Origin of the sequence: Streptomyces sp. NPDC058872 (assembly GCF_042743065.1) — a bacterium.
Lineage (GTDB): Bacteria > Actinomycetota > Actinomycetes > Streptomycetales > Streptomycetaceae > Streptomyces.
This window is the reverse complement of the sequence record NZ_JBHYMK010000002.1, coordinates 55,918-136,713: the sequence shown is the minus strand read 5'-3', so window position 1 is coordinate 136,713 and position 80,796 is coordinate 55,918. Positions and strand designations below refer to the sequence as shown.

The 80,796-nt window shown below is 71.9% G+C and carries 66 protein-coding genes and 2 pseudogenes; 34 read left to right on the top strand and 34 right to left on the bottom strand.

Going from position 1 to position 80,796, the window contains the following annotated elements:
• Together ACFW22_RS01925 and ACFW22_RS01920 are read right to left on the bottom strand one after the other, a co-directional pair.
• A partial coding sequence (locus ACFW22_RS01925; protein WP_386397401.1) for an SCO0607 family lipoprotein occupies positions 1-399 on the bottom strand: 399 nt, incomplete at its 3' end.
• Positions 400-1,141: 742 nt separating this feature from the next.
• Positions 1,142-1,408 carry a hypothetical protein gene (locus ACFW22_RS01920; RefSeq protein ID WP_386397399.1) on the bottom strand — a complete coding sequence of 89 codons (267 nt, stop codon included), beginning with the start codon at positions 1,406-1,408 and terminating at the stop codon, positions 1,142-1,144.
• A gap of 663 nt (positions 1,409-2,071) precedes the next feature.
• On the opposite strand from ACFW22_RS01920, the gene ACFW22_RS01915 reads away from it, so the two are divergent.
• The 3 genes from ACFW22_RS01915 to ACFW22_RS01905 all read left to right on the top strand — a co-directional run bounded on the left by ACFW22_RS01915 (position 2,072) and on the right by ACFW22_RS01905 (position 4,453).
• Entirely contained in the window at positions 2,072-2,455 is a 384-nt protein-coding gene (locus ACFW22_RS01915; RefSeq protein ID WP_386397396.1) for a hypothetical protein, read from the top strand.
• 356 nt (positions 2,456-2,811) lie between these two features.
• The gene (locus ACFW22_RS01910; RefSeq protein ID WP_386397393.1) at positions 2,812-3,744 is read left to right on the top strand and encodes a MerR family transcriptional regulator; all 933 of its coding nucleotides are present in this window, start codon (positions 2,812-2,814) and stop codon (positions 3,742-3,744) included.
• A gap of 238 nt (positions 3,745-3,982) precedes the next feature.
• Positions 3,983-4,453, top strand: coding sequence for a hypothetical protein (locus ACFW22_RS01905; RefSeq protein WP_386397391.1), 471 nt, complete (start codon positions 3,983-3,985; stop codon positions 4,451-4,453).
• Between the two features lie 34 nt (positions 4,454-4,487).
• Here ACFW22_RS01905 and ACFW22_RS01900 read toward each other — a convergent pair whose 3' ends face one another.
• Entirely contained in the window at positions 4,488-5,507 is a 1,020-nt protein-coding gene (locus ACFW22_RS01900; RefSeq protein ID WP_386397388.1) for a translation initiation factor 2, read from the bottom strand.
• A 101-nt stretch (positions 5,508-5,608) separates the two neighbouring features.
• Here ACFW22_RS01900 and ACFW22_RS01895 point away from each other — a divergent pair, with 101 nt between their 5' ends.
• Together ACFW22_RS01895 and ACFW22_RS01890 are read left to right on the top strand one after the other, a co-directional pair.
• Positions 5,609-10,051, top strand: coding sequence for an AAA family ATPase (locus ACFW22_RS01895; RefSeq protein WP_386397385.1), 4,443 nt, complete (start codon positions 5,609-5,611; stop codon positions 10,049-10,051).
• On the top strand, positions 10,048-11,430 hold the full coding sequence (locus tag ACFW22_RS01890) for a hypothetical protein (RefSeq protein ID WP_386397382.1): 1,383 nt from the start codon (positions 10,048-10,050) through the stop codon (positions 11,428-11,430). Before ACFW22_RS01895 ends, ACFW22_RS01890 begins: the two co-directional genes overlap by 4 nt.
• A 113-nt stretch (positions 11,431-11,543) precedes the next feature.
• Here the strand turns inward: ACFW22_RS01890 and ACFW22_RS01885 are convergent, their stop codons facing one another.
• From ACFW22_RS01885 to ACFW22_RS01860, 6 genes are all read right to left on the bottom strand, one after another.
• Complete coding sequence (locus ACFW22_RS01885; RefSeq protein WP_386397379.1) at positions 11,544-12,119, bottom strand: hypothetical protein; 576 nt, start codon at positions 12,117-12,119, stop codon at positions 11,544-11,546.
• 122 nt (positions 12,120-12,241) lie between these two features.
• Entirely contained in the window at positions 12,242-13,468 is a 1,227-nt protein-coding gene (locus tag ACFW22_RS01880; RefSeq protein ID WP_386397377.1) for a hypothetical protein, read from the bottom strand.
• A 91-nt stretch (positions 13,469-13,559) separates the two neighbouring features.
• Positions 13,560-13,712, bottom strand: coding sequence for a hypothetical protein (locus tag ACFW22_RS01875; RefSeq protein WP_386397374.1), 153 nt, complete (start codon positions 13,710-13,712; stop codon positions 13,560-13,562).
• Positions 13,713-14,035: 323 nt separating this feature from the next.
• Entirely contained in the window at positions 14,036-15,496 is a 1,461-nt protein-coding gene (locus ACFW22_RS01870) for a SulP family inorganic anion transporter (RefSeq protein WP_386397371.1), read from the bottom strand.
• A 17-nt stretch (positions 15,497-15,513) separates the two neighbouring features.
• A complete protein-coding gene (locus ACFW22_RS01865) occupies positions 15,514-16,095 on the bottom strand; it encodes a carbonic anhydrase (protein WP_386397368.1) in 582 nt (193 codons plus the stop codon).
• A gap of 656 nt (positions 16,096-16,751) precedes the next feature.
• Complete coding sequence (locus ACFW22_RS01860) at positions 16,752-17,003, bottom strand: hypothetical protein (RefSeq protein ID WP_386397366.1); 252 nt, start codon at positions 17,001-17,003, stop codon at positions 16,752-16,754.
• 32 nt (positions 17,004-17,035) lie between these two features.
• Between ACFW22_RS01860 and ACFW22_RS01855 the strand changes: the two genes are divergently transcribed.
• Positions 17,036-17,443 carry a hypothetical protein gene (locus tag ACFW22_RS01855; RefSeq protein WP_386397364.1) on the top strand — a complete coding sequence of 136 codons (408 nt, stop codon included), beginning with the start codon at positions 17,036-17,038 and terminating at the stop codon, positions 17,441-17,443.
• Between the two features lie 187 nt (positions 17,444-17,630).
• Here ACFW22_RS01855 and ACFW22_RS01850 read toward each other — a convergent pair whose 3' ends face one another.
• On the bottom strand, positions 17,631-19,091 hold the full coding sequence (locus tag ACFW22_RS01850; RefSeq protein ID WP_386397361.1) for a multicopper oxidase family protein: 1,461 nt from the start codon (positions 19,089-19,091) through the stop codon (positions 17,631-17,633).
• Positions 19,092-19,511: 420 nt separating this feature from the next.
• Complete coding sequence (locus ACFW22_RS01845; RefSeq protein WP_386397359.1) at positions 19,512-19,874, bottom strand: DUF952 domain-containing protein; 363 nt, start codon at positions 19,872-19,874, stop codon at positions 19,512-19,514.
• 244 nt (positions 19,875-20,118) lie between these two features.
• Here ACFW22_RS01845 and ACFW22_RS01840 point away from each other — a divergent pair, with 244 nt between their 5' ends.
• Together ACFW22_RS01840 and ACFW22_RS01835 are read left to right on the top strand one after the other, a co-directional pair.
• On the top strand, positions 20,119-20,940 hold the full coding sequence (locus ACFW22_RS01840; RefSeq protein ID WP_386397356.1) for a maleylpyruvate isomerase family mycothiol-dependent enzyme: 822 nt from the start codon (positions 20,119-20,121) through the stop codon (positions 20,938-20,940).
• A 103-nt stretch (positions 20,941-21,043) separates the two neighbouring features.
• On the top strand, positions 21,044-21,343 hold the full coding sequence (locus ACFW22_RS01835) for a DUF1876 domain-containing protein (protein ID WP_384877577.1): 300 nt from the start codon (positions 21,044-21,046) through the stop codon (positions 21,341-21,343).
• Between the two features lie 209 nt (positions 21,344-21,552).
• On the opposite strand, the gene ACFW22_RS01830 is transcribed toward ACFW22_RS01835, so the two are convergent.
• Entirely contained in the window at positions 21,553-22,161 is a 609-nt protein-coding gene (locus ACFW22_RS01830; RefSeq protein ID WP_386397352.1) for a CBS domain-containing protein, read from the bottom strand.
• 194 nt (positions 22,162-22,355) lie between these two features.
• Between ACFW22_RS01830 and ACFW22_RS01825 the strand changes: the two genes are divergently transcribed.
• Together ACFW22_RS01825 and ACFW22_RS01820 are read left to right on the top strand one after the other, a co-directional pair.
• Positions 22,356-23,627: a YncE family protein gene (locus ACFW22_RS01825; RefSeq protein WP_386397350.1), complete on the top strand. Its 1,272-nt coding sequence runs from the start codon at positions 22,356-22,358 to the stop codon at positions 23,625-23,627.
• A gap of 38 nt (positions 23,628-23,665) precedes the next feature.
• Positions 23,666-25,555, top strand: a complete 1,890-nt coding sequence (locus ACFW22_RS01820) for a glycoside hydrolase family 5 protein (RefSeq protein ID WP_386397347.1) — start codon at positions 23,666-23,668, stop codon at positions 25,553-25,555.
• 61 nt (positions 25,556-25,616) lie between these two features.
• On the opposite strand, the gene ACFW22_RS01815 is transcribed toward ACFW22_RS01820, so the two are convergent.
• The 4 genes from ACFW22_RS01815 to ACFW22_RS01800 all read right to left on the bottom strand — a co-directional run bounded on the left by ACFW22_RS01815 (position 25,617) and on the right by ACFW22_RS01800 (position 30,520).
• Positions 25,617-27,689, bottom strand: coding sequence for a discoidin domain-containing protein (locus ACFW22_RS01815; protein WP_386397344.1), 2,073 nt, complete (start codon positions 27,687-27,689; stop codon positions 25,617-25,619).
• A gap of 123 nt (positions 27,690-27,812) precedes the next feature.
• Complete coding sequence (locus ACFW22_RS01810) at positions 27,813-28,406, bottom strand: TetR/AcrR family transcriptional regulator (RefSeq protein WP_386397341.1); 594 nt, start codon at positions 28,404-28,406, stop codon at positions 27,813-27,815.
• Positions 28,407-28,564: 158 nt separating this feature from the next.
• Positions 28,565-29,245, bottom strand: coding sequence for a GntR family transcriptional regulator (locus tag ACFW22_RS01805; RefSeq protein WP_386397337.1), 681 nt, complete (start codon positions 29,243-29,245; stop codon positions 28,565-28,567).
• 66 nt (positions 29,246-29,311) lie between these two features.
• Positions 29,312-30,520 (bottom strand): CaiB/BaiF CoA transferase family protein, encoded by a 1,209-nt coding sequence (locus tag ACFW22_RS01800; RefSeq protein ID WP_386397334.1) that lies wholly within the window; start codon positions 30,518-30,520, stop codon positions 29,312-29,314.
• A gap of 211 nt (positions 30,521-30,731) precedes the next feature.
• Here ACFW22_RS01800 and ACFW22_RS01795 point away from each other — a divergent pair, with 211 nt between their 5' ends.
• Positions 30,732-31,913, top strand: a complete 1,182-nt coding sequence (locus ACFW22_RS01795) for an acyl-CoA dehydrogenase family protein (RefSeq protein ID WP_386397331.1) — start codon at positions 30,732-30,734, stop codon at positions 31,911-31,913.
• A 24-nt stretch (positions 31,914-31,937) separates the two neighbouring features.
• Here the strand turns inward: ACFW22_RS01795 and ACFW22_RS01790 are convergent, their stop codons facing one another.
• Both ACFW22_RS01790 and ACFW22_RS01785 read right to left on the bottom strand, forming a co-directional pair.
• A complete protein-coding gene (locus tag ACFW22_RS01790; protein ID WP_386397328.1) occupies positions 31,938-32,441 on the bottom strand; it encodes an FBP domain-containing protein in 504 nt (167 codons plus the stop codon).
• Positions 32,442-32,516: 75 nt separating this feature from the next.
• The gene (locus tag ACFW22_RS01785; protein ID WP_386397326.1) at positions 32,517-33,905 is read right to left on the bottom strand and encodes a DUF6777 domain-containing protein; all 1,389 of its coding nucleotides are present in this window, start codon (positions 33,903-33,905) and stop codon (positions 32,517-32,519) included.
• A gap of 127 nt (positions 33,906-34,032) precedes the next feature.
• On the opposite strand from ACFW22_RS01785, the gene ACFW22_RS01780 reads away from it, so the two are divergent.
• Both ACFW22_RS01780 and ACFW22_RS01775 read left to right on the top strand, forming a co-directional pair.
• Complete coding sequence (locus tag ACFW22_RS01780) at positions 34,033-35,367, top strand: streptophobe family protein (protein ID WP_386397323.1); 1,335 nt, start codon at positions 34,033-34,035, stop codon at positions 35,365-35,367.
• 265 nt (positions 35,368-35,632) lie between these two features.
• Positions 35,633-36,088 (top strand): MarR family transcriptional regulator, encoded by a 456-nt coding sequence (locus ACFW22_RS01775; protein ID WP_386397320.1) that lies wholly within the window; start codon positions 35,633-35,635, stop codon positions 36,086-36,088.
• A gap of 240 nt (positions 36,089-36,328) precedes the next feature.
• On the opposite strand, the gene ACFW22_RS01770 is transcribed toward ACFW22_RS01775, so the two are convergent.
• From ACFW22_RS01770 to ACFW22_RS01760, 3 genes are all read right to left on the bottom strand, one after another.
• Positions 36,329-37,321 carry a serine/threonine-protein kinase gene (locus ACFW22_RS01770; protein ID WP_386397555.1) on the bottom strand — a complete coding sequence of 331 codons (993 nt, stop codon included), beginning with the start codon at positions 37,319-37,321 and terminating at the stop codon, positions 36,329-36,331.
• Complete coding sequence (locus ACFW22_RS01765; protein WP_386397318.1) at positions 37,321-37,998, bottom strand: hypothetical protein; 678 nt, start codon at positions 37,996-37,998, stop codon at positions 37,321-37,323. The genes ACFW22_RS01770 and ACFW22_RS01765 overlap by 1 nt, the downstream gene beginning before the upstream one ends.
• A gap of 61 nt (positions 37,999-38,059) precedes the next feature.
• On the bottom strand, positions 38,060-40,645 hold the full coding sequence (locus ACFW22_RS01760; protein ID WP_386397315.1) for an FHA domain-containing protein: 2,586 nt from the start codon (positions 40,643-40,645) through the stop codon (positions 38,060-38,062).
• A 100-nt stretch (positions 40,646-40,745) separates the two neighbouring features.
• On the opposite strand from ACFW22_RS01760, the gene ACFW22_RS01755 reads away from it, so the two are divergent.
• Positions 40,746-41,408, top strand: a complete 663-nt coding sequence (locus tag ACFW22_RS01755; RefSeq protein ID WP_386397312.1) for a TetR/AcrR family transcriptional regulator — start codon at positions 40,746-40,748, stop codon at positions 41,406-41,408.
• Here ACFW22_RS01755 and ACFW22_RS01750 read toward each other — a convergent pair.
• Positions 41,372-42,178, bottom strand: coding sequence for a class II aldolase/adducin family protein (locus ACFW22_RS01750; RefSeq protein ID WP_386397309.1), 807 nt, complete (start codon positions 42,176-42,178; stop codon positions 41,372-41,374). The two genes, ACFW22_RS01755 and ACFW22_RS01750, sit on opposite strands and share 37 nt — an antisense overlap.
• Before the next feature lie 350 nt (positions 42,179-42,528).
• Here ACFW22_RS01750 and ACFW22_RS01745 point away from each other — a divergent pair, with 350 nt between their 5' ends.
• Positions 42,529-43,926: an NADP-dependent succinic semialdehyde dehydrogenase gene (locus ACFW22_RS01745; protein WP_386397306.1), complete on the top strand. Its 1,398-nt coding sequence runs from the start codon at positions 42,529-42,531 to the stop codon at positions 43,924-43,926.
• A 234-nt stretch (positions 43,927-44,160) separates the two neighbouring features.
• Here ACFW22_RS01745 and ACFW22_RS01740 read toward each other — a convergent pair whose 3' ends face one another.
• On the bottom strand, positions 44,161-46,245 hold the full coding sequence (locus tag ACFW22_RS01740) for a SpoIIE family protein phosphatase (RefSeq protein ID WP_386397304.1): 2,085 nt from the start codon (positions 46,243-46,245) through the stop codon (positions 44,161-44,163).
• A gap of 283 nt (positions 46,246-46,528) precedes the next feature.
• Between ACFW22_RS01740 and ACFW22_RS01735 the strand changes: the two genes are divergently transcribed.
• The 3 genes and pseudogenes from ACFW22_RS01735 to ACFW22_RS01725 all read left to right on the top strand — a co-directional run.
• On the top strand, positions 46,529-46,729 hold the full coding sequence (locus tag ACFW22_RS01735; protein WP_384882263.1) for a hypothetical protein: 201 nt from the start codon (positions 46,529-46,531) through the stop codon (positions 46,727-46,729).
• Between the two features lie 256 nt (positions 46,730-46,985).
• The gene (locus ACFW22_RS01730; RefSeq protein ID WP_386397301.1) at positions 46,986-48,164 is read left to right on the top strand and encodes an acyl-CoA dehydrogenase family protein; all 1,179 of its coding nucleotides are present in this window, start codon (positions 46,986-46,988) and stop codon (positions 48,162-48,164) included.
• Positions 48,165-48,307: 143 nt separating this feature from the next.
• Positions 48,308-48,532: pseudogene (locus ACFW22_RS01725) on the top strand (transposase); the annotation flags it as partial.
• 756 nt (positions 48,533-49,288) lie between these two features.
• Here the strand turns inward: ACFW22_RS01725 and ACFW22_RS01720 are convergent.
• Together ACFW22_RS01720 and ACFW22_RS01715 are read right to left on the bottom strand one after the other, a co-directional pair.
• Positions 49,289-49,801 carry a GNAT family N-acetyltransferase gene (locus tag ACFW22_RS01720; protein WP_386397298.1) on the bottom strand — a complete coding sequence of 171 codons (513 nt, stop codon included), beginning with the start codon at positions 49,799-49,801 and terminating at the stop codon, positions 49,289-49,291.
• A gap of 129 nt (positions 49,802-49,930) precedes the next feature.
• Positions 49,931-51,034: a permease gene (locus ACFW22_RS01715; RefSeq protein WP_386397295.1), complete on the bottom strand. Its 1,104-nt coding sequence runs from the start codon at positions 51,032-51,034 to the stop codon at positions 49,931-49,933.
• 402 nt (positions 51,035-51,436) lie between these two features.
• On the opposite strand from ACFW22_RS01715, the gene ACFW22_RS01710 reads away from it, so the two are divergent.
• On the top strand, positions 51,437-51,766 hold the full coding sequence (locus tag ACFW22_RS01710) for an ArsR/SmtB family transcription factor (protein ID WP_386397292.1): 330 nt from the start codon (positions 51,437-51,439) through the stop codon (positions 51,764-51,766).
• Positions 51,767-52,033: 267 nt separating this feature from the next.
• On the opposite strand, the gene ACFW22_RS01705 is transcribed toward ACFW22_RS01710, so the two are convergent.
• Entirely contained in the window at positions 52,034-52,453 is a 420-nt protein-coding gene (locus ACFW22_RS01705) for an arsenate reductase ArsC (protein WP_386397290.1), read from the bottom strand.
• 196 nt (positions 52,454-52,649) lie between these two features.
• Here ACFW22_RS01705 and ACFW22_RS01700 point away from each other — a divergent pair, with 196 nt between their 5' ends.
• The 3 genes from ACFW22_RS01700 to ACFW22_RS01690 all read left to right on the top strand — a co-directional run bounded on the left by ACFW22_RS01700 (position 52,650) and on the right by ACFW22_RS01690 (position 55,174).
• Positions 52,650-52,958, top strand: coding sequence for an ArsR/SmtB family transcription factor (locus tag ACFW22_RS01700; RefSeq protein ID WP_384885428.1), 309 nt, complete (start codon positions 52,650-52,652; stop codon positions 52,956-52,958).
• Positions 52,955-54,040: an ACR3 family arsenite efflux transporter gene (gene arsB / locus ACFW22_RS01695; RefSeq protein ID WP_386397288.1), complete on the top strand. Its 1,086-nt coding sequence runs from the start codon at positions 52,955-52,957 to the stop codon at positions 54,038-54,040. Before ACFW22_RS01700 ends, arsB begins: the two co-directional genes overlap by 4 nt.
• A gap of 75 nt (positions 54,041-54,115) precedes the next feature.
• Positions 54,116-55,174 carry an ArsO family NAD(P)H-dependent flavin-containing monooxygenase gene (locus ACFW22_RS01690; RefSeq protein WP_386397285.1) on the top strand — a complete coding sequence of 353 codons (1,059 nt, stop codon included), beginning with the start codon at positions 54,116-54,118 and terminating at the stop codon, positions 55,172-55,174.
• A gap of 56 nt (positions 55,175-55,230) precedes the next feature.
• On the opposite strand, the gene ACFW22_RS01685 is transcribed toward ACFW22_RS01690, so the two are convergent.
• From ACFW22_RS01685 to ACFW22_RS01670, 4 genes are all read right to left on the bottom strand, one after another.
• Entirely contained in the window at positions 55,231-55,593 is a 363-nt protein-coding gene (locus ACFW22_RS01685; protein WP_386397282.1) for an ArsR/SmtB family transcription factor, read from the bottom strand.
• 250 nt (positions 55,594-55,843) lie between these two features.
• Positions 55,844-56,713, bottom strand: a complete 870-nt coding sequence (locus ACFW22_RS01680) for a potassium channel family protein (protein ID WP_386397280.1) — start codon at positions 56,711-56,713, stop codon at positions 55,844-55,846.
• A complete protein-coding gene (locus ACFW22_RS01675; RefSeq protein WP_386397278.1) occupies positions 56,710-58,056 on the bottom strand; it encodes a nicotinate phosphoribosyltransferase in 1,347 nt (448 codons plus the stop codon). Before ACFW22_RS01675 ends, ACFW22_RS01680 begins: the two co-directional genes overlap by 4 nt.
• Positions 58,057-58,105: 49 nt before the next feature.
• Positions 58,106-59,170 carry an Acg family FMN-binding oxidoreductase gene (locus ACFW22_RS01670; RefSeq protein ID WP_386397275.1) on the bottom strand — a complete coding sequence of 355 codons (1,065 nt, stop codon included), beginning with the start codon at positions 59,168-59,170 and terminating at the stop codon, positions 58,106-58,108.
• Between the two features lie 226 nt (positions 59,171-59,396).
• Between ACFW22_RS01670 and ACFW22_RS01665 the strand changes: the two genes are divergently transcribed.
• From ACFW22_RS01665 to ACFW22_RS01635, 7 genes are all read left to right on the top strand, one after another.
• Positions 59,397-60,314, top strand: coding sequence for an oxygenase MpaB family protein (locus ACFW22_RS01665; RefSeq protein ID WP_386397272.1), 918 nt, complete (start codon positions 59,397-59,399; stop codon positions 60,312-60,314).
• Complete coding sequence (locus tag ACFW22_RS01660) at positions 60,296-62,605, top strand: tetratricopeptide repeat protein (protein WP_386397270.1); 2,310 nt, start codon at positions 60,296-60,298, stop codon at positions 62,603-62,605. Before ACFW22_RS01665 ends, ACFW22_RS01660 begins: the two co-directional genes overlap by 19 nt.
• A gap of 122 nt (positions 62,606-62,727) precedes the next feature.
• A complete protein-coding gene (locus tag ACFW22_RS01655; protein WP_386397267.1) occupies positions 62,728-64,296 on the top strand; it encodes a phytoene desaturase family protein in 1,569 nt (522 codons plus the stop codon).
• Positions 64,297-64,589: 293 nt separating this feature from the next.
• Complete coding sequence (gene tdh / locus ACFW22_RS01650) at positions 64,590-65,624, top strand: L-threonine 3-dehydrogenase (RefSeq protein ID WP_386397265.1); 1,035 nt, start codon at positions 64,590-64,592, stop codon at positions 65,622-65,624.
• A 3-nt stretch (positions 65,625-65,627) separates the two neighbouring features.
• On the top strand, positions 65,628-66,857 hold the full coding sequence (locus ACFW22_RS01645) for a glycine C-acetyltransferase (protein ID WP_386397262.1): 1,230 nt from the start codon (positions 65,628-65,630) through the stop codon (positions 66,855-66,857).
• A 50-nt stretch (positions 66,858-66,907) separates the two neighbouring features.
• On the top strand, positions 66,908-67,816 hold the full coding sequence (locus ACFW22_RS01640; protein ID WP_386397260.1) for a LysR family transcriptional regulator: 909 nt from the start codon (positions 66,908-66,910) through the stop codon (positions 67,814-67,816).
• Between the two features lie 61 nt (positions 67,817-67,877).
• Positions 67,878-68,780 (top strand): proline iminopeptidase-family hydrolase, encoded by a 903-nt coding sequence (locus tag ACFW22_RS01635; RefSeq protein ID WP_386397257.1) that lies wholly within the window; start codon positions 67,878-67,880, stop codon positions 68,778-68,780.
• Between the two features lie 34 nt (positions 68,781-68,814).
• Here the strand turns inward: ACFW22_RS01635 and ACFW22_RS01630 are convergent, their stop codons facing one another.
• Positions 68,815-70,617, bottom strand: coding sequence for a serine hydrolase (locus tag ACFW22_RS01630; RefSeq protein WP_386397254.1), 1,803 nt, complete (start codon positions 70,615-70,617; stop codon positions 68,815-68,817).
• Positions 70,618-70,733: 116 nt separating this feature from the next.
• On the opposite strand from ACFW22_RS01630, the gene ACFW22_RS01625 reads away from it, so the two are divergent.
• The 4 genes from ACFW22_RS01625 to ACFW22_RS01610 all read left to right on the top strand — a co-directional run bounded on the left by ACFW22_RS01625 (position 70,734) and on the right by ACFW22_RS01610 (position 76,323).
• A complete protein-coding gene (locus tag ACFW22_RS01625) occupies positions 70,734-71,843 on the top strand; it encodes an NAD(P)H-dependent flavin oxidoreductase (RefSeq protein ID WP_386397252.1) in 1,110 nt (369 codons plus the stop codon).
• Positions 71,840-73,390, top strand: a complete 1,551-nt coding sequence (locus ACFW22_RS01620; RefSeq protein ID WP_386397249.1) for an acyl-CoA synthetase — start codon at positions 71,840-71,842, stop codon at positions 73,388-73,390. Before ACFW22_RS01625 ends, ACFW22_RS01620 begins: the two co-directional genes overlap by 4 nt.
• 123 nt (positions 73,391-73,513) lie before the next feature.
• The gene (locus ACFW22_RS01615) at positions 73,514-74,611 is read left to right on the top strand and encodes a calcium:proton antiporter (protein WP_386397246.1); all 1,098 of its coding nucleotides are present in this window, start codon (positions 73,514-73,516) and stop codon (positions 74,609-74,611) included.
• A gap of 203 nt (positions 74,612-74,814) precedes the next feature.
• Positions 74,815-76,323, top strand: coding sequence for a fatty acyl-CoA synthetase (locus ACFW22_RS01610; protein WP_386397244.1), 1,509 nt, complete (start codon positions 74,815-74,817; stop codon positions 76,321-76,323).
• Between the two features lie 123 nt (positions 76,324-76,446).
• Here the strand turns inward: ACFW22_RS01610 and ACFW22_RS01605 are convergent, their stop codons facing one another.
• The 3 genes from ACFW22_RS01605 to ACFW22_RS01595 all read right to left on the bottom strand — a co-directional run bounded on the left by ACFW22_RS01605 (position 76,447) and on the right by ACFW22_RS01595 (position 79,116).
• Positions 76,447-76,827 (bottom strand): VOC family protein, encoded by a 381-nt coding sequence (locus tag ACFW22_RS01605; RefSeq protein ID WP_386397241.1) that lies wholly within the window; start codon positions 76,825-76,827, stop codon positions 76,447-76,449.
• A gap of 23 nt (positions 76,828-76,850) precedes the next feature.
• Entirely contained in the window at positions 76,851-78,137 is a 1,287-nt protein-coding gene (paaK, locus tag ACFW22_RS01600) for a phenylacetate--CoA ligase PaaK (RefSeq protein ID WP_386397238.1), read from the bottom strand.
• Positions 78,138-78,315: 178 nt separating this feature from the next.
• Positions 78,316-79,116: a pentapeptide repeat-containing protein gene (locus ACFW22_RS01595; protein WP_386397235.1), complete on the bottom strand. Its 801-nt coding sequence runs from the start codon at positions 79,114-79,116 to the stop codon at positions 78,316-78,318.
• Positions 79,117-79,229: 113 nt separating this feature from the next.
• Between ACFW22_RS01595 and ACFW22_RS01590 the strand changes: the two are divergent.
• Positions 79,230-80,749, top strand: a pseudogene (locus tag ACFW22_RS01590) (alpha/beta fold hydrolase).
• Positions 80,750-80,796: the final 47 nt, after the last annotated feature.

Below are 80,796 nucleotides of genomic sequence, written 5' to 3'. Positions count from 1 at the left end.
ACGACCTGGGGCCCCCCGGGGCGGGCGCGCCCACCCCCCCCCGCCCCGTCCGCCCCCCCCCGCGGCCGGCACGTCGATGACCTCGCCGTCCTTGTCGAGCGTGTGGGTATCCCAGTACACGTCCCACTTGTCGCCGACCTGCTGCGGCACCTTGCCCGCCGGATACCGCACGAAACCGGCGGGAGGCTGCTGCTCGTCCGAGACGCAGGCCGATCCGGTGCCGCCCACGGACAGGACGGGATACTCGCCGCCGCTGCAGACGTCCTCCTGGTACTCGATGCCCGCGCATCCGGTGAGTGCCACGATCGCGACCGTGCTCGCGAGAGCAGCACCGACCAGACGCAAGGTCTCGGGTCGGGCGGCGGTGGCGGCGAGGTTCGTCCTGCGGGGCGTGTGCATGGTTGTCTCCAGTCGGTTGGCCTGCCCCCACTCTCGTCTCCGGGAAATTACCGGGCCATGAGTACGTGTACTCATAGGAGCCCGCCTTGATGCTCAACATGCTGCATCTCCTGGGAACTTGACGGGCCCCGGATGTTGTCTTCCAGCCGCGGTGGCCGCGCTCCGCTACGCTCCTCGCCCCGTCCCGGCGCCTGGTTCGGCCGACTGCGGGGCATGCTGCAAGAGCGGCATCGCCGGAACCGGTCGCCTGTCCGTAGACGGCTCACCCGGTCCACCGGGCGGTGGTTGCCGATCAGCGCGGGCGAGATCCTTCTGTGGAAGGCCAGCGCGATCCAGGCCACCCGGTATCGCTACCGCGGCGACACGTTCCCAGCCCCTGGCGCACGGCAACCACCTGACGGCAGAGACCGTGGAGAGCCCGTTGCGTCGAGAGGCGCACGGCGGTCTCGGCGAGAGGTCCGGGAAAACGGACCGGAGCAATCCTGACACCGGGCCTGTTCAGTGACGAAGCCGGATCCTCCATGACGCCGCCGCAGCCACCCCATGGACGGCTGCCCCGCCGAGAACGGGGTGACGTGGGGTAGGCACGGGAAAGAGGAGCGGCGGGGCGCCTCTTCCCCGTACCGGCGGAGCGGGTGACCTCACGTGCTCCGAGGGGGCGGTTGACGAGCTTCGGGGCGTTCCGTACCGCCCGGATCACCTGGCGGAACGGAAGGCCCCGCGAACCGTACCCCCAGAGCCGTTAGGGCTTTTTCAGGTTCGTCCGCACATGGTTGAACAGACTTTCCGCGGTCGGATTGACGACGTGCTCCCCCACCTTCTTCATCGCCTCGAAGGCGTGGGCTTGCGCCCCGCCGTCGTGGGGATGACTCTTGGCGTGCTGGTGGGCGGCAGCGGCGCTCGCGACGGCCAGGGTCGCCCGGCCCTGCGGCGTCTTCTGCGTCCAGGTGTAGACGCTGTGCACGATCTTCACGACCGCGCCAGCGGCGGCAATCAGTGGAATCGCCATGCTTCCTCCCTTTCCTCGGAAGAGTCATGCCACATCGTTCTATGCATTAACCCCCTAGGGGATAGGCTGACTTGTCCCTGAGATGGTGACAAAGGGGATTCGGCACGACGGTGTCGACGGAGGGGGATCCGCGCCACCGCATGCTTCTTGCCGGAGCCGCTGTCGTGGCTCAGCCGTTGCAGCGCCCTGGCCAAGAGAGACGGGTACGCGGCGGGGCCGACCTGAGCGAGCACCCGGGAGGCGTCGACTTCCTCGCGCGGCGTGCGGCGACCCGAGGCGAGCAGCGCATCCCGGGCTCGCACGGTGTCGTCCCCATCGATGTTCCCCGAGTGATGCATGGCGGAGGTTCTGGGTGTCGCAGAGGGGGCCGAACAAGGCTCGTCACCCGTGCCGTCCCTCCTAAGAAAACGTCCTCTGGCCCGTCACGGCGGATGTGACACCACTTTCCCGTGGGGGAAGCGGGTGCATCGCGCTGATCGGTGCGGGCGGGGCCGGGAGGAGCACCCCGGCCCCCACCTGGCCGGCCTTCCAGGTCCTCTCGCGCGACGGCCTGCGCGGCACGGCCAGCGGTGACCCCAGTGCCGCATCAGGCAACGTTCGCCCCGTCCTGCCGGACGGGGCGGCGGCAGGTGGCTGTTGGAGGGGGCCGCGTAGTCTCGCGGGGTGCATTCTCATCTGAGCTTCGAGGATCCTCCTGCTCCACCCCACGAGGTGGTGGTCGAGACGCTGGAGCGTGCTCTGCGTGACCGGTCGGTGGAGGCCGAGGCGGCGGAGGTACTCGTCGGGACCGCACTGAACGATGACGATGCGGAGTTCGTCGAGCACTGGTGTGTGCAGGTCGGGACGCGGGCCGTGCCGGGCAGTCCGTTGCTCGGGCTGGCCGGCCTGTGCCTCGGACACGCAGCCCGGCGCTTCGGACGCCTCGGCGATGAGGCCCTTGGGCTGGTGCAGTCGCTGGCGGCGCGGGCCGAGGCCGACCCGGGGGACGTGGACGGCCGGGCCGTCGACGGTTACGACGACGTCCGGAGCTTCCTGCACCGTTGGTGACGGTCCTTGTCGCCGTGGCGGGGCAGGCGGCGTTGGTCCGGTTCACCAGGGCTTTGATGAGCTTGCCGACGGCGTGCTGGTTCCGTCAGATGACGTGGCGGTGGATCGTGCTGCCCCGATCCCTGCGGCCGGGGTGGTCGATGCCGCCGAGGGCGAGGCGGAGCAGGGCGGTGAACTGGGCCTCGACCAGATGGAACCGGGCGCTGTTGGTCGGGGGCGGGTGATCTCCACGTTCTTCGCCGCGGCACCGGCCCGGACCCGCCGTCGGCTTGGTCGGCTCCGGCCGATGGCCGATGCGAAAGCCCTCGCCCCTCTGCCTTGACCCTCCACCGACTGGAGACATCAACATGGCCGACATGGACAGCGCGACCCTGTACTCCATCGGGGAACTCTCCCGGCGCACCGGCCTGTCGGTGCGGACGATCCGGTTCTACTCCGACGCGAACGTGGTGATGCCGGCGGGTCGTAGTCCCGCCGGTTACCGGCTCTACGACATCGACGCCGTTCCGCGTCTCGAACTCATCAGCACCCTGCGCGAGTTGGGGATCAATCTCGCTACGGTCCAGCGCGTGCTGAACCGCGAACTGTCGCTGTCACACGTCCTCTCGGCCCACGCCGAAGCCGTGGACGCCCAGATCCGGATGCTGCGACAGCGCCGCAGCGTCCTGCGAGCGGCGGCCAGGCTCGGATCCAGCCTCCAGGAGACCAGACTCATGCACAGACTCGTGAAATCCTCCGCCGCGGAGCGGCATCGCCTCGTCGACGACTTCCTCGCGGGCACCTTCGGAACGGAAGGAGCCGACGCGAACGCGGTGGCCATGGTGCGCGCCGCCACTCCGGACCTCCCGGAGGACCCGTCCGTCGAACAGGTCGCCGCCTGGGTGGAGCTCACCGAGCTGATCGGCGACGAGGACTTCCGGGCGCGCATGCGACGGGCTGCGGCCGTTCAGGCCGGCGGGCAGGCCCTCGGCATCGGGTCCGAAGCCGACGACGAACTGACGGAGTACACCCGGTGCCGGATCTCCGAGGCCAGGAGCTCCGGCATCGATCCGCTCGACGACGAGGCCACACCGGTCGTCGAGGACCTCGTGCAGCGATTCGCCGAGGCCCTCGGCCGGATCCCGGACGCGGAGTTCCGGGACTGGCTGGCCGGGCAGTGGGAGGTGGCCCACGACCCGCGGGTGGAGCAGTACTGGCGGCTGGTGTGGGTCGTCAACGGCTGGCAGGTGGTGCCGGAGCTGATCCCCGGGTACGCCTGGCTCGTCCGGGCACTGCGCAGGGACTCCTGAACGTCCGCTCACCCGCCGCCCGTGTGCCGGACGGCGCGCCCCTGGAGGCGACCGCGCGAGCTCCGTCTTGGAGACGTCCTGCGTCGACCTTGCCCGTCGGGCCCTCTCCGCCCCCCCCACGAGGCGGCGAAACCGGCGGACAGGATGCGCATGGCGATCCCGTCGCGGCCTGACGGGGCCCCGGGATGAAGGAAACCGATCAGCCGGAGGGGCTTCGGCTGGAAGGATGGGGAAGTCGGTGAGTGCCGCTACCGGAGGGGGAGGGGTGTCGGAGAGCAGGACGGACCATGTGAGCGACGGCGCGGTGCAGGAAGCGCAGCCGGTGACGCAGTTGCCCGAGGCCCTCGTCAGGGAGATGAACCGTGAGATCCGGCGCTGGCGCGTCGCCACCTTCAACTACGGTCTCGCGTACTACCTGAGCCGGATCCTGCTGATCCTGGCCAGCGCCGTCGTGGCCGCCGACCAGAACCTGAGCGGTGGTCACGGGAACTGGTTGGTCACCTGGGTTCCGGCGCTGGCCCTGATCGTCGCCGTGATGACCGCGGTGGACACCTGGTTGAAGCCCCAGCAGAAGTGGCGCGGATTCATGGAGTCCCGCGACGCCCTGGTCGACCTGATGATCCAGGCCGACGGGGGACTGCCGGCCGACCAAGTGCGGGCCGAGCTCCTGAAGTTGCGTCAGCAGCACCGGGAGCGGAACATCTTCTGACCGTACCCGGTGCCGTCGATGCGACAGGTCGAGGTCAGCCGGCCTCCTTGAGTCGCCGCAGCGCACGGCGTTCGGCGGCCTCCACGTCCAGCCGGCCCGACGGAGCGCCCCCGCGGGCGATGACGGAGGCCCGGACCAGGGCGAGGTAGAAGAGCGCGGGAGCACAGGGCGTCCAGGTCTTGTCGGGGTCCTCGTCCAAGAGGAAGTCGAACACGCTGTCGGGATCGGCCGGGACGAAGCTGAACCGGTCGTGCTCCCACTTGTCTTCGATGCCCCGGCTGCGGCGGGCGACCAGGTCCGCGGAGCTGAGGTCGGTGAGCACGGCGCGGTAGAAAGCCGCCCACTGGTGGTTGCGCAGGTCGAGGGCGAAGGCGAGCAGTTCCAGCTCGACGGCGTCCTCGTCCTGGACGGCCAGTTCCTCGCGGAGTGCGCGCCGCGCCACGGCCTTGAGGCTGATGGGCCTGCCATCCGCCGGGACGTCGTGAATGGCGGCGAGCCCTTCGTTGACCGACGAGTTCCAGCGCTGCTTGTTCTGACCCTCGACCTGGACGCTCCTTCGGGCGAAGACCATCTTCCCGTCGAGGCCGGTCTCGACGGCGACGTTGACGCCGAAGCTGCAGGAGAGGAAGGAGGGGGCCTCCACCGGGTCGGAGTCCGTCAGGTACTGCGAACGCAGCGTGGCGGAGGGGTCCCCCTCGTCCAGGGGCCTGTCCAGGTTGACGGAAGTGGCGAGGAAGTCGTAGTAGTCCGCGTCACACAGGCTGATCCGCACCTGGGGTTCTTCGGTCTCGTCGGTACGGGAGGAGACGACGCTCTCCACGGAGAAGCGGGGGTTGTTCCACGCGAAGCGCTCTCCGACCGCCTGCTTGCGCTTCTGTTCCGCCTCGATCTCATGGCGCCACTGCTGGACCTTCGCCGGGAGGTCCACGCGGCGGAGGCCGGGCTCGTAGATGATCGTGACGTTCTCCTCCCGGATCGGACGCGTGCCGTCCCCCTCGAAGATGTGGCAGTCCGTCTCCGACTCCCCGATGATGAACGCGTCGCGCTGATTCATGAGGCCCCCTCGCCTGACGTCCAGTAGTGTGACCCGGCACACTCGATCCTCGGATGCGGTGTCAGGTTGCCACAAACCGAACCGCCTTCGGGCTGGTGGACGTGGAGCAACTCTGGGGGGAGTTCCGGTTGGAGCACTTACGGGGGCGCAACGGACTGGTCGCCACGGTGGTCGTCGACCGGTATCGCGGGGACGAGCGGGAAGCCAGGGACCGCCCGCTTCTGGGGGGAACGGCCGCGCGCTTCGTCGAGCAGATGCGGCGCCTCGGCTTCGACCTGCCCGCGCAGGTCCTGACGAGTGCGGACGGAGCGCCGCCCCCCTCCGCGGGGCGCGAACGGATCCACGCGTTCGTGGCGCGACTCCACCAGCAGGCGGCGAGACGGAAGGTCCTCTACTGGACGGGCCATGGCGAGGTCGTAGGGGGCGCCTTCTATCTGGCCTGCGAGGACAGTTACGAGGGGGGACGGTTCGACCCCCGCCGGGCCGTGGCCGCTGAGGAACTGGTCGCCTGGCTCGCCGAGGACGCCACGGACACCCTGCTCGTCCTGGACGCGTGCTTCGCGGGGGAAGCGGTACGGGCGGTGAGGGACAGGGTGGAGGACGTCCGGGGCCGAGCCCCGGGCCCCCGCACCGGGTTCGCCGTCGTCGCCACCGCCGAGTCCCGACAGAAGGCCGTGGAAGGCCACTTCGTGGACTGCCTGGAGCAGGTGCTCTCGGACCCCGCCTTCCTCGTCCGCGAGAGCGAGCGGATCTTCTCCCGGGAGCGGCCCGCGGTCTTCTTCCAGCACCTCATGCTGGGCGTGGCGGACCGGATGGAGGAGCAGTCCCTTGACTGGCGCGAAGTGCACACCCTGGACCCCGCGTTCCTGACCAACCCCTACTGTTCCCGACCCGGCGCCGCCCTGCGGTCAAAGGACGACGAGTCCTGGATCGGGCGGGAGTTCCCGCGCGGCGAACTGCCGGTGTTCTCCGACTCGGGCGACAGGTGGCACCTGCGGGACTTCGCGGAACGGCAGCACGCCGTCACCGATGTGGTCAACTGGCTGCGTACCCGGGAGACCGGGATGTACACGATCACGGGGGCGTCGGGAGCGGGCAAATCCACCCTGCTGTCCTACGTGGCGCACCTGACGGACGAGAACTTCGTGGCCACCCTGGCAGAGGACCGCCGGCCGTGGAACCTGCCCGAACTGCGCTCGGTGAACGCGGCGGTCCACTGCCGTGGCAAGACCCTCTCTGCCCTCTGTCGTGAATTGACGGAGCGCCTGCGCTCGCTGGGGCTCGGGGACACCGGAGCCGAACGGCCGTCACCGTCCGCGTGCGTGGAGGAGATCGAGCGGCTCGCCGCGCGCAAGGGCGTCCTCACCCTGCTGTTCGACGGACTGGACGAGGCGGCGGCCGGTCACTCCTTCGACATCGCGAGGAGCCTGCTCAATCCACTCGCGTCCCGGCCGCGCGTGCGGGTCGTGGTCGCCACCCGCCCCAACTCCCGCCGCAACCTCCCGGGCGATCCGTCCGCCGAGTCCCTGCTGGACGTCCTCCACTGCGTACAGCCGCTGGAGCTGGACCGGTCTGCCGGGGTCGAGCAGGACATCGCCCGCCACGTCGAACGCCTCCTGGGGGAGGCGAATTCCCCCTACAACCTGTTGCCGGGTGCGGTGCAGACCCGTGGTGCTGTTGCCCGGTACATCGCGGCCCGCAGCAACGGCCTCTTCCTCGTGGCCACCCTGTGGGCGCGCCGGCTCGTCCTCCTGCCCGAAGCGGTCGCGGAGCACCGGCTCGACCGGGAACTCCGGCCCGGCACGGCCGTCCTCGACCACTTGCTCGCGAAGGAGCTCGACCGGATCGATCCACGGAACCCCGGACGCGTCAGGGACTTCATGCGGGGCCTCGCGCTCGCGCAGGGCGTCGGGCTCCCCCAACCGGGGGTATGGCTCGCCGTGACCAACGCGGTGCGGACCCCGGGCGGCAGGGAGTACGACCACGGGGATCTGCTGGACGTGGTCCGCAGGGCCACCGGCGTGACGATCGCGGAGGACGACGAGTTCGGCAGGCCGGTGTACCGCCTCCACCATCCCAGCTTCGGCGCGCACCTGTTGCACGGGGAGGCGGAGGCGAGACGTCGGCACCGGGCCGTGGTCCGCGCCCTGGTCCCCAGCTCGCCCGCGGACTGGCAGGGGGCGGAGCCCTACGTCGTCCACCACCTGGCGGCGCACGCGGCCCTGGCCGGGGACGACGTCCTCGACGAACTGGTGGCCGACCACCACTTCCTCGTGGCCACCGCGCCCGACGTCCTGGAACCGCTGGTCGCCGCCCGTTCGGCGATGACCCCCCAGAGCGCGCTGTACCTGCGCGTGGCCGACGACTTCCGCGGGGACCCCTCCCCGGCAGGACGGTGGGCGGTGTTGCGGGCCACCGCCCTGGCGATGTTCTCCGCCGAGTTCCTGCGGGACGTGCCGCGACCGCCGTCCGTGTTCTGGGAAGACGTGTGGAGCAGCGCCGAACGGCTCCCGTTGCGGCGGAGCCGGCCGGCACCCTCGGGCGGGGCGTTGGCGGTGCACTGGGAGGAGGGCGACGGGAGCGTTCACGTCGCCGGCGCCGGCGAGATCGTCTCGTGGGCTGCGGACGGGCACCGGACGCTGACCAGGAACACGGGCCCGGCCACCTGGTCATCGCCTCCCCGGCAACGGGGCCTGACGGTGTCGGGGCAGGGCGAGAGCCGGGTCATCGCGACCCACGACAGCCAGTGCGTGCGCGTCTGGCAGGGCGGGGGCAGGCACCCGGTCGAGGAACTGCACTGGGGAGGGAGGACGAACGCCGTCGACTCGGTGCACAGCGGCCGGGACGTCTTCCTCGCCGTGGCTGACGGCATCGGCCTGTGGGTGTGGCGGTGGGACAGTTCCTCGGCCTATGTCCGCAGCCGGATCAGACAGCCGCTCCACGCCCCCGGGCAGGTGAACTGCGTGGCGGCGGTCGTCCGCGACGGACGCGTCGGCGTGCTCACGGGCGGGCCCGGGGGAGTGACCGTGCGGGAGGTGCGGGGACTCAGACTGGGAAGGCCCGGGCTCGAGCACATGCGTTCCCTGACCGACGGCGCCGAAGTGGTCGGGGCGCTGGCGGTGATGGCCACCGGGGACGGGACCGGAGCCGTGGTCGCGGCCCTTGACGGCCACACCCTCCGTGTCTGGCACATGGAGGACCTCTTCCATGGCGAGGCGGAACTGCGGTTCCGCGCCCGTACCGCGGGCCGGGTCGTGGCCCTCGGGCACGGCCCGCACGGCGTGCTGACCGCCGTACAGGAGAATGCCCGGGCACAGGTGTGGGACGAGTCGGGCAGGGAGCACGTGCCCCTGCCGTGCGACCACGGACACAAGTCCCTGGCCTTCGACCCTGCGGGAAGCGGACGCCTCGCGGTCGCGGACGACACCCGGCTCCAGATCTGGGAGCCGCACGCCCCCTTCGGGGCCGGGGGGATCGCCCGGGAACCTGTCCGGGGCCGCCTGGCCGACAAACCGCAGCTGCGGATGGTGCGGGGCTCCGACGGCACCGTGTTCCTGGCCCGCTCGCAGGGCTCCGACGTGCTGACGGGCCTGCACACCGCGGCCGGCCGGATCGTCGACGGGCCGCGGCTCCCGCACCCGCACCAGGTGGGAGCGCTTGCCGTCACGAAGGCCGGTGACGGCTGGAAGGTCGTGGCGGCCGGGTACCGGCACGTGCTGCTGTGGAGCCTCGGGCCCGGTCTCGAGCTCCTGGACACGGAGGAGTTCGACCTTCCGGGCGCGTACGACGTGGCGGCGTCCTCCCTGGACGTCTCCGTCACGGAGGAGGGTCGGACGCACCTGATGTGGCCGTCCGGACAGGAGGTCGTCACGTGGGAGCGCGAGGGTCCCGGGCGCGGCCCGTGGCGGGAAGGGCGGACCTTCGCCCTGAGGGCCTCGGGCGCCGTGCAGAAGCTGGAGCGCGTGGGAGTGCCCGGCGGGCCGTCCTGGCTCTCCCTGTGGGGTGGTGACGCAGCCCGGGTGTGGGACCTCGGCCGGCCGGACGCGCTGCCGGAACCGGTGCACTGCGCCGGGGCAAGGGCCGTTGCGACGGGAGTGCTCAGACGGGTCGTCCGGGCGGTTCCCCTGGTGGCCTACGCGACGAGGTACACGGTGGAGGTCGTCCGGTGCGACAACGGCAACGGGGTGTCCACCTCGCTGCCCGAGCAGCCCGGCGAACCGCTCGACGGGCTCACCTTCGCAGGACCGCCGGAGCTTCCCCTGCTCATCGGCTGGAGCCGGGGCTCCGGTCGCCTCCTGCTCTGGGACGTACGGCGGGAGCGGGCGCTGGAACCGATGGAGTCCCGCGGTTACCAAGTGACGAACGTCGACTCCGTCTACGACGGCCATCACATCACGCTGATGATCCAGGGCATCGCGCAGAAGAACATCCGCTGTGACCAGGTGCTCCTCCCCTGGCGCGTCGAGGAGGCCGTACCGGCGCCCCTGGTCGGCGGACAGCGCGGGCCGGTTTCCGCCCCGAGGAGGGAGGGGAGCGTCTCGTGAGAGACGACTTCGTCGTCCTGGTCCCCGGCATCATGGGCACGGCCCTGACCCGGGGCGGGCTCGACGTCTGGGACGCGTCCCTCCGGACGCTCGGCGGCTTCCTCGGGCCGAGGCGGACGAAGGAGGTGCTCGGGCTTCAGGAGGGCATCGGAGACGCCGACCCGGAACCGTCCCACGCCCTGGACGTGGGACGCGTGATCCCCGGCGCCCGCCTGCTGCCCGGCCTGATCTCCGACACCGGCTTCACCGACCTCCGGCAGAACCTCGGGCTCACCGAGGAGCAGTTCGCCGTCTTCCCGTACGACTGGCGCCTCAGCAACCGCAACACGGCCGCGAAGCTGGAGCGGTTCGTCGACGAGCGGCTGGCACGCTGGCGGACGAAGGCCGATCCGGGACTCCATCCGGGCGCGCGTGAGGCGAAGGTGGTCTTCGTGTGCCGCTCGATGGGCGGCCTCGTCGTGCGGTACTACACCGAAGTCCTCGGTGGATGGAGGAACACCCGGTCGGTCACGACGCTGGGCACGCCCTACTCGGGAAGCGTGAAGGCCCTGCGGTTCCTGGCCGGCCGGGCGCGCTGGGTACCCGGACCGCTCAACGAGTGGGTCCACGAGATCTGTTCGACGTACCCCTCGCTGGGGCAGCTGATCCCGACGTACCGGGTGGTGCTCGATCCCGAGGAGGGCAGGACCCAGCTCACCGGTCGAGTGCCGATCGAGGGGATCGACCCCCGGACGATCGAGGATTCGTTCGTCTTCTTCGAAGAGGTCAAGAGGGCTGTCCGGGCCAATGACGAACAGTACGGACGGGACCGCTACGCCCTGCACGCCTTCGGCGGCGACAAGCACCGCACCGATCAGGCGGTGTCCTTCTCCGCCAAGGGAAGGTGGACGTTCCACCCCGACTTCTCGGGATCCGCCGACCCCGACGACAGACTCCTCACGCCCCGTGGGGACGGCACGGTGGCGTCCTTCGCGCAGATCCCGCCCGAGTGGGGCTCCCTGGGCCGTGTGCTGTGGCTGGACAGCAGGCACGCAGACCTCGTCAACGCCGAGGGGGCCGTCGAGCAGCTCAGGCGCATCTGCCACGACATGCCGCTCGCCCGGCTGCTCAGCTCCGACCACCCCGTCGGCGTCGAACTGCCCGACGTCGCCGTGGCGGGCGAGCCGTTCGAGGTGTGGGCGACGGACGCCGACGCCGCCATGCGGCTGCGGGTGCGCCGCGTGGCCGAGGACGGCACGCACGGGGAGGACGTGGAGATGACACCGTGCGGTGACGACGCCTTCCGTGCCGAGCTGCGATCGGGGCCCGGGCGGTGGACGGTGGAGGTCTACTCGCCGACGACCGCGTACGTGTGCCGGGACGTGGTCCTGGTCCTGTGACCGTCCGCCGTCACGAGGGCATCGCCCCCTCAAGGCGCACGAAGTCCCGTGCCGCGGGGCGCGGCGCTGTTCCCGGGAGGAGCCCGTCGCCGTGGCCGAGGGGGCCGTCCGGGTCACGCGGGATCCCCCACGGGGACCGCTGGCCCCTCGGGCGTCCCTGCCCCGCCGGCCAGGCCGGCTATCTCCGCCAGGGACATGTGCAGTTCATCGTGCAGGAACCGCACGATCGTCCAGTGCGGCAGGGCGTCGGCGTCGAAGGGGCCGAACGCGTCCGTGTAGAGGGGGATCCAGCGCAGGGCCTCCTCGGCGGCGGTCTCTCGTCCGGGTGCTTCCTGGTAGGCGTCGTAGGAGACGCTCCGGTGGTGGACGAAGTGACCTCCGGGCAGGCGTCGTTCGCACAGATCCAGGTACTCGCGCGTCTGCAGGATGAGGTAGTGCCATATTTCGTCGACGTCCTGCTCGACGGGGAGGAAGAGGCCGCCGAGCCGGTCGGGGTGGCGGGAGACGAGGTAGAGGTAGCGCAGGCACTCGCGGACCCGGTGTCGCACGACGGCCGCGGACGGGGCGTCCGGCTTGGTCGTGAAGTGACGCACCACCTCCTCGTGCAGAGCCGGGCCGAGCAACTCCTCGGCGGTGGGCGCCGGATCGATGCCCCGATCCGAGGGGGCATGGGCGGCGGACGTGGGCATGGGACTCCTTCGAGGGCCGGCCTCGGGCACGCCGGACCGCCGTGTGTGCGGGGACGGTTCGCACGGGAAGGGCCCGTGCGGCAGGAGCCCGTGCGGACGGGGCGCGACGGGCAGCGGCGTGGTCAGGACGTGGTGGGCAGGGTCAGCCAGGCGTACTTGCCGGAGCGCCCGATGGGGATGGCGGTGCGGTGCTCCAGCCGGCAGGCCCGCCCGGTCAAGGCACTGACGGAGGAGGCCAGTTCGGTCGTCTCGTCGGCCGTGAGCGGTGCGTCGTCGAAGGTCGTGTACGTGAGGCGGCACCGGTCTTCGTCGAGCAGGTGCAGCTGGTGCAGGAAGACGCGGGTGCAGACCCCGGCGATGCGGGTGTCCAGGTCGGCCTGGGAGACGGGGCCCTCGGGGGTGCTCAGCAGTTCCTTCTCGCGCCCGCAGAAGGAGACGATCCCCTCCGGATCGGCGCTGCCGTCGTGCGTGCGGACGCAGTCACCGGACCGGTAGCGGACCAGCGGCATGTAGGGGTTGCGGACGCTGGTGACGATGAGGCCGTGGATGTCACTGCCCGGTTCCACCGGAATCAGCTCTATGCTCATGTCCTGCAGATAGGGCTGGTAGCGGCCTCCTGCGTCGCTGTAGAAGAGGTAACCGAGTTCGGTGCTGCCGAAGAGGTCGACCACCGGGCAGTCGAAGTGGGCGCGCAGGTGGGCGCGGACGTTCAACGGCGTGTACTCGTAGGCGTGCACGATCCCGGTCGGGCGGGGGAAGTCGTCCCACAGGTCCCATGCGGAGACTTTGCGGACCAGGTGCGCCAGGTGGTAGCCGGAACAGTCCAGCAGATAGCCGGCGTCGGGGTGGGCGGTGGCCGCCTCACGGATCTCGGCGAGCATCTGCTCGACCTCGTTGCGGTCCCAGTCGGCCGGGTCGAGGCGACGGTTGAGATACCGCGTGCGGTCGTCGAGCCAGTGTTCACCGGGAGTGGTGCCGGGCTTGCGGGCGTTCACCCGAGCCACGTGCTCGGTGGCGAGGACGGTGGTCAGTGAGACCCGCGGGGCGCCGTTGTGCCACGAGGCGCCGAGATCGGGATGCTCGCTCCACAGGCGGTAGTACGAGTGGAGCAGGAAGTAGGGCGGCCGAATGAGCTGCATGCGGGCGTGATTGGTGCCGGTGGAGAGCACGAATTCGGCTTCTCCCGCCTCCAACGCGCGGGCCAGCTCGGGAGTCATCCAATTGTCGGGGAAACCCCTGGCTATTTCCGACTTCTCCAGGATCGGGAAATGACCGCGTTCGACGGAGGCGCGGTAGATCGGGATGTCGCGCACCCTGTCCAGGACATCGGCACTCGGCAGGCGCTTCACGGGAGTTCTCCGGGGCGGGTCGACGGCAGGCGGAGTGGGCGAGAGCCGTCGACGCGGCGATGGCCGCGTCGACGGCGTGGGCATCATCGGGTCAGGAGATGCAGCCGCTCTTGGGGGCGGCGCTGATGCAGCCGCTCTTGGCGGTGGCGCTGATGCAGCCGTCCTTCGCGGACTGGGCGGAGTTGGCGGCGACCCACTTGTGCCACACGGACTCCTCCGTCATGCGCTTGATGAGCTGGTCCATGGTGAAACCTCCTGCAATCGAAGGGGGCGGATGCACATTCGTCAAGAGATGGTTGTGTGGTGGTCATCCATCGGTATTGAAGGTAAAGAGATGGTCAATCGACCGTCAAGGGTTGGCTTGTCGATTGACCTGAATCGCATGCCCCTTGCGCATGGACTCCGACTTCTTCGTGAATGCCGAAGCGGCGTACCCGCACGGCGCTGCACGGAGTTCGCCACGAGGGCTTGCCGGGAATTGGCCTGCGGTCCCTGAGCGTCGACATGTCGGGTCGGCGCGTCGCCCGCCCGCAGGCCGTTCTCCTGCAAGCCCCGGTGTCCGTCGGTTCAGGCTGCGGTGGTCAGCTTCACCGGCTCGATGCCGGTCGCGCTGTGTCGCTCGGCCCAGCTCTCCAGCGCCGTACGGCAGGCGTGGTCGAGGTGGTGGAGTCCTGACAGGTCGAGTTCGACCGGGCGGTCCTGTGGAAGGGACTCCAGGGCGTCGAGGATCTTCGGCAAGCGGAGGAACGTGGCGTTGCCCGTCAGGTGCGCCTCGATGGGGCCGGTGCCCTTGTCGATGACTTCCAGCTTGACGTGCGAGGCCTCCCAGGCGGTCTTGACGACCGCCAGGGCGAGGCCGATCAGGACGCCCTCGAACATGTTCACCACGACGATCGCGACGGCCGTGACCACCAGGATCACCGCCTCGCCCTTGTGGGCCCGCCACAATGCGGCGCCCTGGCGGAACGGGATCAGCTTCCAGCCCGCGTGCACCAGGATGCCGGCGAGCGCTGGCAGGGGGATCAGCGCCAGGGCGAACGGGAGCGCGGCGGCGAACAGCAACAGCCACAGGCCGTGCAGGACCCGCGACGCCTTGGTCTTCGCACCGGCGTTGACATTGGCGGAGCTGCGGACGATGACCGCGGTCATGGGCAGGGCGCCGAGCAAGCCGCAGAGCGTGTTGCCCGCCCCCTGGGCGACCATCTCTTTGTCGTACTGGGTGCGCGGACCGTCGTGCAGCCGGTCCACGGCCGCCGCGCTGAACAGGCTCTCCGCCGAGGCGATCAGCGCGAACGCGACGATCGTGCCCCAGATGGCGGGGCTGGCCAGTTCACCGAAGGCCTCGGCGCCGGGCAGTTGGATGACACCGAGCAGGCCTTCCACCTCGACGGTGGCGACCGGCAGCCCAAGACCGAGGGCGGCTGCCGTCGCCAGCACCACCGCGGCGAGGGCCCCGGGTACGGACTGCACCCGCTTCGGCAGTTTCTTCCACAGCACGATGACGGCGATCGTGCCCGCGCCGATCGCGAGGGAGGCCAGGGCCTCGGTGCTCCCGAGCGCGTCGGCGAACGCGCGGGGCAGGCCCGTGATCTTTCCGATGCCGGTCTTCGGAGCCTTCAGTCCCGCCGCGGCGTAGATCTGCCCGGCGATGATCACCAGGCCAATGCCACAGAGCATGCCCTCCACGACGGAGACGGATATCGCCCTGAACCAGCGGCCGATCCCGAAGAACCCCATGGCGAGCTGGAGCAGGCCGGCGACCAGCACGATCACGCCGAGCGTGCTCACTCCGAACTCGCTGACCGCCTCGAAGACGATCACGGTCAGACCTGCGGCCGGCCCCGACACCTGGAGACTGCTGCCGGGCATGAGGCCGGTGACGAGACCGCCGACGATGCCCGTGACGAGTCCGAGCTCGGCCGGGACGCCGGAGGCGACCGCCACCCCCACGCACAGGGGCACTGCGACGAGGAAGACGACGATGGAGGCGAGGAAGTCCTGGCGTAAGTGAGGAAACTTGGACAGCACGATGGTCACCTGCTCCCTCAAAGCGTCTCGAACGCGTCGGTTTCCGCGCGGTGTTCGCGCACCAGTCCGGTATGGACCTCGTAGTACCAGCCGTGCAGCCGGAGTTCACCGGCTTGCAGGCGCTGCTCGACGCAGGGGTAGGAGCGCAACCGCAGGAGCTGCGTCAGGACGTGGTTCTGCACGGCCTCGGCGATCGTCGGGTCGGTGAGGTCGGAGCGCCGGAGCTCGTCCGCGGCGTGCGCGAGCCAGTCCCGCACGGCGGGAACGGAGTTCAGGTCGTCGCCGCGCACCACGGCGCCGACCGCGCCGCAGTGGGAGTGGCCGCACACCACGATGTCCTTGGTGCCGAGGACCTCCACGGCGTACTCGATCGTGGCCGCCTCGCCCGTGGGGCCGCCGGAGCTGTAGGGGGGAACGATGTTGCCGGCGGTGCGTAGCTCGAACAGCTCACCGGGCCGGGCGCCCGTGATCAGGGCCGGAACGACCCGGGAGTCGGAGCAGGTGATGAACAGGACCTCGGGGGACTGGCCCGCTGCGAGGCCGGCGAACTCTTCGGGGCGCTGTCCGAAGGTACGCGCGTTGTCGATGAGGGGCTGCATGACGTGGTGATTCCTCCTGGCGCGCCGCAACGGCGCGTCGGGCGTGCGTGACAGAGATGTGGGGGGTTGTTCTGTTCGGTTAGCAGCGGAGCATCTGGAGCGGACCCCGGGAAGGGGCTGTTGATCTGCGCGACGCGCGGCCGTGCGCGGAGCTGGGCAGCAGGACGGCGCAGGGCGGCAATGCGCTCCGGGGCGTCGTGGCTGGCAGCACACCCATCCCTTTCGACAGATTCACGCCTATGGCTCGAATCAATAGATGGTCAATGATTGGTCAAGAACACCATAGGCAAGCAAATTCTTTTATGGGGTTAACTCCGTGGGTCGGTCAGGAAAGAGCCCTGAAAACGAGGGCTGTTTGGCCGGATCCGCATCCGTTGGCCATGGGTCGCCTCGCTCGTTTCTCCGTTTTGTCGACCACCTGTGCGGCGTGGGTGGGGGAGTGGTCTTTTCGCTTTCGGTTGCCCGGTGCCCGCTTTGATGACCGCGTGGACGTCGTGGTGCAGGGTCGGCCGGACGTCATTGCGCCCGGGCGGTCGCCCGGAACCGGGGGCGGCGAGCGGAGCCGGGTGGGCGGCGCGAGGGGCGGCCGGGTCCAGCAGTCGACGGCCTCCGGGGTGGGGAACCGCTGACCTGGTGATGACTTCCCTGACGGCGTCTCAGTCAACCGTGGTGGCGGGGCGGACACGGTCGGGTCCGGTCTCGGCCGCCGTCGAGCGCGCCGCCAGGAAGATCACGTCGGCAAGGGCCTCCTTCCGCCGGGAGACCTGCGCGAGCGCGGACGATGCCGCTTCGTGCCGAGTCGTGCCGGTGCTCCGGGCGCCTCCGGCCTGCCGTCCCGTGCCGTGCAGGTCGGCCGTTCCTCCTACGATGGGTGCCTCGACGAAGGAGTGCAGTGGATTTCGGAGCACCGGTGCCGTCTCGGAGGCTTGGACCGTTCGAGTTGACCGCGGAGGGGGTCGCGGCGCTGCTGGCGCGCTACGAGTTCCACGATGCGGGCATCCGCCGGGTGACGGTCGACCAGGACTTCGGGCGGCAACCGCGGGGGCGGGCCGTGCGGCTGGTGATCGATGCCCGGGTGGTGGGCGAGGCCCTGCGGTGGGAGCCCGTGTGCCTGGACCTGGTCGACGTGAAGCGGTTCCGGATCGACGAGGGCTCCGGGGCTCCCGCAGGGGTGCTCTACGACCCTCCGCAGTTCACCCGGTTCGACGGCCTGATGCAGGTCGACCTGTGCGCCGAGCGCTTCGGGGGCCTTCCTCCCCGCAGCCGGCAGGAGGTCTTCGAGGACTCGGAGTGGGTCTTCGAGGCGGCCGGGGGCACCTGGAGCGCCCTGGAGGCGTGGCCCGCGTGACGCGTGCGGCCCGCGGACCACGGCGCCCTGCCCGGGCTGCTTCCCGCGGAGGGCGACGGGGGCAGGGGCGCTGCGACGGTGGGCGGGCAGCCGGCAGGCCCCGGGGCGGAGGTGCGACGGCGGCTCGCGGGCGACCCGGTGGGGTTCCCGGCCGGCCCCGCGCCGCCCCATGGCGACTGCTCCGGGGTCAGCGCACCCGGAAGTTGGCCATCATGCCCATGGCCGAGTGGTCGAGCATGTGGCAGTGGTACACGTAGTCGCCCCGGTAGCCGTCGAACGTGATGTGCAGCCGCACGGTCTCGCCCGGCATGACCCGCACCGTGTCCTTCAGACCCGCTTCGGCGGGGGCCGGGGGGCGTCCGCCGCGTTCGAGCACGCGGAACTGGACGAGGTGCAGGTGGAAGTTGTGCGGAGCGCGCGTGTTGGCGTTGGTGACGTTCCAGATTTCGGAGGTCCCGAACCCCACGGTGGTGTCGATGCGACCGGGTTCGTAGGTCCGTCCGTTGATGAGTCCACGGGGCTCCGGCCGGCCGTCCTCGTCCATGGCGAGCACGATGTCGCGGGTGACGGTCGGGGTGGGCAGCGCGGTGACCGGCGGCAGGGTGCGCAGCACCCGGGGAACGCTGCTGGGGTCGTCGGCGGTGTGCGTGACGTCGAAGCGGAGCACCTGACCGGTCTGCTCGGGGAGCCCCGGCCCGGTGTTCCCGAGGACCAGTCGAGTGCCGATCGGGTGGCGGGAGAAGTCGATGACCACGTCGGCGCGTTCGCCCGGTGAGAGGGTGAGGACGGGCAGGGCCACGGGACGCTCCAGCAGGCCGCCGTCCGAGGCCACCTGGAGGAGCGGGGTGCCGTCGGAGAGGCTCAGGGAGAAGGTGCGCAGGTTGGCGCCGTTGAGGAGGCGGAAGCGGTACTTGCGCGCCGCGACCTCGAAGTAGGGGGTCACCTTGCCGTTGGCCAGGATGGTGGTGCGGTTCCGGTCGCCCAAGGCGTACGCCAGCTGTCCCTGCTCGTCGAAGCGGGCGTCGCGGATCGTGACGGGGACGTCGTACCGGCCCCGGGGCAGGGGGAGGCGCTCCTCGACCTCGTCCGTCAGCAGATAGGTGCCGGACAGGCCGCGGTAGACGTGTTCGGCCTCCAGGTGGTGGGCGTGGTCGTGGAACCAGAGCGAGGCGTGCGGCTGGCGGTTGGGGTAGACGTAGGTCCGCGAGGTGCCGGGGGCGAAGACGTCCATCGGGTTGCCGTCGCACTCGGGCGGAGCGCTCGCGCCGTGGAGGTGGACGGCGACGGGCCGGTCGAGGTCGTTGTGGTGCCGGACGAGGAGCCGGCGTCCGGAGCGGGCCCGGATCACCGGGCCGGGGAAGTGGCCGTCGTAGGTCAGGACGCGAGTGGCGATGCCCGGGAGGATCTCGGCGGTCGCCCTGCGGACGGTCACCTCGTAGTAGTCCACGCCGCCCGTCGAGGACGTGGGGCGAAGCACGGGCGGGACCGGCATGGCCAGGGCGAAGGCGCCGGGCGCAGCGGCCCGCGTGCGGTGGGGGGCGGCGCGGCGGGGCGGTTCCGCCGCGTGGGCCCGGGCCCCGCCGGGGGCGAGGAACGGCACGGCTGCCGCGGCGAGGGTTCCGCCGAGCACACGGCGACGGCTGATCATCGACTTCCTCCCGGTGGGTGGGCGGCACGTGGCACCGCGGGACCGACCTCCGGCCGACCGGAGGGCACCCCGTGCTCATGGTTCTAGCCGAGAGCGAGGAGGACGGCACACGCGCGGTGGTGCGCACGGGGGCGGGGGAGCCTCCGGCCCGGTCGGCCCGTCCGCCCCGGAGCCCGACGGGCGGGCCGACCGAAGCCCTGCCGCCTGGAAGGCCGAGCCCGCGAGAATCCCGTGGCGGGGTCCCGCCGAAGCGGTGAACCGGCCGGTCCCGGACCGGGGCCCGCTGCGCGGACCGGCCCGGGTGCCCGCAGCCGAAGGCGCGCCGTCCTGCCCGCTCCGGCTTCGGGCGGTGCCCCGTGCTCGGGGGCCACCGGCCGCACGGCCCCGCCCCTTCGTGCAGAGGGGCGGGCGGGTGCCCGGTCAGCCGGCTTCCGTCGTCCCCGCAGCCTGACCGGCCTCGTCCCAGACGACCTCCAGGACCCGGTCCACCGCATCGCGCTCGATCGGACCGAACACGTGCGGGAAGAGCGTCCCCTCCGGTACGCCCGGCGGAGGGGACGGCACGGCCGCCTCCCACTCCGTCCTGGCGTCGATCCGGTCCTCGTCGAGGACGAGCACCAGGAGCGGTCGGGAGGCGGTGCGGTAGAAGGCGTTGACGACGGCGAGCGTCGTCGGCTCGTCGGGCGAGCAGTGGACGAAACCCTCCTCCGCCAAGGACACCGGGGCGTACGGCTCCTCCGGCCGGGCAGACCAGTCGGCGGGCGTGACAACGTGGTAGATCATGGTGGGGTTTATAGCAGGAGCGGTGCGGCGGCAACGCGCCCGCCGTCCGCGGCCGGCCCGTACCCGCCCACCCGTACCCGCCCGCCCGTACCCACCCACCCGTGGACCACCCGCCCGTGGACCACCGTCCTCGCCCCCGCCCCGGTTTTCGCCGCGAGCGGCGCCAAGGAAGCTACTCGCTGGTACGGTCCCTGCCCTGGCCGGTGCTCCACCCGGGAGCGGTCGGCGTCAGGAGGGGCGGGCCATGGCGTGGCGGACGGACGGGATGCTTCCCGCGGGACTTGCCGAGGCGATACGGGGGACGGCCGAGGACATCGCAACGGTGCTGCGCACGGCACCGGAGCCCGGGGGCGCCGGTCGGCTGCCCGTGCCCCGGTCCCTCTGGACCGTTGGAGAATCCGCCGCCCATCTGGCACTCGCGAACGCCCTCATGGCCGATCTGGCCGCAGGCCACGAGCGCCCCTACGGCGACGGCACCCCCGGCAGCCTGGCCGAGGCCAATGAACGTGCCCTCGCCGGGTTCGCAGAGCGCGCTCCCGGCCCCCTCGCCGAGATGATCACGGCGCAGGCCGCGGAGTTCCTCCGCCGGGTCGAGGGGCGCGACCCGGACGGGTTCCTCGACACCCCGCTGGGTCCCATGACCCCGGCCGTCCTCGGTTCCTACCTGCTGACCCACATGCTCGGCCACGGCTACGACCTGGCGCTCGCCCTGGGGCGCCCCCACATGCTCGATGCCGACCGGGTCGTGCTGACCCTGCCGTTCATGCGGGAGGTGATGCCCCGCGTGGCCGTTCCGGTCGTCATCGCCGGGTTGACCGCGACCTTCGCGGTACGGCTCCGCGGCGGACCGGGGTTCGGAGTCACCGTCACCGACGGCCTGCTCCGGGTCGACCACGAGCTGCCGGACCGTCCCGACTGCACGATCCTCATCGAGCCCGTGGCCTTCCTCCTGCTCGGTCTCGGGCGGGTCGACCCGTGGCCGGTGATCTTCCGCGGCAGGGCGCTCGGCTGGGGCCGCAGGCCTTGGCTCGCCCCCCGCTTCCCCCGTCTCTTCCGTGCGCCGTAGATCCCGTTCCCCCGCGCGCTTCCGCCCCCGACGGTGGATCCTGGAGGTGTGGAAGGGGTCGCGCCCCGGTTCCGCGCGGCCCGTCGACGGGAGGAGGCGGACCATGACCCGCACACAGGAGTGGACGGTCGGCCTGGAACTGGTCGAGGAGGACGGCAGGACGAAGGCCGAGGCCCGGCTGACTACGGGCACCTCGACCCTCACGGGCCACGGCTCCGCCCGCTGCAACCCGGCGGACGTGGACGTGCCGGTGATCGGCGACGAACTCGCCGCGAGCAGGGCGATGAAGGACTTGGCGGGCAAGCTCATGCGGGAGGCCAACCGCGAGATGGAGGCCGTGGGGGCCGGGACCCTACCCCAGCGCACCGGCCCCGGGTACGGATGGCCGGAGGCGGTCTCCTGACCGCACCGCCACCCGTGTCGGGAGCCCGACGGGGAGAGCCGTGAGGCGGTGACCCTCCGCCGCACCCTCCCTGCGGCTCCCGACGGGTCCTACGGGCGTGCTCCGGAGGAAGGGGCCTGGGGGATATCCGCGGCCGGGCTTTCACCGGCCCGTCGTCGTCCGCGCGGTGCCGTGAGCCCATCCGCGGTGAAACGTCCTTCCCCGCCTGCCTACTGCTCCGGGATGTCGTCCTCCTGCCCGTATGCCAACCGGTCCACGACCTCCACCACTCCCTCGACCGTCTCGCACAGGCGGACCAGGGTCGGGCCGAGGTCCGGGCGCTCCAGCGTGCCGCTCAGCGTCACCCGGCCCTCGTCGACGTCGATGTGCACGGCCGAGGGCGAGAGGTGCAGGATGCGGACGAACACGTCCTCGCGGATCTCTTCCTGGATCGAACGGTCCCTCCGCAGGAACATCCTGAGCAGGTCGCTCCGACTCAGCACCCCGATGAGCCGGCCCTGCGCGTCCACGACCGGCAACCGCTTCACCCGGTGCCGTTCCATCAGGCGGGCCGCCTCGATCGCCGTCCAGGAAGGGCGGGCCGTCACGACCGGGCTCGACATCATGCCCTCGGCGGTGCTCGACCCCCCCTTCGTCGTGTGCCGCCGCAAGAGATCGGCCTCGGAGACGACGCCCACGGGCCGGTCCTCCTCGTCGACCACCGGGACGGCGGTGACACCGTACTCGTCGAGGAGCCGCGCGATCTCCTTGAACGACGTCCCGCGCTGTACCGCGACTGCGGTGGGCGTCATCAGATCGGCGACACTGCGGTGCCTCATCGTCCGTTCCGTCCCTTCTGCGTTCCGGGTTCCATGGTCCCCCACCGGGAGACCTCCTGGCGCGAGGGGGCGTCGGCCATGCCCCGGGGGCGGACCGGACATGGCCGGAAGCGGGGCGCGACAAGGGCTTGTGGGCGTGACACGCCCGTGGTTACCTCCGGTAAGTCTTTGTTGCGTCACGGAAGAAGGACCCCATGCCCTCTCCTCGCACGTCCGGGACCCGTCGCTGTCTCGGGGCCTTCGCGGCAGCACTGGCCCTCGTCGCCGCGTCCGCCGGGGCGGGTGCGGCCGTCGTGCCGGACGCCGTCCCCTCCCCGGCAGACCTCCGGCAGGTCATGTTCGTCGGCAACAACTGGGACGGCACGGCCGACGTCATCGCCGACCGGGGCGACCTCCACCGCATCGGCCGGGTCAACGTGATCCCCGACAAGGCGGAGCGCCTGCGCGAGATCCGTCTGAACCCGGTCAGACTCGCCTTCTTCCTGGGCATCCGCAGCGGGCCGGGGGAGGGGCACGACCAGTTCGTCGACGACATGTACGCGACTCCCGACGGTTCCGCCATGGTCGTCTCCCGCCCCAGCTTCGCCGACGTCGTCTCCGTCGACCTCCGGACCGGGCGGATCAACTGGCGCTTCCCCGTGTCCGGTTACCGCGCCGACCACATGGCGGTCTCGCCCGACGGCACCCGGGTCGCGGTCTCCGCCTCCACCGCGAACACCGTCCACGTCCTGGACGTCGCCACGGGGCGCCAGCTCGGCTCCTTCAAGACCGGCGACAAGCCCCACGAGAACGTCTTCACCTCCGACGGCCTGTTGTGGAACATGTCGATCGGAGAGGTCACCACGGCCCTCGACGCCCCCTGGCTCGACTGGACCAAGGGCGACCGGAAGATCACCGTCGTCGACGCGCGCACCTTCGAGACCGTCCGCGTCATCGACATGCGCCCCCGCCTCGACGCCTTCGGGCGCGGGGACCTCTCCGACGCCGTCCGGCCGCTCGTCTTCACCCCCGACGAGAAGAAGGTCTACTTCCAGGTCTCCTTCCTCAACGGATTCCTCGAGTACGACGTGGACGCCGATCGCATCACCCGGCTCAAGAACCTCCCGGGCAGCCCGACGACCGACCCCGACCGCACCACCTGGGTCAACGACTCCCGTCACCACGGCCTCTCCGTCAGTCCGACCGGAGACAAGCTCTGCGTCGCCGGGACGATGGACGACTACGCCACCGTGGTCGATCGCGCCAGCCTCCAGGAGGGGCCGCTCGTCCCGGCCGCCAAGCCGTACTGGGCAACGGTCAGCGGCGACGGCCGGTCCTGCGTCATCTCCGAGAGCGGTGCCGACCGGGTCACGGCCATCGACTTCGCCACCGGCCGGCGGGTGGCGAGCGTCGAGGTCGGTGACCACCCCCAGCGGGTCCGGCTCGCTCGTGTGCCCGCCGACTGGACCGGTCCCTCCGCCGGCTGACGGACCCCACCCACCCGAACCCCCATCCGAAGGACACCGTGAAGAGGACACTCCTGGGGGCCGCGCTCGCCGCGGCCCTCCTGGCCGCCGGAACCACGGCGGCACCCGCAGCCCCCGCCTCCGGGGAAGCGCCGGTCACCCCGGCCCTCGCCGACACCTGGCAGCCCCCGCTCCGCACCCAGGGGCGCTACGTCATCGACGCGAACGGCGACCGGTTCAAACTCAAGTCGGCCAACTGGCAGGGCGCGCAGGGCTCCTGGGACGGCTCGGGTGACCGCACCGACCCCGCCCGCCACCACGACGGCGAGAAGTCCGACCAGCTCCCCCTCGGCCTCGACCGCGCTTCCCTCTCCGACGTCCTCGCCGACTTCCACGCCCTCGGCATCAACAGCATCCGCCTGCCGTTCTCCAACGAGATGCTGCACGACCAGCGCCCCGTTCCCGACGCGACAGTCGCGGCCAACCCGCAGTTGCGCGGCAAGACCCCGCTCCAGGCCTTCGACGCGGTCATCGCGGCGACCACCGCCGAGGGCTTCGCCGTCATCCTCAACGACCACACCAACACGTCCCGTTGGTGCTGCGCCCTGGACGGCAACGAGCGCTGGAACACCAGCCAGTCCACCGCCCAGTGGGAGGACGACTGGCTGTTCCTCGCCACACGCTACAAGGACAACAAGCGGGTCGTCGGCGCCGACCTCTACAACGAGGTCCGACGCACCATCACCGATGACGCCAACTGGGGCTGGGGCGACGGGCACGACTGGTGGACGGCCACCCAGCGCCTCGGCGACCGCCTCCTCACCGAGGCCAACCCCGACCTCCTGGTCATCGTCGAGGGCATCAACTGGCAGGGCATTCCCGCCGACGGGTTCTTCCACTGGCGGCCGACCCTCGAACCCGCCCGCACGCTCTCGCACACCCTCGTCGCCTCGAACAAGCTCGTCTACTCGGCGCACTTCTACGGCTACACGGGCCCGCAGCACACCGGCGCCACCGGCACCGGCGAGACCCATGACTGGCGCTATCAGGAGTTCTCCCGCGACGAGCTCTTCGAGACCCTGCGCCGTCAGGCGTTCTTCGTCGCCGCCGACACCGGCCGGCACTACACCGCCCCGGTGTGGATCAGCGAGTTCGGCATCGGGGCGGACGAGACGAATCCCCAGGCGCGGGCCTGGTTCGGCCGCTTCGTCGACTACCTGATCGAGAACGACACCGACTTCGCCTACTGGCCCCTCGTCGGCCACACCGGCCACGGGCGCTGGAAGCTCCTCGACTACGACTCCGCAGGCCGGCGCTCCGGCATCCTCGACGGTGACGACTGGCGCGCCCCGGACTGGCGCCGACTCGTCACCGCGCCCGGGCTCACCGGCCCCGTGCCGGCGGCGGACGTCTGGGACATGCTGAACCTCGACCACGCCGACGCGGTGCAGTCGCTCCGCACCCGCTCCCTGGGCGACTGGGACCGCGGTGCCCGCAAGGGCGTCTGTCCCGACGGAGAGCGGCTCATCGGCCTCGCCCACCGCGACGGCCGGGGCCTGTGCACGGATGCCGGAGCCGCCCGGCCCGTCGACGGGGCCGGCGGCTTCACGGTGGTGACCGACGAGCGCCACGTCAGGGAAGGCGACTGGGCCGGGGGCTACACCAAGCTCCAGTGCCCGCGCGACCAGTTCATGACCGGCTACAGCGTGCGCGGGCAGGCCGTCTCCGCCGTCCTCTGCGCCCCCGCCGCCCGCCCCCTGCCGGTGACCGGCCGCACCGTCTGGTTCGACCGCGGCGACGACCGTCCGGCCGGCGAGCCCGGCGGGGAGTTCGCCCCGGGCAACTACAAGGGCCAGTGCGCGGTCGGGGAGTACGCGGCCGGAATCGCCTTCACCGGCGCCTGGGCCAAGGGCAAGACCCCGGACGCGTTGCTCTGCCGCACCCTGTAGCGCCGTTGGACAACGAAGGAGGGGCCTGCCGGATCACGTCCGGCAGGCCCCTCCGTCAGTTTCAGGACCTGGTCACGGAGACCTCGTAGAGGGAGTACCCCCAGCCGGTGGCCCGCTTCACGCCGTGGACCCGCACGTAGCGGGCCGACTGCGAGGCGAACTCGGCGGTGTCGTAGCCGCCGTCACCCGAGTCCGTGGACCACACGTTCCGCCAGTTCGTACCGTCGTCCGACAGTTCGATCCGGTACGCCTGCGCGTAGGCCCGCTCCCAGTCGAGCGTGACCCGCCCGATCCGGCGCACGGAGCCCAGGTCCACCCGGAGCCACTGGTCGTCCGACCATTCGCTGGCCCAGCGGGTGCTCGTGTTGCCGTCGACCGTCAGGCCCGCCGAGAAGTTCACGAAGGGGTTCCACCACTCGGTGCTGGAAGCCGACACCGGCTGCCCCGCCGCCAGGTTCACGCCCGGCTCGTGGTCCTCCGTCCGCTTCCACGTGGTCAGGTACGACTCCGCTCCCCGCGACAGTTCGTCCACGACGCCGGGGCCGCCCGGGCTCAGCCGGATCTGTTCGATCCAGTCCGGCACCAGGCCGTTGTGCGCGGCACCGTCCGTGTTGAGGTCCCAGGTGCGCTCGCCCGTCACCTGGCGGTCGAGCACCGAGCCGCCGTCGAAGCTCCGGAAGGGGTACGTCACGGCGTTCGGGGCGTCGGGGCCGACCGGCCCCGGCCAGCCTCCGACGCCGTTCATGTCCGTGCCGTAGCCGAAGCCGACCCCGTACTTCTTCCGCAGGTCGGCCTTCTGCGCCGCCTCACCGACGAATCCCTCGGCACCGTGCATGTAGGAGGCGGCGAAACCACCGAGGCGGTAGAGCCGTTCGGTCCAGTCCAGGTCCATCCAGCTGTGGCTGGACAGGACGCCCGGGTACTCCTCGGCCTCCAGGATGTCCAGCGCCCGGCCGGCGGCCTTGACGCTCATGTGGTCGAGCTCCAGCATCATGCCGCGGTCGATCATGCCCCGCAGGGCGTGCTCGCCGAGCCTGGTCAGACCCCGGGTGTTGCACCGGGCGTCCGAGGAGTAGGAGGGCACGCTCACCCCCGCCGGCAGCTTCTCGGCCATTGCGGCGGGCGCGGCGGCGAGGCCGATGGGGTTGTCGTGCTGCGGGCCCGTGCACTTCTCCGTGGTCCAGAAGGTGCCCGTGGACAGGAACTGGCCGATGTTGACCGCGACGCCCGTCGTGCCGCTGTCGAAGCGGACGCCGCACAGCGCGTTGTCGAACTTGTGGCAGAGGAACATGCTGCGCACGCCGAGCGCGTACAACTCGTCGAGCCCCTTGTCGATGTCCGCCTGGCTGCACTGGGCGACGTCGAGGATCTGCTTGCAGCCGAAGGGTTCCGAGGTCTCCACGCCGAGGACGACGGCGAGCTTGCCCTGCTCGATGACCGAGCGCGCCTGGTCGGCGCTGGTGACGATCCTGAACCAGCCCTTGCCGGGGCCGCCGTACATCCCGTCGATGTAGTCCTGCATCTCGTAGGTCTTGCGGGCTTCCAGGCGGATCGCGGTCATTTCGTCGCAGCTGCGGTCACGGGGCAGCAGCGAGCAGATCAGGCCGTTCGTCACCAGGTCGTTGACGAGGACGCGCTGGCCGCCGCGCCAGGCGCGCTCGACCCAGGCGTAGTAGTTCTGCTGGTGGCTCAGCGAGTTGTTGGCCGGCCAGTCCTTGAAGGTGGGCCAGCCGACCGGGTCGTGCTTCCCGTTGTCGCCGCCCGTGAGGTGCTCGAAGAGCGCCCCGGAGCCGTCCGGGTAGTGCTCGGGGCAGTCCTTGAGGGCATCGGCGACGCCCTCCGTGGAGAACGGCTTGCCGCAGATCATGCGACCGCCGAAGCCCTCGTTGGACATCAGGTGGTTGTGCGCGTCCACGAAGCCGCGCACCTTGCCCTGGGCGTCCGTGCCCTTGAAGGGCGCACCGGTGACGTTGATCTGGGAATCGGCCGCGGGGCGGGAGGCGGGCTCCCACCACGAACCGGAGGTGTCCGCGGCGGGGACCGGGGCGGAGCCGAACAGCACGGTCGCCAGGGCGATGAGCAGTGCAAGGAGGGCGGATCTTCCGCCGGTCCCGCGAGAAGTGGATCGAGTCATGGTCAGCAATGCCTCCGGACGGTGGGGGTGTACCGGGCGCCCCGAGGATCGCGGTGTTGGGGGAGTGAGTCAAGAGTCCGGGTCAAATGACCTGTTGATTGCTCCTGCGGTGCGCGCGAGCCGTCAACCCTCAATCATGGAAACGAGTTGACGTGACATCAGATCAAGATGGTCGGTTGCCACTCGTCCGTCCCCGAGGACGAGGAACTGCAGGGTGAGCCCGTCGATGGCCGCCGCCAGATAGCGCGCGATCATCTCCACCGGCACCCGCGGTTCGAGCCCCCGGATCTCGCGGACCTGCTCGATCAGGGCCGACGCCGATGCCACGTACTGCTCGTACTGGGCGCGGGCCAGGTGCTCGAAGCCCGGCTCCCGCAGCGCGTACTGGGTCAGGTCGTACGTCAGCATGTGCTCGCCGGGACGGGCCGTGACGTGGTCCCAGTACGTCTGCAGCGCGCCCCGCACGGTCTCCTGCAGGGTCGCTCCCGGCTCGACCGCGGACATCACGCGCGCCACGTAGTTGCCGGTGATCGTCTCGATCGCCGCCTCCAGCAGCGCCTGCTTGGAGTCGAAGCAGTAGTGGAAGACGCTCAGCGACACCCCCGCCTCGGCGCAGATCGACCGAGTGGTCGTCCGGGCGACCCCGTCCCTGGTCATCGCCCTGATCGCCGCCTCGACCAGCTGCCTGCGTCGTTCCGCCGACGGCATCCGTGCCATGGTTCCTCCTCGCGTCCGGCGCAAGGGTAACCGCAGCCCCGACGCGGGTCGGGGTGCGGTTCGCCCCGTGCCGGGAGCCGCCTCGGAGGGCGGGGCGAAGGCGGCCGTGCCGCCGGGTGCCCGGGCCGCCGGGTGCCGTGCCGTGCACCCGGGTGGGCTCAGTCCCGTTCGTCGACTTCCGGCGCCAGGACCTTGCGCAGCGCCGCCACCGCGTGGGCCCGGTGCTGGTCGAGCCGGTGCACCGCGGCGTCCTCGTCGCCGCGGCCGAGCGCGGAGATCACGGCGCGGTGCTCTTCCACGGCCTGCTGGCGATGCGGTGGCTCGGTGTAGTAGAGCGAGCGGTAGGCGTCGGTGGCGTCCCACAGGGAGGTGATGAGGCGGATCAGGCGCGGCATTCCGGACGCCTCGATCAGAGTGAAGTGGAAGAGCCTGTTCGCCTCGGCCATGGCGGCCACGTCCCCTTCCTCGGCGGCCCGCTCCACCTGCTGTTGGATGCGTTCGAGCGCGCCGACCGTGCCCTCCGGCATCCGCCGCACGGCGGTGCGCACGGCCTCGGTCTCCAGGAGCTCCCGGATCCGGTAGATCTCCTCCAGGTCCTCGACCGAAAGCTCCGCGACGAAGTAGCCCCGGTGGACGTGATGGACGACCAGTCCCTCGGCCTCCAGGGCCTTCAGGGCCTCGCGGAGCGGCACCCGGCTCACCTCGAACCGGGCCGCCAGGGCTTCCTGACGGATCGGGTCGCCGGGCTTGAGGTCCCCGCTGGTGATGGCGCGCCGCAGTTCCTCCAGGACGAACTGCTGGACGGTCTGGGGCCGCCGCTTCCGGACCGCGCTGCTCATCGCCTGTGACCTTCCGTTCCTTCGTGGTGCCGCCGGAGGGCCTCGCCTCCGGTGCCGACCATCTTCCTATGCGTCGCGTTCCGCCGCCGAACCCCCGCGGACGCCCCTGCCCAACCCTGCGAGCAGGTCGTCCGTGTGCTCGCCCAGGCGCGGGGGAGCGGTGCGGTAGGAGGGCGGGGTCGCGTCGAGGCCGATCGGGTTGGCGACCTGGCCGGGGCCGGCCGCGGACTCCGGCACGCGTGCGGAGAGCCCGAGCCGGTCGGCGAGGTCGAAGGCGGCTGCCAGGTCGTTGATGGGGCCACAGGGCACGCCGGCCGCGGTGAGCTCCTCGAACCACGCATCGGCGGTGCGGGTGCCGAGCGGCCCGGCGAGGGCTTCGAGCAGCTCCTCGCGGTGGGCGACCCGGGCCGTGTTGGTCGCGAAGCGGGGGTCCGCGGCCAGTTCCGGCAGTTCGAGCCGCTCGCACAGGATCCGGAACTGCCGGTCGTTGCCCACGGCGAGGACCAGTGGTCGGTCCCGGGCTTCGAAGACCTCGTAGGGGGTGATGCTCGGGTGCCTGTTCCCCATGGCGCGCGGTACCACCCCGGCGCCGAGGTGGGCGGCGGCCTGGTTGGTGAGCGCCGAGAGGAGGGAGGACAGCAGGGAGACCTCGACGCGTTGGCCCTCGCCGGTCCGCTCCCGGTGCCGCAGGGCGGCGAGGACGCCGAGGCCCGCGTGGAGACCGGTGATCACGTCGACCAGGGCGACGCCCGTCTTCGTGCCCGGTCCGCCCGGTTCGCCCGTGACGCTCATCAGGCCGCCCACGGCCTGGACGAGCAGGTCGTAGCCCGGCAGTCGGGCGCCCTCCGCGGAGCCGAAGCCGGTCACCGAGCAGTAGACGAGCCCGGGATTGGCCGCCCGCACCTCTTCGTACCCCAGGCCGAGCTTCTCCATGGTGCCGGGGCGGAAGTTTTCGACGAGGACGTCCGCCCGGTCCACGATCGCACGTGCTGCGGCCAGGTCCTCGGGGTCCGTGAGGTCCAGTGCGACGGAGCGCTTGTTGCGGTTCACGCCGAGGAAGTAGGTGGCTTCGCCGGCGGCGAAGGGCGGTCCCCATGCGCGCGTGTCGTCGCCGGAGCCGGGCCGCTCGATCTTGATCACGTCCGCGCCCAGGTCGGCGAGGAGCATGGTCATGTACGGTCCGGCGAGCACCCGGCCGAAGTCGGCAACGACGATTCCGGACAGGGCGCCGTCCCTCGGCGGATTCCCCGGTGTGCCCGGTTGGTCTGCGTGCATTCCGCGGCTCCTCGCCCTGGTCGGCGGAAACTGAATCGTGAAGTGGGCCCCACGTGGGGTCCGTGTGGGGGAGGGCCGGATCCCACGGACCGAAGATGGGATCCAATCGGACCGTACGGCTCGGGTGTCGGATTTTCAATACTGGATCCAATATCCGATCTACGGCTACGCTTCGGCTCGCCGAGTTGCCACAGTCGTCAGGAGGCCGTCCGTGAAGTCGCCGTCCACCCCCGTCCACCCGCTCGACCTGCTCGCCATCGACGGACTGCTGACCGAGGAGGAGCGGGAGATCCGCAACACCGTCCGCGCCGTCGCCGACCGCGAGCTCCGGCCGTACGTCGCGGACTGGTTCGAGAAGGGCGAGATCCCCGCCCGCGAACTCGCCCGCACCCTCGGTGGCGTCGGTGTGCTCGGCATGCACCTGGAGGGCTACGGCTGTGCGGGCACCAACTCCGTCGCGTACGGCCTCGCCTGCATGGAGTTGGAAGCCGTTGATTCCGGGCTGCGCTCCCTCGTCTCCGTACAGGGCTCCCTCGCCATGTACGCGATCTGGAAGTACGGATCCGAGGAGCAGAAGCAGCAGTGGCTGCCGGGGATGGCGGCGGGCGAGTCCATCGGCTGCTTCGGCCTCACCGAGCCGGACGCCGGATCGGACCCCGGCGCCATGCGGACCAACGCCAAGCGGGACGGCTCCGACTGGGTGCTCAACGGCACCAAGATGTGGATCACCAACGGCTCGGTGGCCGACGTCGCCGTCGTCTGGGCCCGGACCGAGGACGGCGTCCGCGGTTTCGTCGTCCCCGCCGGCACCCCGGGCTTCAGCGCTCCCGAGATCAAGATGAAGCTCTCGCTGCGGGCGAGCGTCACCAGCGAGCTGGTCCTCGAGGACGTGCGGCTCCCCGCCGACGCGGTGCTGCCGGACGCCCGGGGGCTCTCCGGTCCGCTCGGCTGCCTCAACGAAGCCCGCTTCGGCATCGTCTTCGGTGCGCTCGGCGCCGCCCGCGACTGCTTGGAGACGGCGATCTCCTACGCCAAGGACCGGACCGTCTTCGCCCGCTCCCTCGCCTCGTACCAACTCACGCAGCAGAAGCTCGCCGACATGGCCGTCGAGCTCGGCAAGGGCATGCTCCTCGCCCTGCACCTCGGCCGGCTCAAGGACGCCGGCGCGCTCACCTCCGACCAGGTCAGCGTGGGCAAGCTGAACAACGTGCGCGAGGCCATCGCGATCGCCCGCGAGTGCCGCACGATCCTGGGCGCCAACGGCATCACCCTGGAGTACCCGGTGCTGCGCCACGCGAACAACCTGGAGTCGGTGCTCACCTACGAGGGGACCAGCGAGGTCCACTCCCTGGTCATCGGCAAGGCGCTCACCGGCGAGCAGGCCTTCCGCTGAGCACAGGGAGGTGGACCGGGTGCCTCAGCCCGCCGTCACCCGTCCCACGAAGGCGTCCAGGTTGCCCGTCAGGCGGGCGACCCGCTCGTCGAGGGTGAGGGACTCCTCGTGGCGTCCGGCGCGCAACTTCGGCTGTCGCCTGCCCCGGACGTAGAGGGAACAGGCGAGGTCGGCGCAGAGGTAGATGCCGACCGTGTTCCCCTCGCGACCACGGCTGCCGGCCAGGGGCGCCACCAGGAGCGTGACGCCGGAGGACGCGTGTCCGGTCAGGCAGACCTGGCACAGGCTCGACTTCACGGCGCTGGTCCGACCGGTCGCCGGGACCCGCAGGGTCACGCCGAGCGGTCCGTCCGCGCGCGGCACCACCAGGTGCGCGCGCAGCGGCGCACCCGGGTCCACCCAGCCGAGGAAGTCCAGGTCGTCCCAGGGCAGTCCGGCGAAGTCCAGGGGGAGCTTGAGACGCGACGCTTCGCCCTTGGTGCAGTTCACGAAGGACGCGCGGATCTGTCTGTCGGTCAGTGGTTCCACTCGGTGGACCGTACAGGGACCTCCGGGGACGGGCACCCCAATAAAAGGGGTGCCGGCCGGAGGTCCCTCAGCGGCTCAGGACGGGGGCGGTGGTGACAGCGGTGAGACCGGGGCGGCCGGGGAGACGGCCGCGGACTGGTTGGTCGTCTGCCCCGCGGGCTGCTTCGAGGTCTGCCCCGGGGAACTCGCCGGACCGTTCGACGCGGGCCCCGATGCGGGGCTCGACGACCCGGTCGACGGCGAGGTGTCCGTGGGGCCGGGGGTGTCGGACGGTGAGGTCGACGGAGGGGCCGATGGAGACGTCGAAGCGGAGGGGGAGCGCGTCGAGGGGCACGGCGACGGGGTGACGCCGTTGCTCGGCGTCGGGGTTTCCGTACCCGTCACCGTGACGCAGGGCACCGGTGACGACGGAGACGTCGACGGGGACGACGTGGACGCGGACGGAGAGGAGGGGGAGACCGTGGGCGGCGGGGGCGGAGTGGTCGGCTTGTCCTGCTTGCCGGTGTCCCCGTGCTTCCGCGCGAACCAGTCGCCGTCCTGGGGGTCGTACACCACGAACACGTTCACGACCGTCACCGAGGGGGCCACCACGACCACCTGCTGCGAGTCGTACCCCTGCCACGGCGTGCCGGTGGTGCGCGGAGCCTTCTGCGCCACCGGGGTGGTCAGGGGATTGCCGCAGGCGCAGCGCACCCGGGGCACCCCGCGGTCGTCGACCATGACGGCCGTTCCGGCCTGGAGCACCGACTGGTAGGTGGTGGCCGCGCCGTCCCGGAAGCCGTGGTTCGTCACCCTGGTGTCGACGCGGAGCTGGAGCGGGGTCAGGGAGCGGAGGTAGGCGGGCACCTCGTTCGGGTCGATGCCGACGACCGAGGCGAAGGCCGCGTTCTTCGTGGGTTCGTCGGAGAGGTAACGCACCTGCTGTTCCACGTCGCAACTGGCCACCGACTGCGTCCCGCCGTAGAGGCCCGGGGTCGACCCCGACATCTCGGGCACGGCCGAGGAGGTGCGGGGCGGCAGCGAGGCCGGCGAGGCGGAACCGGTGTCGTTCTGTGCCGTCGACCGGGTGAACGGGTCGGGGCCGGTGGCGGAGGCGTTCTGGAGGAAGACCTCGCCGCCGCCCGCGCCCGCCGTGTCGCCCTTGTCTCCCGGGCGGTTGGTGAGGACGACGGCGAGTGCCGCAGCCGCCACCAGCACGGCGGTGACCGAGGCGACCTTCGGGACCGAGCGCCACCAGGGGCCGCCGCCCTTGCCGCCGCCCGGTCCGGATCCGCCGTCCCCGCCGGATCCGCCGCCACCGGACGAACCGCCGCCGCCGGAGCCGCCGCCCGAACCGCCGTGGGGCGGCTCGGGCGGCGACGGAGGGCCGGCGCTGCCGGGGCGGGTGTTCGGGCCGGAGAGGGGGCCCGAGGGAGGACCTGAGGGAGGTACCGACGGGGGGCCGGACGGCGGGTGGGAAGTCACTTTTTTCCCTTTCTTCCGTTCCGCGCCCATTGTGTGCGCGGAACGGTACCCGCACGCAAGCGGAAGGCGCTCCGCCCGCAAGCGCACGCCCTCCGCCCGCAAGCGGACGCCCGCCACCGGTACTAGCGTGGGCAGGGTGAGCAGTGGGCTCCCCAACCCAGCGCGGACCGCCGCGCCCCCGACCGGTCACCACGCCCGCGTCCTCCTCCAGGCCCTGGCCGCCGTGGCCGCCGGGTACGTCGCGATGGGCGTCTTCGCCGGGCTCGGCCTCTGGGCCGCGGGCGCCGCCGACCTGCCGGGCGGCTTCGCCGCCGTCCTCGCCGCGGTCGTCGTCATGGCCTCGGGGGGCAAGGTCGAACTCTCCGGCGACGCCGGAGCCCTCGCCGGCACCCAGGCAGAACTGACCGCCATGCCCCTCACCGTCACCCTGATGGGTGCACTGGTCACCGGCTACTGCTTCCTGCGCCCCCTGCGCCACCACGCGGTGGCCCCGGCCCGCGAACTCCTCCTCCGCGCCGTGAGCGTCGTCGTCCTCTGGCTGGCCGCCCTCGCCGGCCTCTCTGCCCTCGCCCGCCACGACTTCCCCCTCACCCTCGGGGGCAACACCACCGAAGGGACCCTGATGGATCTCTTCGGCAGTCTCCTCGACGCCGCCGATCCCACCGTCGGCTTCCGCACCGACCTCGGCCCCACCCTCTTCTACGGGCTCCTCTGGATCCTGGGGGTCCTCGCCCTCGCCCTCCTCGTCTCCCGCAGGACCCCCCTGCCGTCCCGGCTCGTCCGCTACCAGGGACCCGTCCGGCCCGCGGCCTTCGCGATGCTCTTCCTGCTCCTCGCGTACGTCCTCGTGGGCCTGGTCATCGGCATCGTCGTCGCGGCGACCAAGGGCCACCCGGCGGACACCTTCGCCGTCCTCCTCCTCGGCCTCCCCAACATCACCTGGCTCGCGCTCGGCGTGGGCATCGGCGGCTCCTGGGAGGGCAGCGCGGACGGTCCCTTCGGCCTTCCCATGCCCCAGGTCCTCGACGCCGTCCTGCGCGGTGGGGGCGACACCCCGGACCTCTCGACCGTCGACCTGTCCTCGCTCGCCGCACAGGACGCCCGCGCCTGGTGGCTGTTGCCCGCCGCCGCCCTCCTGGTGCTCGCCGCCGCCTTCGTGGCGGCCGTCCGCTCCCCGGCCCGGACGTCCCCCTGGCAGCACGCCCTGCACCTGGGCATCGCCTTCGCGCTCACCATGTTGGTCGCGGCGCCCGTCACCCTGGTCGAGGCCCGCTTCGGCCTCTCGATCCTCGGCATCGGCGACCTCGACGCGCTGGGCGGTCAGGTGTTGCTGCGCCCGCACGTCTGGAGGACCGCCGGATTCGCACTCCTCTGGGGCCTGTTCTTCGGCTTCCTCGGTGCGCTGCTCGCGTCCCGGGTCCGCCGCACGGGCGAGGTCGAGGAGTCCGGGCCACAGCAGTGACGTCCTGTGCCGGTGGTCCGCCGTCGGAATCCTGCCCGAGCCCTTCTGCCGGGGGGGCTGGCGCGGCGTCGCGGTCCGACGTCGGTGCCGTGGCCGCCGGCCGATGACGAGCGTGTCGCGCCGCAACTTCGGACCCGGCGCGCGAACTCCGTCCCGGCTCCGTTCCACGGGGGACCGTCGAGGCGCCCGGTCAGCCGTCGCCGTTGACGGCAGGGCGGATGCCGACCGTTGACCTCAACTCTGCTTGAGGTTTTAGGGTCCCGGCATGACCATCACGGAGTACTCACAGGACCGGCTAGCCGCCCAGCCCATCGGTTACTGGAGCGGGGCCGCCAACGAGATCGTCCTCGGCAGCATCCGTGCCGCCCTCGCCGAGGAGCGGCTCACACAACCGCACTGGTGGATCCTCAACCACGTCGCCGGTGCCCCCGAGCAGTGGACCCGCGCCTCCCTCACCGACAAGCTCGCCCCCTTCGACCGCCAGGAGACCGACTTCGGGGCCGTCCACGCCGACCTCGCCTCCCGCGGCTGGATGGCGGAGCCGGGGGGTCGCCTCACCCTCACCGAAGCCGGCGAAGAGGGGCGACAGCGCGCAAGGGCACGCGTCCTCAAGGTCCACGAGCAGATCCACGACGGAGTGGAGACCGCCGACTACGTCACCACCCTGAACGTGCTCCGCCGGATGATCGTCAACCTCGGAGGCAGCGGGGACCTTCCTTAGGACCTGCGGTCGATCGTGCTCCCAGCCGGCCGGCGGCGGCTGTCGTTGTGGTGCGGGGCATTGCGGGGCGGCGGAGAGGCACAGCCGCGTCCAACGCCCCCGGACTGAGCTCCGGCGGCCTGAACGTCCGTGGGGGCACCAAGACCTCGACGGCCACCCCACCGGCCTCCACCCGTGGGCCCCGACGACCCGCCTCGGGACCCACCCGGCCCACCCGACGACCACCACCGACTGCACGTCCTAACCGAGCTCGCGGAAGACCGGCCGGGCCCATGCCGGCGGCTCGGGCGGGGCGCCGGGCTGGCGAGGCTCCTGGGGGACCACCTGCCCGACCTCGCCCGCGCCGGTCAGCGCGGCACGCAGCCCGGAGACGAACTCCAGGCACGTCCCGTACCGTTCCTCCGGCGTCTTCGACAGGGCCTTGGCGAACACCGAGTCCGCCGCCTCCGGGAGCCCCGGGCGTACCTCCGACAGCGGTGGCGGAGGGTCGTACTGTTGCGCCCACAGCACCGCCCAGTCCGTCTCGCGGCGGAACGGCGGCGCCCCCACCAGCATCTCGAACACCACGCACGCCAGGCCGTACACATCGCACCGGCCGTCGACCGGCTTGCCCGAGATCTGCTCGGGCGCCACGTAGTCCAGCGTCCCGACGAACTCGCCCACCGTCGTGAAGCCCGTCAGCGACAGGGACTTCTTCGTCAGCCCGAAGTCCGTCAGATAGACGTGCTCCGGGTGCTCCCCGTCCGTGCCCTCGGCCACCAGGATGTTGCCCGGCTTCACGTCCCGGTGCACCAGGTCGTGCGCGTGCGCGGCGTCCAGGGCCGAGGCCACCTGTGCCGCGATCCGGACCGTTTTCGCCGGCGGCAGCGGTCCTTCCCGTTCGAGCAGGGCCACCAGGTCCTGCCCCGCCACGTACCGCATGGCGATGTACAGCACGCCCTCCGTCTCGCCCGCCTCGAAGACCGGCACGATGTGCGGATGGTCGATCGAGGCGGCGACCCGCGACTCGTGTGCGAACCGCTTGCGGAAGGTGTCGTTGCGGGCGAGTTCGGGGGCCAACAGCTTCAGCGCCACCGTCCGGTCGAGGCGCAGGTCCCGGGCCCGGTACACGACCGCCATGCCGCCGCGTCCGATCTCGCTCTCCACGCGGTAGCCCGCGATCTCACGCCCCAACAACCCCGAGGGGCGACCCGCGGGGATGTCCGCGTCCTCGTGCGCCCCGTCGGCCGCCATCACGCCTCACCCTCCGTTCCGGGCGGTCGTACGACCTGGGTCGGCGGCGGCCCGGCCGCCACCGACGGGTCCGCCTGTGGCACCACCTGGGTCGGCCGGTACCCGGCCGGCGCCTCGGCGGGTTCCTCCTCGGGCCGCGTCACGCGTACGGTCCCGGGCGAGGGCGCAGCGGCGGAGGGCGGTGTCGAGGCCGCGTACACATGGAGCCCGGCACCGTCGCAGTACACCCAGCGCTCGTGTTCCGCGTCGTACAGCCAGACCGACTCGCCGTCCACGACCATGCCGACCCGCAGCCCGCGGGTCCGCGACCGGAAGGCCTCGCCGTCGAGCCGTCCCGCACCCAACTCCTCCGCCGCCCGGCGGTAACGGCCGAGTGCGTCCTCGGCACGGGCGATCAGCGGGCGGGGGTCGGCGGTCCTGGCGAGGGGGCTGCCGGCGGCCGGGGGATCGTCCGGCACGCTCACGAGGAGCCGCGCGTCGACCCACGCCGTCCAGCCGTTCGAGCACAGCACCCGCCCCCAGTCGCCGGTCCGCTCCGTGAGCCGCACCGGAAGGAAGGCGTCGAGGGGAGTGGTCGGACGCCCCGGGTCGGGCCCCTCCCAGGCGGCGAGCCCGGCACGCGGCACCACATGGGTGGGCCGGAAGTCCGGCAGGTACTCCGGTACGGGAACGTTCACGCGTGCACCTCCGCCTCGGGAACGGTCACCCCTGCACCTCCGTCGGGAAAGCCTCCACGCACTACCTCCGCATGACGACGGGTTCGTGGCGGCGCAGCAGCCGGGCCACGATCAGGCCCAGGACGAGACAGAGCACCACCAGGACGCCCATGTCGATCAGCCAGGCCCCCGCCGTGTGCTCCATCAGCGGGTCGGCCGTCTTCTCGCTCGGCGCGGTCGTCCCGATGTCGATCGTCGCGCCCATCGCCGCGAACGCCCACCGCGAGGGCACCAGCCAGGCCAACTGTTCCAGGACGGGCGTGCCGCGCACGGTGAGCAGCGCTCCGCAGAACACCACCTGCACGATCGCGAGGAGGACGAGCAGCGGCATCGTCACTTCCTCCTTGCTCACCAGCGCGGAGACGAGCAGGCCCAACATCATCGCGGTGAAGGACAGGAGCGCGACCGCGAGGGTGATCTCCAGCAGCGGAGGCATCAGGACGCCCTTGCCGTCGGGCACGTTCAGCGGCACTCCGATCAGCGCCACCAGGGTCAGGACCACCGCCTGGACGACCGTGATGAGGCCGAGCACCACCACCTTGGAGGCGAGGTAGGCCGAGCGGGACAGGCCGACGGCTCTCTCGCGCCGGTAGATCGTGCGCTCCTTGACCAGTTCCCGCACGGCGTTCGCCGCACCCGTGAGGACCCCGCCGACACAGAGGATGAGCAGGACGTTCAGGGTCGACTCGGGGTTGAGGCTCCCTTCGGACAGGGCCCGGGCCATCGCCCCCATCACGAACGGCAATGCGATCATGATGGCCAGGAACGTCCGGTCGGCCGAGAGCGCCGCCGCGTACCGCCGCACGAGCGTCCGCAACTGGGAGCCCCAGCTCTGTGCCTTCTGCGGCGGCGCCGGTGCCCGGCCCCCGCTGTCGACGGGCACCGGGACGTCCGGCCGCGACGTCGCGTCCTCGACGTAGCGGCGGTGGAAGCGGGAGTCCCGGTACTGCCCGGCCCAGTCGCGGTCCCGGTCGGTCTCGAAGGCTTCGAAGGCCTCGGGCCACTGGTCGAACCCGAAGAAGCCGAGGGTGTCGGCGGGCGGTCCGTAGTAGGCGACCCGGCCGCCCGGCGCGAGCACGAGGAGCCGGTCGCACACGTCGAGGCTCAGCACGCTGTGGGTGACCACGACGACGGTGCGTCCGTCGTCCGCGAGCCCGCGCAGCATGTGCATCACCGACCGGTCCATGCCCGGGTCGAGCCCGGAAGTCGGCTCGTCGAGGAAGAGCAAGGAGGGCTTGGTGAGCAGTTCGAGGGCGACGCTCACCCGTTTGCGCTGACCGCCGGAGAGGCTGTGGACCGGCTGCTCGGCGCGTTCCACGAGCCCCAGCTCACGGATCACCTCGTCCACCCTGGCCCGCCGTTCGGCCGGCACGGTGTCCTCGGGGAAGCGCAGCTCGGCGGCGTACCCGAGGGCACGGCGGACGGTGAGTTGCAGGTGCAGGATGTCGTCCTGGGGGACGAGCCCGATGCGCTGGCGCAGCTCGGCGTAGTCGCGGTAGAGGTCGCGCCCGTCGTAGAGGACCGTGCCCCGGTCGGCCGGGCGCTGACCGGTGAGCGCGCCCAGGAGCGTCGACTTCCCGGCACCGGACGGGCCCACGACCGCGAGCAGGCACTTCTGCCCCACCGGGAACGACACCTCGTCCAACAGGGTCTTGCGGCCGTGGTCGACCGTCACCGCGAGCGACTGCACGTCGAGGGACACCTCGCCGGTGTCGGTGAATTCGACGAGTTCTCCACCGATCAGGCAGAACGCACACCGACCGATGCCGACGATGTCCTCCGCCGTCACCCGGGCGTCGACGACGGGGCGGCCGTTGAGGAAGGTGCCGTTGTGGCTGCCCAGGTCGTGGATCCAGTAGGTGCCGTCGGGGTGTGCGCGCAGCTCGGCGTGCCGTCGGGAGACGATGAGGTCGGACACGACCACGTCGTTGTCGGGAGCCCGCCCGATCCGGATGCTGTGCGCGGGCAGCGGCCGTACGGAGGTCGGCTGCCGGAAGGTGCCGGTGGCGGCGGGATGGGAGACGGAGGACGGCCGGGGCGTCCCGCGCCGGGGGGCCTCGGGCCGGAGCACGGGCTCGGACGGGGAGGCCGGCGCTGCTTCGGGCACGGAAGGGAATCCGGGCGGGGAGGCCGGCGCTGCTTCGGGCCGAGCGGGACCTTCGGGCGGGGACGCGGCCTCGGACGGGGGCCGACCTCCTGGTGCGGACTCCGGAGGGAGCGAGGGGGACATCGGGGGAGGGGCCTCCGGTGCCTCCTCCGGCAGGGGCTGCGGCTGCCGTGCCGGGCCGGCCGTCGAGAACACCGCACGGGGGCCCTCGTCGGGGTGCCCGAAGCGCACGACCGTCCCGGGACCCACTTCCCGGGGCCGGGTCAACCGCAGCCCGTCCGCGTACGTGCCGTTCGTGCTGCCCTCGTCCGCCAGGGTCCACTGGTCACCGACGGCGCGGAGCACCGCGTGGTGCCAGGACGCCCGGGCGTCCGCGAGCACGACGTCGCTGGTGGGGTCGCGCCCGATGCGATAGACCCGGCTCGGGCTGATGAGCCTTGCGTCCCCGTCGATCTCAAGGATCAGACCGGGCGCAGCGGGCACGACGGGCCGCTCTGCCATGCGTGAATTTTATCCGCCGGCGCTGGTCGCCGCCCGGGAAGGGGACGCCGGTAAGGTGGGCGTCCGCCGCGCGAGCGGCCCGACCGAGGAGGAAGCACCGGTGCCGAAAGGTGTCACCAGGCGACGGCCCCGCACCCGTGCGGCGCTCCTGAAGGCCGCCCTGGAGACCTTCGCCGAGCACGGTTTCCACGCGACCACCATCGAGCAGGTCTGCGAGCGCGCCGGTTATACGCGTGGTGCCTACTACTCGAACTTCGCCAGCAAGGAAGAGCTCTTCCTCGCCCTCTTCGACGAGCACAGCGAGCGGACCGTGCGCCGCCTCGCCGATGCGATCGACGCGCTGGGCGCCGACGAGTACACCCTGCCCCGGCTCGCGGAACTCGCCGCCCGCGTCGAGCCGGACGAGCGGGACTGGTACCTCGTCACCACCGAGTTCACCCTGCACGCCATTCGGGACCCGCAGGCCGCCTGGGTGCTCGCACGCCACGACGAGCGGCTGCGGGCCGAGATCGCCCGCGGCCTCACGCTGGTCCTGCGCCGGGCTGGACGGGAACTGACCGTGGACGCCGACCGGTTCGCCCGGCTCCTCATCGCCCTGCGCGAAGGGGGCCTCGCGCAGAGCTACGTGGAGCCGACCGAACTGCCGCCCGGCACCCTGGAGCGGCAGTTCCTCGCCCCGCTCCTGGAGGCGTCGACGCGTGAACTTCCCGGGCGCGGTCCCGAGGGTCAGTCGAAGAGGTCGGGGTCGGACGCGGTGATCTGATCCCACAGCGGGCGTGCCTGGAACCAGCCGGCCAGGTGCCCACCGATCTGTCCGCGGGTGACGAGGGCCGTCTCGCGGTCGATGGCGTGGGGGGTGCCCGCCGCCATGGCGAGGAGCTGCGCCTGGCAGGAGCGCTCCATGGTGACGAACCACCAGACGGCCTCGGCGACGGAGCGTCCCACGGTGAGCAGCCCGTGGTTCTTGAGGATGACGGCCTTGTGGTCGCCGAGCGCCTTGGCGACCCGCTGGCCCTCCTCGGTCTCGTTCACCACGCCCCGGTAGTCGTCGTAGATCCCGTGGTCCTCGAAGAACGCGCAGGCGTCCTGGGTGAGGGGGGCGAGCGGGATGCCGAGGCTGGAGAAGGCCTTGCCGTGCAGCGAGTGCGCGTGTGCGGCGGCGACCGCGTCGGGGCGGGCGGCATGGACCTGCGAGTGGATGACGAACGCGGCCCGGTTCACGGGACGGCGTCCTTCGAGGACGGTTCCCTCGTGGTCCACCAGGATCAGGTCCGAGGCCTTGATCAGGTGGAAGCTCATTCCGAACGGGTTGACCCAGAAGGCGTGGGGATCGCCCGGGTCGCGGACGGTGATGTGGCCGGCGACCCCCTCGGAGAATCCGAGCCTCCCGAAGATCCTGAACCCTGCGGCGAGTTGCTCCTTGCGGTAGCGGCGTTCCTCCTCGACGGACTCGAAGGCAGGGGGCAGCGGCAGGACGGCCCCTTCGGGCAACGGTCCGACGGCGGCGGCGAGGGCGGGCGGCACGGTGCTCATGGGCGGCTCCTCGGTGAGCGGGTGCGCGGTGCACGGGGGCGGAGGTCCGCCAAAAGATACATTCATGTATCGGATGCGACAACGGATCCCGAGGGGCGCGGAGGCCGGACCGGCGAAGTCGGCCGCGCTCGGGGTGCGGCGCCGAGGCGTACCGCCGTCCGGTCTTCCGCGCCCGCGGCCGGCGCCCCCGGGCCGGCTCGGGGACCGACCCGCCCCGGCGCGGTCGCCGGGCCGCCCGCCCCGGCCGCCCGCCGGCTCCGTCGGGTCACCCCACCGCCCCGCCCCTGTTGCGCGGACGCCCGGCTCGCGGGAGGTTGCAGACGGGGGCCGTTGGCAGGAGGAGACGCGTCATGGGCATCGCCACCGTGAACCCCGCGACCGGCGAGACGTTGCGGACCTATGAGGCCCACGGGCCCGAGGAGGTCGAGCGGCGCGTCGCTGCCGCACACGAGGCGTACCGCCAGTACCGCACCACCTCCTTCGCCGAACGAGCCCGGCTGATGCGTGCTGCCGCGACCCTCCTCGACGAGGACGCCGAGGACATCGCGCGCACCATGACCACGGAGATGGGCAAGCCGATCTCCGCCTCCCGGGCCGAGGCCGCCAAATGCGCGAAGGCCATGCGCTGGTACGCCGAGCACGCCGAGCAGTTGCTCGCCGACGAGCATCCGGCCGAGAGCGACGTACAGGACTCCGGCGCCGACGTGGCCCGGGTCCACTACCGCCCCCTCGGCCCGATCCTCGCGGTCATGCCCTGGAACTTCCCGCTCTGGCAGGTGATCCGCTTCGCCGCCCCCGCCCTCATGGCCGGCAACACCGGACTGCTCAAGCACGCCTCCAACGTGCCGAGGACCGCGCTCTACCTGGGCGACCTCTTCCGCCGGGCGGGTTTCCCCGAGGGCTGCTTCCAAGCCCTCCTCATCAGGGCCCGTGAGGTGGAGGGCGTCCTCAGGGACCCCCGCGTGGTGGCCGCGACCCTCACCGGCAGCGAACCGGCGGGCCGGGCCGTCGCCGCCGTCGCGGGCGACGAGGTGAAGAAGACCGTCCTGGAACTCGGCGGCAGCGACCCGTTCATCGTCATGCCCTCCGCCGACATCGTCGGGGCCGTGAAGACGGCCGTCACCGCGCGCGTGCAGAACAACGGGCAGTCGTGCATCGCGGCCAAGCGCTTCATCGTCCACCACGACGTCTACGACGACTTCTCGGAACGCTTCACCGCCGCCATGAACGCCCTCACCGTCGGAGACCCCCTCGACGGGGCCACCGACGTCGGCCCGCTCGCCACCGAACAGGGGCGCGCCGACCTGGAGGAGCTCGTCGACGACGCCATGGAGCGCGGTGCCACCGTCCTGTGCGGTGGCCACCGCCCCGAGGAGCCCGAGCTCCGAAACGGCTGGTACTACCGGCCCACCGTGCTCACCGGCATCACCCCCGGGATGCGGATCCACCACGAGGAGGCCTTTGGCCCGGTCGCCACGGTCTATCCGGTCAGCGACATCGAGGAGGCCGTCGCCGTCGCCAACGACTCGCCCTTCGGCCTCAGCTCCAACGTCTGGACGCGTTCCCCGGAGGACCTCGCGTTCTTCGTCCGCGACCTGGAGGCCGGCGGCGTCTTCGTCAACGGAATGACGGCCTCGCACCCGGCGCTCCCCTTCGGCGGGATCAAGCGCTCCGGATACGGTCGGGAGCTCTCCGGTCACGGCATCCGCGAGTTCTGCAACGCGACCACCATCTGGCAGCGCGCCTGACGGCTCCTGCGCCCCTCCGCGTAAGCCCGGGGCCTTCCCCCCTGGCCCCTCTGGCCCCTCTGGAGGCGAGGTCCCTCAGGCCCCCAGGGCTTCCCCTGTCGTCCGGACGGTCCCCAGGACGGGGCCCGTGGTTCCGAGCCCCACAAGGGCGTGTGCCCGGTGAAGGTGCCGCCAGGAGCGCCCCTGCGCGGAGCGAACCGGTCCGGAGCCCCGGCCGGGGCCGCGGAGCGCTCTTCACCCACCGCCGGCGACGGGGGTGGCCGTCGTCGCCGCCGGCCCGATCTCGCACCAGACCGCCTTGCCCTCGCCCCGCGGCTCGACCCCCCAGCGGGAGGCCAGCGCGTCGAGCAGCAGCAACCCCCGCCCCGAAGTGGCTGCCTCGCCGGGGGTACGCCGGCGGGGCCAAGCGCTGGAACGATCCTGCACCGAGAGGCGCACTCGACGCACCGGCTCGGGCAGCACCTCCAGGGTCAACACCGCACCGCCCTCGGTGTGCAGCAGCACGTTCACCAGCATTTCGCCCGTGAGCAGTTCGGCGTCGTCGGCGAACTCCGACATGCCCCAGTCGCGGAGCGCCTGCCCGACGGCCACGCGCGCGTCCGAGAGGCCCTGCGGGTCGGCCTGGTGGATGTACTGGTGGATGCGCGGCGCCCGGGGAGTACCGGGATCGGGGCTGCGCCGCAGCACCAGCAGGGCCACGTCGTCGCCCGAGCCCCACCGCTCCCACAGCCGTTCGGAGAGGTGGTCGGCGAGCGCCTCCGCCTGCGGCGGCCCGCTGCTGATGGCACCCGACAGGGCGGCGAGGCCGGACTCGATGTCCGAGCCCGGCTGTTCGACGAGGCCGTCCGTGCAGAGCACCAGCGTCTCGCCGGGGACGAGGTCGAGCCGCGTCTCCGGGAACTCCTCGTCCCCGAACACGGTCGCCAGGCCCAGTGGCAGCCCGCCGCGCAGTTTGGGTTGCCCGACCCGGCCGTCGGTGTGCCGGATCAGCGGGCCGAGGTGCCCGGCCCGCACGGCGCGCAGGGTGCCGCTCATCAAGTCCACCTGTGCATACGTACAGGTGGCGAACCTGTTGGTGTCCAACTCGGCGAGGAAGCGCGAGGCCCGGGCGAGCACGGTCGACGGGGCGTGCCCCTCGCCGGCGTACGCGCGCAGTGCGATCCGCAGCTGGCCCATGATGGCGGCGGCGTGGGTGTCGTGGCCCTGGACGTCGCCGACGACGATCCCGACCCGCCCGCGGGGCAGTGCGATCACGTCGTACCAGTCGCCGCCGACCTGCCGTCCGCTCCAGGCGGCGTGGTAGCGGACGGCGATCTGCCCCCCGGCGAACTGCGGGATGCGGCGCGGCAGCATCGTCTCCTGGAGCCCGGTCGCCAGCTCCCGTTCCTCGTCGAAGAGGATCGCCCGCTGGAGCGACTGGGCGACGATGGCCGCGAGACCGAGGGCGAGGTTCCGTTCGTCGGCGTTGAACGAGGTGCGGCCGCGGTAGAAGAGGGCCATGCCCCCCAGCGAACGCGCCTGGGCCACCAGGGGCAGGTAGCACGCGGCCCGGAAGTCGAGCCGCGTCAGATAGGGGCTGAGCTCGGGAAAGTCCCGCCCGAGCGACGGGAACGAGGACACGAAGCGGGGCCGCCCGCTCAGCACTGCCTCGGCGAGCGGCAGCCTCCGGTCGAGGCGGCGGCTGCGGAAGTCGTTCAGGGCGTCGAGGGAGTCACCGCTGAGCGCGATCAGGTTGAGCGAGCCGTTCTCGACGAGTCCGAGCGCCAGACCGTCCGCGCCCAGCCTGGCGAGTCCGCCCGGGCCGGTCAGGGCGGCCGTCACGTCGTCCACGGTCACCGCCCGCGACAGCGCGTTGGTCGTCCGCTCGACGATGCTCGTCTGCAGCGCGCGCCGCTTCTCCAGCTCCCGTACGAAGGCGAAGTGCGCGACCTCGGCGGTCGTGTCCCGCACGATGCCGACGATCCGCCGGGCCCGTCCGTCGGGGGAGCGCAGGATCCGTGCCTGCACATGGGTCCAATGGGGCTGCCCGTCGTCCTGCGGGATGGGGAAGTGCGCCGTGTAGGAGGCCGCGCCGCTGGTGACGGCCTGCCGGACGACGCCTTCCAGCTTGCTGCGCTCGGCGGGGTCCAAACGGGCGATGAGGGACACGGGCCGCCCGTCGTGGGCGTCCGGGGGCACGCCGAAGATCAGCAGCCCGGACTCGTCCACATCGATGGTGCCCGTGTCGAGATCCCAGTCGAAGCTGCCGGTCCGGTTCATGGCGAGCCACTCGGCGGGCCCGATCTCGGCACCGCGCGCACGCCGGTCATCATCGGTCATCCTCCCCATTGTCGAACCGGCACCCCCCTGACGCCATGGCGCCGACGCGGTGTGGCGGGAGCTCGCCGCGGCGAATCCCCCGGAAGGCTCCGGAGCCGCACCACCGGCGTGCCGGACGCGGTCACCCGCTCGGGTGCGTGCGTGCGTCCGCCGCGGTGCTGAGGACGCGCGGTGCCGCCCGGTCGACCCGGCACCGTCGGGGAACCGGTCCGACGGCCCCGGATGCGCTCCGGGGAGCCGGACACGAGAATGGCGAGTGCCGGACGAACACGTAGGAGGCGGCATGAACGCTGAGCCCGACAAGACGTCCCCGGGGGAGTACCCGACGCCCGACCGGTTGCTGCACGCCGGCTCGGAGGGCGAGTTCACGGCGGAGGACCTGGTCCTGGCCTCCGGCCGTGACGTCAATCCGAAGAGCCTGGCCTGGGCGGAACGCCGCATGGCGGAGAAGGGGCGCGCTTCCATGGACGAGCTCTTGCCCTAGGAGGCGCACCGAAAGCGGCTCCGTCCGCCCCGCGGGCGGGAGGGGCTTTTTCACCACACGGCCTGGACCCCGCGAACAGGCAGGGCCCCTTCGCCGGCCCCGGGCTCGGACGTTCCGAACCGGGGCCACGGGCGTCTTCGGGCGGCACCGGGGCTTCCACATTTGTGCAACACGTTCTACCGTGGCCGCCGTCGCGCGTCGCACCCCTGCACAGCACCCCGCCGGACGCCGCAGGAAGCCGCCACGGGAGGCCGCCATGCACCTCGAGTACACGCCCGCGCAGAACGGTCTGCGCGCCGAACTCCGGGCGTACTTCGCCGGGCTGGCCCCGGACGACGCCCACGGACGTTACGCGGACCCGGCGGCCCAGAAGCGCTTCTACCGCGAGACCGTGCGGCGGCTCGGCACGGACGGCTGGCTCGGAGTGGGGTGGCCCACCGAGTACGGGGGGCGCGGACTCACCCCGGTGGAACAGTTCATCTTCTTCGACGAAGCGGCGCAGGCCGGCGTGCCGCTGCCCCTGATGGCGCTCAACACCGTGGGCCCGACGATCATGCGGTACGGCAGCGACGAGCAGAAGGACCACTTCCTGCCCCGCATCCTCTCCGGTGAGATCGACTTCGCCATCGGCTACAGCGAACCCGACGCCGGCACCGATCTGGCGGCCCTGAAGACCCGCGCGGTGCGGGAGGGCGAGGAGTACGTCGTCAACGGCCAGAAGATCTGGACGACGAACGGCGACACCGCCGACTGGGTCTGGCTCGCCGTCCGCACCGACCCGGACGCCCCGCCGCACAAGGGCATCACCATGCTCCTCGTGCCGACGAGTGACCCCGGCTACTCCTGCACGATCATCAACACCCTCGCCTCGCACGACACCACCGCGAGCTACTACGACGACGTCCGCGTCCCGGTCTCCCACCGCGTCGGCGAGGAGAACGGGGGTTGGCGGCTCATCACCAACCAGCTCAACCACGAGCGCGTCACCCTCGCCGCCCACGGCACCATGGCGATCCGCGCGCTCCACGACGTCCAGCGCTGGGCGGCGGACACCCCGCTCGCCGACGGCCGCCGCGTCATCGACCTCGCCTGGGTGCGCCGCACCCTCGCCCGCACCCACGCCCGCCTGGACGCGATGAAGCTCCTCAACTGGCAGATGGTGAGCGCCGTCCAACAGGGCACCCTCACTCCGCAGGACGCCTCGGCCGTCAAGGTCTACGGCTCCGAGGCCCGCCGCGACGCCTACGCCGCCCTCATGGAGGTCGTCTGCGCGGCAGGAGCCCTCAAGGAGGGATCGGCAGGCGCCGTCCTCCACGGCGAACTGGAACGCGGCTACCGCTCGGCCGTCATCTTCACCTTCGGCGGCGGCAACAACGAGATCCAGCGCGAGATCATCTCCTGGATCGGTCTCGGCATGCCCCGCGTCCGTCGCTGAGGCTGTGACGAGGCCTTTTAGCCTCGCCCTTTCATGAATCGGGCTGTTCGTTGGGTGATCAGGTAAGCGAAAAGTGCCTCTGACCAGCAAGAACAAGGATTGTCGAGGTCCTTGTTCCTGCCGCCGTCGGAGGCACTTCGCAGGTGAGGAAGCGTATCGGGTCCTATCCACGCGTCCGCGTCGAGGGTGGCGGTCGCAAAGTGGTGTCACAGGCTGGCGGCGTGCTGCTGGTCGAGACGGTCCGCAAGGCCGGGCTGGACCAGGCGACATCGGCGGCGCTGACGCCGTGGCGACGCCCGAGGGCGGTGCACGATCAGGGGAAGATCCTGCTGCCCTCCACACTCGGCACGGTCACGCCTCCTACCTGCACGAACGCGGCGCCCACTACCTCGCCGTCGTCAAGAAGAACCACCCCACGCTGTACGAACCGTCCGCCGCCTGCCCTGGCGCGACATCCGTCTGGACCATGTCGAGCGCAGCCGGGCCCATCACCGCTACGAGATCCGCCGCCTGAAGACCGCCACGTTCGCGCACCTCGACTACCCCCACGCCCGCCAAGCCCTTCAAGTCGTCCGCTGGAGGCGGGACCCGGGCTCCGGCAAGCTGGCGATCGAGCGGGATCTACCTGGTCACCAGCCTGCCGCCCGGCGCAGCCACCGGCGCGGAACTCGCCTCCTGGATCCGCGGCCACTGGAAGATCGAGAACCAACTCCGCCACGTCCGCGACCGCACCTTCCGTGAGGACGCCTCGAAGATCCGCACCCGGCACCTGCCCGGCGCCACCGAGTGATCAGCTACACCACCACAAGGATCTCCTGCCCGCGATCGCAGGTGCCGGTGCAATGCACGGGCCCGGACGGTGTGGTGGGGGGTGGTTCGAGTGGGCGAGGTGCACTGTCGCAGCGGCCCGAAGCGGGCTTCGAGCGGGTTGGCCCAGGAGGTGTTGGTCGAGGTGAAGCACAGTTCCACCTTGTTCTTCTTCGCCCAGCAGGATCCGCCGGTGGAGCGGATGCCCGGCGGCCCGAACCCATCGAACGCGAACACGCGGTCCGGTACGTGCTGAAGGGCGTCCACGACCAAGGCGAAGCTCCACGGATGCCGGTCACCCCGGTGACCGGCATCCGTCATTCGACCACGGGGCTGCGGCGCTCCACGAGCAGGACGTCGCGCCAGACGCCGTGGTGGCGGGCCACGCGCTCCCGCCGGCCCAGCACGCGGAACCCCGCGGACTCGTGCAGGGACAGGCTCGCCGCGTTCTCGGGGAAGATGCCCGCCTGGATCGTCCAGATCCCCGCCTCCTCGGTGGAGGCGATCAGCGCCTCCAGAAGCGTTCGTCCCACGCCGGCTCCGCGCGCCGTGGGACAGACGTAGACGGAATGCTCGACGACCCCCGCGTACGCGGATCGGGCCGAGACGCGCGACACCGCTGTCCAGCCGACCACCCGCTCCCGCTGACCCAGCGCCACGAACCGGTGCGCGGTCAGCTTTGCGGCGTCGAACGCGCTCCACGGCGGTGCGGTGGTCTCGAACGTGGCGTTCCCCTCGTCGATGCCCTGCTGGTAGATCGCCATGACGGCCGGCGCGTGGTCGTCGGTCATCGGGACCAGGGTGACGTCCGGGCGCGGGGGTGTGCTCATGTGCGTTCCTTGTCTCGGTGCGTTCCCGCAGGCGGGGTGCGCACGGTGTTCGTCGGCGGGTGCGGCGACGTTCCGGTGGCATAGGGCGCCGGCGCAGGGGCGTGGGTGGGGGCGGGGAAGAGCACGGGGTCACAGCAGGGGCAGCGTGGCGAGGCCGATGCCCACGCTGCCGAGGAGCCCCACGCCGAGGTAGAAGGCGAAGACCTTCGTCTTGACGACGCTCTTGACGGCCACCATGGCCGGGATCGTCGTGAGGGCACCGCCCAGGAGGAAGGTGACGCCGGCGGCCGTGACCATGCCCTGCTCCAGGAGGCCCTCGACGACCGGGACGGCGCCGACGCCGTTGAGGTAGAGCGGGACGCCGAGGAGCCCGGCGACCAGGACGGAGAGGACGCCGTCCGTACCGAGGATGCCCGAGACGACACCGGTGGGTACGTAGCGGACGATCAGGGCCTCCAGGACGATGGCCAGGAGCAGCCACTTGCCCAGGACCAGCGAGTCGCTGGCGATCTCCTTGATGATCTCGCCGGCGTGGAGGCCTTTGATGTCGCGCTGCACGAGTACGCGCCACGGGGCGTCGTCGTCCGTGTCGTTCCGCGCTGCGGCGGAGCAGCCACCGGTCGTGGTCTCGGCCTCCTGGGGGGAACCACCACGACCCCCCGCGGCGCCACCGCCCCCGACGGCCGCGGTCTCGGGCACGGTCGCCCTCGCGGTCGAGCAGACGGGCTCGGACACGGTCACCGCCTCCTGCGAACGACTCTTCGCAGGTGCCTTCTCCCCGGTGGAGCCGAGCAGCGGATCGGCGAACCGGCCACGCCGTTCCAGCGCCAGGACGATGAGGCCCGCACCGAAGCTCAGCACCAGGGCACCGATGAGGCGGGCGGTGGCGACGGGGAAACCGAGTTGGGCGGCGGAGAGCGCGTAGATCTCCGGGTCCATGGACGGGGAGGCGATCCAGAACGACATCACCGCCGAGAGCGGGACACCGGCCATCAGGAAGCGGCGGACCAGCGGGATCACGGTGAAGGAGCAGAAGGGACTGAACGCTCCGACGGCCGTGACGATGGCGATGCCGAGAACGCCCCTGCGCCCGTGGGCGAAGCTGCGGCGCGCGACCACATCGGTCGACAGACGCTGTACGGCGATCCCCAGGACGACGGCGAGCAGGAACCACGGGAGGTAGTGCAGCACCTCGAACAGGGTGAACAGGCCAAGGGCCCGCAATTCGTCCACGGGTGAGCCTCTCTGAGACGGTGACACAGGGGGGAGCGGCGCCGTGAAGTGACGAACGGGAGACGTGGCGAGCCGTGCGGGGAGGCTTGAATGGCATCCTGCTCTATCGAACATCGACGATAGACGATAGACGATTAAAGGGAATGGAGGCAATGCGGATCGGGGCTCTCCGCATCGAAGGGACCTGTCCCCACGTCTTTGGTGGCGGCGCCCGGAGGCGAGGTCTGTTCTCCCCCGTCGTGGCGACGCGAATGCACTCTGCTTCGCGTACGTGCAGCCACTCGTGCTGGCGGTTTCGCGCGCGCACGAGGTGTCGATGGGGTCCGTGCGGGTCCTTGGACCCCTCCTTGCACGGAACGAACCTTGCCGTCGCGGATATTCATCGAATACCATCGATGAATCATGAGTGGTGTGATGAATGCCCAACTGATCGACCGGACCACGGCCGAGTCCTACGCGACCTGGTTCAAGGCCCTCTCCGATCCCACCCGCGTGCAGATCCTCAACCTCCTCGCGCTGGCGACCGAGCCGATGAGCGTCGGAGGGATCGTGGACCGGATGGGCGTCGGGCAGTCGACGGTGTCCCACCACCTGAAGCTGCTCGCCGACGTGCGGTTCGTCCTGCGCGAGCGTCGGGGGACCTCGATGCTCTACTCCGTCAACGTCGCCTGCGTGGCGTGCTTCCCCAGTGCTGCCGACGCCGTCATGGGTCGCCCTGCGGCCTCGGTGTGAGGAACGGCTCCCGGGGCCGAGTCGACCCCGTGCGCGTCCGGTGCGCCCGCCCCTGCCCGCCGTCCACCCGTCGTTGACCGCCGCGCTGTCCGTTCGCGTCCGCGGTGGCGTCCGTGCGCGGTGAGGGCGGGATCCGATCCCGGTCAACGGTTTCGCGTGGGCGGAGAGTTGTGGTCGGACGGCGCTGCTCCCGTGACGGCGCGCCTCGTGACCCGTGCTGCGTCGGGGTGCCGAGCAGGGCCCTGATCCCGTCCCTCCGGTCGGGGGTCATGCCTCCTGGCGTGCGTCGACCTCGGCGATCAGGCCCTCGATCAGGGTCTTGATCCCGTCGCGGATCGGACGTACGGCTTCGATGCCCTGGCCGGCCGGGTCCTCCAGGGGCCAGTCGAGGTACTTCTTGCCGGGGAAGACCGGGCAGGCGTCGCCGCAGCCCATGGTGATGACGTAGTCCGAGGATTGGACGGCCTCGGTGGTCAGCACCTTCGGCTTCTGGGTCGAAATGTCGATGCCGACCTCCTGCATCGCCTCGACCGCTGCCGGGTTGACCCGGTCGCCCGGGAGCGAACCCGCGGAACGGACCTCGATGCGGTCGCCCGCCAGGTGGTTCAGGAACCCTGCGGCCATCTGGGACCGGCCTGCATTGTGGATGCAGACGAAGAGCACGGAGGCGAGCGGGGCGGTGGTCATCGGTTCTTCCTTCAGACGGGGGTGGGAGGGAAGCGGTGGTGGCGTCCGGTCGGGTGGTGGTGCGGTCGGCCTTCGTGGCGAGCCGGGCCCGAGGGTGGGGTACGGCGGTGCGCCCGGGGGAAGGGGCGCGTCTCGGGCCTTCCGAAGGATCAGCTCCGGCTGGTATCAGTACGAAGTGATGTGAGAGTATCAGTCCATGATGACGTCAGTCGACGCTGACCTGATCCGGGTTCTGGCTGACCCCCTCAGGTTGCAGATCGTGACCCTGCTCGCCCGCGAAACCCTCTGCACCACGCACCTCGTCGAGGAGACGGGTGCCAAGCAGACCAACCTCTCCAACCATCTGCGCGTGCTGCGCGAAGCGGGCGTCGTGGACACCGAGCCCTGTGGCCGCTTCACGTACTACCGCTTGAAGCCCGACGTCATCGCCGCCCTCGCCGGTCGCTTCGCCGACCTGGCGGAGTCCGCCCGTACCGCCGCAGAGAACAAGAGAGCCTGTCCGTGACATCCACCCAAGTGCCCGCCCCGCCGGCGGATTCCTCGGTCGTCGGGAAGCTGTCGACGCTGGACCGCTTCCTCGCCGTCTGGATCCTGATCGCCATGGGGCTCGGGCTCGGCCTGGGCCGTCTGGTCCCCGGGCTGAACGACGTGCTGGCAGCGGTCGAGATCGGCGGCATCTCCCTCCCCATCGCCGTCGGTCTGCTGGTGATGATGTATCCGGTGCTGGCCAAGGTCAGGTACGACCGGCTCGACGCCGTCACCGGCGACCGGAAGCTCATGGTCTCGTCGCTCGTCATCAACTGGATCCTCGGCCCGGCGGTCATGTTCGCCCTCGCCTGGGCATTCCTGCCGGACCTGCCCGAATACCGAACCGGCCTGATCATCGTGGGCCTGGCGCGCTGCATCGCCATGGTGATCATCTGGAACGACCTGGCCTGTGGCGACCGCGAGGCGGCCGCCGTGCTCGTCGCCCTCAACTCGGCCTTCCAGGTCATCGCCTTCGGCGTCCTGGGGTGGTTCTACCTCGAACTGTTGCCCGGATGGTTGGGACTCGGCGAAGGGGAGGCGCTCGACATCTCGGTGGGGAAGATCGCCTTGAACGTCCTCGTGTTCCTGGGCGTCCCCCTGGTCGCCGGCTTCCTCACCCGCCGGATCGGCGAGAAGCGGATGGGGCGGGAGTCGTACGAGGCGAGGTTCCTGCCGAGGATCGGCCCGTGGGCGCTCTACGGGCTGCTCTTCACGATCGTGATCCTCTTCGCCCTCCAGGGGAAGACCATCACGTCACAGCCGCTTGACGTCATGAGGATCGCACTGCCGCTCCTGGTCTACTTCGCGGTCATGTGGTTCGGCACCTTCGCCCTCGGCAAGGCGATCGGCCTTCCCTACGACCGCACCGCAACGCTCGCCTTCACGGCCGCCGGAAACAACTTCGAGCTCGCCATCGCCGTCGCCATCGCGACCTTCGGCGTCGCCAGCGGCCAGGCCCTCTCCGGCGTGGTCGGCCCCCTCATCGAGGTTCCCGTCCTGGTCGCGCTCGTGTACGTGTCACTGGCGTGGCGCAGGAAGTTCGCCCCCGTCGGACAGTAGCCCCGCCGAGCCGCTACGCTGCGCCTCGCTCCTCCGAGGGAGCGGGGCGCAGTCGTACGAAGGGAAGTCGGGGAGATGGACGGGACCTGTGACGTCGTCGTGGTCGGGGGCGGTCAAGCGGGACTGGCAGCCGCCTACCACCTGCGTCGTCTCGGAGTCCTCGACCTCGTCGTCCTGGATGCCGCACCCGTCCCGGGCGGTGCCTGGCGGCACGCCTGGGACTCGCTCCGCCTCTTCTCGCCGGCTGCGCACTCCTCGCTGCCCGGCCGCCTCATGCCGTCACAGCAAGGAGCCGTCTACCCGGACGCCCCCCACGTCGTCGAGTACCTCACCGACTACGAACGGCGCTATGAGCTCCCCGTCCACCGGCCCGTCCGGGTGGAGGCGGTCCGCCGCGACGGCGAGCGGCTCCGCGTCGAGACCGATCGGGGGACCTGGCGCGCCCGCGCCGTCGTCAGCGCCACCGGAACGTGGTCGCGGCCGTTCCTCCCGTCCGTCCCGGGGAGCGAGGCCTTCCAGGGGCGCCAGCTCCACACCGCCGGCTACCGCGCTCCCGGCGAGTTCGACGGAATGCGGGTCCTCGTCGTCGGAGGCGGGAACTCGGGAGCGCAGATCGCCGCCGATCTGGTGCACGGCACCGAGCTCACCTGGGTCACCCGGCGACCCGCGCGGTTCCTGGCCGATGACGTCGACGGCCGTGTCCTCTTCGACCGCGCCACCGCCCGCCGCCGTGCCCTCGACGAGGGCCGCGCCGATACCGGGGGAGTGGCCTCGCTCGGCGACATCGTCGCGGTGCCGCCGGTGCGGGAAGCCCGTGACGCCGGGCTGCTCAAGGCGCAACCGATGTTCACGCACCTGACGCGCACCGGGGCCGAGTGGGCTGACGGAACGACGGTCGACGCTGACGCGATCATCTGGTGCACCGGTTTCCGCCCCGCCCTCGCCCACCTCGCCCCGCTCGGCCTCCGGGGCCCCCGTGGACACGTCTCCACCCGGGGTACGGAAGCCCTCGGGGAGCCCCGGCTCCACCTGCTCGGCTACGGCGATTGGACGGGGCCCGCCTCGGCCACCCTGGTGGGTGTCGGCCGTCCTGCCCGGGAAGCCGCCCGGAGCATCGCGGCCCTGTTGTGGTGAGGCGTTGACGCCCCCGGGCGAGGAGTTCGGGGGTCGCGGGGCGGGGCGAGTTGCGGTCAGGCCGAGGCCGCCTTGGTGAGGAGGGCCCCCATGGCCGCGAGGACGGTGGGCTCGACGCGGTAGTACACCCAGGTGCCGCGCCGTTCCGAGGAGAGCAGACCGGCTTCCTTCAGCTTCTTCAGGTGGTGGGAGACCGTGGGCTGGGAGACGCCCACGTCGGAGATGTCGCAGACGCAGGCCTCGCCGCCCTCGTGCGAGGCGACGGAGGAGAAGAGCCGTAGCCGGACCGGATCGCCCAAGGCCTTGAACATCACGGCGGTCCGCTCGGCCTCCTCGGCGGTCAGCGGCCGCTCGCTCAGAGGGGGGCAGCAGGGCGTCGTCTCGGACCGGAGTGCGGCGAGCGCCTTCTCGTTCGACATGCATCTATGTTGACACACGTCGAACCAGGGGTCGTTGCCCGGCGGTGGTGAGCGCCGGAGGCGTCGAACGGCGACCGGTGCCGAATCGATGGGGGAGGGCCGCCCCTGCGGGCCGCCCCGACCTCGAACGGATCCTGCACGGCCACCTGCCCCCACCTGCTGGTCGTCGGCCGGTACGGCTCCGTGCGGCGACCGGACCGACTCCCGACCCCGCCGAGCCCGGGGCGCCGCCGGACCCCCGGGGATCCGGTCAGGGAGAGCGGCCGTGATCGGCGGCATAACGGGCGAACACCCGCTCGGGTGGGCCCCCGGTGCGCAGGAAGCGCTCGTCGAGCACGGCGGACAGGTCCTCCAGGGCCGTTCGCAGGATCGATGCGGCGAGCCGGACGTCCGGGTGACGGGCCCGGTCCGCCCGGGCCGCCAGCTTCCAGGTCCAGGGGAGTTGCGCGGCCAGCGAGACGCTCTCGTCCCCGTCGTAGAAGTAGTACGACTCGGCGTACTGGAGGAAGTCCACGGTCGCGGTGGAGAGCGCCGCGGCGAGGCCGTCGAGGAGCGCGGCGCCCCCGGCGGAATCCAGGGCGGGTGCGGGAAGCCGACTGCGGCGCACGTGGGAGAGCCGCAGGGCCAGTGCCCTGCGGCGGGCGAGGGCCGGGTAGACGCCGAGGATCCAGGCGACGGTCGCCGACAGCAGGGCGAAGCCCACGAGGGCCTCCGCCGGGGCGAGGACCCGCAGCCACCCCGAGGTCGGTGCGATGTCACCGAGGCCGAGGGTGGTCAAGGTGACCAGGGAGATGTACCACGCGTCGAGCGGATCGGCGTGTTCGGCGGGGTCGAGCTCCGTGTCGTACGAGAAGCCGTCGGGCATCTGCGGCCAGTAGAGCAGCGCCCACCCGGCGGTGAGGGTGAGCGCCCAGACGGCGACGACCGTCACCATGCCCAGCGGTCCCGCGAGCCCGATCGGCCGCCGGCGGGTCCCGCGGTGGGCCGACAAGCGCCACACGCCCCGCATCACCAGTCTGCTCAGTCCGCCGTGTCGGGTGGGGTGCCAGATGGTGTGGAAGACGTCGCGCAGGATGAGCAGGATCAGGGCCGCTCCCGCCAGGACGGGGAGCCAGCTCATCCCGGAACCGTCCGCCCACCACCCGTCCGCCGCTCGATGCGGTGACGGACGACCGTGGTCAGGGCGGTGAGCCGGGTCGACGCCACGGGAACGGGGGGAACCGGGTCCTCGATGCGCCGTGCCCCTTCCGGCAGGGCCGCGACGTCGGCCTCGAAGCGGGCGCGGGCCGCCGAGAGGAGGTCGGGCGGGTCGGTGCGCAGCCCGCCGCGCATCACGGTCCGCAGCAGCGGGTCCGCACCCTCGGGGCGCTCCTCGTTCGCGAGGCCGATGACGTCCCGGCAGCCCGGACCGCGGAAGACCTGCTTGGGGCCCGGCGCCGTCAGCTTCGCCGGTGAGAGCTTCATGACCGGTCTCCCGTCGTACTCGACGAGTTTGTAGGCCGCGTCCAGGTACGGGGCGTCGGCGGCCGTGCCGACCTTCGTCCCCACGGCGTACGCGTCGATCGGCGCACCTTCGCGCACGAGCCGGTCGACGCCGTACTCGTCCAGGCCGCCGCTCGCGATGATGCGGACGTCGCGCAGGCCCGCCGCGTCGAGCGCGGCACGCGCCCGGTGGGCGAGCGCGCCCAGATCGCCGCTGTCCAGCCGGATCCCGCACCCCGGGCCGAGCCCGAGGTCCGTGAACACGCGGGCGGCCGTCACCACGCCCCGGTCCGTGTCGTAGGTGTCGACCAGGAAGGTCACCGGGCCCGGATGGGTCCGGGCGAAGGCCCGGAACGCCTGCTCCTCGGAATCGAAGGCCTCGACGAAGGAGTGCGCCATCGTGCCCGCCGCCGGGATGCCGTACCGGCGCGCCGCGGCGACGTTGCTCGTTCCGGCGAACCCCACCAGGGCACACACGCGGGCCGCCTGGCCCCCCGCCTCCGGCCCGTGCGTGCGGCGCAGCGAGAAGTCCACCAGGGGCCGCCCCGCCCCTGCCAGCACGCACCGGGCCGCCTTCGAGGCGACCGCGGTCTGGTGGCAGACCAGGGAGAGCAGGTACGTCTCCACCAGCTGGGCCTGCGGCAGCGGTGCGGTCACCTCCAGGAGCGGCTCGCCGGCGAACACGAGCCGCCCCTCGGGCACGGCGCGGACCTCCCCGTCGAAGGACAGGCCGTGCAGCGGAGCCAGGTCCTCCGGGGGCCGCCGCAGTGCCGTCGCGAACTCCTCCACGTCGGACCGGCCCACGCGGAACCGCGACAGATGGTCGAGGGCCGGTTCGAGGCCGGCCGCGACGAGGAAACCGCGTCCCGGCGGCAGGTCGCGGACGAAGAGGCTGAAGGTGGCGGGCGCCCGCATGTCCTCGCGCAGGTACGAGAGCGCCATGGTGACCTCGTACAGGTCGGTGGTGGTGACCTGGGACATGCTTCGAGCATGCGCGGCCGGGAGGCGCCCCGCACGTTCCCCGTCCCGATCAGGCGAAGCGCAGCACTTCGGAGGCGTCGCGCCGGGGCGCGGGCCGGCCCCGGGATCCGTATCCCAGGCGGATCGCCAGGTGGACGTAGCCCGTCGCGGACACCGGGTCCCGGGTGAAGGAGCGGAGCCCCGGACGGGTGAGGGGCGGTGAAACCAATGAGGTCGACAGCCCGTCCAGGGTGGCCTGGAGCAGCACCCGTTGCATCGCCTGGCCGGCGTTCAGCCATTCCTCCGGGGTGTCCCCGGCCGTTCCGAGCAGGGCGATCCGGGGGTGCCTCCCGAAGCGGACCGGGGCACGGCCGACGAGTCGGCGCAGCGGATCGACCTCCCGGACCGCAACGGCACCGCCGTACTCCCGCGGACCCGGCGCGATCGAGGGGACCGGTTCGGCCACGGCGCTTCCCGTGCCCGTGCCGGCATGCGCACGGGAAGCGAGCTCCGCGCGTGCGGGCGCGTCCACCGCCCGGAACAGCTCCGCCGCGCGGACGAGACCGAGGACGGCATCGGTGTGCCAGGCCCCCTGCACGACCAGTCGACAGCCCTCCAGGACGGCCGCTCCGCACAGTCCCTCCAGGACCTGTGCGGGAACCGGCTCCTTCGTGAACGGGGATCGGCTCGTGTGCCGCTCCCGCAGCGCGGGCCGGAGCGCGGCCAGGGCGTCCGCCCGGTCGTGCGCCTCCTGCAGGCTCACATCGGCCAGGTGCCACGGGTCGTACGGATCGGGCAGCAGTCGCACTTCGGGGTGCAGGCCGCGGTGCGCGGCGGCGACCCGCAGGCAGAAGAGGGCGGCACCGCAGCCGAGGTGCACCGCGCGGTGCTCGGGGTCCTCGCGCGGCATCGTGCGCGCAGGGTCACCGTGCAGTTCGACGGTGCCGCTGGAGGTCCGGTGGACGAACCTCCACGGTTGGGCGTTGTGCATCGACGGCGCGGTGACGGCGTCCTCGACCAGGGAGGTCACGAGGGTGCGGGACGGTCGGACGGCGGTCGTGGTGCGTCCGGTGCGTGCCGCGGCCGGCCGGACGGGGAAGGGGGGCATCGGATCACCGGGCTTCGGGGTTCTCATGGCCGTACCTCCCCGTCGAGCGTCCGTGGTGCGGGGGATCCCCACAGCACCACCCTCCGGTTCCACGCGCCGGGACACGAGGGCCGAACGGACCCGGGCCGGGCCCGAACGGACCCCGACCGGACCCGGGCCGGACCCGTGGTGCCGGTCCTTGCCGGAAGGCGCCCCGGCGGAAGTTCCGTCCCGGCCGGACCCCGGGGGTCGGTTCCGGCGTAGCCTGAGCGGCATGAGGCAGCAGGACGCCGACCTCGGGCTCTTCGGCCCCCGCTCCGTGACCTGGCAGCTGCACAGCGACCCGGTGATGTGGATCGCCGGCGTCCGGGCCCTCTGGCTCCAGGCCCTCCACCCCGTCGCCGTGCGCGGCGTCATGATCAACAGCAGTTTCCGGGACGATCCCTGGGGCCGGCTGATGCGGACCGCCGACTTCGTCGGGACCCTCAGCTACGGGACCACCGAGGCCGCGGAGGCGGCGGGCGCCCGCGTCCGCCGGATCCACCGGCTGCTCGGCGTGGACGCCCCCGAGCTGTTGCTCTGGGTGCACTGTGCCGAAACCGACTCCTACCTCTCGGTCGCGCGCCGCTCCGGGCTGCCCCTCACCGGCGCCCGGGCCGACCGCTACGTCGACGAACACCGCGCCTCCGCCCGGCTCGTCGGCCTCGACCCGGGCACCGTCCCGGCCTCCACCGCCGAACTCGCCGCCTACTTCGCGTCGGTGCGTCCCCTGCTCGCCGCCGGACGGGACGCCCGGACCGTGGAGGACTTCTTGCGCCGCCCACCGGTGAAACCCGCCCTGGTGCCGGCGCGCGAGGTGATCTGGCGGCGCATCGCCGCGCTCGCGTACGACACCCTGCCCCGCTACGCCCACGAGCTCTACGGCCGCCCCGCCCCGTCGCAGGAGACCGTCACCCACCGGCTCGTCGCGACGGCCAACCTGCTGCGCTGCGTCCCGGCCCGCCTGCGCTGGAGGCTGCCGCCCCGGCACGTCCTGCGGGCCGTGGACCGCCTCGGCCCCGGAAGCCGCCCCGACCCTTACGCGTACCCCGCCCCGTACCCACGGTCCGGCCGGCCGGCCATACTGGAGGAGCCGAGGAGGCAGTACGGAATCGACGGGGGCGACGGCACGCGATGGGGGACTCCAGACTGATCCAGGGCCGGTACCGCCTGCACGAGGTCATCGGTCGCGGAGGCATGGGGGAGGTGTGGCGCGCCACCGACGAGGCGCTCGGGCGCGGCGTCGCCGTGAAGTGCCTCAAACCGCTCGGACCGCAACAGGACCCCCAGGCCTTCACCGTGGTGCGCGAACGCTTCCGACGCGAGGCACGGGTGGCGGCGGCGCTCCAGCACCGGGGCATCACCGTGGTGCACGACTTCGGAGAACACGACGGCGTGCTCTTCCTCGTCATGGAGCTCCTGGAGGGGCGCAACCTCAGCCAGCTGCTCGCCGCCAACGCCCAGCACCCGCTGCCCGTCCAGGACGTCGTCGAGATCGCCGACCAGGTCGCCGACGCCCTCGCCTACACGCACCGGCAGGGGATCGTCCACCGCGACCTGAAGCCCGCCAACATCATGCGCCTGCGGGACGGGACGGTGAAGATCTGCGACTTCGGCATAGCGCGACTGGGCACCGACATGGGCTTCACCTCCAAGCTCACCGGCACCGGCATCGCCATGGGGACGCCCCACTACATGTCCCCCGAGCAGATCGGCGGCGGCGAGATCGACCACCGCAGCGACCTCTACTCGCTGGGCTGCGTGCTGTACGAGTTGGCCACCGGGGCCCCGCCGTTCGACCTCGGCGACTCCTGGGCCATCCTCATCGGACACCGCGACACGGTGCCGAGCCCGCCGCGCACCCGTCGCGCCGAGCTGCCCGACTACTTCGACCGGATCGTCGTCGACCTGCTCGCCAAGGTTCCCGAGGAACGGCCGGTCGACGCCGGCGACCTGCGCCGCCGGATCGTCTCGGGCCGCTCGGCCCCGCCGTCGTTCCCCCCGCACACCGGGCTGCCCGCGCTGCCGATGACCACGCCCCTGCCCGTCCCCCGGGCCGAGGGGCCGGGGGGCGCCCCGGCCTGGGCCCGCGGCATGACCGGCGGGCACCGGCCGGCGGCCCCCGCCGGACCGCGTCCGGTCGTCCACGACCCGGCCGCGGTCGTCCTGACCACCGAGTGGACCACTGCGGCGCCCGGCAGACGCCCGCACGCCGCCGCCGCGCCGGCCGCAGGGCCGACCGCCGGCCCCTCGGCGGCCCCGGTCGCCGCGACCAGGCCGGGGGCACCGACCGCGCCCCCGGCCGAGCTGGTCGCCGTGCTCGCCGGACGGTTCCGGGCCGGAATGGGGCTCGGCCGGCTCGGGCGGTGGGAGGAGGCCGAGTCGGTGCACCGGTCCGTCGCCGAGGACCGTGCGCGGACCCTGGGCGAGGACCACCCCGACACCCTGTCCAGCCACTACGAAGTGGGCTTCGCCCTGGCCCGGCTCGACCGCCCCGCGGACGCCCTGCACCTCTTCGGCCGGGTCGCCGAGGCGCGGGCGCGGGTCCTCGGCGAGGACCACCCCGACACCCTGGCGGCACGGCAGGAGCGTGCCTACGTCCTGGGCCGCCTCGGGCGGCACGCCGAGGCGTACGAGCTCTACGCCGCGGTGCTCGACGTCCGCGAGCGCACCGTCGGCCCCGACCACCCCGACACCCTGCGCTGTCGCCACAACCTCGCGTTCACGCTCGGCCGGCTGGGCCGCCTGGAAGAGGCGTACCGCACGGCGCACGGGGTCGCGCAGACCCGGGCCAGACTGTTCGGCGAGAACCATCCCGACACCCTGGTCACCCGCCACGAGGTGGCCTACGCCCTCGGTCGCCTCGGACGCGGAGAGGAGGCGCTCACGCAGTACCGCGCGGTCGCCGAGGCACGCGCCGCCGCGCTCGGCCCCGAGCACCCGGACACCCTCGCCGCCCGTTACGAGACCGGGATCTGCCTCGGTCGGCTCGGTCAGGCCGCGGACGCCCTGGACGTCTGTCGGGACCTCGTCGCCGCCCGCACCCGCGCCCAGGGCGCCGACGGGCCCGAGACGATGCGTGCCCGACACGCCCTCGCCGTCAACCTCGGCCGGCTCGGGCGCTGGCCGGAGGCGCTCGCCGAGTCCGAAGCCGTCCGCGCCGACCGCGAGCGGGTCCTCGGCGCGGACCACCCGGACACGCTCCTCAGCCGCCGGGAGGCCGCCGTCGCCCTCGGAAGGCTCGGCCGTTGGAGCGAGGCGCGGGAGGCGCACCGCTCGATCGCCGCTGCCCGCACCCGACTCCTCGGCCCCGGACACCCCGACACCCTCGCCGCCCTCGACGACGAAGCCCACTGCCTGGAACGCCTGGGCCGTCCCACCGAGGCCGCCGCCCTCCTGCTCAGGGCCGCCACACCACCTCCGCGCACCGCGCCCACGGGGTGACCGGGCGGGCCGTGGACCCCCGCCCGGTCCGGCCGCCGTCGGCGGCCCCGATCGGCCCCTCCCGGACCACGGCCCGTCTGCCCGCCCCTTCCCCGCTTCCCGCCCGCGTGTGAGCATGAGCCATGACCGACCGTGATCCACGCCCCGGCACCCCGACCCCCGCCCGCGCGTACGACGCCGTCGTCGTCGGCGGCGGGCACAACGGGCTCGTCGCCGCCGCCTACCTGGCCCGTGCCGGACAGCGCGTCCTCGTCCTGGAGCGGCTCGGCTCCACCGGTGGGGCCGCCGTGTCCACGCGGCCGTTCCCCGGGGTCGACGCCAGGCTCTCCCGGTACTCCTACCTGGTCTCGCTCCTCCCGGAGAAGATCGTGCGGGAACTGGGCCTGAAGTTCGCGGTGCGCAAGCGATCCGTCTCCTCGTACACCCCGCGGGGCGACGGCGGCCTCCTCGTCGGCGGGGGCCCCGACCGCACCCGGGCCTCCTTCGCCGCGCTCACCGGCTCCGACCGTGCCCACCGGGCCTGGCGGGCCTTCTACGGACGCACCGGCGAGGCCGCCCGCCGGATCTTCCCCACCCTCACCGAGCCGCTCCCCACCCGTGCCGAACTGCGTGCCCGGGTCGACGACGCCGAGACCTGGCGGATCCTCTTCGAGGAACCCCTCGGCGCCACCGTCGAGCGGTCCTTCACCGACGACCTGGTCCGCGGCGTGGTCCTCACCGACGCCCTCATCGGGACCTTCGCCGACGCCCATGACCCCACGCTCCTCCAGAACCGCTGCTTCCTCTACCACGTCATCGGCGGTGGAACCGGTGACTGGGACGTGCCCGTCGGCGGCATGGGCGCCCTCACCGACGCGCTCGCGGGCGCCGCCCGCGCGGCCGGCGCCGAGGTCCGCACCGGCCACGAGGTCACCCGGATCGAGACCGACGGACACCGCGCGGAGATCACGTACCGGACCGTCGACGGGGAGGGCACCGTCGAGGCCGGGCAGGTCCTCGTCAACGCCTCCCCGCAGGAACTCGCCGCTCTGCTCGGGCAAACGCCCCCGCCCACCCCGGAGGGCGCCCAGCTCAAGGTCAACATGCTGCTGACCCGGCTGCCGAAACTCCGCGACGGCTCCGTCGACCCGCACGAGGCCTTCGCCGGAACCTTCCACATCGCCGAGGGGTACGGGCAGTTGGCCACCGCCTACGCGGAGGCCGCCGCCGGGCACCTGCCCAGCGCCCCGCCGTCCGAGATCTACTGCCACTCCCTCACCGACCCGACGATCCTCGGACCGGAACTCGCGGCCACCGGCCACCAGACGCTCACGCTCTTCGGCCTCCACGCGCCCGCCCGGCTCTTCGCCGCCGACAACGAGGGCGCCCGGGCGAAGCTGCTCTCCGCGACCCTCGCCCAGCTCGACGCCCATCTGGGCGAGTCGATCGTCGACTGCCTCGCCGTCGACGCGGAGGGGCGCCCCTGCATCGAGGCGAAGACCCCGGTGGACCTCGAACGCGAACTGCGGCTGCCCGGAGGCCACATCTTCCACCGCGACCTGTCCTTCCCGTACGCGACGGAGGACACCGGTCGCTGGGGCGTCGAGACCCACCACGCCAATGTCCTCCTGTGCGGAGCGGGTGCGGTCCGGGGCGGGGGAGTGAGCGGCATCCCCGGCCACAACGCGGCGATGGCCGTGCTCGGCCGGTGACGGCAGGGGCTCCGTCCGGTGCCCGGAAGCGGGCGTGCCCCTTGGCGTTACCGGCCCGGTACGGCCCCCTTCCGAGGTCCGGGGCGGGTACACCGGGCGGCGCCCGCTCCGTTCGGCCCCGTTGGCGTCGCCGCCTTCCGGCCCGGGGTGTGAAGCTGATCTGCGCGTGTGCTTAAGAAATCCTCGATGGACCCTTGAGCCCCACGTACGGAAGATTTCCTTCCAGGGATCTTGGGCACGCAGTGGTGCCCGCACCCCCACATCACAGGACACGCACGTCGGGAGCCGTTGCATTGAAGGCACTGGTCAAGCTGAAGGCGGAGCCGGGACTCTGGCTCACGGATGTGCCCGAGCCGGAGACGGGTCCCGGGGACGTCCTCATCAAGGTCAAGCGGACCGGCATCTGCGGAACCGACCTGCACATCCGCTCCTGGGACGGCTGGGCGCAGAAGACGATCGCCACTCCCCTGACGATCGGTCACGAGTTCGTCGGAGAGGTCGTCTCCGTCGGCCGTGACGTCACCGACGTCGCCGTCGGCGACCTGGTCAGCGGCGAGGGGCACCTGGTCTGCGGCAAGTGCCGCAACTGTCTGGCCGGTCGCCGCCACCTCTGTCGTGCGACGATCGGCCTCGGCGTCGGCCGGGACGGTGCCTTCGCCGAGTACGTGGCGCTGCCCGCCTCCAACGTGTGGGTGCACCGCGTCCCCGTCGACCTCGATGTCGCAGCGATCTTCGACCCCTTCGGCAACGCCGTGCACACGGCCCTGTCCTTCCCGCTCGTCGGCGAGGACGTCCTCGTCACCGGCGCCGGCCCGATCGGCATCATGGCCGCCGCCGTCGCGAAGCACGCCGGCGCCCGCAGCGTGGTCATCACCGACGTCAGCGAGGAACGCCTCGCCCTGGCGCGCAAGACCGGCGTCACCCTCGCCCTCAACGTCGCCGAGCAGACCATCGCCGACGGTCAGCGCACGCTCGGGCTGAAGGAGGGCTTCGACGTCGGACTGGAGATGTCCGGCAATCCCCACGCGATGCGCGACATGGTCGCCAACATGACCAACGGCGGCAAGATCGCCATGCTCGGACTGCCCAGTGAGGACTTCTCCGTCGACTGGGCGAAGATCGTCACCTCCATGATCACGATCAAGGGCATCTACGGCCGGGAGATGTTCGAGACCTGGTACGCGATGTCGGTGCTCCTGGAGGGCGGTCTCGACCTCGCCCCCGTCATCACCGGGCGCTATGCGCACACCGACTTCGAGGCCGCCTTCGACGACGCGGCCTCCGGCAAGAGCGGCAAGATCATCCTCGACTGGACCACGGGAGCCTGACCCATGTTCGATTCCGTACGCGATTCCGTCCGCGCCACCCTCGAAGAGATCGAGCAAGCCGGCCTCCACAAGCCCGAGCGGGTCATCGGCACTCCCCAGTCCGCCAACGTCGAGGTCGTCACCGCGGACGGTCGCCCCTGGGGCTCCCCCCGGTCGGAGGCCGGTGAAGAAGTGCTCAACTTCTGCGCCAACAACTACCTCGGCCTCGCCGACCACCCCGAGGTGATCGCCGCCGCCCACACGGCCCTCGACCGCTGGGGCTACGGCATGGCGTCGGTCCGCTTCATCTGCGGCACGCAGGAGGTCCACAAGCAGCTCGAGGCCCGCCTCTCGGCCTTCCTCGGCCAGGAGGACACGATCCTCTACTCGTCCTGCTTCGACGCCAACGGCGGTGTCTTCGAGACCCTGCTCGGCCCCGAGGACGCCGTCATCTCCGACGCCCTCAACCACGCCTCGATCATCGACGGCATCCGCCTCTCCAAGGCCCGCCGCTTCCGCTACGCGAACCGCGACATGGCCGACCTGGAGCAGCAGCTCAAGGAGGCCGTCGAGGGAGGGGCCCGCCGCAAGCTGATCGTCACCGACGGCGTCTTCTCCATGGACGGCTACGTCGCGCCGCTCGACGAGATCTGCGACCTGGCCGAACGCTACGACGCCATGGTGATGGTCGACGACTCGCACGCCGTCGGCTTCGTCGGTCCCGGCGGTCGCGGCACCCCCGAGCTGCACGGCGTCATGGACCGCGTCGACATCATCACCGGCACCCTCGGCAAGGCGCTCGGCGGCGCCTCCGGCGGTTACGTCGCCGCCCGCGCCGAGATCGTCGCCCTGCTGCGCCAGCGCTCCCGCCCCTACCTCTTCTCCAACACCCTCGCCCCGGTCATCGCCGCCGCCTCCCTCAAGGTCCTCGACCTGCTGGAGTCCGCCGGCGACCTGCGCGAGCGCCTCAACGCCAACACGGTGCTGTTCCGCTCCCGCATGATCGAGGAGGGCTTCGACGTCCTTCCCGGCGACCACGCCATCGCCCCCGTCATGATCGGCGACGCGGCCGAGGCCGGGCGCATGGCCGAGCTGCTCCTCGAACGCGGCGTCTACGTGATCGGCTTCTCCTACCCGGTCGTCCCGCAGGGGCAGGCCCGGATCCGCGTGCAGCTGTCCGCCGCGCACTCGACGGAGGACGTGAACCGGGCCGTGGACGCCTTCGTCGACGCCCGTGCGGCCCTGCGCGGCTGACGGGTCGCCGACCGGACCGAACGGGGCCCGCGGCCTGCGAGACTAGGGGAATGATCGAAGCGCGGCGGTTGCACATCCTCCGTGCGGTGGCCGACCACCGCACGGTCACGGCGGCAGCCGCCGCGCTCTACCTCACCCCCTCCGCCGTCTCCCAACAGCTCGCGGCCCTGGAGCAGGAGACCGGCCACCGCCTCGTCGACCGCAGCGCCCGCGGCGCCCGTCTCACCGCTGCCGGGGAGATCCTGCTGAGCCATGCCAATGCGGTGCTCGCCCAGCTGGAGCGGGCCGAGGCGGAGCTCGCCGCGTACGGCTCGGGCGAGGCCGGAACGGTCACCGTCGCGGCCTTCGCCACCGGCATCGGGCTGGTCGTGGCCCCCGCCATCGCGGCACTCGCCCACACCGCGCCCGGCATCCGGGTCCGGGTGCGGGACGCGGAGGGCGACGAGAGCCTGCTCATGGTCCTGGACCGGCAAGTGGACGTCGCCGTCGCCGTTGAGTACCGGGGTGCTCCGGGCGAGGACGACGCCCGGCTGACCCGCGTCCCGCTGTACGCGGAGCCGTTCGACGCGGTCCTGCCGCCCGGCCATCCGCTGGCGGTCGGAGCGCGGGTCGCGCTCGCCGATCTCGCCAAGGACACCTGGATCGGGCAGTCCGTCGGCAACCCTTGCCATGACGTGACCGTCCTGGCCTGTGAGTACGCAGGGTTCGCCCCGAGCTTCGCCCACGTCTCCGACGACTTCCGTGCCGTCGCCGCCCTCGCCTCGGCCGCTGCCGGAGTGGCCCTCGTGCCGCGCTCGGCGCTGAGCGGGATGGACCTTTCCGGCGTCGAGGTCCGTCCCGTGGAGGGGGTCGCCCCGACCCGTCGGGTCTTCGCGGCGGTGCGGCGCGGAGCCGAGGAGCACCCGCTGATGAGTCCGGTGCTCCGGGCACTGCGGGGTGCTGCGGAGCCCGACTGCTGACCGGGACGCCCGGGCGCATGATGGAAGGGGTTCCGTTCTCACGAGGAGGCGGATCAGGACCATGTCCGTCACCGAAGGCACCGTTCCGTTCCGTGGACACCGCACGTGGTACCGGGTCGTCGGTCCGGGCCGTGCGGGGCGGCTTCCGCTGTTGGTCGTCAACGGCGGCCCCGGCTGTTCGCACGACTACCTGGACGACCTCGGCGCGCTGCACGGGGAGACCGGCCGGCAGGTCGTCTTCTACGACCAGATCGGCTGCGGCCGGTCCGACCGTCCGGACGACCCCGCGCTCTGGGTGATGTCCACCTTCGTCGAGGAGGTGGCCGCGGTGCGCGCGGCCCTCGGGCTCGACCGCGTGCACCTCTACGGACACTCCTGGGGCAGCCAGGTCGCCCTGGAGTACGTGCTCACCCGCCCCGCCGGGCTGGCCGGCCTGGTGCTCGCCGGGCCGATCTCGAGCGCGCCCGTCTACCAGGCCGAGGCGCGCCGTCTGAAGGAGTCCCTGCCGGCCGGCGTACGGGAGGTGCTCGATCGTCACGAGGCGGCGGGGACGCTCGACGACGAGGAGTACCGCGAGGCCGTCATGGCCTTCTACCAGCGCTGGCTCTGCCGCCTCGACCCGTGGCCCCCGCACCTCGTGCGCTCGTTCACGGACATCCGCGAGGACGTGTACGCCGCGCTGTGGGGCACCACCGAGTGGAACCTCACCGGAAGGCTGAAGGACTGGGACGTCACCGACAGGCTCGGTGAGATAGACCTTCCGGTGCTCGTCACCACCGGCCGCCACGACGCGACCACCCCGACCGTGGTGCGTCCGTTGGTCGAGGGGATCCGGGGCGCCTCCTGGACGGTGTTCGAGGAGAGCGCCCACCTCCCTTCCGCCGAGGAGCCGGAGCGGTACCGGCAGGTGCTCGGCGCCTTCCTGGCGGCGGTGGAGGAGCAGGAGGGCGCCCGCGCGGCCTGAGCGCCCCGCGCCGCCGGCCCGGGGAAGCCGACGCTCAGTCCTCCGAACGGATCCAGCCCACCGCGTCGATCCGGGCGGCGTCCCGGGGCCGGGCCTCGTCGAAGAGCGCCCGTCCGGCGGCGTCCAGGAGCCGCAGCCCGTTCACGTACACCCCGCGCCCGACGTACTTCCGGTCCGTGGAGCACCGCCAGCGCAGCCGGACGGGATCCGCAGCGGGCTCCGGGACCGGCATCCGTGCGGACACCCCGTACCAGACCCGCCCCGACCAGCCGCCCACCGACCCCGAGGGGTGCGACAGCGGTTCCGCTCCCGGCCGTGCGGTGCCGAACGGCACCGGCCTCCAGGTCGTCCCGCCGTCCGTCGAGGCCTCCAGCACCACTGCGTCCGTGCCCGGCCCGGTGTCCCACCAGAGCGCGCAGTCGAGCCGTTCGGTTCCCGGGACGCCCGGCAGGGTGAGGGTCGTGGTGGTCCCGCCTTCGGTTCCGGAGAACCAGGCGGTGCGCCCCCGGACCGGTCGCACGGGTACGGCCCGGGCCAGTGCGTTCGCCGCGGCCACGCGGGGCGCGGATCCGGAGCGCCAGGACCGCACCGGGTGCACGGAGTTGCCCAGCACGATCAGGAACGTGTCGGTGGTCGGGTCGAGGACCAGGCTGGTGCCGGTGAAGCCGGTGTGTCCGGCGGTCCGGGGGGTGGCCATGGCGCCCATGTACCAGTGCTGGTGGAGTTCGAAGCCGAGGCCGTGCGCCCGGCCCGGGAAGGCGGTGTTGAAGTCGGTGAACATCAATTCCACCGAGGCGGGCGCGAGGATGCGGGCCCGGCCGTACGCGCCGCCGTTGAGGAGGGTCCGGGCGAGGACCGCGAGGTCCCGGGCGCGGGAGAAGATCCCGGCGTGGCCCGCGACGCCGCCGAGGGAGTGGGCGTTCTCGTCGTGGACCTCGCCCCACACCATGCCCCGGTCCAGGCCGGACCAGGGGGGCCGGGCGTCTTCGGTGGCGGCGATCTCCGTCCGCCAGGCGGGGGGCGGGTTGAAACGGGTGCGGTGCATCCCGAGGGGAGCCGTGATCTCGTCGTGGAGCAGGGCGTCCAGACCGCGCCCGGTGACCTGCTCCAGGACCAGTTGGAGCGAGATCATGTTCAGGTCGGAGTAGAGGGGGGCGGAGCCCGGCGGGTGCACCGGGGCCTCGGCCCACAGCAAGCGCAGCTTCCCTTCCCGCGTCGGCTCCCGGTACAGCGGGAGCCAGGGACGCAACCCGGAGGTGTGGGTGAGCAACTGGCGCACCGTCACGTCCTGCTTCCCGCCGCCGCCGAACGCCGGCAGGTGGGCGGCGACCTTCGCCTCCCATTCCAGTGCTCCGCGTTCGACCTGTTGCACCGCCAGGATCGAGGTGAACAGCTTGGACACCGACGCCAGGTCGAAGACGGTGTCCCCGGTCATCGGGATCCGTCGTTCCGGCGGTAGTTCGACCCCGGTGTCGGACGTCTCGTCGTACGCCGCGTAGCGCACGGCCGAGCCGATCGCCCGGTGCAGGGCGACGGTGCCGCCCCGCCCGGCGAGCAGGACGGCCCCCGCGTACCAGGGGCGGGTGGGGGACGGCGCGAGGAAACGCTCGGCCTCCGCGACGAGCCCGTCCAGGTGCGGGGCGAGCAGCCCGGCCCGTTCGGCCGAACCGTGCCGCAGCGTGGTCCGCCGCCCGCCCGGCCCCGGTTCCCCGCCCTGTCCCGCCGCTGCCGTGGCCCCCGGTGCCGCACCGAACATGACCGCACCTCCGAGTGCCAGTACCCGGCCGCCGAACGCGCGGCGGCTCGGCCTTCCGTCCCACATCGGATTCTCCGCCATGCCCCACCCTCTCCCGACGGAGGGGCACCGGGGCGCGGACGCACCGACGACAAAGAATCTGACGATCCGTCAAAAAACTCTTCCCTCTGCCGCGCCGCTGCGGCATCCTGCCGCCCATGGAGACGGAGCTGAGTCGCACACTGGGGATCGAGCACGCCATCTTCGGCTTCACGCCCTTCCCCGCGGTGGCCGCCGCCCTCACCAGGGCCGGCGGCTTCGGAGTCCTCGGCGCGGTCCGCTACACCTCGCCCGACGACCTCGCCCGCGACCTCGACTGGATGCAGCGGCACACCGACGGCCTGCCGTACGGCCTCGACGTCGTGATGCCCGCGAAGAAGGTCGAAGGGGTCACCGAGGCCGAGGTCGAGGCGATGATCCCCGAGGGACACCGGGCGTTCGTCCGTGGCGTGCTCGCCAAGCACGGCGTGCCCGAGCTGGCCGAGGGCGAGCCCTCCGGCTGGCGGATCACCGGTTGGATGGACCGGGTCGCACGGAGCCAACTCGACGTGGCCTTCGACTATCCGATCAAGCTGCTCGCCAATGCCCTCGGATCGCCGCCCCCGGACGTCGTCGCCCGGGCCCACGACCACGGCGTCCTGGTCGCCGCCCTCGCCGGCAGCGCCCGCCACGCCCGTCACCACGCCGACGCCGGCATCGACGTCGTCGTCGCCCAGGGATACGAGGCCGGTGGGCACACCGGAGAGATCGCTTCCATGGTCCTCACCCCCGAGGTCGTCGAGGCGGTCTCCCCGCTTCCCGTGCTCGCTGCCGGCGGCATCGGCAGCGGCGAGCAGATCGCCGCCGGGCTCGCGCTCGGCGCCCAGGGCGTCTGGTTGGGCTCGATCTGGCTGACCACCACCGAGGCCGAACTGCACTCCCGGGCCCTCACCGCGAAGCTGCTCGCCGCCGGTTCCGGCGACACGGTCCGTTCCCGCTCCCTGACGGGCAAGCCCGCCCGCCAGCTCCGCACCGAGTGGACCGACGCCTGGGACGATCCGGCGGGGCCGGGTCCGCTTCCCATGCCGCTCCAGGGGCTCCTCGTCGCCGAGGCCGTCTCCCGCATCCAGCGGTACGAGGTCGGGCCGCTCCTCGGCACTCCCGTCGGTCAGATCGTCGGCCGGATGACCTCCGAGCGCAGCGTCCAACAGATCGTCGACGAGCTCACCCGCGGCTTCGAGAAGGCCGTCGAGCGGATCAACCGCATCGCGGGACGGAGCGCCCGGTGAGCGCGACGCCGATCGGATTCTGGGCCCAAGCCGCTGCCGACCCGGGCCGCACCGTCCTCGTCGCCCCCGGTGGCGAGGAGTGGTCCGCGGGCCGGCTGCACGCCGAGGCCAACCGGCTCGTCCACGGACTGCGTGCCGCCGGTCTCGAACGGGGCGATGCGTTCGCGGTCGTCCTGCCGAACGGACCCGAGTTCTTCACCGCCCACCTCGCCGCCACCCAGGCCGGGTTCTACCTCGTACCGGTCAACCACCACTTCGTCGCCCCCGAGATCGCCTGGATCCTCGCCGACTCCGGGGCCAAGGTGCTGGTGACCCACGAGCGGTTCGCCGAGGCGGTGGCCCCCGCCGCGGATCAGGCCGGACTCCCCTCCGGCCACCGGTACGCCATCGGGACGGTACCCGGCTTCCGTCCGTACGCCGAGCTCCTCGCGGGGCAGGAGGGGAACGCACCCGCCGACCGCACCCTCGGCTGGGTCATGAACTACACCTCCGGCACCACCGGTCGCCCCCGCGGAATCCGCCGCCCCCTTCCCGGGAAGCTCCCCGAGGAGACGCCCCTCGGCGGTTTCCTCGGCATCTTCGGCATCAGGCCGGCCGGGGGCAACGTCCATCTGGTCTGCTCGCCGCTCTACCACACGGCCGTGCTCCAGTTCGCCGCAGCCGCCCTGCACATCGGGCATCCGCTCGTCCTCATGGACCGGTGGGCGCCCGAGGAGATGCTGCGGTTGATCGAGCGGTACTCCTGCAGCCACACGCACATGGTCCCCACCCAGTTCCACCGGCTGCTGGCCCTTCCCGCGGAAGTGCGGGAGCGGTACGACGTCTCCTCCATGCGGCACGCCATCCACGGCGCCGCGCCCTGTCCCGAGCACGTCAAGCGGGGGATGATCGACTGGTGGGGCCGGTGCATCGAGGAGTACTACGCGGCGAGCGAGGGCGGTGGTGCGTTCGCGACCGCGGAAGAGTGGCTCAAGCGGCCGGGGACGGTCGGCCGGGCCTGGCCCATCAGCGAGATCGTCGTCCTCGACGACGCGGGGGAGCGACTGGCCCCCGGCGAACTCGGCACCGTCTACCTCAAGATGAACACCGGGGGCTTCCACTACCACAAGGACGCGGCGAAGACGGAGCGGAACCGCGTCGGTGCCTTCTTCACCGTCGGTGACCTGGGGGTCCTCGACGAAGACGGCTACCTCTACCTCCGCGACCGCAAGATCGACATGATCATCTCCGGCGGGGTCAACATCTACCCCGCGGAGATCGAGGCGGTGCTGCTCACCCATCCCGCCGTGGCCGACGCCGCCGCCTTCGGCATCCCGCACGAAGACTGGGGGGAGGAGGTCAAGGCGGTGGTCGAAGTGGTGGAAGGCGGTGGCGCGGGGCCCGCCCTCGCCGAGGAGATCCTGGCCCACTGCGGTGCCCGCCTCGCCGGCTTCAAACGCCCCAAGTCGGTCGACTTCATCGCGGTCATGCCCCGCGACCCCAACGGCAAGCTGTACAAGCGCCGCCTCCGCGACCCGTACTGGGAGGGGCACGAACGCCCGCTCTGACCCGCTCCGACCTCCGGTCCCCAGGCCCGGTCGAGGAGATCCTCGCCACGTTCCCGCACGTCCGCGCCGGTCACGGCAGTGGAGGAAAAGGGTGAATGATCTCTTTGTGGCAGGATGCGGATCATGAGTTCGAGTACGGCATCAATGACACGAAAATGGACGACCTGGGGGCCGGTGGTGGCCGCGGTGGCCCTGGGCGTGGCCTGGGGGCGCGGCCTCCCGGGCTTCGCCGTCGGCCTCATCGCGCTCTGCCTCATGGCGGCCGTCCTCGCGGCCGTCCACCACGCGGAGGTGATCGCCCACCGCGTCGGCGAACCCTTCGGCTCCCTCGTCCTCGCCGTGGCCGTGACGGTCATCGAGGTCGGACTCATCGTCACCCTGATGGCCGGGGGCGGCGACAAGACCGCCACGTACGCCCGCGACACCGTCTTCGCCGCTGTCATGATCACCTGCAACGGCATCGTCGGCCTCTCCCTCCTGGTCGCCGCGCTCCGCAACCGCGTCGCGGTCTTCAACGCCGAGGGCTCCGGCGGCGCGCTCGCCACCGTCTGCACCCTCGCCGTGATGACGCTGGTCCTGCCGACCTTCACCACGAGCCATCAGGGCCCCGAGTTCTCCACGGCACAACTCGCCTTCGCCGCCGTCGCCTCCCTCTGTCTGTACGGCACCTTCGTCGCCGTACAGACGGTTCGGCACCGCGACTACTTCCTGCCCGTGCCGCGCCCGGGGCACGAATCCGAGGACGAGCACGCCGAGCCCCCGAGCGACCGCGAGACCTGGACCAGCCTCGCCCTGCTCCTCCTCGCCCTCGTGGCCGTCGTCGGCAACGCCAAACTGGTTTCGCCCACCATCGAGGACGGGGTCGAGTCGGCGGGCCTGCCCAAGGCGGTCGTCGGCGTCGTCATCGCCATGATGGTGCTGCTCCCCGAAACCCTCGCGGCCGTCCGCGCGGCGCGCAGGGACCGCGTGCAGACCAGCCTCAACCTCGCCTACGGCTCCGCGATCGCCAGCATCGGCCTGACGGTTCCGGCGATCGCCCTCGCCTCGATCTGGCTGTCCGGGCCCCTGGTGCTCGGCCTGGGGCCGCTCCACATGGTCCTGCTCGCACTCACCGGCGTGGTGAGCGCCCTGACCGTGGTGCCCGGACGGGCCACCCTCCTCCAGGGCGCTGTCCACCTCGCGATCTTCGCCGCCTTCGTGTTCCTGTCGTTCAGCCCCTGACCGACGGAGCCGCTCCCTGACGCCCCCTCGGCGCGGGCGGGCGCAGGACGTCCTTCTCACAGAACCAGGAGGCGATCCGGCGTCCGCCCGCGCCCGGCTGCCCGTCGCCTCGTCGGCGGCCCCTTCGGCATCCGAGGTCCGAGGTCTTCCAGCGCACTGCACGGTACTTGACCTTCCGTCAGGCGCCCGTTCAGGATCACGACATGAACAGACTCCTCAGCCGTACCGTCGACGGCGTCCTGCGCATGAGTGCCCAGCGGGTGCCCGACCGGATCGCCGTCCGGTACGCCGACCGGACCTGGACGTACGCGGAGCTGGACGCCGCGGTCTCCACCGCCGCGGCCGTCCTGAGGGAGTCGCACCACGGCCCCGGCCTGCCCGACCGGGCCCGCGTGGCCACCTACGGGCACAACTCGGACGCCTATCTCATCGCGTTCCTCGCCTGTGCCCGGGCCGACCTGATCCACGTGCCGGTCAACCACCACCTGACCGGCGACGATCTCGGATACCTCCTGGAGCAGTCGGAGAGCTCGCTCGTGCTCGCCGACCCGGGGCTCGCGGACCGCGTCCCGGACGGCTTTCCGGTCAAGCTGCTCCGGGACGCGCCCGGTTCGTTCCTCGACTCCCTCGCCGAACCGGACGACTACGACACCGACCGGGACGCCCGTGAGTACGTCCAACTGCTCTACACCTCGGGCACCACCGCACTCCCCAAGGGCGCGATGATGACCCACCGTGCGCTCGTCCACGAGTACGCGAGCGCCATCGAGGCCCTCGACCTGAGCGAGGAGGACCGGCCGGTCCACGCGCTGCCGCTCTACCACTCGGCGCAGATGCACGTCTTCCTGCTGCCCTACCTCGCCGTCGGAGCCGAGAACACGATCGTCGACGGTCCCGACCCGACCGTGCTGTTCGACCTGATCGAGGCCGGCAGGGCCGACAGCCTGTTCGCCCCACCGACCGTGTGGATCGGCCTCGCCCACCACCCCCGCTTCGACGAGTGCGACCTGTCCGCCCTGCGCAAGGCCTACTACGGCGCCTCCATCATGCCCGTGCCGGTTCTGGAGCGCCTGCGCGCCCGCCTGCCGGAGCTGGCCTTCTACAACTGCTTCGGACAGTCGGAGATCGGCCCGCTCGCCACCGTCCTCGGCCCCGACGAGCACGAGGGCCGGATGGAGTCCTGCGGCCGTCCCGTACGACACGTCGAGGCCAGGGTCGTGGACGAGGCCGGCGAGGACGTCCCCGACGGCACTCCCGGGGAGATCGTCTACCGCTCCCCCCAGCTGTGCGACGGCTACTGGCGCAAGCCCGACGAGACCAAGGAAGCGTTCCGGGGCGGTTGGTTCCACTCGGGCGACCTCGCGGTCCGCGACGCCGAGGGCTATCTGACGATCGTCGACCGGGTGAAGGACGTCATCAACTCCGGCGGGGTCCTCGTCGCCTCCCGACAGGTCGAGGACGTGCTCTACGGCCACCCGGCGGTCGCCGAGGTGGCCGTCATCGGCCTTCCGGACGAGCGCTGGATCGAGGCGGTCACGGCCGTCGTCGTCCCCCGGGGCGAGGTCGACGAGGCCGAACTCCTGGCCCACGCCCGAGAGGGCCTGGCCGGCTTCAAGGCGCCGAAGCGCGTCTTCCTGGTGGACGCGCTTCCCCGCAACGCCAGCGGAAAGATCCTCAAGCGGGACCTGCGGGACCGCTTCGGCGCATCATGACCGTACCGTCACGGGCACGGTCACGGGCAGGGCACGGCGCGGGGCCGCTCCGGCGGCGCCGTCCGGCCCGCCGCCGTCCGGTCCGGTCGTCGTTGCCGCGGCGTCCGTCGGACCTCCGGTGCGTCAGCCCTTGCGCTCCTCCACCACGCAGAGGATGTTGCCCTCGCTGTCCTTGAACCAGGCGCCCCGCATGGTGTCCGATTCGGCCACGCCGTCGACCGTCTTGATGTCGGGCAGGTCGTATTCCTCGAAGGTGACGCCCTTGGAACGCAGTTGCGACATCTCGCCGTCCAGGTCGTCGACCTTCCAGCTCGCCAGGGTGTGTCCGGCCTGGCCGCCGTAGGGGGTCTCATAGAGACCGATCGTCGTGCCGCCGCACTCGTACCTGGTGTCCTCGGGGGTCTCCCGGGTGAGAGGAAGCCCGAGGGTCTCCGAGTAGAAGCGCTTGGCCCGGTTCATGTCGTTGACCGGAATGATCGCGGCTATGGGGGAGTCCGACAGCATCGCAACCACCTCCTTCCTCCAGGCTACGCGCCCCGCAGGTCCACGACCCGCTTGATCTTGCCCACCGAGCGCTCCAGCGTCTCCGGGTCCACCACCTCCACGGCCACCGAGACCCCGATCCCGTCCTTCACCGCCGTCGCGAGCGTCCGGGCGGCCTCCGCGCGCTCCTCCGGCGTCGCGTCCGGACGGGCCTCGGCCCGCACGGTCAGGGCGTCGAGCCGGCCCTCCCGGGTCAGCCGCACCTGGAAGTGTGGTGCCACCCCCGGGGTACGCAGCACGACCTCCTCGATCTGGGTGGGGAAGAGGTTCACCCCGCGCAAGATGATCATGTCGTCGCTACGCCCGGTGACCTTCTCCATCCGGCGGAACACCCGGGCGGTTCCGGGCAGCAGCCGGGTGAGGTCACGGGTCCGGTAGCGGATCACCGGCATCGCCTCCTTGGTGAGCGAGGTGAAGACGAGTTCGCCCTCCTCCCCGTCCGGCAGCACCTCGCCGGTGAACGGATCCACGACCTCCGGGTAGAAGTGGTCCTCCCAGATGTGCAGGCCGTCCTTGGTCTCCACGCACTCCTGCGCCACGCCGGGGCCGATCACCTCCGAGAGGCCGTAGATGTCGACCGCGTCGATCGCGAACCGCTCCTCGATCTCCTTCCGCATCTCTTCCGTCCACGGTTCCGCGCCGAAGACGCCCACCTGCAGCGAGGTGGAGCGCGGGTCCACGCCCTGGCGCTCGAACTCGTCGAGCAGGGTCAGCATGTACGAGGGGGTCACCATGATGACCTCGGGTCGGAAGTCCTGGATGAGCTGCACCTGTCGGGCCGTCATGCCGCCGGAGGCCGGGATCACCGTGCAGCCGAGGCGTTCGGCGCCGTAGTGGGCGCCGAGTCCGCCGGTGAACAGGCCGTACCCGTAGGCCACGTGGACTTTGTGGCCGGGCCGTGCTCCGGCGGCGCGCAGAGAACGGGCCACCACGTCCGCCCACCGGTCCAGATCGCCCTCGGTGTACCCGACGACCGTCGGTCGGCCGGTGGTGCCGCTGGAGGCGTGGATGCGTCGGACGCGGGACTGGTCGACGGCGAACATGCCGAAGGGGTAGTGGTCGCGCAGGTCGGACTTGGCGGTGAAGGGGAAACGAGCCAGGTCGGAGAGCGCGTTGCAGTCGTCCGGGGTCAGCCCGGCCGCGTCGAAGGAGCGCCGGTAGAACGCGACGTTCTCGTAGGCGTGGCGCAGGGTCGTGCGCAGCCGCTCCAGTTGGAGGGCCGCCAGCTCCTCGCGCCCGAGCCGTTCGCCGCTGTCCAGCAGTTCCGTCATGCGCCACTCCTCCGCCGCCGTAAAACGGACTACCGATCATTCGGTCGATCCGTTCCGGGTCAGTAAAACCGGAGGCACCGGGGGCTTGGCAAGGGGGCCGGCGAACTTTTCGCACCCGAAGCGCCCCGCCGTGGCGCCCGACCGGGCGCGCCGCCGGAGGGACCCGGGGCCGGACTCCTCAGGCCGGCCAGTGCGCCGGGCGGTCGAAGCCCTCGGGGAGTCGGGTCGCGGCGTTCCCGCGTGCCGAGTTCAGCTGCGGCTGCGTCAGGAAGAGCGCGTCCGTGAGGTCCGCGCCCGACAGGTCGGCATCCCGCAGGTCAGCACCGATCAGGTCGGTGACGGAAAGGTCCGCCGCGATCAGCAGCGCCCCGCGCAGGTCCGTGCCCCGCAGCTTCGCCCCGCGCAGCCGCTTCCCCATCAGGTCCGCCCCGCGCCGGCTCTTCGGGCGGCGACCGGCCGTGGCCCGGACCAGTTCGCTCGTCCTGAGGAGCAGCGGGTTGGCCTGCGCCCGGACGGCAGCCACGTCCAACCGTTCCAGCTCCGCCGGAGTGCCCGCGGCCAGCTCCTCGACCCGGGCGAGCGCGGCCCGCAGCTCGGGGTGGACCGGGCGGGCCGTGGGCAACGCCAGGGCTTCCGTGAGGTAGCGCAGCAGTTCGTGCAACTGGCGCACCACCGGAAACACCTCGTACATCCGGCGGGCCGTCTCCGGCGCCTCCCGCCAGGACACCCCGCCGAAGGTGACCTGGGAGACCCGCTGGCCGGCACCGAAGCAGTCGTACACCGTGCACCCCTGGTAACCGCTCCGCCGCAGCCGCTCGTGCATCCCACAACGGAAGTCTTCCCGGAGGTTGCGGCAGGGCTCGCCCGACGCCTTGTTCACGGGGAAGTCGGCGGACCTGGCGAAGGGAAGTGCCACGCAGCACAGGCCGAAGCAGTTCGCGCAGTCGCCGCGCAGCGCGGATTCCCGGGTGTCGGACACGGTGAAACGATTCCTTTGCGTATCGGATGAACACTCACCGTATCGCGCCCCGGTGACGTGCTCTCGGTGAAACCGTTTGCGGACGCCCCGCGGGCCCGGTGAAGATCCAGAACATGCCGACGTTCACGACCCATGACGGAACCGAACTCTCCTACCGGCTGCGCGGAGAAGGGGAACCGCTGCTCTGCCTCGCGGGCGGGCCGATGCGCGATGTCGCGTACCTCGGGAACCTCGGAGGACTCGACGCCCACCGCACCCTCGTCCTGCTCGATGCGCGCGGCACCGGGGCGAGTGCCGTGCCCGTCGATCCCGGGACGTACCGCTGTGACCGGCAGGTCGGCGACGTCGAGGCCCTGCGCCGCCACCTCGGCCTGGAGCGGATCGACCTCCTCGGCCACTCGGCGGGCGGAAACCTCGCCCTCCTGTACGCCGCCGCCCACCCCGAGCGGATCCGCTCCCTGGTCCTCGTCACCTCCGCCGGGCGCGCCCTCGGCGTCGACACCACCGACGAGGAGTGGGACGAGGCCGCCGAGGTCTTCGCCGACCGGTCCTGGTACCCGCGGGCCGGGCCGAACTCGACGCGATCGCCCCGGACACCCCGCTGCCCCGGGTCCATGAGATCGCCGCCCCCTTCGCCTACGGCCGCTGGGACGCCCCCGCCCGCGAGCACGCGGCAGCCGCGGGGCGGGAGACGAACTGGGAAGCCGCCTCCCGCTACCACGGCGAGGGCGCCTACCACCCCGAGGAGACCCGTCGCGCGCTCACCGCGCTCACCGCGCCCGTCCTGGTCCTGGCGGGCGAGTACGACGCCGGACCGACGCCCGCCAAGGCCGCCGAAGCGGCGGCCTTCCTCCCGGACGCCCGGCTCGTCGTCCAGCGGGGCGCCGGACACCACCCCTGGGTGGACGACGCGGACGCCTTCGTCCGTGCGCTCGCGGCCTTCCTCGACCCCGCCGTCCGCACGGTGTCCGTGGACGGGGTGCGGCTCGCGTACCGGGTCGCGGGATCCGAAGAGGCCCCGCCCGTCGTCCTCGTCCACGGTCGGGGCGAGGACAGCGGGTCGTGGAAGGAGATCACCGCGGACCTGGCCGCCGACCACCGGGTGTACGCGATCGACCTGCGGGGGCACGGACTCAGCGACCGGCCCGGCCGTTACGGCTTCGAGGACTTCCGCGACGAGCTCGGCGGCTTCCTCAAGGCCCTCGACCTCACCGGTGCCTCCGTCGTCGCCCATTCGATGGGCGCCGCCGCCGCGTGCCTCCTCGCCGAGCGCGAGCCGGGTCTCATCGGCCGTCTCGTCCTGGAGGAACCGCCCGCCTTCGTCCCGCTCGACCCGCCCCGGCCGGTGCTCCGGCGTCCCGAGGGGCCGCTCCCCTTCGACTGGGAGATCGTCCCGACGACCGACGCCCAGTTGAACGCCCCCGATCCGGCCTGGCGTGCGGAGCTCTCCGTGATCACGGCGCCCACGCTCGTCCTCGCGGGCGGTCCGACCAGCCACGTTCCGCAGGAGCAGCTGGCAGGACTCGTCGAGGCCGTTCCCCGGGCCCGTCTCGTCACGATCGGAGCCGGACACCTGGTCCACTGCGATCGCCCGGCCGAATTCCTCGCCGAGATCAGGGAGTTCGGGGTCTAGCCGGTCGGCCGGACTCCGGCTCCGCCGGCCGGCGGAGCCGGAGTCCG

Excerpts from the sequence above, each read along its gene's own strand:
- ACFW22_RS01920 (WP_386397399.1), bottom strand. The coding sequence starts at position 1,408 with ATGGCGATTCCACTGATTGCCGCCGCTGGCGCGGTCGTGAAGATCGTG.
- ACFW22_RS01910 (WP_386397393.1), top strand. The coding sequence starts at position 2,812 with ATGGACAGCGCGACCCTGTACTCCATCGGGGAACTCTCCCGGCGCACC.
- ACFW22_RS01900 (WP_386397388.1), bottom strand. The coding sequence starts at position 5,507 with ATGAATCAGCGCGACGCGTTCATCATCGGGGAGTCGGAGACGGACTGC.
- ACFW22_RS01885 (WP_386397379.1), bottom strand. The coding sequence starts at position 12,119 with ATGCCCACGTCCGCCGCCCATGCCCCCTCGGATCGGGGCATCGATCCG.
- ACFW22_RS01875 (WP_386397374.1), bottom strand. The coding sequence starts at position 13,712 with ATGGACCAGCTCATCAAGCGCATGACGGAGGAGTCCGTGTGGCACAAG.
- ACFW22_RS01865 (WP_386397368.1), bottom strand. The coding sequence starts at position 16,095 with ATGCAGCCCCTCATCGACAACGCGCGTACCTTCGGACAGCGCCCCGAA.
- ACFW22_RS01850 (WP_386397361.1), bottom strand. The coding sequence starts at position 19,091 with ATGATCAGCCGTCGCCGTGTGCTCGGCGGAACCCTCGCCGCGGCAGCC.
- ACFW22_RS01845 (WP_386397359.1), bottom strand. The coding sequence starts at position 19,874 with ATGATCTACCACGTTGTCACGCCCGCCGACTGGTCTGCCCGGCCGGAG.
- ACFW22_RS01840 (WP_386397356.1), top strand. The coding sequence starts at position 20,119 with ATGGCGTGGCGGACGGACGGGATGCTTCCCGCGGGACTTGCCGAGGCG.
- ACFW22_RS01835 (WP_384877577.1), top strand. The coding sequence starts at position 21,044 with ATGACCCGCACACAGGAGTGGACGGTCGGCCTGGAACTGGTCGAGGAG.
- ACFW22_RS01830 (WP_386397352.1), bottom strand. The coding sequence starts at position 22,161 with ATGAGGCACCGCAGTGTCGCCGATCTGATGACGCCCACCGCAGTCGCG.
- ACFW22_RS01825 (WP_386397350.1), top strand. The coding sequence starts at position 22,356 with ATGCCCTCTCCTCGCACGTCCGGGACCCGTCGCTGTCTCGGGGCCTTC.
- ACFW22_RS01815 (WP_386397344.1), bottom strand. The coding sequence starts at position 27,689 with ATGACTCGATCCACTTCTCGCGGGACCGGCGGAAGATCCGCCCTCCTT.
- ACFW22_RS01810 (WP_386397341.1), bottom strand. The coding sequence starts at position 28,406 with ATGGCACGGATGCCGTCGGCGGAACGACGCAGGCAGCTGGTCGAGGCG.
- ACFW22_RS01805 (WP_386397337.1), bottom strand. The coding sequence starts at position 29,245 with ATGAGCAGCGCGGTCCGGAAGCGGCGGCCCCAGACCGTCCAGCAGTTC.
- ACFW22_RS01800 (WP_386397334.1), bottom strand. The coding sequence starts at position 30,520 with ATGCACGCAGACCAACCGGGCACACCGGGGAATCCGCCGAGGGACGGC.
- ACFW22_RS01775 (WP_386397320.1), top strand. The coding sequence starts at position 35,633 with ATGACCATCACGGAGTACTCACAGGACCGGCTAGCCGCCCAGCCCATC.
- ACFW22_RS01770 (WP_386397555.1), bottom strand. The coding sequence starts at position 37,321 with ATGGCGGCCGACGGGGCGCACGAGGACGCGGACATCCCCGCGGGTCGC.
- ACFW22_RS01760 (WP_386397315.1), bottom strand. The coding sequence starts at position 40,645 with ATGGCAGAGCGGCCCGTCGTGCCCGCTGCGCCCGGTCTGATCCTTGAG.
- ACFW22_RS01750 (WP_386397309.1), bottom strand. The coding sequence starts at position 42,178 with ATGAGCACCGTGCCGCCCGCCCTCGCCGCCGCCGTCGGACCGTTGCCC.
- ACFW22_RS01745 (WP_386397306.1), top strand. The coding sequence starts at position 42,529 with ATGGGCATCGCCACCGTGAACCCCGCGACCGGCGAGACGTTGCGGACC.
- ACFW22_RS01740 (WP_386397304.1), bottom strand. The coding sequence starts at position 46,245 with ATGACCGATGATGACCGGCGTGCGCGCGGTGCCGAGATCGGGCCCGCC.
- ACFW22_RS01735 (WP_384882263.1), top strand. The coding sequence starts at position 46,529 with ATGAACGCTGAGCCCGACAAGACGTCCCCGGGGGAGTACCCGACGCCC.
- ACFW22_RS01730 (WP_386397301.1), top strand. The coding sequence starts at position 46,986 with ATGCACCTCGAGTACACGCCCGCGCAGAACGGTCTGCGCGCCGAACTC.
- ACFW22_RS01720 (WP_386397298.1), bottom strand. The coding sequence starts at position 49,801 with ATGAGCACACCCCCGCGCCCGGACGTCACCCTGGTCCCGATGACCGAC.
- ACFW22_RS01710 (WP_386397292.1), top strand. The coding sequence starts at position 51,437 with ATGAGTGGTGTGATGAATGCCCAACTGATCGACCGGACCACGGCCGAG.
- ACFW22_RS01705 (WP_386397290.1), bottom strand. The coding sequence starts at position 52,453 with ATGACCACCGCCCCGCTCGCCTCCGTGCTCTTCGTCTGCATCCACAAT.
- ACFW22_RS01700 (WP_384885428.1), top strand. The coding sequence starts at position 52,650 with ATGATGACGTCAGTCGACGCTGACCTGATCCGGGTTCTGGCTGACCCC.
- ACFW22_RS01690 (WP_386397285.1), top strand. The coding sequence starts at position 54,116 with ATGGACGGGACCTGTGACGTCGTCGTGGTCGGGGGCGGTCAAGCGGGA.
- ACFW22_RS01685 (WP_386397282.1), bottom strand. The coding sequence starts at position 55,593 with ATGTCGAACGAGAAGGCGCTCGCCGCACTCCGGTCCGAGACGACGCCC.
- ACFW22_RS01680 (WP_386397280.1), bottom strand. The coding sequence starts at position 56,713 with ATGAGCTGGCTCCCCGTCCTGGCGGGAGCGGCCCTGATCCTGCTCATC.
- ACFW22_RS01675 (WP_386397278.1), bottom strand. The coding sequence starts at position 58,056 with ATGTCCCAGGTCACCACCACCGACCTGTACGAGGTCACCATGGCGCTC.
- ACFW22_RS01670 (WP_386397275.1), bottom strand. The coding sequence starts at position 59,170 with ATGAGAACCCCGAAGCCCGGTGATCCGATGCCCCCCTTCCCCGTCCGG.
- ACFW22_RS01665 (WP_386397272.1), top strand. The coding sequence starts at position 59,397 with ATGAGGCAGCAGGACGCCGACCTCGGGCTCTTCGGCCCCCGCTCCGTG.
- ACFW22_RS01660 (WP_386397270.1), top strand. The coding sequence starts at position 60,296 with ATGGGGGACTCCAGACTGATCCAGGGCCGGTACCGCCTGCACGAGGTC.
- ACFW22_RS01655 (WP_386397267.1), top strand. The coding sequence starts at position 62,728 with ATGACCGACCGTGATCCACGCCCCGGCACCCCGACCCCCGCCCGCGCG.
- ACFW22_RS01645 (WP_386397262.1), top strand. The coding sequence starts at position 65,628 with ATGTTCGATTCCGTACGCGATTCCGTCCGCGCCACCCTCGAAGAGATC.
- ACFW22_RS01640 (WP_386397260.1), top strand. The coding sequence starts at position 66,908 with ATGATCGAAGCGCGGCGGTTGCACATCCTCCGTGCGGTGGCCGACCAC.
- ACFW22_RS01635 (WP_386397257.1), top strand. The coding sequence starts at position 67,878 with ATGTCCGTCACCGAAGGCACCGTTCCGTTCCGTGGACACCGCACGTGG.
- ACFW22_RS01630 (WP_386397254.1), bottom strand. The coding sequence starts at position 70,617 with ATGGCGGAGAATCCGATGTGGGACGGAAGGCCGAGCCGCCGCGCGTTC.
- ACFW22_RS01625 (WP_386397252.1), top strand. The coding sequence starts at position 70,734 with ATGGAGACGGAGCTGAGTCGCACACTGGGGATCGAGCACGCCATCTTC.
- ACFW22_RS01615 (WP_386397246.1), top strand. The coding sequence starts at position 73,514 with ATGAGTTCGAGTACGGCATCAATGACACGAAAATGGACGACCTGGGGG.
- ACFW22_RS01610 (WP_386397244.1), top strand. The coding sequence starts at position 74,815 with ATGAACAGACTCCTCAGCCGTACCGTCGACGGCGTCCTGCGCATGAGT.
- ACFW22_RS01605 (WP_386397241.1), bottom strand. The coding sequence starts at position 76,827 with ATGCTGTCGGACTCCCCCATAGCCGCGATCATTCCGGTCAACGACATG.
- paaK (WP_386397238.1), bottom strand. The coding sequence starts at position 78,137 with ATGACGGAACTGCTGGACAGCGGCGAACGGCTCGGGCGCGAGGAGCTG.